At 30.5% G+C, this 115,343-nt stretch carries 94 protein-coding genes and 6 tRNA genes (2 of these 100 only partly in view); 51 read left to right on the top strand and 49 right to left on the bottom strand.

Annotation, left to right across the window (positions count from 1 at the left end; all coding sequences use genetic code 11):
• The 6 genes from JOP69_RS07820 to JOP69_RS07795 all read right to left on the bottom strand — a co-directional run.
• Positions 1 to 774, bottom strand: the 5' portion of a protein-coding gene (locus JOP69_RS07820) for a 1-acyl-sn-glycerol-3-phosphate acyltransferase (protein ID WP_203393986.1). It extends 279 nt beyond the left edge of the window; only the first 774 of its 1,053 coding nucleotides appear in the window; the start codon lies at positions 772 to 774; its stop codon lies beyond the left edge, outside the window.
• A gap of 1 nt (position 775) precedes the next feature.
• A complete protein-coding gene (locus tag JOP69_RS07815) occupies positions 776 to 1,696 on the bottom strand; it encodes a bile acid:sodium symporter family protein (RefSeq protein WP_203393987.1) in 921 nt (306 codons plus the stop codon).
• 135 nt (positions 1,697 to 1,831) lie between these two features.
• On the bottom strand, positions 1,832 to 2,473 hold the full coding sequence (locus JOP69_RS07810; protein WP_203393988.1) for a DUF4159 domain-containing protein: 642 nt from the start codon (positions 2,471 to 2,473) through the stop codon (positions 1,832 to 1,834).
• 39 nt (positions 2,474 to 2,512) lie between these two features.
• Entirely contained in the window at positions 2,513 to 3,220 is a 708-nt protein-coding gene (locus tag JOP69_RS07805; RefSeq protein WP_203393989.1) for a 16S rRNA (uracil(1498)-N(3))-methyltransferase, read from the bottom strand.
• A gap of 162 nt (positions 3,221 to 3,382) precedes the next feature.
• Positions 3,383 to 4,504, bottom strand: a complete 1,122-nt coding sequence (locus tag JOP69_RS07800) for a GTP cyclohydrolase (RefSeq protein WP_203393990.1) — start codon at positions 4,502 to 4,504, stop codon at positions 3,383 to 3,385.
• Between the two features lie 30 nt (positions 4,505 to 4,534).
• On the bottom strand, positions 4,535 to 5,671 hold the full coding sequence (locus tag JOP69_RS07795; protein ID WP_203393991.1) for a transporter: 1,137 nt from the start codon (positions 5,669 to 5,671) through the stop codon (positions 4,535 to 4,537).
• Positions 5,672 to 5,848: 177 nt separating this feature from the next.
• Here JOP69_RS07795 and JOP69_RS07790 point away from each other — a divergent pair, with 177 nt between their 5' ends.
• From JOP69_RS07790 to JOP69_RS07770, 5 genes are read left to right on the top strand one after another with little or no spacing between them, the layout of a single operon-like run.
• Positions 5,849 to 6,106, top strand: coding sequence for a DUF4834 family protein (locus tag JOP69_RS07790; protein ID WP_203393992.1), 258 nt, complete (start codon positions 5,849 to 5,851; stop codon positions 6,104 to 6,106).
• A gap of 3 nt (positions 6,107 to 6,109) precedes the next feature.
• The gene (locus JOP69_RS07785; RefSeq protein WP_203393993.1) at positions 6,110 to 8,527 is read left to right on the top strand and encodes a YfhO family protein; all 2,418 of its coding nucleotides are present in this window, start codon (positions 6,110 to 6,112) and stop codon (positions 8,525 to 8,527) included.
• Entirely contained in the window at positions 8,524 to 9,711 is a 1,188-nt protein-coding gene (locus JOP69_RS07780) for a glycosyltransferase family 4 protein (RefSeq protein ID WP_203393994.1), read from the top strand. Before JOP69_RS07785 ends, JOP69_RS07780 begins: the two co-directional genes overlap by 4 nt.
• Complete coding sequence (locus tag JOP69_RS07775; protein WP_203393995.1) at positions 9,711 to 10,976, top strand: glycosyltransferase family 4 protein; 1,266 nt, start codon at positions 9,711 to 9,713, stop codon at positions 10,974 to 10,976. The genes JOP69_RS07780 and JOP69_RS07775 overlap by 1 nt, the downstream gene beginning before the upstream one ends.
• A gap of 2 nt (positions 10,977 to 10,978) precedes the next feature.
• Positions 10,979 to 12,466, top strand: coding sequence for a lipopolysaccharide biosynthesis protein (locus JOP69_RS07770; protein ID WP_203393996.1), 1,488 nt, complete (start codon positions 10,979 to 10,981; stop codon positions 12,464 to 12,466).
• Here the strand turns inward: JOP69_RS07770 and JOP69_RS07765 are convergent.
• From JOP69_RS07765 to JOP69_RS07720, 10 genes are all read right to left on the bottom strand, one after another.
• Complete coding sequence (locus JOP69_RS07765; RefSeq protein WP_203393997.1) at positions 12,457 to 12,762, bottom strand: DUF6122 family protein; 306 nt, start codon at positions 12,760 to 12,762, stop codon at positions 12,457 to 12,459. The two genes, JOP69_RS07770 and JOP69_RS07765, sit on opposite strands and share 10 nt — an antisense overlap.
• A 129-nt stretch (positions 12,763 to 12,891) precedes the next feature.
• Positions 12,892 to 13,467 carry a Crp/Fnr family transcriptional regulator gene (locus tag JOP69_RS07760; protein WP_203393998.1) on the bottom strand — a complete coding sequence of 192 codons (576 nt, stop codon included), beginning with the start codon at positions 13,465 to 13,467 and terminating at the stop codon, positions 12,892 to 12,894.
• A gap of 44 nt (positions 13,468 to 13,511) precedes the next feature.
• The gene (locus tag JOP69_RS07755) at positions 13,512 to 14,114 is read right to left on the bottom strand and encodes a WbqC family protein (protein WP_203393999.1); all 603 of its coding nucleotides are present in this window, start codon (positions 14,112 to 14,114) and stop codon (positions 13,512 to 13,514) included.
• A gap of 145 nt (positions 14,115 to 14,259) precedes the next feature.
• Entirely contained in the window at positions 14,260 to 15,957 is a 1,698-nt protein-coding gene (lepB, locus tag JOP69_RS07750; protein WP_203394000.1) for a signal peptidase I, read from the bottom strand.
• A 127-nt stretch (positions 15,958 to 16,084) separates the two neighbouring features.
• On the bottom strand, positions 16,085 to 16,786 hold the full coding sequence (gene dapB, locus JOP69_RS07745; protein ID WP_203394001.1) for a 4-hydroxy-tetrahydrodipicolinate reductase: 702 nt from the start codon (positions 16,784 to 16,786) through the stop codon (positions 16,085 to 16,087).
• Between the two features lies 1 nt (position 16,787).
• Positions 16,788 to 17,381, bottom strand: coding sequence for a DUF5683 domain-containing protein (locus tag JOP69_RS07740; protein WP_203394002.1), 594 nt, complete (start codon positions 17,379 to 17,381; stop codon positions 16,788 to 16,790).
• Positions 17,382 to 18,266 (bottom strand): ParB/RepB/Spo0J family partition protein, encoded by an 885-nt coding sequence (locus tag JOP69_RS07735; protein WP_203394003.1) that lies wholly within the window; start codon positions 18,264 to 18,266, stop codon positions 17,382 to 17,384.
• Position 18,267: 1 nt separating this feature from the next.
• The gene (locus JOP69_RS07730; protein ID WP_203394004.1) at positions 18,268 to 19,032 is read right to left on the bottom strand and encodes a ParA family protein; all 765 of its coding nucleotides are present in this window, start codon (positions 19,030 to 19,032) and stop codon (positions 18,268 to 18,270) included.
• Positions 19,033 to 19,225: 193 nt separating this feature from the next.
• Positions 19,226 to 20,686 (bottom strand): aminoacyl-histidine dipeptidase, encoded by a 1,461-nt coding sequence (locus tag JOP69_RS07725; RefSeq protein ID WP_203394005.1) that lies wholly within the window; start codon positions 20,684 to 20,686, stop codon positions 19,226 to 19,228.
• Between the two features lie 69 nt (positions 20,687 to 20,755).
• Positions 20,756 to 21,388, bottom strand: a complete 633-nt coding sequence (locus tag JOP69_RS07720; RefSeq protein WP_203394006.1) for an NAD(P)H-dependent oxidoreductase — start codon at positions 21,386 to 21,388, stop codon at positions 20,756 to 20,758.
• A 114-nt stretch (positions 21,389 to 21,502) separates the two neighbouring features.
• Between JOP69_RS07720 and JOP69_RS07715 the strand changes: the two genes are divergently transcribed.
• Positions 21,503 to 22,771, top strand: a complete 1,269-nt coding sequence (locus JOP69_RS07715) for a DUF2851 family protein (RefSeq protein ID WP_203394007.1) — start codon at positions 21,503 to 21,505, stop codon at positions 22,769 to 22,771.
• Between the two features lie 403 nt (positions 22,772 to 23,174).
• Here JOP69_RS07715 and JOP69_RS18810 read toward each other — a convergent pair whose 3' ends face one another.
• The 6 genes from JOP69_RS18810 to uvrA form a co-directional block, all read right to left on the bottom strand.
• On the bottom strand, positions 23,175 to 23,441 hold the full coding sequence (locus JOP69_RS18810) for a hypothetical protein (RefSeq protein ID WP_349666066.1): 267 nt from the start codon (positions 23,439 to 23,441) through the stop codon (positions 23,175 to 23,177).
• 443 nt (positions 23,442 to 23,884) lie between these two features.
• Positions 23,885 to 24,316, bottom strand: coding sequence for a hypothetical protein (locus JOP69_RS07705; protein WP_203394008.1), 432 nt, complete (start codon positions 24,314 to 24,316; stop codon positions 23,885 to 23,887).
• A 64-nt stretch (positions 24,317 to 24,380) separates the two neighbouring features.
• Positions 24,381 to 26,834, bottom strand: a complete 2,454-nt coding sequence (locus JOP69_RS07700; RefSeq protein ID WP_203394009.1) for a thiamine pyrophosphate-dependent enzyme — start codon at positions 26,832 to 26,834, stop codon at positions 24,381 to 24,383.
• A 151-nt stretch (positions 26,835 to 26,985) separates the two neighbouring features.
• Positions 26,986 to 29,745: an aminopeptidase gene (locus JOP69_RS07695; RefSeq protein ID WP_252191209.1), complete on the bottom strand. Its 2,760-nt coding sequence runs from the start codon at positions 29,743 to 29,745 to the stop codon at positions 26,986 to 26,988.
• A gap of 143 nt (positions 29,746 to 29,888) precedes the next feature.
• Positions 29,889 to 30,596, bottom strand: coding sequence for a TIGR00730 family Rossman fold protein (locus JOP69_RS07690; RefSeq protein ID WP_203394011.1), 708 nt, complete (start codon positions 30,594 to 30,596; stop codon positions 29,889 to 29,891).
• A 105-nt stretch (positions 30,597 to 30,701) separates the two neighbouring features.
• Positions 30,702 to 33,524: an excinuclease ABC subunit UvrA gene (uvrA, locus tag JOP69_RS07685; protein WP_203394012.1), complete on the bottom strand. Its 2,823-nt coding sequence runs from the start codon at positions 33,522 to 33,524 to the stop codon at positions 30,702 to 30,704.
• Between the two features lie 178 nt (positions 33,525 to 33,702).
• On the opposite strand from uvrA, the gene JOP69_RS07680 reads away from it, so the two are divergent.
• The 24 genes from JOP69_RS07680 to JOP69_RS07565 all read left to right on the top strand — a co-directional run bounded on the left by JOP69_RS07680 (position 33,703) and on the right by JOP69_RS07565 (position 55,226).
• Positions 33,703 to 33,924: a PspC domain-containing protein gene (locus JOP69_RS07680; RefSeq protein ID WP_203394013.1), complete on the top strand. Its 222-nt coding sequence runs from the start codon at positions 33,703 to 33,705 to the stop codon at positions 33,922 to 33,924.
• Positions 33,925 to 33,927: 3 nt separating this feature from the next.
• Positions 33,928 to 34,932, top strand: a complete 1,005-nt coding sequence (locus JOP69_RS07675) for a TrkA family potassium uptake protein (RefSeq protein WP_203394014.1) — start codon at positions 33,928 to 33,930, stop codon at positions 34,930 to 34,932.
• A 77-nt stretch (positions 34,933 to 35,009) separates the two neighbouring features.
• A complete protein-coding gene (locus JOP69_RS07670; protein ID WP_203394015.1) occupies positions 35,010 to 35,909 on the top strand; it encodes an SDR family oxidoreductase in 900 nt (299 codons plus the stop codon).
• 87 nt (positions 35,910 to 35,996) lie between these two features.
• Entirely contained in the window at positions 35,997 to 37,607 is a 1,611-nt protein-coding gene (locus tag JOP69_RS07665; protein ID WP_203394016.1) for a sodium:alanine symporter family protein, read from the top strand.
• A gap of 11 nt (positions 37,608 to 37,618) precedes the next feature.
• Positions 37,619 to 38,524, top strand: a complete 906-nt coding sequence (locus JOP69_RS07660) for a helix-hairpin-helix domain-containing protein (protein ID WP_203394017.1) — start codon at positions 37,619 to 37,621, stop codon at positions 38,522 to 38,524.
• Positions 38,525 to 38,551: 27 nt separating this feature from the next.
• The gene (locus tag JOP69_RS07655; protein WP_203394018.1) at positions 38,552 to 39,718 is read left to right on the top strand and encodes an acyl-CoA dehydrogenase family protein; all 1,167 of its coding nucleotides are present in this window, start codon (positions 38,552 to 38,554) and stop codon (positions 39,716 to 39,718) included.
• Positions 39,719 to 40,060: 342 nt separating this feature from the next.
• The gene (gene rpsU / locus JOP69_RS07650) at positions 40,061 to 40,258 is read left to right on the top strand and encodes a 30S ribosomal protein S21 (protein ID WP_036822200.1); all 198 of its coding nucleotides are present in this window, start codon (positions 40,061 to 40,063) and stop codon (positions 40,256 to 40,258) included.
• A gap of 175 nt (positions 40,259 to 40,433) precedes the next feature.
• Positions 40,434 to 41,327, top strand: coding sequence for a tyrosine-type recombinase/integrase (locus tag JOP69_RS07645; protein WP_249987459.1), 894 nt, complete (start codon positions 40,434 to 40,436; stop codon positions 41,325 to 41,327).
• A 3-nt stretch (positions 41,328 to 41,330) separates the two neighbouring features.
• Positions 41,331 to 41,639, top strand: a complete 309-nt coding sequence (raiA, locus tag JOP69_RS07640) for a ribosome-associated translation inhibitor RaiA (RefSeq protein WP_203394019.1) — start codon at positions 41,331 to 41,333, stop codon at positions 41,637 to 41,639.
• A 105-nt stretch (positions 41,640 to 41,744) separates the two neighbouring features.
• Positions 41,745 to 41,818, top strand: a tRNA-Thr gene (locus JOP69_RS07635).
• A gap of 54 nt (positions 41,819 to 41,872) precedes the next feature.
• Positions 41,873 to 41,954 (top strand) — tRNA-Tyr (locus JOP69_RS07630).
• A gap of 16 nt (positions 41,955 to 41,970) precedes the next feature.
• Positions 41,971 to 42,043 (top strand) — tRNA-Gly (locus JOP69_RS07625).
• A 15-nt stretch (positions 42,044 to 42,058) separates the two neighbouring features.
• Positions 42,059 to 42,131, top strand: a tRNA-Thr gene (locus tag JOP69_RS07620).
• Positions 42,132 to 42,191: 60 nt separating this feature from the next.
• Positions 42,192 to 43,379 (top strand): elongation factor Tu, encoded by a 1,188-nt coding sequence (gene tuf, locus JOP69_RS07615; RefSeq protein ID WP_203394020.1) that lies wholly within the window; start codon positions 42,192 to 42,194, stop codon positions 43,377 to 43,379.
• A gap of 75 nt (positions 43,380 to 43,454) precedes the next feature.
• Positions 43,455 to 43,526: transfer RNA gene (locus JOP69_RS07610), tRNA-Trp, on the top strand.
• 20 nt (positions 43,527 to 43,546) lie between these two features.
• On the top strand, positions 43,547 to 43,741 hold the full coding sequence (secE, locus tag JOP69_RS07605; RefSeq protein WP_203394021.1) for a preprotein translocase subunit SecE: 195 nt from the start codon (positions 43,547 to 43,549) through the stop codon (positions 43,739 to 43,741).
• Positions 43,742 to 43,743: 2 nt separating this feature from the next.
• On the top strand, positions 43,744 to 44,295 hold the full coding sequence (gene nusG / locus JOP69_RS07600) for a transcription termination/antitermination protein NusG (RefSeq protein WP_203394022.1): 552 nt from the start codon (positions 43,744 to 43,746) through the stop codon (positions 44,293 to 44,295).
• A 76-nt stretch (positions 44,296 to 44,371) separates the two neighbouring features.
• Positions 44,372 to 44,809: a 50S ribosomal protein L11 gene (gene rplK, locus JOP69_RS07595; RefSeq protein ID WP_068450837.1), complete on the top strand. Its 438-nt coding sequence runs from the start codon at positions 44,372 to 44,374 to the stop codon at positions 44,807 to 44,809.
• Positions 44,810 to 44,829: 20 nt separating this feature from the next.
• Positions 44,830 to 45,519, top strand: a complete 690-nt coding sequence (rplA, locus tag JOP69_RS07590) for a 50S ribosomal protein L1 (protein ID WP_203394023.1) — start codon at positions 44,830 to 44,832, stop codon at positions 45,517 to 45,519.
• A 19-nt stretch (positions 45,520 to 45,538) separates the two neighbouring features.
• Positions 45,539 to 46,054, top strand: a complete 516-nt coding sequence (rplJ, locus tag JOP69_RS07585; protein ID WP_203394024.1) for a 50S ribosomal protein L10 — start codon at positions 45,539 to 45,541, stop codon at positions 46,052 to 46,054.
• Between the two features lie 51 nt (positions 46,055 to 46,105).
• Positions 46,106 to 46,480 carry a 50S ribosomal protein L7/L12 gene (gene rplL, locus JOP69_RS07580; protein ID WP_203394025.1) on the top strand — a complete coding sequence of 125 codons (375 nt, stop codon included), beginning with the start codon at positions 46,106 to 46,108 and terminating at the stop codon, positions 46,478 to 46,480.
• Positions 46,481 to 46,627: 147 nt separating this feature from the next.
• Entirely contained in the window at positions 46,628 to 50,437 is a 3,810-nt protein-coding gene (gene rpoB, locus JOP69_RS07575; protein ID WP_203394026.1) for a DNA-directed RNA polymerase subunit beta, read from the top strand.
• A gap of 79 nt (positions 50,438 to 50,516) precedes the next feature.
• Positions 50,517 to 54,791 carry a DNA-directed RNA polymerase subunit beta' gene (rpoC, locus tag JOP69_RS07570; RefSeq protein WP_203394027.1) on the top strand — a complete coding sequence of 1,425 codons (4,275 nt, stop codon included), beginning with the start codon at positions 50,517 to 50,519 and terminating at the stop codon, positions 54,789 to 54,791.
• 123 nt (positions 54,792 to 54,914) lie between these two features.
• Positions 54,915 to 55,226 (top strand): DUF3467 domain-containing protein, encoded by a 312-nt coding sequence (locus JOP69_RS07565; RefSeq protein ID WP_203394028.1) that lies wholly within the window; start codon positions 54,915 to 54,917, stop codon positions 55,224 to 55,226.
• 14 nt (positions 55,227 to 55,240) lie between these two features.
• Here JOP69_RS07565 and JOP69_RS07560 read toward each other — a convergent pair whose 3' ends face one another.
• Together JOP69_RS07560 and aroC are read right to left on the bottom strand one after the other, a co-directional pair.
• On the bottom strand, positions 55,241 to 56,725 hold the full coding sequence (locus JOP69_RS07560) for a hypothetical protein (protein ID WP_203394029.1): 1,485 nt from the start codon (positions 56,723 to 56,725) through the stop codon (positions 55,241 to 55,243).
• Positions 56,726 to 56,749: 24 nt separating this feature from the next.
• Positions 56,750 to 57,814 carry a chorismate synthase gene (gene aroC / locus JOP69_RS07555; protein ID WP_203394030.1) on the bottom strand — a complete coding sequence of 355 codons (1,065 nt, stop codon included), beginning with the start codon at positions 57,812 to 57,814 and terminating at the stop codon, positions 56,750 to 56,752.
• Between the two features lie 245 nt (positions 57,815 to 58,059).
• On the opposite strand from aroC, the gene JOP69_RS07550 reads away from it, so the two are divergent.
• The 4 genes from JOP69_RS07550 to JOP69_RS07540 all read left to right on the top strand — a co-directional run bounded on the left by JOP69_RS07550 (position 58,060) and on the right by JOP69_RS07540 (position 59,008).
• A tRNA-Ser gene (locus JOP69_RS07550) sits at positions 58,060 to 58,144 on the top strand.
• Between the two features lie 198 nt (positions 58,145 to 58,342).
• Positions 58,343 to 58,474 (top strand): hypothetical protein, encoded by a 132-nt coding sequence (locus tag JOP69_RS18720; RefSeq protein WP_284041418.1) that lies wholly within the window; start codon positions 58,343 to 58,345, stop codon positions 58,472 to 58,474.
• Positions 58,475 to 58,483: 9 nt separating this feature from the next.
• Positions 58,484 to 58,666: a hypothetical protein gene (locus tag JOP69_RS18805; protein ID WP_203394031.1), complete on the top strand. Its 183-nt coding sequence runs from the start codon at positions 58,484 to 58,486 to the stop codon at positions 58,664 to 58,666.
• A 105-nt stretch (positions 58,667 to 58,771) separates the two neighbouring features.
• Positions 58,772 to 59,008 (top strand): hypothetical protein, encoded by a 237-nt coding sequence (locus JOP69_RS07540; RefSeq protein WP_203394032.1) that lies wholly within the window; start codon positions 58,772 to 58,774, stop codon positions 59,006 to 59,008.
• A 135-nt stretch (positions 59,009 to 59,143) separates the two neighbouring features.
• Here JOP69_RS07540 and JOP69_RS07535 read toward each other — a convergent pair whose 3' ends face one another.
• The 14 genes from JOP69_RS07535 to JOP69_RS07470 form a co-directional block, all read right to left on the bottom strand.
• A complete protein-coding gene (locus JOP69_RS07535; RefSeq protein ID WP_203394033.1) occupies positions 59,144 to 60,391 on the bottom strand; it encodes an McrC family protein in 1,248 nt (415 codons plus the stop codon).
• 14 nt (positions 60,392 to 60,405) lie between these two features.
• On the bottom strand, positions 60,406 to 63,330 hold the full coding sequence (locus JOP69_RS07530) for an McrB family protein (RefSeq protein WP_203394034.1): 2,925 nt from the start codon (positions 63,328 to 63,330) through the stop codon (positions 60,406 to 60,408).
• Between the two features lie 36 nt (positions 63,331 to 63,366).
• Positions 63,367 to 63,741 carry a hypothetical protein gene (locus JOP69_RS07525; RefSeq protein ID WP_203394035.1) on the bottom strand — a complete coding sequence of 125 codons (375 nt, stop codon included), beginning with the start codon at positions 63,739 to 63,741 and terminating at the stop codon, positions 63,367 to 63,369.
• 6 nt (positions 63,742 to 63,747) lie between these two features.
• Positions 63,748 to 64,149, bottom strand: a complete 402-nt coding sequence (locus JOP69_RS07520; protein ID WP_203394036.1) for a hypothetical protein — start codon at positions 64,147 to 64,149, stop codon at positions 63,748 to 63,750.
• A gap of 107 nt (positions 64,150 to 64,256) precedes the next feature.
• Positions 64,257 to 65,111, bottom strand: a complete 855-nt coding sequence (locus tag JOP69_RS07515; protein WP_203394037.1) for a hypothetical protein — start codon at positions 65,109 to 65,111, stop codon at positions 64,257 to 64,259.
• A 20-nt stretch (positions 65,112 to 65,131) separates the two neighbouring features.
• The gene (locus tag JOP69_RS07510; protein WP_203394038.1) at positions 65,132 to 66,265 is read right to left on the bottom strand and encodes a PD-(D/E)XK nuclease family protein; all 1,134 of its coding nucleotides are present in this window, start codon (positions 66,263 to 66,265) and stop codon (positions 65,132 to 65,134) included.
• A 40-nt stretch (positions 66,266 to 66,305) separates the two neighbouring features.
• Positions 66,306 to 66,959, bottom strand: a complete 654-nt coding sequence (locus tag JOP69_RS07505; protein WP_203394039.1) for a hypothetical protein — start codon at positions 66,957 to 66,959, stop codon at positions 66,306 to 66,308.
• Complete coding sequence (locus JOP69_RS07500; RefSeq protein WP_203394040.1) at positions 66,949 to 69,600, bottom strand: P-loop NTPase fold protein; 2,652 nt, start codon at positions 69,598 to 69,600, stop codon at positions 66,949 to 66,951. The genes JOP69_RS07505 and JOP69_RS07500 overlap by 11 nt, the downstream gene beginning before the upstream one ends.
• 77 nt (positions 69,601 to 69,677) lie before the next feature.
• Positions 69,678 to 70,997, bottom strand: a complete 1,320-nt coding sequence (locus JOP69_RS07495) for a restriction endonuclease subunit S (protein WP_203394041.1) — start codon at positions 70,995 to 70,997, stop codon at positions 69,678 to 69,680.
• Between the two features lies 1 nt (position 70,998).
• The gene (locus JOP69_RS07490) at positions 70,999 to 72,621 is read right to left on the bottom strand and encodes a class I SAM-dependent DNA methyltransferase (RefSeq protein WP_203394042.1); all 1,623 of its coding nucleotides are present in this window, start codon (positions 72,619 to 72,621) and stop codon (positions 70,999 to 71,001) included.
• Positions 72,622 to 72,936: 315 nt separating this feature from the next.
• Positions 72,937 to 73,908, bottom strand: coding sequence for a virulence protein RhuM/Fic/DOC family protein (gene rhuM / locus JOP69_RS07485; RefSeq protein ID WP_203394043.1), 972 nt, complete (start codon positions 73,906 to 73,908; stop codon positions 72,937 to 72,939).
• Between the two features lie 53 nt (positions 73,909 to 73,961).
• Entirely contained in the window at positions 73,962 to 77,030 is a 3,069-nt protein-coding gene (locus JOP69_RS07480) for a type I restriction endonuclease subunit R (protein ID WP_203394044.1), read from the bottom strand.
• Positions 77,031 to 77,277: 247 nt separating this feature from the next.
• Entirely contained in the window at positions 77,278 to 78,135 is an 858-nt protein-coding gene (locus tag JOP69_RS07475) for an EcsC family protein (protein WP_203394045.1), read from the bottom strand.
• 98 nt (positions 78,136 to 78,233) lie between these two features.
• The gene (locus JOP69_RS07470) at positions 78,234 to 78,971 is read right to left on the bottom strand and encodes an SOS response-associated peptidase (protein WP_203394046.1); all 738 of its coding nucleotides are present in this window, start codon (positions 78,969 to 78,971) and stop codon (positions 78,234 to 78,236) included.
• 375 nt (positions 78,972 to 79,346) lie between these two features.
• Here JOP69_RS07470 and JOP69_RS07465 point away from each other — a divergent pair, with 375 nt between their 5' ends.
• The 7 genes from JOP69_RS07465 (at position 79,347) to JOP69_RS07435 (ending at position 89,826) form a co-directional block, all read left to right on the top strand.
• Positions 79,347 to 79,724: a hypothetical protein gene (locus JOP69_RS07465; protein ID WP_203394058.1), complete on the top strand. Its 378-nt coding sequence runs from the start codon at positions 79,347 to 79,349 to the stop codon at positions 79,722 to 79,724.
• Positions 79,725 to 79,840: 116 nt separating this feature from the next.
• Complete coding sequence (locus JOP69_RS07460) at positions 79,841 to 83,674, top strand: efflux RND transporter permease subunit (protein ID WP_203394047.1); 3,834 nt, start codon at positions 79,841 to 79,843, stop codon at positions 83,672 to 83,674.
• A 17-nt stretch (positions 83,675 to 83,691) separates the two neighbouring features.
• Positions 83,692 to 84,933: a TolC family protein gene (locus JOP69_RS07455; RefSeq protein WP_203394048.1), complete on the top strand. Its 1,242-nt coding sequence runs from the start codon at positions 83,692 to 83,694 to the stop codon at positions 84,931 to 84,933.
• The gene (locus tag JOP69_RS07450) at positions 84,933 to 87,431 is read left to right on the top strand and encodes a heavy metal translocating P-type ATPase (RefSeq protein ID WP_203394049.1); all 2,499 of its coding nucleotides are present in this window, start codon (positions 84,933 to 84,935) and stop codon (positions 87,429 to 87,431) included. The genes JOP69_RS07455 and JOP69_RS07450 overlap by 1 nt, the downstream gene beginning before the upstream one ends.
• A gap of 75 nt (positions 87,432 to 87,506) precedes the next feature.
• Positions 87,507 to 89,219: an efflux RND transporter periplasmic adaptor subunit gene (locus tag JOP69_RS07445; protein WP_203394050.1), complete on the top strand. Its 1,713-nt coding sequence runs from the start codon at positions 87,507 to 87,509 to the stop codon at positions 89,217 to 89,219.
• 18 nt (positions 89,220 to 89,237) lie between these two features.
• Positions 89,238 to 89,396 carry a hypothetical protein gene (locus JOP69_RS07440; RefSeq protein ID WP_203394051.1) on the top strand — a complete coding sequence of 53 codons (159 nt, stop codon included), beginning with the start codon at positions 89,238 to 89,240 and terminating at the stop codon, positions 89,394 to 89,396.
• Between the two features lie 19 nt (positions 89,397 to 89,415).
• On the top strand, positions 89,416 to 89,826 hold the full coding sequence (locus JOP69_RS07435) for a heavy-metal-associated domain-containing protein (protein ID WP_203394052.1): 411 nt from the start codon (positions 89,416 to 89,418) through the stop codon (positions 89,824 to 89,826).
• Positions 89,827 to 90,819: 993 nt separating this feature from the next.
• Here the strand turns inward: JOP69_RS07435 and JOP69_RS18670 are convergent.
• On the bottom strand, positions 90,820 to 91,281 hold the full coding sequence (locus JOP69_RS18670; protein ID WP_203394053.1) for a hypothetical protein: 462 nt from the start codon (positions 91,279 to 91,281) through the stop codon (positions 90,820 to 90,822).
• 419 nt (positions 91,282 to 91,700) lie between these two features.
• On the opposite strand from JOP69_RS18670, the gene JOP69_RS18665 reads away from it, so the two are divergent.
• Positions 91,701 to 92,285 (top strand): OmpA family protein, encoded by a 585-nt coding sequence (locus JOP69_RS18665; protein WP_252191208.1) that lies wholly within the window; start codon positions 91,701 to 91,703, stop codon positions 92,283 to 92,285.
• A 75-nt stretch (positions 92,286 to 92,360) separates the two neighbouring features.
• Here JOP69_RS18665 and JOP69_RS07420 read toward each other — a convergent pair whose 3' ends face one another.
• The gene (locus tag JOP69_RS07420; RefSeq protein ID WP_203394972.1) at positions 92,361 to 93,239 is read right to left on the bottom strand and encodes a sugar phosphate nucleotidyltransferase; all 879 of its coding nucleotides are present in this window, start codon (positions 93,237 to 93,239) and stop codon (positions 92,361 to 92,363) included.
• A gap of 68 nt (positions 93,240 to 93,307) precedes the next feature.
• On the opposite strand from JOP69_RS07420, the gene JOP69_RS07415 reads away from it, so the two are divergent.
• Positions 93,308 to 93,910, top strand: coding sequence for an alpha-ketoglutarate-dependent dioxygenase AlkB (locus tag JOP69_RS07415; RefSeq protein WP_203394971.1), 603 nt, complete (start codon positions 93,308 to 93,310; stop codon positions 93,908 to 93,910).
• A gap of 28 nt (positions 93,911 to 93,938) precedes the next feature.
• Here JOP69_RS07415 and JOP69_RS07410 read toward each other — a convergent pair whose 3' ends face one another.
• The 3 genes from JOP69_RS07410 to JOP69_RS07400 form a co-directional block, all read right to left on the bottom strand.
• Positions 93,939 to 94,646, bottom strand: coding sequence for a LytTR family DNA-binding domain-containing protein (locus tag JOP69_RS07410; RefSeq protein WP_203394970.1), 708 nt, complete (start codon positions 94,644 to 94,646; stop codon positions 93,939 to 93,941).
• Between the two features lie 3 nt (positions 94,647 to 94,649).
• Positions 94,650 to 95,693: a sensor histidine kinase gene (locus tag JOP69_RS07405; protein WP_203394969.1), complete on the bottom strand. Its 1,044-nt coding sequence runs from the start codon at positions 95,691 to 95,693 to the stop codon at positions 94,650 to 94,652.
• Between the two features lie 150 nt (positions 95,694 to 95,843).
• Positions 95,844 to 96,863: a kelch repeat-containing protein gene (locus JOP69_RS07400; RefSeq protein WP_203394968.1), complete on the bottom strand. Its 1,020-nt coding sequence runs from the start codon at positions 96,861 to 96,863 to the stop codon at positions 95,844 to 95,846.
• Positions 96,864 to 97,111: 248 nt separating this feature from the next.
• On the opposite strand from JOP69_RS07400, the gene JOP69_RS07395 reads away from it, so the two are divergent.
• From JOP69_RS07395 to JOP69_RS07365, 7 genes are all read left to right on the top strand, one after another.
• Positions 97,112 to 98,434 (top strand): DUF4270 family protein, encoded by a 1,323-nt coding sequence (locus JOP69_RS07395; RefSeq protein WP_203394967.1) that lies wholly within the window; start codon positions 97,112 to 97,114, stop codon positions 98,432 to 98,434.
• 1 nt (position 98,435) lies between these two features.
• Positions 98,436 to 99,680 (top strand): hypothetical protein, encoded by a 1,245-nt coding sequence (locus JOP69_RS07390; protein WP_203394966.1) that lies wholly within the window; start codon positions 98,436 to 98,438, stop codon positions 99,678 to 99,680.
• 96 nt (positions 99,681 to 99,776) lie between these two features.
• Positions 99,777 to 100,667 (top strand): 23S rRNA pseudouridine(2604) synthase RluF, encoded by an 891-nt coding sequence (rluF, locus tag JOP69_RS07385; protein WP_203394965.1) that lies wholly within the window; start codon positions 99,777 to 99,779, stop codon positions 100,665 to 100,667.
• Positions 100,668 to 100,986: 319 nt separating this feature from the next.
• Complete coding sequence (gene tgt / locus JOP69_RS07380; RefSeq protein ID WP_203394964.1) at positions 100,987 to 102,117, top strand: tRNA guanosine(34) transglycosylase Tgt; 1,131 nt, start codon at positions 100,987 to 100,989, stop codon at positions 102,115 to 102,117.
• A gap of 97 nt (positions 102,118 to 102,214) precedes the next feature.
• Positions 102,215 to 103,306, top strand: a complete 1,092-nt coding sequence (locus JOP69_RS07375) for an LptF/LptG family permease (protein ID WP_203394963.1) — start codon at positions 102,215 to 102,217, stop codon at positions 103,304 to 103,306.
• Complete coding sequence (locus tag JOP69_RS07370; protein ID WP_203394962.1) at positions 103,293 to 104,207, top strand: DMT family transporter; 915 nt, start codon at positions 103,293 to 103,295, stop codon at positions 104,205 to 104,207. Before JOP69_RS07375 ends, JOP69_RS07370 begins: the two co-directional genes overlap by 14 nt.
• A gap of 73 nt (positions 104,208 to 104,280) precedes the next feature.
• The gene (locus tag JOP69_RS07365; RefSeq protein ID WP_203394961.1) at positions 104,281 to 105,234 is read left to right on the top strand and encodes an acetyl-CoA carboxylase carboxyltransferase subunit alpha; all 954 of its coding nucleotides are present in this window, start codon (positions 104,281 to 104,283) and stop codon (positions 105,232 to 105,234) included.
• A 75-nt stretch (positions 105,235 to 105,309) separates the two neighbouring features.
• Here the strand turns inward: JOP69_RS07365 and JOP69_RS07360 are convergent, their stop codons facing one another.
• The 6 genes from JOP69_RS07360 to JOP69_RS07335 form a co-directional block, all read right to left on the bottom strand.
• Positions 105,310 to 106,338: a TlpA disulfide reductase family protein gene (locus JOP69_RS07360; RefSeq protein WP_203394960.1), complete on the bottom strand. Its 1,029-nt coding sequence runs from the start codon at positions 106,336 to 106,338 to the stop codon at positions 105,310 to 105,312.
• 127 nt (positions 106,339 to 106,465) lie between these two features.
• Positions 106,466 to 107,203, bottom strand: coding sequence for an NYN domain-containing protein (locus JOP69_RS07355; RefSeq protein ID WP_203394959.1), 738 nt, complete (start codon positions 107,201 to 107,203; stop codon positions 106,466 to 106,468).
• Between the two features lie 154 nt (positions 107,204 to 107,357).
• Complete coding sequence (locus JOP69_RS07350) at positions 107,358 to 108,518, bottom strand: DUF3095 family protein (protein WP_203394958.1); 1,161 nt, start codon at positions 108,516 to 108,518, stop codon at positions 107,358 to 107,360.
• A 185-nt stretch (positions 108,519 to 108,703) separates the two neighbouring features.
• The gene (locus tag JOP69_RS07345; RefSeq protein WP_203394957.1) at positions 108,704 to 110,083 is read right to left on the bottom strand and encodes a M64 family metallopeptidase; all 1,380 of its coding nucleotides are present in this window, start codon (positions 110,081 to 110,083) and stop codon (positions 108,704 to 108,706) included.
• Positions 110,080 to 110,556: a hypothetical protein gene (locus tag JOP69_RS07340; protein ID WP_203394956.1), complete on the bottom strand. Its 477-nt coding sequence runs from the start codon at positions 110,554 to 110,556 to the stop codon at positions 110,080 to 110,082. The genes JOP69_RS07345 and JOP69_RS07340 overlap by 4 nt, the downstream gene beginning before the upstream one ends.
• Positions 110,557 to 110,710: 154 nt before the next feature.
• The gene (locus tag JOP69_RS07335; protein WP_203394955.1) at positions 110,711 to 113,275 is read right to left on the bottom strand and encodes an ATP-dependent Clp protease ATP-binding subunit; all 2,565 of its coding nucleotides are present in this window, start codon (positions 113,273 to 113,275) and stop codon (positions 110,711 to 110,713) included.
• 274 nt (positions 113,276 to 113,549) lie between these two features.
• On the opposite strand from JOP69_RS07335, the gene gyrA reads away from it, so the two are divergent.
• Positions 113,550 to 115,343: the 5' portion of a DNA gyrase subunit A gene (gene gyrA / locus JOP69_RS07330; RefSeq protein ID WP_203394954.1), read on the top strand. The gene runs 723 nt beyond the window's last position; 1,794 of the gene's 2,517 nt are visible here — the first part of the coding sequence; the start codon lies at positions 113,550 to 113,552; its stop codon lies off the right edge, out of view.

The raw sequence follows: 115,343 nt of genomic DNA, 5'->3' as shown, positions 1-115,343 counted from the left end.
ACCTTCTTTTTTAGGCGGAAAGGTATTTGTTTTAATCATTTCTTGCACCTTTTTAACTTCTGTAAAATCTACTTGTGCTTCGTTTAACTTTGTTAAAGTTATGTTGTAGTTTTCATCTTTTTCTATATAAACAGAGAGTTCTTTTAATTGCTTTACAACTTCGTTTTTTAGAATGTTTATAGATTTACTAGGTATATTATTGGCGTAAATCTCGCTAGCATCAATAGGTGTTCCATAATGCAAAGCAACTTTACTAGGAAACTGGGAAGCATTTTGGTAGGTAAGTCCAACAGGTACCACTTGTATCTGTAAATCAGGATATTTTTCAATAGCTCCATACACAATTCTGGTAAAGCCTTTACTTAAAGGTCTTACCGTTCTGTCTCTACAATCACTCCCTTCCGGAAAAATCATTAAAGATTTACCTCTATTAAAAATATCGTAACATTTATTAAAAACTTCTTCGTTTTTTGCCAATTGATCGATGCCGTCGCGCATTCTGTAAATAGCAATTAGGTTTAAAGAATTAAGTATTTTTTCTATGATAGGATTTTTAAAAGCAGCTGCTTTTACTAAAAAGTAACTTGCTCTTGGGTTATTAGTGGTAACAATTAACGGGTCTATCAATCCGTTTGGATGATTTATTGCAAAAAGTACTGCACCTTTTTTAGGAACGTTTTTTAAACCAACAACTTTTATTTTTTTTGTGTAAAATACTAGTCCGAGTTTAACGTACTTACGTACTAAACGAAACCAAATCTGAGAAACTTCCATTTTATTTAATAATTTTTAAAGATGATTTTCTACCCCAATAAGTTGCTAATGCCATGCCAGAAAAAACATCCCAAACTCCCCAAAAAGCAGCTAATAAAGCCATTCCTCCTAAACCTTCAAAGAAACCGAAAATAAGTAATAAACCCAAGCCTCCATTTTGTATGCCTGTTTCCATTGCAATTGTTTTACAATCTTTTTTATTCAATTTAAAACTTTTTGCGGTATAAAACCCTAAAATGTAGGCAAATATATTGTGAAAAATTACTAAGAACAGTACATGGTGAATATGATGAATAAAAATATTTAAATTTTGATAAAAAGCAATAAAAATTAAAGCAATAAAAACCAACATAGATAGCGGTTTTAATACTTTTTCTATCTTGTTCGCCACTTCCGAATGGTAATGTTTAATAACCATTCCAAGTATTAAAGGAATTCCTAAAATTATAGAAACCAGTTTAAATAAATCATAAGGATTTAAAGAAACAGTTTTTAAAATTTTATTGGTAGGTTCGTATAAACTTCCCCAAAATTGTAAATTTAGAGGTGTCATTACTATACATATTAAAGTGGCAAAAGCTGTTAAGCTAACGGATAAAGCAGCATTTCCACCAGCCATCTTACTAAAAAAGTTAGAGACATTTCCGCCAGGACATGCGGCAATCATCATCATTCCTAAAGCAAAACTAGGATGAGGTTCTATAATTAAAATAGCTAAAAAAGTAGCAGCAGGCAATAAGATAAATTGCGATAAAACACCCACAAATACTATTTTAGGATTTTTAAAAAGTCTTTTAAAATCTTCTATAGAAATACCCAAAGCAACTCCAAACATAATAATGGCAATAGCAATGTTTAAAACCCATAAACCACTTTCATCAAAGTTTATTTTAATATCGTCTATATCTATGTTGTTTTGCATTTATTTAAAAAAGTTTCAAGGTTTCTGGTTTTCTTGCTTCAAAAAAATCTTGGTTCAAATTTTATTTTTTTCTCGTAAAGTTGCAAAGGCGTATCGTTTTTTATTGTTGCTAACAGCTAACAGCTAACAGCTAACTCAATTCTTAAAAGCAAACTCAATTATGTTCGCACCCATTTTTAAGGATTTTTCACGGATATTTTTAGGATCGTTGTGTATAATTTCGTCTTCCCAACCATCACTTAAATCTGTTTCATAGTCGTAAAAAACCACCAACCTTCCTTCGTAAAATAGACCAAAACCCTGTGCAGGCTTTTTATTATGCTCATGAATTTTAGGAACACCGTTTGGGAATTTAAAAGTCTGACTGTAGATAGGGTGATTATTTGGAATTTCTTTGAATTCCAATTTAGGAAAGACTTTTTTTAGTTCTCTTCTGATGTATTTATCTAAACCATAATTGTCTGAAACATGCAGGAATCCGCCAGAAATTAAATAATTTCTTAAATTATTAGCATCCTCATCAGAAAACAAAACATTTCCGTGTCCGGTCATAAAGAGGATAGGGAAATTAAAAATGTCTTCGGTACCAATCGTTACTGATTGTGGATTTTTAGAAATATGGGTTCCAATATTGGTGTTTGCAAAGTCTATTAAATTAGGAATTGCAGTTGGATTTGCATACCAATCTCCACCACCATTATATTTTAAAATGGCAACATCTTGCGCGTTGGTATAGAAATTAAGAAATATAAATAATAGAATTAAAATTTGCTTCATTAATTATTTTAGTGAGAATTAAAAGCAAGATAGTAAAAATTACTGATTGATAAACGAAATAGTGTTTACAGTAACTAAAGCAGCTGTTTCTGTGCGCAATCTACTTTCGCCTAAAGAAATAGGAATCATGTTTTTTGCTAAACATTTTTTTATTTCTTCTACAGAAAAATCACCTTCAGGACCAATTAAAATAGTTGTTTTTTCGGATGGTTTTATAACAGATTGTAACAAGTTTTTGTCTTGTTCTTCGCAATGTGCAATACAGACCTTGCCTTCAAAATCTTGTTTAATAAAATCATTTAATTTTACAGGTGCATTTAATTTTGGTAGCGTAAATTTTAAAGATTGCTTCATTGCAGACTGAATGATTTTTTCGAAACGTTCTAGTTTTACAATTCTACGTTCTGAATTAGAACAAATAATTGGCGTAATTTCATCAATACCAATTTCTGTGGCTTTTTCTAAAAACCATTCAATTCGATCATTTAACTTGGTAGGAGCAATGGCAATATGCAGGTAATAATTCCACGGTTTTGGTTTTTCTTCAAAATGAATCACTTCTGCCAAACATTTTTTATCACTAGCAAGAATAATTTTTACATCAAACAAAAAACCTTTTCCGTTGGTAATTTTTAGAACATCATTTGTTTTTTTGCGTAAAACACGTACAATATGTTTGCTCTCAATTTTATCAAACGTAATTTGTGTGGTTTCTGTAGAAATTTCTGAATTATAAAATAGTTGCACGTTTCGTTAAAAGATTAAAGTTAGGTGTTTTTGATGTTTTTTTTGATTTAGTTTCAAAGTAGCAAAGAAGTATAGTTGCAAAGAACCAGTGATTTTTTAATTTTGCTTACTGCTTACTGCTTACTGCTTACTGCTTACTGCTTACTGCTTACTGCTTACTGCTTACTGAATACTCTTTCTATACGTTCTACGTCTTTTATGTGTTACAGGATGAAAATTTTCCCATAATTTTTTTATTGCTTCGTTGTCTTCTAATTCAGGAGTTCTAATGCAATTTTCTATACCTAAAGGCGCAAATGTCTTGGTGTATTGATCAAAAATAATAGCATGTACTCCTTTGTTTTGATAAGCTGGATGCACACCAATTAAGTAAAAAGTAACGTCTTTAGAGTGCTTTCTTGCTTTTAATAAATGGAACAATCCAAACGGGAATAATTTACCGTTAGCTTTTTGTAAAGCTTCAGAAAAAGAAGGCATTACAATGGCAAATGCAACTAGTTTATTGTTCTCATCTACCACAAATTTTATATATTCTGGGTTGATAAAAGAAATATATTTTTTCTTAAAAAAAGCAATCTGAGAGTCAGATATTGGTACAAAAGAAGATAGTTTAGAGTACGAAGCGCTAAAAACCTCAAACATTTCATCTACATAAGGCATAATGTCTTTAGTCTTGGTAAAATCTAATGCTTTAAGTTTTAATCGTTTTTTTAAAATGTTACTTATTCTATCAAAATAAACACCATCTACATTTTTAAACTTGAATTTGTTTTCTAAATATTCTTTCTCTTTAACAAAACCTAATTGCTCTAAATGTTCTTTATAATATGGATGATTATACCAGGTAATCATGGTTCCTATATGATCAAAACCTTCCACTAAAACTCCGGTTTTATCTAAATTATTAAAACCAATTGGTCCTTCTATGTATTCTAATTTATTTTCTAGACCTATTTCTTTAACTTTTTCTAAAAGTACTTTACTAACTTCAATATCATCAATGACATCAAACCAACCAAAACGCATTTTTTTAATTTGTTGTTTTTCAACTTCAAACCAATTGATTATGGCAATAACTCTTCCCACAATTTCGCCATCTCTTAGGGCAACAAAAAATTGTGCATCTGCATTCTCAAAAACGGGGTTTTTTGTTGGGTCAAAATTGTCAACTTCATCTTTAATAATTGGCGGAACCCAATACTTATTATTTTTGTATAGTGAAAAAGGAAATGTTACAAATTGTTTCATTTCCTTTCTGGTAGTCATTTTTTTGATTGTAATCATTTTACAAAAATAGTTTTTCTAATTGTTATTCTAATCATCTTCTACTTCTTTCTCTAACTCTTTAATTTCTCTTTCTAATTTTTCTATTTCTGATTCTTCTTTTTTCTTTTTCTTACCAAACAAACCTAAAAAACCACCTTTTTTCTCTTTTGTAGAAATTCTTTTACGACTTCTTTTTCTAATGGGTTTCTTCTTATCTTTTTTCTTAAAGACACTAAAAATTCTAGAGAAAAAATTATTTTGTTTTTTGTTGTATCTGCTTATTGGCGTGTCTTTTATTTGTTGTCCGTTGTCATTTAAATCGGTATAAGAATCATAATGACTATCTATTCTATAAGAAATCCCTAAACCTGCGTAAATACCCTGAGACTTTCCTTCTTTAATAAATCTAGCAGAGGTGTTCATTTGAAAATCTTTGTTAAAAAGATAAGCGAATCCTGCGCCAATATTTAGATTATTTTGATGTTTTAAGAAAATGCCTTGATGCTCAATAAAACCAGACCAATTATCGCTAAAATTTTGGGTAGCTGTTACTATATAAGAAATTTCAGAAAAATCGGTACCTATTTTATCGTAGTAAAGATTGTAAATAACATTAAATTGATTGGTAAGATTTTGTTGAAGTAAAACGCCTAATTTTGGCGATACACTTTCTGTTTTATAAAGGTCATTTACAACATCTGTATTTATACCCAAATAAACAGCAACAGAAGGGATAAAACGTTTTTTATCAAAAGCATGTCGCCTTCTCCAACTTCTTACTTCTTTCGTTTTATCGGTATATTCTGGTTGAAATAATAAATATTTTGCACCGATTGTAAATTTACTCAATCCAGAAGTTGAATATTGTGATGTAAAAATGTTATTAAACGTTACTTCGTCCTTTTGGTAAGTGAACTGCGCATTTAATTCTAATTTTTCAAGAAAAAAACTTGTTCTAAAAAGTAAATCTGCTCCAAAAGATTCTGGTATAGAAAAAGTGGGCTCTATACTTGTTTTTTTGTAGAAAAAATTAGTTTCAAATTGATAAACACCTGTACCAACACTATAAGGGCTTTCTGAAAAACCAGGTTTGTTAGAATTTATTACATCTGTATATTGTGCTTGTGTATAGTTAGATACAAGTATTGTAAATGTAATAAAAAGTTTAAGTAAAAGGTTTTTCATAAATTTTGGATACGATTTTATAGGTAATAATATCTGCTACACAAACATAGGATAAAAATGCTATTTTTTAAAAGCAAACGATACTTTTTTGAGTTTAAGAAAGTTTTATAGTTTGTAAACGCTTCAATTGTATTCAAATTGTTATTTTTGATTGATTTTTTATAAATATATATTTGAATGGGATTATTAAAAACTATTTTTTTTATTGTTCTTTTTTATTATGGTTTTAAGTTTTTAGCAAAATTGTTCGCTCCTTTTTTAATTAAAAAAGCGGCAGAAACAATTAAAAAGAAAGCAGAACAACAATATGGAGGAGGGCAAGAACAAAAAAGTACGGTTTCTGAAGGAGAAACAGTAATTGACAAAAAACCAAGTAATCAGCAACAAAGTAGAAACTCTGTTGGAGAATATGTAGATTTTGAGGAAATAGATTAATTTATGAAGTTTACTAAAATTTTACCATATATAGTTGCGGTGGCAATTTTTGCTTTGGCATCTATTATATATTTTCATCCGCTTTTAAAAGGGCAAAAACTGAATCAGTCTGATATTACTCAGTTTACCGGAATGGTAAAAGAGATTAATGATTTTAGGGCAGATAAAAATGCAGAACCTTATTGGACAGGTGCTTCTTTTAGTGGAATGCCAGCGTATCAAGTAAGTGCCTATTATCCGAATGATTTTGTAAGAGTTTTAGACATAACTTTACGTTTTTTACCAAGACCTGCAGACTATACTTTTTTGTACTTTTTAAGTTTTTTTGTATTAATGATGGCGTTGAAAGTCAATTGGAGACTGGCAATTTTTGGTTCTCTAGCCTTTGGGTTTTCAACCTATTTAATCATTATTTTTGGAGCAGGACATAATGCAAAAGCGCATGCAATTGCTTACATGCCATTGGTTTTAGCCGGATTGTTGTGGGTTTTTCAGAAACGATATATTTTAGGGTTTTTGGTAACTGGTGTAGCGATGGCTTTAGAAATTTATACCAATCATCCTCAGATGACCTATTATCTTGGGTTTTCACTATTAATTTTAGGAATGGTAGAACTTATAAACGCCATTAAAGAAAAAATTATTCCAACATTTATAAAACAAGTTATTGTAATTCTTGCAGCTGTTTTATTAGGTGTTGGCGCAAATTCTTCGCGTTTAATGGCTATGAAAGAATATGCAGACCATAGTACAAGAGGTAAGTCTGAATTAACCATCAATCCTGATGGAACCAAAAAAGCAGTGACTAAAGGTTTAGATAAAGCCTATATAACAGAATATAGTTACGCGAAATTAGAGACTTTTAATTTGTTTATTCCGCGTTTTATGGGCGGAGGAACGATGGAGAAATTAGGAGGTGATTCAAATTTTTATCAACTTTTAGAAGCGAAAGCAGGCAAAAAAGCAGCAAAGGAATATTCTGAACAAGCATTAACGTATTGGGGAGATCAAAACATTGTAGAAGCACCAGCATATATAGGAGCAGTAATATTTTTTCTGTTTTTCTTAGGGATGTTCTTAGTAAAAGGAAGACTAAAACAATGGTTAGTAGCTGCAACGGTATTTTCAATTTTAATGAGTTGGGGAAGAAATTTTGATGTTTTAACCAACTTTTTTATTGATTATTTTCCGTTATACAATAAGTTTAGAGCAGTTTCATCGATACAAATCATCGCTGAATTATCTGTGCCTATTTTAGGTGTTTTGGCTTTAAAAGAATTCTTTTCTTCTAAAATTTCTTCGGATGAAAAACGAGATGCTCTAAAAAAAGCAGTGTATGTTTTTGGAGGATTAATTATTGTAGGTTTTTTACTAGCACATGGTTTTTCAACCTTTGAAGGATTAAGAGATGCTCAATACAAGCAGTTACCTGGTTTAACAGATGCAATTATTTCTGATAGAAAATCGATGTTATTAACAGATACTTTGCGTTCATTATTTTTAATGATACTTTCTGCAGGTGTTTTATGGATGTTGTTAAAAGAGAAATTAAAACAAGGTGTAGCTATTTTAGTACTGACACTTTTTATACTGTTCGATTTAATTTCTGTTGATAAAAAGTATGTGAATGAAACCGATTTTAAATCTGCAAGAAAAATTGATAAACCATTTATAGCTTCAACAGCAGATAAAATTATATTACAAGATAAAAGTCATTATAGAGTTGGTAATTTTACGGTAAATCCAATGAATGATGGAAGTACCTCTTATTTTCATCAATCTATTGGTGGATATCATGCAGCTAAATTAGGACGTTATCAAGAATTATTCGATTTTCAAATAGCCAAAAATAACATGCAAGTTTTAAACATGTTAAACACCAAGTATTTTATTATTGGCAATGATAAAGGAGAAAAACAATCGCAATTAAACCCAGATGCCAACGGAAATGCATGGTTTGTAGAACATGTAAAAATTGTAAACTCTGCGAATCAGGAAATACAAGCGTTAGATTCTTTAAATACAAAGACGGTTGCCGTTTATCAATCCGACCCTTCTGTAAAAGATAGAATTATATTTCCTAAAGAAATTGACTCAACAGCTTCTATAAAACTTTTAAATTACGATGTTACAACGTTAACATATCAATCTAAAACAAACAAAGAACAATTTGCTGTATTTTCTGAAATCTATTATAAAGATGGTTGGAACGCTTATGTAGACGGAAAATTAACGCCATACGTACGTGTAGATTATGTGTTAAGAGGAATGACGATTCCTGCAGGAGAACATACGATAGAGTTTAAGTTTGAGCCAAAAGTAATTCAGCAAGGGAAAATCATTTCTTTATCTTCTTATGCTTTGCTACTATTGATAACCGTTGGTTGGTTCTTTTATGAAAAGAAGAGATTAAAGAAATGAAAATAGGAATGATTTTGGATGCTCCGTTTCCACCAGATCCGAGAGTAGAAAACGAAGCCGTTTCTTTGGTAAAAGCAGGACATGATGTTTTTCTATTTTGTTTAAAATATGCCGATGAAAAATCGTCTGAAGTTATAAACGGAATTCAGGTTAAAAGATATGCTTCTAATAAACTAGAGTATAAATTATCCGCTTTAGCATATACCTTTTCTTTGTATCATTTTTTGATGGGAAAAAAAATTCATCAGTTTGTAAAAGAAACAAAAATTGATGCTTTTCATATTCATGATATCAGAATTGCACAGGCTGTTTTTAATGTGAATAATGGATTTCATTTACCTGTAGTTTTAGATTTGCATGATAATATGCCTGAAGTAATGAAGTTGTATCCACATCTTCAAAAGTTTCCGGGAAAGTATTTGATTTCACCATTAAAATGGAAAAAGAAAGAAAAGGAATTTATAGGAAAAGCAACTAAGGTAATTGCTGTTTCTCCAGAATTTTTAGAGAATTTAGCACAAAGAATTCCATCAGCAAAAGATAAGTTAGTACTAGTTCCGAATACGATTAGAGAATCATTTTACACCAATTATACGATTGATAAAACGATTGTAGAGAGATACAAAGACAATTTTGTACTCTTATATTTAGGCGATACACATTTAAGAAGAGGCTTACAAACAGCCATTGAATCGCTAATTTCTTTAAAGGAATCGATTCCAAATATTAAGTTGGTAATTGTAGGTAAGAATACTACAGATGTTGTTTTAAAACAACAAGTTGCCGATTTAAAATTAGAAGAATTTGTCGATTTTGAAGGTTGGCAAAATGTTTCTTTATTTCAGTCTTATATTTTATCGAGTGCTATTTGTATTTCGCCTTTGCATAGAAATTTACAACACGATGTTGCGTATGCAAATAAGATTTTTCAGTATATGAGTCTGGCAAAACCTCTTTTGGTAAGTGATGCTACCGCTCAAAAAAGAGTTGTTGAAAAACATAATACAGGCTTAATTCATAAAGATAGAGATGTTAAACATTTTTCTGATAAAATTTTAATGCTCTACAAGGATGAAAAATTAAGAAATGAATTAGGGCAAAATGGAAAAGAGTTTATAGAAAATGAATTTTCTTGGGAACAAACTTCTAAAAAACTACTACATTTATACGATAACCTACAATAGTGAAAGTATTAATAATTACATATTATTGGCCACCAGCAGGAGGTTCTGGAGTGCAACGTTGGTTGAAGTTTGTAAAATATTTACAAGAATTCGGAATAGAACCTGTGGTGTATACCGTTGATGATGTCAATTATCCGAAGGAAGATTTAAGCTTAATAAATGAGGTTCCAAAAAATATAGAAGTTTTAAAACAACCTATTTGGGAACCGACGGATTTACTTTTTTGGAAAAAAAAGAAACCTAAAAAAAGCGGAATTTCTAACGTTAGTAACAGCGGTATTTTATCTTTTATTAGAGGGAATTTTTTTATTCCAGATCCTAAAGTGTTTTGGGTAAAAGCATCTGTAAAATACCTTCAGAAGTATTTAGATTCTCATAAAATTGATACTATTATTTCTACGGGGCCGCCACACAGTATGCATTTAATTGCTCAGAAATTACACAGGAAAAATAATATAAAATGGCTTGCAGATTTTAGAGATCCTTGGTCAGATTTGTATTATAATAAAGATTTTAAGCAATTATCATTTGCTAAAAATAGAAATAGAAAATTAGAAGAAACTGTTTTAAAAAATGCAGATTGTGTGTTGACAGTTAGTAATTCTTTAAAAATTGAATTTGCTAAAAAAGCCAGTAGAGTAGAGGTTGTCAGCAATGGTTTTGATGATGAAGTTTTAACCAAAAGTGCAATTAATTTAGATGCTAAATTTTCCATTTCCTACATCGGGTTGTTGCCAAAACAAAGTAACCCAAAAGTGTTTTTTAAAGTTTTAAGCCAACTTACTTTAAAAAATAAAGACTTTAAGAACGATTTAAAACTGAATTTTATTGGTGATATTTCTGATGAAGTTAAAGAAGTAATATCAAAAAATAATTTACTAGATAATTCTGATTTTAAAGGATATGTTTCTCATGAGACTGCTATAGAATATCAGAAAAAAGCACAAGTATTGTTGTTGTTAATTCCGAATGTAGAAAAATCTAAAGGAATATTAACTGGAAAATTATTTGAGTATTTAACAGCAAAAAGACCCATTTTAGCGATTGGACCGGAAGATGGAGATTTATCAGAAATATTAAAAGAGACCAATGCAGGAGTTGTAATTGATTTTGAAAATGAAGAAAAAATTACCTTAGAAATAGAACGGTTATATCATCAATTTAAGCTAGGAACTTTAGAAGTGAAATCTAAAGGCATAGAAAGATATCATAGAAAAGAATTGACGAAAGAGTTAGCTTTGATTATTAAAAGTTTACATTCGTAAGTATGGGGATCATTTTAAAACAGTCATTTAAAAATACTCTTTTTATTTACCTTGGTTTTGCTTTTGGCGGAATTAATACCTTGTTTTTATATACTCGTTTTTTAGAAGATGAATATTATGGTTTGGTAACTTTTTTGTTGTCTACTTCTAACCTGCTAATGCCTTTAATTGCCTTAGGAATTCATCATACCATTGTGAAGTTTTTTTCGAGTTATTTTACAAAAGTAGAGAAAGATCGGTTTTTATCATCAGTCCTTTTTTTACCATTATTAATTGCAATTCCTATTGCTTTTTTAGGAAACCATTTTTATCAAGAAATAGGTGATTATTTATCTATAGAAAACCCAATTATAAAAGATTATACGTTTGTTATTTACCTGATTGCTGTAGCTTGTTCTTACTTTGAGATTTTTTATGCTTGGGCTAAAGTTCAGTTTCAGTCTGTTTTTGGTAATATTTTAAAAGAGTTGTATAATAGAGTAATGGTAATGATTTTACTATTTGCGGTCTACTTTGAATTGATTACAAAACCAGAATTTATATATTATTTAACGGGTGCCTATTTTCTAAGAATGTTTATAATGATGTTTTATGCATTTAGTTTATATATGCCAAAATTCACCTTTTCTAAACCAGATAATTTCAAAGAAGTAATTCGTTTTTCTGGTTATATTATTTTAGCAGGAAGTGCAGGTGCTATTATTTTAGATATAGATAAGTTTATGATACCAGGTAAAGAGTCTTTAGTTAAAGCAGCTTATTATTCAGTAGCTGTTTTTATTGGTTCTTTTATAGAAGCGCCAAGTAGGGCAATGTTAAATATTCTACAACCATTAACATCTAAGACATTAAATGAAGAAAATCATAAAGAAGTAGCTTCTTTGTATAAAAAGAGTTCTATTAATTTATTATTAATTAGCGGACTATTTTTTGTTTTGATTAATGCAAATGTAGGGCAGTTATTTAACTTGTTACCTAAAGAGTACGGAGAGGGTGCTTTGGTAGTGCTAATGATTTCTATACTGAAGCTATACAACGGATTTTTAGGTAATAATGGAGCTATCATAAATAATTCTAAGTTCTACCGAGTTACGTTACCTATTAGTGTCTTTATGGCTTTGTCTGTGTACTTTTTAAATAAATTGTTTTATTATCAATTAGATATGGGAACGGATGGTTTGGCCTTAGCAACTTTAATAGTTGTCTTTTTGGCAAACACTTTTAAATTATTTTTTGTGAAAAGTAAGTTTTCTATGACTCCTTTTACAGACAAGTCTTTAAAAATGATTTTGATTATTGCTCTATTATATTTAGCTTTTAACTTTTGGGATTTTCCAATAAGTGATGTCTATTTGTGGAAGTTTCCTGTTCATCCTATTATAAATATAGCGTTAAAAAGTATTTTAATAACTGTGATTTATATTTTCTTGGTGCTTAAACTTCATGTTTCTAATGAGTTTGATCTACTCCTTAAAAAATACTATAAATAGCAATCTATGTAATCGGTTAGCATGTGAAATAGCAGTGCAATACAAAGTATTCTCGTTTTCTTAAAGAATAAACCAATGCAATAAAAACCAATGGCAATATAAGAGTGTAAAGGATGAAAGTTAATACTGCATCGGTTCTCTTTAAAAATAGGAGTAGCTAATAAATGATCTAAATCTACTAGCATAGAAAACAAAAATATTAAGTACACCATTTTCCATTTATCTTTAAAAAAGAAATAAGCTATAAAAGCAGGTACTATAAAATGAAGAGCATAATGTATTATAAATTTTGACATAAAAAAAAGGTTTATTCTTTTTACAAAACAAACCTTTTTGAGTATAATTATTCATTGGGGGACATTGAACTTTTACACTGCTAATTTAGGTATAATTTGTATTTTAATTCTTTACCTATGTTAATAGAATTATTTTGAGTTTAATTTTTTTCTTATTCTACTTAATTGTACAGCCGAAATATTTAAATATGATGCTATATGATACTGCGGAATGATATTTTCTATATTAGGTATTTCTTTTTTAACTGCTTTATACCTTTCTGTAGCATCTAAAACCGATAAATTATATATTTTTTTTTCAAATAATAAAAAAACACTCTCTAATGCATTTGCATACATAACTGCAATGTCAATATCCGCTGAAGCAAGTTTTTTTAATTTTTTATAGTTTATAGAATATAATTCACAGTCAGTTAAACATTGATAGGTTAGTAATGAACTTTTATTAGAAACCAATGCCCCAAACGAACCTGTAGAACAATAAGGAACAAACAAACTTCTTATATATTCTTTTCCTTTTTCATCTTCGTAATAAGATCTAACAATTCCTCTTTTTAAAATATATAAATAGGCAGGTATATCCCCCGTTTTAGTTAAAATGTCTTTGTTAGAAAACTTTTTTAATTCAGTAAGTGCTAAAAATTTTTGATAAGATTCTGGAGGTAACTTGTGGATGTTATTAATAAAAACAGATAATATGTTCACAAATGAGAGATTTGAAGTTATAAGTCTTAATTTAATGCAATTAATTATAAAAAACTAATTGCATTTGGTCCTTCCATGAACACTAAGTCTAAAATAGATAAATTAGAAATAAAACCATGCTTATCGTCAAACATTTGTATGTATTTTTCGACTAATTTTTTTGGTTGATGTTTTGCATTTACCAATTCTCTAAAGTCCTTTTCTGTAGTTTCTACAGTATATTCTTCGGTTTTAGAGTATTGCAATGGTATTTGTAAGGCATCTGCAATAAACAAATGCGTGTCCATATTTACATCTTGTAAAAAAGTATATTTTTTGTTGAATATTTTAAGTAAATCGTCTTCGTAAAACTCGTAAAAAGGAGAAGTCCTATAAGCAGTTTGTAAAGATTTTAAATGATGATCTTGCCAATGCGCATCGTTATCAACCAATAAATCTTTTGTTTTTTTTCGTTGAGAACTTCCTTTATTTTTATCCTTAACAGGAATATTTAATAGCTGTTTTCCGTTTGCATTATATATATAGCATCTATTTCTATAGCTCTGTTTTTGAAAGTTATCTTCCATTTCAAAAACAACTGAATCCGATTTTACAATTTCTGAATATTGAGAAATAGGTCCAAAGTAAGTAGGTATAAATAAGGACATTTTTTATTAGTTTTCAGGTTTAGTATTCAGTCTCGTTCTCAGTATGCAATCTCAGTATGCAATCTCAGTTTACAGTAACAGTTAGTTTCTTTGTAACTTTGCGTCTTCGTGAGAAAAACTGGAAACTGCCACTGTAAAATGAATACTATTTCTTACCTTTTTTTCCTTTATAAAAACTATATCCAAAATATAAAGCTATTAAAGCTAAAACATAATATCTGTAAGAAACAGGTTCACCATCTCCACCTACGGTTGTAAACATTCTGTCCCAGCGGATAGATTTTATTTTTTCACCAAAAGTAGGTGCATTTGCATCCCAACTAAACCAAATTAAAACGGGTTTACCTAAAACATGATCAAAAGGTACATATCCCCAATAACGAGCATCTAGAGAGTTGTGTCTGTTATCTCCCATTAACCAATAATAATCTTGTTTAAAAGTATAAGAATCTGCTTTTTTACCATTAATAAAAATATTATCTCCAACAATTTGTAAATCGTTGTTTTCATAATTTTTAATAATTTGTTCATAATATGGAATCGAAGTAGCATCTAACTTTACGGTTGCTCCTGCTTTAGGAATGTAAATTGGGCCAAAATTGTCTTGACTCCAATGATTCGATTCTACATGAGGAAAAATAGCATTATCTGCTCCATGATTTACCTTTTTTACAGATACTGTAGCAGGATATTTTTTAAGTTGATTAAACTCTTCTTCGGTTAAATTGATGTTTATTTTGTTTGCTACATTCGTCATTTTTAGACGACTTGCTAAATCTTGAGAAACGCCACCTGCAACTTCTGTATATAAAGAATCTGAGCCTATTTTAGATAAGTTAGCACTCTTTTTAAAAGCTTCTTGAACTTTTGGGTTGTTCCAATATTCATTTAAAATTTTGTAAACTCCTGTTCTTTCTTTATTGATTAAAAATTTTGGAAAGTTATTAATGTCAATAGCAGATTTAGCTTCGTACGTGTAATAAAATTGAATTTTAGCTCTGTATGGTAATATGTTCTTTTTTCCGTTGATGTACACATAACCATCCTTAATTTCTAAAGAGTCTCCTGCAATACCTACGCAACGTTTTACATAGTTGGTTTTTTTATCAACCGGTTTATACGTGAATTTACCAGAAGTATCTCCCCACATCGTAGCCAAAGTATCTGCAGGCCAATTAAAACAAACAATATCATTATTTTTAATTTTTTGTAAGCCAGGTAAACGTGTATAAGGTAATTGAGGTGATTTTAAGTAGGATGCAGTTCCTACAATAGGCAAAGAATCATGGACCATTGGAGCAGCAATAACTGTAGATGGAACTCTAGCACCATAATGAAACTTGCTTACAAAAAGATAATCTCCTACTAATAAAGATTTTTCTAATGAGGATGTTGGTATAGTAAAAGGTTGCATAAAATAGGTATGTACTAAAGTTGCTGCAATAATTGCAAAAGCAATAGAACTTACCCATTCTCCCAATTCAGAGCGAGGTTTTAAACTTCTCTCTTTATTGTATTTTGTGTCAGTGGCATAATTGATGTAAAAAATATAGAGTCCTAAAGTAATAATGACTAAAAAGGAATCTAATTTTTTATAAAAACCAAAAGTTCTAATGGTTTCTATCCAAATAACAGGAAACATTAATAGGTTTACAATAGGAATGAATAATAAGAAAATCCACCATTTTGGACGTTTAATAATGCTCATTAATACAACTCCGCTATATACTGGTATTGCAGCTTCCCAAGCTTTTCTACCTGCTTTTACATATAGTTTCCAGGTGCCTAAAAAATGAATTACTTGTATTGCTAAGAAAAAGATAAACCACTCTATATAAGTCATAATTGTACTGTTTAATGTCTGTTCGAGCGCAGTCGAGAACTTGTAATATCTATTTTATACCTCTCGACTGCGCTCGAGGAGATAATTATATTTTATTAGAGTAAAAAAAAAGAATATGTTACAGTTTTTAACGGATGTTTAACACATCTTTCATAGAGAAAATTCCTTTTTTACCCAGAATCCATTCTGCTGCAACAACAGCGCCTAAAGCAAATCCTTTTCTACTATGAGCTGTATGTTTAATTTCTATAGAATCTACTTCAGAGTCGTACCAAACAGTGTGAGTACCTGGTACATCCGGAATTCTTTTAGCTACAATAGGAATATTTTCTTCGGATGTTTTTTCATCTAATTCCCAATTATTCTTAGAAGAATTTTCTATAATTCCTTCCGCCAAAGTAATAGCTGTTCCACTTGGTGCATCTAATTTTTTGGTGTGATGAATTTCTTCCATAGAAATATTATAATCTTCTAAAGAACTCATCATTTTTGCCAATTGCTTATTTAGCTCAAAGAAAATATTTACGCCTAAACTGTAATTAGAAGCATAAATAAAAGCACTGTTTTTTTCTTTACAAAGTGCAACAGCATCTTCATATTTATCTAGCCAACCTGTAGTTCCAGAAATTACAGGAACATTGTTGTTTATACAATTGGTAATATTATTATAAGCAGAAGAAGGCACGCTAAAATCGATGGCAACATCTGCCAACGTTATATCAATTACATCATCTACATCTTTTCTAATTACTATTTCATGTCCACGAGATAAAGCAATTTTTTCAATTTCTTTACCCATTCTTCCATAACCTAATAGTGCAATCTTCATTTTAAAAATTATATTTAATTGTTAGACCTACTTTTGGTGCTTCCACATAAATTGGATCAATTACAAAAGTGGGTTTAAATGATAAATTATCATCGGTGTTAAATTGAAGTAGATGTGCATTTACACTAGCTTCTACAATTTGTAAAACATACAAAATAACAGTTGTTAATAAAGACATGTCTCTATTTTCGCTTAGTTGTTCTTGAGCCGTTTCTAAAGTGGTTAATGAAATTATTTCAGTACCATCATCTAGAGTAAATTCATCTTGTAATCCGTTTTTTCTTAACTTATAAGCGGTCCTATACCTTTTGTATTCTTTGTTGTTGTCTAAATAATAATATATACTAGTACCCATAGCTGCCCAAACAATTGGAGCTTTCCAATATTTCTTATTATAAATTTGCCCCATTCCTGGAAATATAGCTGAATAAAATGCTGCTTTAGATGGGGCTAAGGCATCATAAACACCACCTTTTTCTATTTTTATATCTCCTTTAATTTTTAGACCTTTTACATTTACAGAATCTTTCTGCCCAAAAATGGACGCAGAAAGAAGCGTTAGTAATAAAACAAATATGATATTTTTTAAAAGCACTTATTTTAATAAGTTTTTTATTCGGTTAAAATCTTCTTCAGAATGAAAAGGAATTGAAATTTTACCTTTACCATTACTACTAACAGAAACGTCTATTTTATGACCAAAGTATTCGCTAATATCTTTAACACTGCTTTTAATGTAGTTAGGTACAGGTTTTTTCTTTGGTTTTGCAATGGTACCAGATTTTAAGCTTTTTACTAAGTCTTCAGTTTGTCTTACAGATAACTTATCTCTTAATATTTTCTCGTAAATAGCTAATTGATCTTCTGTGTTTTCTACATTAATCATAGCTCGACCATGCCCCATAGAAATAAAACCATCTCGCATACCCGTTTGTAAAATTGGATCTAATTTTAACAAACGTAGATAATTGGTAACCGTAGAACGTTTTTTACCAACTCTTGTACTTAAATCTTCTTGTGTTAACTGAATTTCATCAATTAAACGTTGGTAAGATAAAGCAACCTCAATAGGGTCTAAGTTTTTACGTTGTATGTTTTCTACCAATGCCATTTCTAGCATTTCTTGGTCGTTGGCAAGTCTTATATATGCGGGTACAGTTTTGTTTCCAATTAATTTTGATGCTCTAAAACGACGCTCACCAGAAACTAATTGAAATTTATTACCTTCTAGTTTTCTAACCGTAATTGGCTGAATAACGCCCAACTCTTTTATAGAACTAGCGAGTTCTCTTAATGCTTCTTCATCAAAATAAGTTCTTGGTTGAAATGGGTTTACATCAATCAAGTCTAATTCTATTTCAATAATACTTCCAACAACTTTATCTGCATTCTTATCGGATGCAGAAATTACGTTAGAAGATTCTTGCAATAAAGCAGATAATCCTCGTCCTAAAGCTTGTTTCTTGGTTGCTTTTGCCATGTTACGAATTCTTTTTTAATAATTCTTGTGCCAAATTTAAGTAATTTACGGCACCTTTACTTGTTGCATCGTATGCAATAATACTTTCTCCGTAACTTGGTGCTTCACCTAAACGTGTATTTCTTCTAATAATGGTATCAAAAACCATGCTAGAGAAATGTTTTCTAACTTCGTCAACTACTTGATTAGAAAGACGTAAACGAGAATCAAACATTGTTAAAAGTAATCCTTCTATGTCTAAATCAGAATTATGAATATTCTGTACGCTTTTAATCGTATTTAATAGTTTTCCTAATCCTTCTAGTGCAAAATATTCACACTGAATAGGAATAATAACAGAATCTGCCGCTACTAAAGAGTTTAAAGTAATTAAACCTAAAGACGGAGCACAGTCAATTAAAATATAATCGTAATCGTCTTTTATATCGACTAACGCTTTTTTTAACATATATTCTCTGTCTTCTTTGTCTACGAGTTCTATTTCAATAGCTACTAAATCTATATGTGCAGGTATAATATCTACATTAGGAGAAGCTGTTTTAACAATTGTGTCTTTTGCTAAAATTGAATGCTCTAAAACTTGATAGGTACCATATTCTACAGCCTCTACATCAATACCTAAGCCAGATGAAGCATTTGCTTGTGGATCTGCATCAATTAACAAAACTTTTTTCTCCAAAACACCTAAGGAAGCAGCTAAATTAATGCTTGTTGTTGTTTTACCAACACCTCCTTTTTGATTTGCAATAGCAATTATTTTCCCCATTATAAAAGTTTAGTTTAAAGTTAGTAAAATTACGTTTTTTTATGTTTTTAGAAAATGAAAGATGTTAACAAAAAGATAAAAATATAAAATACTGACATTTAGTTTGTTATGATGGTTTTTGTCGAATTTTTAAACAAATTTCATCAAAAAAAAACCGAAGCGTAAACTTCGGTTTCTAACAAGTAATATTGTTCTATTTCTTTGGAATGTTCTTTAGGATGGCTACTAAAAATTTCCAGAATTTTTGTGTTGATGAAATAGAGGCTCTTTCATCTGGTGAATGTGCCCCTGTTATGGTTGGTCCAAAAGAAACCATATCCATGTCTGGGTAATTCTGACCTAAAATACCACATTCTAAACCAGCATGACAAGCTGCAACATGTGCTTTTTCACCATGTAAGGTTTCATATAAGTTTGAAACGATGTCTAAAATTGCTGAATTTACATTAGGTTGCCAACCAGGATATTCTCCTGATAAATCAACATCAAAACCAGAGAGTTCAAAAGCAGATTTTAATGAATTTGCCAAATCTAATTTATTACTTTCTGATGATGAGCGCGTTAAACAACCTACTTTTATCTGTCCGTCTTTTACAATTACTCTGGCAATATTATTAGAGGTTTCTACCAAATCTTTAATATCCGGACTCATTCTATACACGCCATTAATTGCTGCGTAAATAGATTTTAAAAAGCCTTCTTGAACGCCTATTTCCATCACTTTTACAGGTAAGGCAACTTTTTGAATATCAACAGTTAAGTTTGGCTCTAATGTTAAGAACTCTTCTTTTATATTGTTAATAAGCAGGTTGGTTTCTAATACAAATGCTTCTTTAGATATTTTATCTACAGTTATTAGAGCAGTGCTTTCACGGGGAATTGCATTACGTAAACTACCTCCATTTATTTCAGAAATTCGCAATCCAAAATTAGTGAAACCGTCAAATAATAAACGGTTCATAATTTTATTGGCATTTCCTAGTCCTTTATGAATATCCATTCCAGAATGTCCACCATTTAATCCTTTTACGGTAATAGAAAAAGCTGTTGAGTATTTAGAAGTTTCTTCTTCCTTATAAGTTCTAGTGGCTGTAACGTCTATACCACCAGCGCAACCCATGCCTATTTCATCATCTTCTTCTGTGTCTAAGTTTAAAAGAATCTCTCCTTCTAAAATCCCACCTTCAAGTCCCATTGCACCAGTCATACCAGTTTCTTCATCAATAGTAAATAGCGCTTCTAGGTTTGGGTGTTCAATATCATCAGAAGAAAAAATGGCCATAATTGCAGCAACTCCTAAACCATTATCTGCTCCTAAGGTGGTTCCATGGGCAGTAACCCAATCACCATCAATTAGCATTTTGATGCCTTCTTTGTCAAAATCGAAAACGGTATCCGAGTTTTTTTGATGAACCATATCTAAATGGCCTTGTAAAACAACAGTTTTTCTGTTTTCTAAACCTTTTGTAGCTGGTTTTTTAATAATTACATTACCTACTTTATCTACAAAAGTTTCAAGGTTTAAGTGCTTACCAAAATCTACCATAAATTGAATTACACGTTCTTCTTTTTTAGAAGGACGAGGAACTGCATTTAAATCTGCAAAATGATTCCAAACAATTTTAGGTTCTAAACTTCTTACTTCTTTACTCATTTTCTTGTTTTTTATTATAAATTTTTGAAGGCTAAAAAAAGCCTTAAAACTAAATTTCAGTCAGTAAATTTACACTATTTCTATAACAGTTTCTGTTAAGTTTTTTCTAACTTTAGTTAAATCTTTCATATAACAATCATCTGCTCTAAAGCCTACAGGTAAAACCAAAACGGGTTTTAAATTTAGTGCATTCAGATTCAGAATTTCAATATATTTATCCGGAATAAAACCCTCCATAGGGCAAGCGTCTATTTTTTCTATGGCACAAACGGTCATTAAGTTACCTAATGCTATATACGCTTGGTTTTTATTCCATAGAAGTAATTCTTCTTGTGTTTTTTTCTGAACATCTTCCATCAAAAAATCTTTAAAGGGCTTTGTAATGGTTTCGGGTGTATTTCTAATTTCTTTAACTAATTTAAAATAATTTTGTATTTCTTCTGTAGTATAATTATCAATAACACAAATAACTAAAACATGAGACGCTTCTAATAGTTGATTTTGGTTAAAAGAATGTGCAACTAGTTCCTTTTGTATCTCTTTATTTTTAATTACAACTAATTTTAAAGGTTGTAAGCCGTAAGAAGTTGCTGTTAAGTTAAAAGCTTCTTTTAAAGTGTTTATTTGTGTTTCAGAAAGCTGTTTTTCTGAATCAAACTTTTTAACAGCATAACGCCATTTTAAACTATCTATAATATTCATTTATCTTAATTAGGTTACAAAAATAAGTCATTCTTTTAGATGAGTTCTATTCATGTGATTATAAATATTGATAAAGGTATAAATCATTTTTTGTATCTTGATAACAAAAAAACTATGAATGAGGATTTTCTTCATTATGTATGGAAGTATCAATTATTTTCTATTCATGATTTAAAAACAACTACTAAAGAAAGTTTAAATATTTTAAAAGCTGGAAATCATAACCATAATTCTGGACCAGATTTTTTGAACGCTCAAATTAAAATTGAAAACCAACTTTGGATTGGTAATGTAGAAATTCATTTAAAATCGTCTGATTGGTATGCGCATCATCATGAAATTGATAAAAATTATGATGCAGTTATTTTGCATGTGGTTTGGGAAGATGACGCAACTGTTTTTATGAAGAATAATATACCTTTACCTGTTTTAGTTTTAAAAGATTTTGTGTTTAAATCGGCTTTAGATAATTATCGTAATTTATTTTCAACCAATCAACGTTGGATTCCTTGTGAAACGGAAATTAGTTCTGTTGATAGTTTTACTCTTGAAAATTGGAAAGAACGATTATTTTTTGAGCGTTTAGAACGAAAATCTATCGAAATGAATCAGGTTTTGGTAGATAATCAAAATGACTATGAGGCGGTTTTATTTAAGTTATTAGCAAAGAATTTTGGGTTGAAAGTTAATGGTGATGCCTTTTTTAGTTTGGCAACATCTTTTGACTTTTCTATGCTAAGAAAAGTAAGGTTTAATGAAAATCAATTAGCTGCCTTGTTATTTGGACAAGCAGGGTTTTTAGAGGAAGTTCTTGAAGATGTGTATTCTCAACAATTAAAAACCGAGTATAATTATTTAGAACATAAATATAATTTGAAGTCAATTTCTAAAAATCAGTTTTCTTTTTTTAGAATGAGACCACCTAATTTTCCAACGATACGTATTGCGCAATTAATAGCTTTGTATCATTTACATCAGAATTTATTTTCTAAAATGATGCAAATAGAAACCTTAAAAGAATTTTATGATTTGTTTGAAATTGATGTACATCCGTTCTGGAAAATACATTATACATTTGATAAAACTTCAAAATTAACACAAAAAAAACTATCTAAATCGTTTGTAGATTTATTACTGATAAACACTATTATTCCTCTAAAATTTTTATATCAAAAAAATAGAGGAGAAGTAAATGAAGTAGCGTTTTTAGAGATTCTTCAGCAAATAAAATCAGAAAAAAATAGTATTATTTCTAAGTTTGATGAAATTGGTATAAAAGCAAAAAATGCTTATGAAACTCAGGCTTTAATAGAACTTAAAAATAATTATTGTAATAAAAAAAGGTGCTTACAGTGTGCGGTTGGAGTAAAGTTGTTGCGTTAAATTATTGAATGTAGGTAATCATTGAATTCAGTTTACTCATGTGAATCTTTATTTTTTTTAAATGAATGACCCAATTGTAATTGCAGTACAAATAGCTAATGAAACAAAACTAATTATTGTCCAGAAATTCCGACTGTTTTTAATTAAATATTTTACTCCAATGACTAAGAAAAATAATTGTGCAATAAGAAATGGGATTGTTAATAATTCTCGAAGTACTCCAATTAAGACAAAATCTATTTCATAAAAATTAATTATGTAGATTAAAATAAAGAAGGATACAATTGTGAAATTTATAATTGTCAGATTTCGATTTGTGATTAATTTATTCATTGTTTTTAGTTTTTCTAAATTATTGGAATGTAAAGTTCAGAAAAGTTTATGAGATAACAATGAGCCCAAGTTAAGTAATACGTTTTCTTATTCTACTTAATGCTTGTGGTGTAACACCCATGTATGAGGCAATATGTTTTAAAGGTATTTGTTGAAATAATTCTGGTCTGTCAGAGAATAAATCTAAAAACCTTTCTTCTGCTGTTTTACTTAAAAAAGAAAGCTCTCTTTTCGATTTTATTAAAAACATGTTTTCAGCCATTTTTCTACCAATAATATTTCCACTACTTGTTTTTTGATAAGCTTCTTGCAGGTCTTTGTTTGAAATTTTCCACAAGATTGTTTCTGTTAAGGTTTCAATTTGATATTTAGACAGCTTTGTGTTAAAAAAGAATCATAGCCCGTAACAAATTCATTGTCAAATAAAAAGCCAAAAGTTAAATCATTTTCAATTCTAGGAATATAAAGTCGGATTATTACTTTGGCAATGAAATATAAATAATTTGCAACCTTGCCAATCTTTAATAAGGAGGTGTTTTTTTTTTTTTTGAACTTTACTTTTTTTAATTTACAAGAAAAAAGATCCAATCAGAATCATTCATTGGAGAAGTATTGTCAATAACTTTCTAATTAATGGCAACGTGTTTGTACAAGATTAGTTGCGTTGTTTAAATACTTAATTTAGTAAATAATTACCGAATAGAAAATCCCAAAGAATTTTCGTAAATGTGCCAAAACCAAGCAATTAATTTTGTACGGTGTTGTAATTTGTTATATTGTTCAACTCAAAATTCGAATATTATTAACTGGGATTATTTCTATCTTATTCAAAATAGTATCTCTAATAATTAGTCTAAAATCAAATTTCTTATATCTATCCAATAAATCAAAATCATTTTTTACTCGATAATTTATTCCATTATGAAATCTTTTTAGTAACTCATCTTTTGATAGAATTTTATAATTATCTATTTTACTCAGATTAGTTATTATTGATTTCTTTTCTTGATTTTTTTTGAAATATATAAATTTTGAATGATTACAAATTAAGTAAGAATCTTTTATGCTTCCGTGCCATATTATTTTTTGATTACAAGCATTCAAATCTTTGTCATAAATAAAATAGATTCTTTCTGGATTTCTCGGAATAAAAATTAAAATCATTAATATAATCAAAAGTACTGACGCTATTAAGTATTTGTATTTTTTCATTTTCAAGATTAGTTATTTTATACTCAACTCGTAATTTTTCATTCGTAATAAATTACAACATCTATTAATACAAACTTTTATATTTACTAGGGTTTGCTTCATTCATCATTTCATAAATTTTCTCATAAATATCTTCTGCAGATGGTTTGGAAAAATAATCTCCATCTGTACCATACGCTGTTCTATGTTCTTTAGCAGTTAAAGTTGCGGGTTTGCTATCTAAAAACATGTAACCATTTTGGTTTTCTACTATTTTTTGCAGAAGGTAAGCAGAAGCTCCACCGGGTAAGTCTTCATCAACTATTAATAACTTATTCGTTTTTTCTAAGCTTTTTACACAATCATGATTTATGTCAAAAGGCAGTAAACTTTGTGCATCTATAATTTCTATATTAATATCTGCTTGTAGTAATTCTTTTGCAGCTTGCTCAACAATTCTTAATGTAGATCCGTAAGAAACAACTGTTAAATCGGTACCTTGTTTAATTGTTTCTACAACGCCAATTTGTGTTTTGTAATCACCTAAATTTATGGGTAATTCTTCTTTTAATCGGTAACCATTTAGGCATTCTATAACTAAGGCAGGTTCGTCTCCTTCTAGTAATGTATTGTAAAACCCTGCTGCTTTTGTCATGTTTCTTGGTACTAATACATGAATTCCTCTAACATTATTTATAATTCCTGCCATTGGCGAACCAGCATGCCAAATACCTTCTAGTCTATGGCCACGAGTTCTAATAATTAATGGCGCTTTTTGTTTACCAAAAGTTCTATAGTGTAAAGTTGCCAAATCATCACTCATAATTTGTAGAGCGTAAAGTAGGTAATCTAAATATTGAATTTCTGCAATTGGTCTTAAACCACGCAGTGCTAAACCAATACCTTGGCCTATAATCGTTGCTTCTCTAATACCTGTATCTGCAACTCTAGTTTCGCCATATTTCTCTTGAAGCCCCTCTAATCCTTGATTTACATCACCAATAAAACCTGCATCTTCACCAAAAATAATTACTTCAGGGTATTTTTTTAGAATGGCATCAAAATTATCTCTCATGATTATTCGTGCATCAACTAAAGTTTTATTTTTAGCGTAAACAGGTAGCTTTTTAGGCACGTTTAAAGCGTTAAAACTAGATTCGCTATGCAGGTGTGATGAGAATTTTTCTTCAGCAACTTTTAATGAGTTTTTTATGAAATTTTGAAGCAGTATTTTTTCTGCAAAACTTTCATCTTTTAAGTAACGAAGTGTTTTTCTTGCAGTAGATAAAACATCTTTTCTAGTTGGTTCTACAATAGAAATTAAATCTTTTATATGTTTATTGATAAAACTGCTATTTTTACTTTTGTTAGCAACTTTTTCTAATAATTGAGTGGCAGTATTTACTTCTGATTTTATTTCATTAATAAATGCGTTCCAGGCATTTCTTTTGGCGCTAACAACCTCTTTTTTAGCTTTTTTTTCTAGAATAATAATCTCTTCTTCAGATTCTACAAAGCGTAAAACTTCTCCTGTTTCTGTTTCTAGTTCAAAATTTAAAATCCAGTGTCGCATTTTAGTAATGCAATCATGTTCTTTTTCCCATGCAAGTCTTTCTTTTCCTTTGTATCTTTCATGAGAACCCGAGGTAGAGTGACCTTGTGGTTGTGTAAGTTCTTTTACATGTATTAAAATAGGCACATGTTCTTCTCGTGCAATTTTCGCTGCTTTGTTATATACATCAACTAATTGAACGTAGTCCCATCCGTTTACAACAAAGATTTCTAAACCATTTTTGGTGTGGTCTCTCTCAAACCCTTTTAAAACTTCAGAAATACTTTCTTTTGTTGTTTGGTGTTTTGCGTGAACAGAAATTCCATATTCATCATCCCAAACACTCATTAACATTGGTACTTGTAAAACTCCAGCTGCATTTATAGTTTCAAAAAAAACACCTTCACTGGTACTTGCGTTTCCAATGGTTCCCCATGCAACTTCATTTCCGTTTGTAGAAAAGTTAGATTTATGTTGTACACTTTTTTCTGTTCTGTATATTTTAGATGCTTGTGCTAAGCCTAGTAAACGAGGCATTTGACCTGCTGTAGGTGAAATGTCTGCGCTAGAATTATATTGTTTTGTTAAGTCTTTCCAACTACCATCATCATTTAAACTGTGTGTGGTAAAATGCCCACCCATTTGTCTACCAGCAGACATTGGTTCTGCTTTAATATCTGTGTGTGCGTATAAGCCAGCAAAAAATTGTTGTGGAGTTAATTCTCCAATAGCCATCATAAAAGTTTGATCTCTATAGTAACCAGATCTAAAATCGCCCAGTTTAAAAGCTTTAGCCATTGCTAGTTGTGGAACCTCTTTTCCGTCTCCAAAAATTCCAAATTTTGCTTTACCTGTTAAAACTTCTCTACGGCCTAATAAACTGCATTCTCTACTAATTTTAGCAATTCTATAATCATTTAAAACTTCAGTTTTAAAATCTTGAAATGAAAGTTTTTGTTTATTCTCTATAGGTGTTTCCTGCAACATTTTTATGAGATTTTTAAGGTCTTACAAAGATAGTTTTTTTAGTTGATATTGAAAAATATAAATATTTATTAAGAATTATGTAAAATTTACATGAATTATATTGTTTTTGTTGAAAATATTTCAAATAAAAACAAAACTAATTGTTGTTAATTTAATAAAATCCACGTTTAAAAAAGTTATAAATAGATTTTAAATCTGCAGATAATGAAAATCTTATTTTTTGTGGGTAGGCTGCTTGAGATACTTCCCAACCATTGTTGGAGTAGAAGGGAAAGTAAATTTCGAAAATCTCATGTACAAAGTTAAAACGAACTCCGTTTTCATAAGCAAAATATAACGGGTGGTTTTTGTTTTTTAAGAAAGCTACATCATTATAAACCTCTATCCATTTCCATAATCCAATGCTAGAATTATTAGAAACCATAAATTGATTTGCAAATCGTGTAGGAAGCACAGATTTAAATCCTCCTTCGGTTATGATATATTGCTGGCTAAAAAAACCAGAACTTTCAGATCTCCCCAAGTAATTTAATTGAAATAAATAATCATTACTTCTATCTAAGCCAAAATTAAAATAATCCCCTTCAGTTTTATTTTTAAAAAATAGACCTGCAAAAAACCTAAAATCTAATTGGGTATCTGAAGTTGTTAAAGTTCTAAATCTAAGATCTAAGGAAGCTTTAGAGAAATTTTTAGCAAATTCTGTGTTAAAATTGTATCTAAATTCTTTAATGATGTCTGGGTTAGAATAATTATAACTTAGACTAAGAATGCTATATTTATCTTGATCTGTTTTAATAGCATCTGGGGCAATCTCTTTTTCTATATGAATTAATTTTGCTCTAAGGGACTTTGAAGAAACATCTCTTAAGGTTTTTCTTTTAAAAGTAATAGCTACATACGGAGTAAAAGATTTGTAAGAGAGGTTTGCGGCATAGTCTGATGTGCTACCAGATAGCCCATAAGCGACTCTGTAAATTTTTGTTTTTTCGAAATATTGATTATAAAGTAAAGAAAAACTACCTATAACTGTGTTACTTTTTGTTGCGTAATAAGGAGATACTTTAAATTCGAAGTTTCTTTTTATTAGGGGTCTATTGTGTAATTTAACACCCAAAATTAAACCGTTATAAAAATTGTAATTCACATCTGGTTGGTAAAAAATTTGATTGTAATTTGGGCTACTTACATCTTTTAAAAAAGAAAGCTTAATTGGTTTGTTAAGTATTTTTTTGTCAATTTTTTTCCAGTTATTTAAAGTGTTTAACTCTGGATACAAATTTTCATAATTTAAAACAAAAGTATCGTAATTACCTTTTTTAAATTTAACAATTTTAGAACTGTCAACATTAGAAATCCATTTTTTTAATTTTATTTCTTTGTCTTTGATAGCATAAATAGCTAAGGGAGTTGTTAGGTTTCTTTTGTTTTTTATAGTTACAGAAATACTGTCCTTTCCAATTTTTATTTTTTCAATTTTATGATCTATTTTTTTATTTGTTTTTACAAAATCGTTAAAAAACCAATCTAAATTTTTAGTAGTTTTAGAAGAAAGTAATTGATTAAATTTATTACTTGAAATTATTTTTAATTGGTTGTTTTGGTAGAACTCTTGAATTGTATTGTTTAAAATACTATCACCTAAATAACCTTTTAAAAAGCGAAGCCCTAAACCTGCTTTGTATTTACTAACAATTTTTCTATTAAAATTAGAAAGAGAATCTGCAGAAGTATTTAATGCTTGGTCTAAAAATTTACGAGCCGTAAACTGGTATACAAAAGGATATTTATCATTAAAATCTAATTTAGAAATATTAAATCTTTTTGCAAACCAAGAATTAGAAACTTTACCTAAAAGTTTTACTTCGGGGTAATATTCTTCTACATATTCGATCATTAAATAGTTTTGTATTCCGTCTATTAGCCAGTAATCTTTTCTTTTGTTTAAGAGTAAGGTATTTTCTATATACCTTTTTGTTAGTGCCTTAAACATCGTAATATCCCATTTAAAAGTATCGGAAAATGGGCGTAAGAAACTAGGTAATTGATTTAAACCATAGATAGGGTTTTTACTTTGAGTTGCTTTATCAATAAAAATTTCTACATGAGGGTATTTTCCTAAGTATTTTTGAATAAAAAGTAGCTCTCTATTTAAGATGCTTGTTGTTAAATTGAAGTCTAATTCTTTAGAGAAAACATCTGTATGTACAGTAACTGTTTTTGTAGTGTAGGTTTTTAGTTGCTTTGTTTTGTTAATTCCAATAATAACATCTGTTTTGTTTTTTCCAACTAAATAGTAACTGTTTGTTTTTTCTTTTTTAGTTTTATATTGGTATAAATTAGATTCTACAATAAACGCATTAGGAACATCTATTTCAATTTTAAAATCAGTGCCTTTTTCGTATAAATCATCTAAATTTAAATTACTCATTAATTGCCAACCTTTGTTATAAATTGCTGGTGTTAAATACCAATTTCTAAGATGATACCCTGTTTTTGTTTTACCATATTTTGTAAAACGAGCATTGGGCATTTTTATAATATAGGTAATAGATATGGTTATTTTAGAATTAGGATATAGAGGTCTGTCAAGTTGAATTTCTAGTATGTCTGCTTGTTTGTCAAGTTCTTTATAAAAAACGTTTTCAAAATCTACATAAAGACTTTTTATGGTTGATGAACCTAATTCTTCTTCTTTAGCAAAGTATAAATCTTTTCTAAAATCTTTAATAAAACGTTTAGATAAAGGTGTTTTTCTATCTCTGTAGCTATTTGCCCAATTATGCAGGTAAACTTTTGTTAATATAGAATCTGAAGGGTTGTAAAAAATAATTTCTTGTTGAATTTTTAACTCGTCTTTTTCTGTATCTAATTTAGATTTTATGCTGATAGCGTTCTGTTGCGAAAACACAAAAGAGGTTGCTAATAAGCATATTAGTAATATGTAATAACGATTTTTCAAATAAATCTTTATTGTTTATAAGTGGTTCATTTTACAAAGCCTATCTTGTGAAAGAAGACGGGCTTTATAAAAGTTGAAATTATTTTAATTCTCTAGAAATTAGGTTTAAAGTGGTATTTATCGTAGAAGTTATTTAGATGTTCTATAGCTTCTTCAGCAGTATCTACCAATCTAAAAAGGTTCAAATCCTTTTCACTAATATTTCCTTCTTCAAGAAGTGTGTTTTTTATCCAATCGAATAAACCACCCCAAAACTTTTTATCAACCAAAATAATTGGGAAACGACCAATTTTATGTGTTTGAATTAAGGTAATGGCTTCAAAAAGTTCATCCATCGTTCCAAAACCACCAGGCATTACTACAAAACCTTGCGAGTATTTTACAAACATTACTTTTCTAACAAAAAAGTAATCGAAATCTAAACTTTTTCCTGGGTCTATCCACGGGTTGTCATGTTGCTCAAAAGGGAGTTCAATATTTAAACCAACTGAGCTTCCTTTTCCTCTATGGGCACCTTTGTTTCCTGCTTCCATAATTCCAGGTCCTCCACCAGTTATAACACCATATCCATTTTGTGTAAGTTGGTATGCAATCTCTTCTGCTAAGATATAATGTGGATTATCTGGTTTTGTTCTTGCGGAACCAAAAATGGATACAGAAGGTCCTACTTTACTTAATTTTTCATAACCTTCTACAAACTCTGCCATTATTTTAAAAATAGCCCAAGAATCATTTGTTTTTATTTCATTCCAGGTTTTTGTTTGTAATTTTTCTTTTATTTTTCTATCGTCATTTGTCATGCTCTATAATTTTTTAAATTTTATATAGTTCCTTTTTTTCAAAAAAGAAATGCTTGCTAAAATAGTTCTTTTTCAACATTACAACTATTTCCTTATAGTTAATTTTTAGTTTAATTCCTTTTTAAGGAATTTAGCAGTGTAACTCGTTTTGTGTTTTGCTACTTCTTCTGGGGTTCCAGTACATAGAATTTTTCCACCTTTTTTTCCACCTTCCATACCAACATCAATAATATAATCGGCTAATTTTACTACATCTAAATTGTGTTCTATTATTAAAACGGTGTTTCCCTTATCTGCTAGTTTGTTTAGAACATCCATTAAAACTCTAATGTCTTCAAAATGAAGTCCGGTTGTAGGTTCATCTAAAATATAAAAAGTGTTACCAGTATCTCTTTTAGATAATTCAGATGCCAATTTAATACGTTGTGCTTCTCCTCCAGAAAGAGTGGTAGATTGTTGTCCGAGGGTTATATACCCTAATCCAACATCTTTAATGGTTTTTAGTTTTCGGTGTATTTTAGGGATTAGTTCAAAGAAATTAGTGGCATCTTCAATAGTCATATCTAAAATATCAGAAATAGATTTTCCTTTGTATCTAATTTCTAGAGTTTCTCTGTTAAATCTTTTTCCATGGCAAGTTTCACATTCTACTTGTACGTCTGGCAAAAAGTTCATTTCAATAACTCTAACTCCACCTCCTTGGCAAGTTTCACAACGTCCGCCTTTTACATTAAACGAAAAACGACCAGGTTTGTAACCACGTATTGCTGCTTCTGGTGTTTTTGCAAACAGACTTCTAATTTCTCCAAAAGTTCCTGTATAGGTTGCAGGGTTAGAACGTGGAGTTCTTCCAATAGGAGATTGATCAATAGCAATTACTTTATCTACATGCTCTAGGCCTTCAATTTTCTTGTAAGGCATCGGTTTTTTTACACCTCTATATATATGAGCATTTAAAATAGGGTATAAGGTTTCGTTTATTAAGGTAGATTTTCCACTACCTGATACTCCGGTTACACAAATCATTTTTCCCAAAGGAAACTCAACCGAAACATTTTTTAAGTTGTTTCCTGTAGCTCCTTTTAGTTTGATGAATTTTCCATTTCCTTCTCTACGAACTTTAGGAACCGCAATTTCTCTTCTTCCTGTTAAATAATCTGCTGTTAAGGTATTTTGTTTTTTTAATTCCTCAAAAGTTCCTGAACTGACTATTTCGCCACCATGTCTTCCTGCTCCAGGACCAATATCGAACACAAAATCTGCGTGTTCCATCATGTCTTTATCATGTTCTACCACTAAAACAGAATTACCAATATCTCTAAGTTTTACCAAAGAATCTATCAATTTTTGATTGTCTCTTTGGTGTAATCCAATACTTGGTTCATCTAAAATATATAAAACACCAACTAATTGAGATCCAATTTGAGTTGCCAAACGTATTCTTTGTGCTTCTCCACCCGAAAGAGATTTAGAGGTTCTGTCTAGTGTTAAATAATCTAAACCAACATCTAGAAGAAACTGAATTCTGGTTCTAATTTCTTTTAAAATTTCAGCAGCAATAATTAGTTGTTTTTTTGATAAACTTTTTTCAATATTTTTAAACCATTTTGCAAGTTCAGTAGCATCCATTTGCGCTAAATCACTAATGTTTTTATCGATAATTTTAAAATGAAGTGCTTCTTTTTTTAGTCTTTTTCCACCGCAGGTAGAACAAGAAACTTCATCCATAAAACCTTTAGCCCAACGTTTTATAGTAGTGCTTTCTGCACTTATGTATTGGTTTTCTATGAAAGAAATAATTCCTTCAAAATCTATTTTATAATTTCGGGTAACTCCGGCTGCTTTAGATTCAATTTCAAAAGATTCGTTTCCACCATTTAAAATTACGTCCAAGGCTTCTTTAGGAATGTTTTTTATAGGATCTGTTAATTTGAATTGATAACGCTCTGCAATATTTTCTAATTGTTTAAAAATCCAACTGCTTTTTTGTGCTCCTAACGGAATGATTCCTCCATTTTGAATGGAAATTGTATTGTCTGGAATTACTTTTTCTAAGTTAATTTCATTGGTAATTCCTAATCCATTACATTTATCACAAGCGCCTTTTGGTGAATTAAACGAAAACGTATTAGGCTCTGGATTTGGATATGCAATACCCGATGTTGGGCACATTAATTCTCTACTAAAATAACGGGGGTTATTGTCATCTATATCAATAACCATCATAATGTTATTCCCAGAATACAAGGCCGTTTTTATGGTTTCTTCTAAGCGTTTTTCTGCAGATTTATTAATTAGAAGCCTATCTATAACAACTTCTATATCATGCGTTTTATATCGGTCTAAACGCATTCCTTTTTCTATTTCTTTAATTTCTCCATCAACCCGAACACGTAAAAAACCTTGTTTAGATATTTGCTCAAAAAGTTCGCGATAATGTCCTTTTCTAGATTTTACTAAAGGTGCTAAAACGGCAATTTTTTTATCAGCAAAATCGGTTAAAATAAGTTGTCTAATTTGTTCATCAGAATAACTGACCATTTTTTCTCCCGTATTATAAGAGTAGGCATCGGCAGCTCTAGCAAATAATAATCGCAAAAAATCGTAAATTTCTGTAATGGTACCCACGGTAGAACGCGGACTTTTGTTAGTCGTTTTTTGTTCTATGGATATTACGGGAGAAAGTCCGTCAATTTTATCAACATCAGGGCGTTCTAATCCACCTAAAAACTGACGGGCATACGCAGAAAAGGTTTCTATATAACGTCTTTGTCCTTCGGCATAAATAGTGTCAAAAGCTAAAGAAGATTTTCCACTTCCGCTTAAACCGGTAATAACAACTAGTTTTTCACGAGGAATTTTTACATCAATATTTTTTAAGTTATGCACTCTTGCTCCGTATACTTCTATATATTCTTGGTCTTTCAAATGAGATGTTTTTTGGAAAAGGCAAAGTTAAAGAAACCAATTTTAATTTAAGGAAGATTGGTAAACGCTTTTAGTCTTAAACTTTTTGTAAAGTTCTGGTTTTAATAAAAACAGTAAACTAAAAAGTGTTGTTATCAATTGATAAAATACTATCTTGCATTTAAATATTACAACCTAAATGATAGATAATATTCGACACTTTTTTGAAAGAAATGGATTTCATGTTTCATCAAGATTAGCTGATAGAATAGGTATGAGAGCATTAAATGTGCGATTGTTTTTTATTTATGTTACCTTTTTTACAGTAGGTTTGTCTTTTGGTTTTTATTTAACGATGGCGTTTTTATTTAAGTTAAAAGATATGTTGTATACCAAAAGAAGTTCAGTATTTGACTTATAGTATATGAAAATAAAGGTATTAGATTCTAAAATCAATAAAACATTATTTTTAGTTGTTACTATTATTGCAATAGGTACAATTGGGTATATGTTGCTTTCTCATTATACTTTTGTAGATGCACTGTATATGACAGTAATAACAGTTACAACTGTTGGTTTTGGAGAGTTAAGACCATTTTCTGCAGAAGAAAAGGTTTTTACTATATTTTTAATTTTAACTAGTATTACTGTTTTTGGGTATGCCGTTTCAGCCTTTTCAGAATATTTAGTGAGCGGTAGATTATTTGAACATTTTAAGCACAGAAAAGTGGAGAAAAAAATAGCCAATTTAAAAGGACATACCATTGTTTGTGGTTATGGTAGAAATGGAAAACAAGCAATTTTAAAATTAACTAATTATAATAAAGACTTTGTTGTAGTTGAAAAAAACAAGGAAAGAACTGAGATTTTAGATTCTTTAGAAATCTTAAATATTAATGGAGATGCTACTTTAGACGAAACTTTGCAAGCTGCGGGTATAGAAAAGGCATCTTATTTAATTACGGCTTTACCGTCAGATGCTAATAATCTATTTGTTGTTTTAACGGTAAGTCAGTTAAATAAAGATTGTAAAGTTATAAGTAGAGCATCAAATGAATCTTCTTACAGCAAGTTAAAGATAGCGGGTGCAAGCAATGTTATTATGCCAGATAAGTTAGGGGGAGATCATATGGCTTCTTTGGTAACTACGCCAGATGTTATTGAGTTTGTAGACAGATTAACCATTGAAGGAGAAACAACAGCAAATTTAGAAGAAGTAGCGGTTAATGATTTGCCAGGAGAATATTTGAATAAAACGCTCTTAGATTTAGATTTAAGAAAACAAACAGGTTGTACTGTTATTGGTTTTATAGGTCCTAATAAAGAGTATATTATAAATCCGGAAGCAGATTGTAAATTAATTGAGGGCTCTCATTTAATAGTTTTGGGTAGACGAAGTCAAATAATAAAATTAAGAAAACTATTTTAAGTTTTTTGTCGTTATATATTAAAACTTAAAATAAGACCATTTAAGTAAAAAATATAAAATTAAGAATCTATTTATTTATGCATAAAGTTGTTATTACTGGAAGTAATGGGTTGTTAGGTCAATCTTTATTAGAATTATTACTTCAAGAAAAAGACAAATATAAAGTTTTTGGCTTATCAAGAGGGGAGAATAGAAGTGGTAGAAATGATTTTTCTTATATTTCTATGGATGTAACAGACGAAGTCAATCTTAAAAAAACAATTTTAGAAATTCAACCAAACTTTATTATAAACACGGCAGCAATGACTCAAGTAGATTATTGTGAAAGAAATAAAGAAGCTTGTGATTTACTAAATGTTTCTGTTGTAAAATGGTTAGCAGAAGTTTCATTGTCAATAAATGCACATTTAATTCATCTTTCTACAGATTTTATTTTTGATGGAATAAAAGGAAATTATAAAGAAACAGACGCTCCAAATCCATTAAATTATTATGGACTTTCTAAATTGAAATCAGAAGAAATTTTAACCAAATCAAAAATAAATTACACTATTTTAAGAACTATTTTGGTGTATGGTAAAGTATTTGACATGAGTAGAAATAATATTGTGCTTTGGGTAAGAGAAATGTTAGATAAAGGTGAAGAAATTTTTATTGTTAATGATCAGTTTAGAACGCCAACCTGTGTAGAGGATTTGGCACTAGCGTGTAAGATTTCTATGGATAAAAAAGCGACTGGGATTTTTAATATTTCATCAAACGAATTATTAAGTGTTTTTGAAATAGCGCAACAAGTTGCAGTTGCTTTTGATTTAGATAAAAACTTGATTAAGCCTATTTCTACATCCACTTTAAATCAAACTGCACTAAGACCTAAAAAAACAGGTTTCGATTTATCTAAGGCAAATAAAGAGTTGGCGTTTTACCCAAAATCATTCAAAGAAAATTTACAGATATTTAAACAAGCATTGGTGTAAAATCACTTTTAATGCATAAAAAGTTGTTGAAAGGGCTTTTTTTTAAGATATTGCAAGCTACTATTTAAAAATTAATCAAAATAAATTATGAATAAAAAACTTCTTTCACTACTTTTATTAGCAATCCCAATGTTCTCATTTGCACAAGAGGCATCGATGGATGAAAAAATAGAAGCAAAATTTAAGCCTTTTGCAGATGCTGTTAGTTCCGTAGTTTTTTATCCAATTTCAATTGTAGGTATAGATGTTCCAATCGTAATTATTATTTTATTACTTGGAGCATTATTTTTTACATTGTATTTTAAATTTGCTAATATCACCTTATTAGGTGTCGCTTTTCATGCAACTAGAGGTAAATATGATAAGATAGATCATCACTCGGTTGATATAGCCGCAGGAGATGCAACTCCTGGTGGAGATGTTTTTGAAAGTATACAAGCAGAAGGAGTAATAGGTGAGGTTACACATTTTCAAGCCTTAACAGCGGCATTGTCTGCAACAGTAGGTTTGGGTAATATTGCAGGGGTGGCAGTTGCTATTGCAATTGGTGGTCCTGGTGCAACAATATGGATGATTGTTGCCGGTTTCTTAGGAATGTCGACAAAATTAGTAGAGGCTACTTTAGGTGTAAAATATAGAGAAGTGGGTGAGGACGGAAAAATATATGGAGGTCCAATGTATTACCTAAAAAAAGGATTAAAAGAAAAAAACTTAGGTGGATTTGGTAAAGTTTTAGCAGGGTTTTACGCAGTTTTTGTAATTGGAGGCTCATTTGGTGGAGGAAACATGTTTCAGTCTAATCAAGCAGCAGCACAATTTAAACAACTTTTTGGTTTAGATTCTGGGTTTTTCTTTGGGGTTTTAATGGCTGTTTTGGTTGGTATTGTAATTATAGGAGGAATTAAAAGAATAGGACAGGTAACTGAAAAAGTAGTTCCTTTTATGGGAATTATGTTTGTAGGTGCTTCTTTGGTAATTATCATCATGAATCTTTCCATACTGCCAGATGCAATAGCTCAAATTTGGAATGGAGCTTTTAGTCAAACTTCAGTTGTAGGTGGTTTAATAGGAGTAATGATAGTTGGGTTTCAAAGAGCAGCTTTTTCAAATGAAGCCGGTGTTGGATCTGCATCTATTGCGCATGCAGCAGTGAAAACTAAGTTTCCTGCGAGTGAGGGTATTGTGGCATCAATTGGGCCATTTGTAGATACAGTAATCATTTGTACAATGACAGCTGTGGTAATTGTGGTAACCAACTTAAAAAATAACTTATTTAATTACTCAAATTTAGATGAAGGAGGTAATGTAATTATGAATGCTACAGGCAAACATTTAGGAGGGGTAGATTTAACCTCTGTAGCTTTTGATTCTGCAATTCCTAATTTTTCTATTTTGTTAACCATTGCTGTAATTTTATTCGCTTTTTCTACAATGCTTTCTTGGTCTTATTACGGTATTCAAGGATGGAAATATTTATTTGGGAAAAGTAAAATAGTGGATATTACTTATAAAGCATTATTTTTAATCTTTGTGGTAATTGGTGCCTCTTCTAGTTTAGGTTCTGTAATAGAATTTTCTGATGCAATGATATTTGCTATGGTATTTCCTAATGTTATTGGGTTACTCTTATTGGCTCCAAAAGTAAAAGTTGAGTTAAAAAGATATCTAACAGCAATTGGTCATAGAAGTAAAAAATAAATAATAACAAAATGAATTTTTTTAAATCCCATTTCTGGTACAACAAAAGCCAAAGAAATGGGGTTTTCTTTTTAGTAATACTTATCCTTATTGTACAAATTGTTATTGTTTTTATTGATTTTTCTTCGGATGAAAGCACAACTGTAAATTCTAAAGAAGTTTTATCCTTTCATCAACAAATAGATAGTTTACAAGCTATTGAAATAGAGAAAAGAAAACCTAAAACGTATCCTTTTAACCCTAATTATATTACAGATTATAAAGGAGAACAATTGGGCATGTCTTTAGAAGAAATAGATAGACTCTTAGTGTTTAGAAAAACGAATAAGTTTGTCAACTCTAAAATAGAGTTTCAAAAAGTAACAAAAATTTCAGATTCTTTATTAAATAAGATTTCACCATACTTTAAATTTCCAGAATGGGTGCAAAAAAAGAATCAAAAAAAACAAAAGCAAAATTCCAATCTGTCATTACTAGGAACGAAGCAATCTTATTATAAAAGCAAGAAGCCAATATCAACCAAAGATATTAACAAAGCAACTGCAGCAGATTTTAAAACTATAAACGGAATTGGAGCAACTTTTTCAGAACGAATTATAAAATATAGAACCAAATTACAAGGATTCTCTTATGGTTATCAACTTTATGAAGTTTGGGGTTTAGAAAAAGAAGTAGCAGAAAAAATATTGTCAACCTTTACAATAGTTGATAAACCGGTCTTAAAAAAAGTAAATGTAAATACCGTATCTTTTAAAGAATTGTTAAAGAATCCTTATATAGATTATAGTTTATGTAAAATGATTTTCGAATATAGAGATGAAGTAGCAGAACTTCAAGATATTTCAGAATTAAAAAACATCCGTGATTTTCCCTTAGACAAATATGATAGAATAGTCTTATATTTGGTGGCTGAATAACAAAACAACAAACACATTTATTGGCTTATGAACAGTATGTATTTTACTGAAGAGCACGAAGCTTTCCGTACAAGTTTTAAAGAGTTTTTGAAAAAAGAAGTAATTCCTCATATAGATAAATGGGAAAAAGAAGGTAGCGTAGAACGTTTTATCTGGAAGAAATTCGGAGAAATGGGGTATTTTGGATTAAATACTCCAGAAGAATTCGGAGGATTAAATTTAGATTTATTTTATACCGTTATCTTTTTAGAAGAATTACAGAAAGTTAATTCAGGTGGTTTTGCGGCAGCAATGTGGGCACACGAATATTTGGCAATGACGCACCTTGCTGAAGAAGGAGATGATTTTATCAAAAATAAATATTTAGTACCAAGTGTAGAAGGAGATATGATAGGTTGTATGTGTATCACAGAACCATTTGGAGGTTCTGATGTTGCAGGCATGCGCTCTACAGCAATTAAACAAGGAGACAAGTATATTTTAAACGGCTCAAAAACGTTTATTACAAACGGATTCCTTTCAGATTATTTAATTGTTGCAGCAAAAACAGATCCTTCAGATAAATATAAAGGAATTAGTATTTTTGTGGTAGACAGAGCGTCAAAAGGACTCTCAGCAACCATGTTAGAAAAATTAGGTTGGAAAGCCTCAGATACTGCAGAAATTGCTTTTGACAATGTAGAGGTTCCGGTTACAAACTTATTAGGAGAAGAAGGAAAAGGGTTTCCTTATATAATGCAACATTTTGCCTTAGAACGCTTAGTGATGGGGGTAAATGCACATGCAAGAGCAGAATTTGCATTGGATTATGCCCTAAATTACATGAAAGAACGTGTAGCATTTGGTAAATCTTTAGATAAGTTTCAAGTATTAAGACACAAAATTGCAGAAATGGCAAGTAGAGTAGATATGTGTAAAGAATACAACTACTCAATTACAAAACGCTTAAACGACGGTCAATACGTGGTAAAAGAAGCAAGCATGTCTAAATTACTGTCAACAAAAATGGCAGACGAAGTTATAAACGATGCACTACAAATGTTAGGTGGTTATGGTTATATGGAAGAGTATCCGATGGCACGTTTACTAAGAGATAGTAGATTAGGTACAATAGGAGGTGGAACTTCAGAAATCTTAAAAGAGATCATCGCAAAAATGGTCATCGATAAGAAAGAATATAAACCAGCAACATAAAATTCACAATAGGTTTCCAAAACCTTGTAGGTATAAGTACTTCAAAATTTTTATTTTTGAACACTGAACACTGAACACTGAACACTGAACACTGAACACTGAACACTCTTTTAAGGGCGTTCCCTAAAGGTCGGGCTTTCATTACTCGCTTTTTGTTTTTATCAAAACAAAAGAGCTCAAACAGTCCATTCAATCCCTAACGCATATTGCTTGTTTAAAAAATAGTGTAATAACTAATTGTCAATTCATAATTTGTAATTACATTTGCAATCCAAAAAATAAAAATAATAGTTTAAATACTATTCTAAAATATAAAGAGACTATGAAGGGAGGTGCCAACTTATGTTAATTATACCAATTAAAGAAGGAGAGAATATAGATAGAGCTTTAAAACGTTACAAAAGAAAATTTGATCGTACAAAAACGATGAAAAACTTGCGTGCTAGAAAGAACTTCACAAAACCTTCTGTAGCAAACAGAGCTCAAAGAATTAAAGCTTCTTACGTTCAGAGATTAAGAACACAAGAAGAAGTAGGTTAATGAAACTCAATTTTAAGAAACCCTTAGGGTGCACTTAAAATTGTAAGTTGAATTAATTCTAGTTTTTATTGGGATCTCTACTTAATTCTAAGAAATAAAACCCGTATTGATTTTTCAATACGGGTTTTTTGTGTTCAATTTTTTGTAGTTTTACTAACCCTTAATAACTAATAATTTGATTGATGCTTTTTTAGAATATCTGTCTTTAGAAAAAAAATATTCTATACATACAGTTACGGCTTACAAAAACGATTTAATTTCATTTAGAGATTTTTTAGAGTCGGAGTATGGTCAAGAGAATTTATTAGAAGTTCATTATCCCCAAATTAGAAGCTGGATTGTTTCTCTAGTAGATTCCAAAATATCCAATAGAACTATCAATAGAAAAGTAAGTTCTTTAAAATCGTTTTTTAAATTTTTACAGAAGACAAAACAAATAGAGGGAAACCCGTTATCTAAACATAAAGCCTTAAAAACAGAAAAAAGAGTTCAAGTTCCTTTTACTTCAAAAGAAATTAATGCGGTAATCACCCAGATAGAAATAGAAGCAGATACCAATTTTACAGCTATTAGAAATAAATTAATTGTGGAATTATTTTATTCAACAGGGATTCGTAGAGCAGAATTAATTAATATTAAAGAAAGAGATGTTAGTTTATCAGATAAAACGATTAAAGTTTTAGGAAAAAGAAATAAAGAGCGTTTTATACCGCTGTTAAATTCTGTAATTCAAACAGTAAACAAGTATTTAGAATTAAAACAAGAATTTTCAATTGGTTTAGATGAACTTTTTATTACAGAGAAAGGAAATAAAATTTATGAAACTCTTGTTTACAGAATTATTAATACTTACTTTAGTCAAGTCTCATCGAAGGAGAAAAAAAGCCCACATATTTTAAGGCATTCTTTCGCAACACACCTATTAAATGAAGGGGCAGATTTAAATTCGGTTAAGGAGTTGCTAGGGCATTCTTCTTTAGCTTCAACACAAGTCTATACTCAAAATAGTCTTGATATAATAAAAAAAGTATATAACCAGGCTCACCCTAGGAGCCATAAAAAAGAATAATGTATGAAAGTATTCGTTCAATCAGTCAATTTTAACGCAGATCAAGAATTAGTAAAGTTCGCAGAAGATAAAGTCGAAACTTTAATTAAGTTTCACGATAAGATAGTAGATGCAGAAGTTTTTTTAAAAGTTCAAAAAACAAGTGATAAAGAAAATAAAATAACAGAAGTAAAAATAAATATACCAGGTAGTGACTTAATTGTAAAAAGAGAGACTAAAACCTTTGAAGAAGGCATTAGCTCTGCTGTTGACAATTTAAAAAGACAATTAAAAAGGTCTAAAGAAAAGCTTCGAGACTCATTAATTTCATAAAATTGAAAAAAAAAGTAAAAAAGTTTGTAAAAAGTTTTGAAAAGTGAAAAAACTTCGTACATTTGCAATCCGTTAGAAATAGCGGGTTGTTTTTTTGCAACAAAAGCCGATGTAGCTCAGCTGGCTAGAGCAGCTGATTTGTAATCAGCAGGTCGTGGGTTCGAGTCCCTCCATCGGCTCAAAAGCAACAAAAATTGCGAAAGCAATAAAGTTCATTAAAATAGTAAATTAAAGGGGAGATACTCAAGCGGCCAACGAGGACGGACTGTAACTCCGTTGACTACGTCTTCGCAGGTTCGAATCCTGCTCTCCCCACAATTTACATATTATTGCGAAAGTAGCTCAGTTGGTAGAGCGTCAGCCTTCCAAGCTGAATGTCGCCGGTTCGAACCCGGTCTTTCGCTCAAATTTATCAACAAGCCGGTGTAGCTCAGTTGGTAGAGCGCATCCTTGGTAGGGATGAGGTCGTGAGTTCAAATCTCATCGCTGGCTCATTTAATATTTATCAGTACACATTAAATATAATTAAACTAAGAATTAAAATCAATAATTATGGCAAAAGGAACTTTTGACCGTTCGAAACCACACTTAAACATTGGTACTATCGGACACGTAGATCACGGTAAAACAACTTTAACTGCGGCTATTACTAAAGTATTAGCTGATGCAGGATTCTCTGAGGCTAGATCTTTTGATCAGATTGATAATGCACCAGAAGAAAAAGAAAGAGGTATTACAATTAACACTTCTCACGTAGAGTATCAAACTGCTAATCGTCACTATGCACACGTTGACTGTCCAGGTCACGCGGATTATGTGAAGAACATGGTAACAGGTGCTGCTCAAATGGATGGTGCAATTTTGGTTGTTGCTGCAACGGATGGACCAATGCCTCAAACTAGAGAGCATATCTTATTAGGTCGTCAGGTTGGTATTCCTCGTATGGTTGTATTCATGAATAAAGTGGATATGGTTGATGATGAAGAATTAATCGAATTAGTAGATATGGAGGTAAGAGAATTACTTTCTTTTTATGAATATGATGGTGATAATGGGCCAGTAATTGCAGGATCTGCATTAGGAGCATTAAACGGTGAGCAAAAATGGGTTGATACTGTTTTAGAATTAATGGCAGCTGTTGATGATTGGATTGAAGAGCCTTTAAGAGAGATTGATAAAGATTTCTTAATGCCAGTTGAGGATGTATTCTCTATTACTGGACGTGGTACTGTAGCGACAGGTCGTATTGAGACTGGTATTGCTAACACAGGAGATGTTGTAGATATTATTGGTATGGGAGCTGAAAAGATGACTTCTACTATTACTGGTATTGAAATGTTCCGTCAAATCTTAGATAGAGGTGAGGCTGGAGATAATGCAGGTATCTTATTAAGAGGTATTGCAAAAGAAGATATAAAAAGAGGAATGGTAATCTGTAAGCCAGGTTCTGTAACTCCTCATGGTAAATTTAAGGCAGAAGTTTATGTTCTTAAAAAAGAAGAAGGTGGACGTCATACTCCATTCCATAACAACTATCGTCCTCAGTTCTATGTAAGAACTACAGATGTTACAGGTACTATTAGTTTACCTGATGGAGTTGAAATGGTTATGCCAGGAGATAACTTAACTATTACAGTAGATTTAATTCAACCAATCGCATTAAATGTTGGTTTACGTTTCGCAATCCGTGAGGGTGGTAGAACAGTTGGAGCAGGTCAGGTTACTGAATTATTAGACTAAGAATTTTAGTTTATTAATATATAAATTATAAGGGTGTTCCGTTTTTAACGGAACGCCTTTAATAATGAAAATAATACGGGCGTAGTTCAGCGGTAGAGCACTGGTCTCCAAAACCAGCTGTCGGGAGTTCGAATCTCTCCGCCCGTGCAATAAAACATAAAAGAAAAATGAAATTTATACAATATATCAAAGATTCTTTTGAAGAATTAAGCAGCCATATGACGTGGGTGTCTAAAGAAGAAGCTCAAAAAACAACAGTAACTGTTGCTGTATTTACAATTGTATTTGCTTTAGCGGTAGCTGGTATAGATTATGTTTTTCAAACAGGTTTAGATAACTTTTTTAACATATTCGCTAACTAATTATGGCGGCAGATTCAGTAATGAAATGGTATGTTGTTAGAGCCATTGGAGGACAAGAAAATAAAGTAAAAGCTTATATAGAAACTGAAATTTCTAGAGTTGGATTATCTGATTATGTAAGTCAGGTAATTGTACCTACAGAGAAAGTTGTTCAGATTAGAAATGGAAAAAAAGTAAATAGAGAAAGAGTTTACTTTCCTGGTTACATTATGGTAGAGGCTAATCTTTCCGGAGAAGTTCCTCACGTAATAAAAGGTATCACAGGTGTTATTGGTTTTTTAGGAGAAGTAAAAGGTGGTGAACCTGTTCCTATGCGTAAGGCTGAAGTTAACAGAATGTTAGGTAAAGTTGATGAGCTATCAATACAAGATGAAAATATTGCAATCCCTTTTAATATTGGTGAAACTGTAAAAGTTGTTGACGGTCCTTTTAATGGATTTGATGGAACCATAGAGAAAGTGAATGAAGAAAAGCGTAAGCTTGAAGTAATGGTGAAAATATTCGGAAGAAAAACACCATTAGAGTTAAGTTATATGCAAGTAGAAAAAATATAATTGTTACACAAATATATATTGATATCGATTTATTTTTTGGCTTCCAACTAAAAGTAAATCATTAAACATTTTTAAAATGGCAAAAGAAGTTAGTAAAGTAGTTAAGTTACAAGTAAAGGGAGGCGCAGCGAATCCATCGCCGCCGGTTGGACCTGCTTTAGGAGCTGCTGGTGTTAACATTATGGAGTTCTGTAAACAGTTTAATGCAAGAACGCAAGACAAACAAGGTAAAGTTTTACCTGTTGTTATTACTGTTTTCAAAGATAAATCATTTGATTTTCTTGTAAAGACTCCTCCTGCAGCAGTTCAGTTACTAGAAGCAGCCAAAATTAAAAAAGGTTCAGGAGAACCAAACAGGAAAAAAGTAGCATCAGTTACTTGGGATCAAATTAAAGTAATTGCAGAAGACAAAATGGTAGATTTAAATGCCTTTGAAATTTCTTCAGCAATGCGTATGATTGCAGGTACAGCACGTTCTATGGGATTAACAGTAAAAGGTAATGCACCAGCATAAACTTTATAAAAAGTAGTAAAATGGCAAAATTAACAAAAAAGCAAAAAGAAGCTTACGCAAAGGTAGATAGCTCTAAGTCTTATGATTTAGCAGCAGCTTCAGCGCTAGTCAAAGACATTACTAATGTAAAGTTTGATGCATCAGTAGATTTAGCTATACGTTTAGGAGTAGATCCTCGTAAAGCAAATCAAATGGTTCGTGGTGTTGTAACATTACCACACGGAACAGGTAAAGATGTAAAAGTTTTAGCATTAGTAACTCCAGATAAAGAAGCAGAAGCTACAGCAGCAGGTGCAGATTATGTTGGGTTAGATGAGTACCTTCAAAAAATTAAAGGAGGATGGACAGATGTAGACGTAATTATTACGATGCCAAGTGTTATGGGTAAATTAGGTCCTTTAGGAAGAATTTTAGGTCCTAGAGGTTTAATGCCAAATCCAAAGACTGGTACCGTAACAATGGATGTTGCAAAAGCTGTTACAGATGTAAAAGCCGGTAAAATCGATTTTAAAGTTGATAAAACTGGTATCGTTCATGCAGCAATTGGAAAAGTATCTTTTGATGCTAAGAAAATTGAAGAAAATGCAAACGAGTTAATTCAAACAATTATTAAGTTGAAACCAACAACTGCAAAAGGAACGTATGTAAAAAGCGTTTTTATGTCTAGTACTATGAGTCCTAGTATTGCTGTTGAGGTGAAAGCTGTTTAATACGTTAAAACTTATAATTATGACTAGAGAAGAGAAATCACAAGTAATACAAGATTTAACAGCAGTATTAGCAGGAACTAACACATTATATTTAGCAGATATTTCTGGCTTAGATGCTCAAACTACCTCTAATTTACGTAGAGCTTGTTTTAAAGCAGGAGTTCAGTTATCAGTTGTTAAGAATACATTACTTGCAAAAGCAATGGAAGCTTCAGATAAAGATTTTGGAGACTTACCAACAGTATTAAAAGGTAATACATCAATGATGATTGCTGAAGCAGCAAATGCGCCAGCAAAATTAATCAAAGATTTCAGAAAGAAAGGAAGTATACCTTTATTAAAAGGTGCATTTGCAGAAGAATCTGTATATATCGGAGATGATCAATTAGGTGCTTTAGTAGATATTAAATCTAGAGAAGAGTTAATTGGAGAAATCATTGGATTATTACAGTCTCCAGCTAAAAATGTTATTTCAGCATTACAGTCTGGTGGACAAACACTTTCAGGTATTATTAAAACATTATCTGAAAAATAATTACGCGCACAAATAAACTATAATAAACAAAATTTTTAAAACAAAATTAAAATGGCAGAATTAAAAGATTTCGCAGAGCAATTAGTTAACTTAACAGTAAAAGAAGTTAATGAATTAGCTACTATTTTAAAAGATGAATATGGTATTGAGCCAGCAGCAGCAGCAGTAGCAGTAGCAGGTCCAGCAGCAGCAGGAGAAGACGCAGCAGATGAGCAAACTGAATTTGATGTTATCTTAACAGCAGCAGGTTCTTCTAAATTAGCAGTTGTAAAATTAGTTAAAGAATTAACTGGTTTAGGATTAAAAGAAGCTAAAGGTATCGTAGATAGCGCACCAGCAGCAGTAAAAGAAGGTGTATCTAAAGATGAGGCTGAAGGTCTTAAAAAATCTTTAGAAGAAGCTGGAGCTGAGGTAGAGCTTAAGTAAGCATTTTGTCCCGAGTTCGAGTATTCGAAACGGGAAAACAAATTTAGGTTTAGGTACTAAGAACTAACGTTTTTAGACCTAAACCATTTTGTGTATATATTCGTTTTTTATTTTTATTTCAGATTTTAATCAAAAAAATATTCTCTTTTGGCAACGAAAAACACTACTGAAAGAATCAACTTCGCTACTTCTCAAATGATTAAGGAATATCCAGATTTTTTGGATATTCAGGTAAAATCTTTCCAAGATTTTTTCCAACTTCAAACTAAGGCAGAAGAAAGAGGTGAAGAAGGTTTGTACAAAACCTTCATGGATAACTTTCCAATTACAGATACAAGAAATCAATTCGTTTTAGAATTTTTAGATTACTTCGTAGACCCACCAAGATATTCTATACAAGAATGTATTGAGAGAGGTTTAACGCACAGTGTCCCTTTAAAGGCACGTCTAAAATTGTACTGTACAGATCCAGAACATGAAGATTTCGAAACTATTGTTCAAGATGTTTATCTTGGTACAATACCTTATATGACTAACTCTGGTACCTTTGTAATAAATGGTGCAGAACGTGTTGTAGTTTCTCAATTACACAGGTCTCCTGGTGTATTCTTTGGACAATCTTTCCATGCAAATGGTACAAAATTATATTCAGCTAGGGTAATTCCTTTTAAAGGTTCTTGGATAGAATTTGCTACCGACATCAATCAAGTAATGTATGCTTATATTGATAGAAAGAAAAAATTACCAGTAACAACATTATTCAGAGCCATCGGTTTTGAAAGAGATAAAGATATTTTAGAGATTTTTGACCTTGCAGAAGAGGTGAAGGTTTCAAAAGCTGGATTAAAAAAAGTATTAGGTCGCAAATTGGCTGCTAGAGTTTTAAAAACTTGGCATGAAGATTTTGTGGATGAAGATACTGGAGAAGTTGTATCAATCGAAAGAAATGAAATTATTTTTGATCGTGATACTATTTTAGAAAAAGAACACATTGATGAAATAATAGAAGCAGGTGCTAAAACCGTTTTACTACATAAAGTAGATAACGATATGGCAGATTATGCTATTATTCATAATACATTACAGAAAGATCCTACCAATTCTGAAAAAGAAGCAGTAGAGCATATTTATAGACAATTACGTAATGCAGAACCGCCAGATGAGGAGACTGCAAGAGGTATTATAGATAAGTTATTCTTTTCTGAACAAAGATATAATTTGGGTGAAGTTGGTCGTTTTAGAATGAACACTAAACTTCAGTTAAATGAACCGATTGACCAAAAGGTATTAACAAAATTAGATATTATTACTATTATAAAATATTTAATTGAGTTAATCAATTCTAAAGCGGAGGTAGATGATATTGATCACTTATCTAATAGACGTGTAAGAACTGTTGGAGAACAATTAGCTAGTCAGTTTGGTGTTGGTTTAGCACGTATGGCTAGAACAATTCGTGAACGTATGAATGTGCGTGATAACGAGGTGTTTACACCTATCGATTTGATTAATGCAAAAACATTATCATCTGTAATTAATTCATTCTTTGGTACCAACCAATTATCTCAGTTTATGGATCAAACGAATCCATTAGCAGAGATTACACATAAGCGTAGATTATCTGCACTTGGACCTGGTGGTTTATCTAGAGAAAGAGCTGGTTTTGAGGTACGTGATGTTCACTATACTCACTACGGACGTTTATGTCCGATTGAAACTCCTGAGGGACCAAATATTGGTTTAATTTCTTCACTTTCTGTATTTGCAAAAGTGAATAATTTAGGATTTATTGAGACTCCGTATAGAAAAGTGAATGAGGGTGTTGTAGAAACAGTAGAACCTACCTATTTAAGTGCTGAGGAAGAAGAGGGAATGAAATTTGCTCAATCTAACTTAGAATTAAATGAAGACGGAAGTTTTGTTGCTGAAAGAGTGATTGCTCGTGAAGGTGGTGATTTCCCTGTGGTGAATCCAATTGAGATTGATTATATGGATGTTGCACCAAATCAAATTGCATCGATTTCTGCATCTTTAATTCCTTTCTTGGAACATGATGATGCGAATAGAGCATTGATGGGATCTAACATGATGCGTCAGGCAGTTCCATTATTAAGACCGGAATCTCCAATTGTAGGTACAGGGTTAGAACGTAGAGTTGCAAAAGATTCTCGTATTTTAATCAATGCAGAAGGAGCTGGTGAGGTAACTTATGTAGATGCAAATAGAATTACAATTAAGTATGATAGAACAGAGGAAGAAAAACTTGTAAGTTTTGAATCTGATGAAGTTTCTTATAACTTAATTAAATTTAGAAAAACGAATCAAGGAACAAACATCAACCTAAAACCAATTGTAGAAAAAGGGGATAGAGTAGAAGAAGGACAAGTTCTTTGTGAAGGTTATGCAACACAAAAAGGAGAATTAGCTTTAGGAAGAAATATGAAAGTAGCCTTTATGCCTTGGAAAGGGTATAACTTTGAGGATGCGATTGTAATTTCTGAAAAAGTTGTTCGTGAAGATATATTTACATCTATTCATATTGATGAGTATTCTTTAGACGTAAGAGATACAAAATTGGGAACTGAAGAGTTAACTAATGATATTCCTAATGTTTCTGAAGAAGCTACTAAAGATTTAGATGAGAATGGTATGATCCGTATTGGAGCAGAAGTTCATCCTGGAGATATTTTAATTGGTAAAATTACTCCTAAAGGTGAATCTGATCCTACTCCGGAAGAAAAATTATTACGTGCTATATTTGGTGATAAAGCAGGTGATGTAAAAGATGCATCATTAAAAGCTTCTCCATCATTACATGGTGTAGTAATTGATAAAAAGTTATTTAGAAGAGCTGTTAAGGATAAAAACAAGAGGTTAAGAGATAAAGAAGCAGTTGGTAAATTAGAAGCTTCTTTTGTATCTAAATTCGAAGGTTTAAAAGATGTTTTAATAGATAAATTGTTTTTACTTATTAGTGGTAAAACGTCACAGGGAGTTTTTAATGATTTAGGGGAAGAAGTTTTACCAAAAGGTAAAAAGTATACGCTTAAAATGTTAAACTCTGTGGATGATTATGTGCATTTAACAGGTTCTTGGACAACAGATAAAGAATTAAATAATTTAGTAGGTGAATTAGTTCACAACTACAAAATTAAAGTAAATGATTTACAAGGTTCTTTACGTCGTCAAAAATTTACAATCTCTGTAGGGGATGAATTACCTGCAGGAATTTTAAAACTAGCTAAAATTTACATCGCTAAGAAACGTAAATTAAAAGTTGGTGATAAAATGGCAGGACGTCATGGTAATAAAGGTATTGTTGCTCGTATTGTAAGAGCAGAAGATATGCCTTTCTTAGAAGACGGAACTCCAGTAGACATCGTATTAAATCCATTAGGGGTACCATCTCGTATGAACATTGGTCAGATTTATGAAACTGTTCTTGGTTGGGCAGGTCAAAAATTAGGGACTAAATATGCAACACCAATTTTTGATGGAGCGTCTTTAGATCAGATTAATGAGATTACAGATACAGCAGGTGTACCTAGATTTGGTCATACTTATTTATATGATGGTGGAACAGGAAAGCGTTTCGATCAACCAGCAACGGTGGGTATCATTTATATGATTAAGTTAGGACACATGATTGATGATAAAATGCACGCTCGTTCTATAGGACCATATTCATTAATTACACAACAACCTTTAGGTGGTAAAGCACAATTTGGAGGTCAGCGTTTTGGAGAGATGGAAGTTTGGGCACTTGAGGCTTATGGTGCATCAAGTATCTTAAGAGAAATCTTAACTGTGAAATCGGATGATGTAATGGGAAGAGCTAAAACATACGAAAGTATTGTGAAAGGTGAAGCTATGCCAGAACCAGGTTTACCAGAGTCATTTAACGTATTAATGCATGAACTTAAAGGTTTAGGTTTAGACGTTAGATTAGAAGAATAAATTTTTTCAGTAACCAGTTTTCAGTAGCAATTTTGTTACTGAAAACTGAATACTGCCAACTGAATACTTATCAAAAGACATGGCAAGAAAACAAGAGAAATACACTGTAAAAAAGTTTAACAAAATCTCAATTGGTTTATCATCACCAGAAGCTATTTTAGAAATTTCTAAAGGTGAAGTTTTAAAACCAGAAACTATAAATTACCGTACGCACAAACCAGAAAGAGATGGTTTATTTTGTGAGCGTATTTTTGGTCCTGTAAAGGATTATGAATGTGCTTGTGGAAAGTACAAAAGAATTCGCTACAAAGGTATCGTTTGTGATAGATGTGGTGTAGAAGTTACTGAAAAGAAAGTACGTAGAGATAGAGTAGGGCATATCAATTTGGTAGTGCCTGTTGCTCATATATGGTATTTTAGATCATTACCTAACAAAATGGGATACCTTTTAGGTTTACCATCTAAGAAGTTAGATATGATTATTTACTACGAACGTTATGTAGTAATTCAGCCGGGTATTGCTAAGAATGTGGAAGGAGAACCATTACAAAAAATGGATTTCTTAACGGAAGAAGAATATTTAGATATTGCTGATGAGTTACCACAAGATAACCAATATTTAGATGATACTGACCCAAATAAGTTTATCGCTAAAATGGGTGCTGAATGTTTAATTGATTTATTAGCACGTATCGATTTAGATGGGTTGTCTTTTGAATTAAGACATAAAGCAAACACTGAGACGTCTAAACAACGTAAAACGGAAGCATTAAAGCGTTTAAATGTTGTTGAAGCATTTAGAGACTCTCAAAAAAATAGAGAGAATCATCCAGAATGGATGATTATGAAAGCTATACCAGTTATTCCACCAGAATTAAGACCTTTAGTTCCTTTAGATGGTGGTCGTTTTGCAACTTCAGATTTAAATGATTTATATAGAAGAGTTATTATTAGAAACAATCGTTTAAAAAGATTGGTTGAGATAAAAGCTCCAGAAGTTATTTTACGTAATGAGAAACGTATGTTACAAGAATCTGTAGATTCTTTATTTGATAACACACGTAAATCATCTGCAGTAAAAACTGAATCTAACAGACCTTTAAAATCTTTATCAGATTCATTAAAAGGTAAACAAGGACGTTTCCGTCAGAATTTATTAGGAAAGCGTGTTGATTATTCTGCGCGTTCTGTAATTGTTGTTGGACCAGAAATGAGATTATCTGAGTGTGGATTGCCAAAAGATATGGCAGCTGAACTTTACAAACCTTTTGTTATTAGAAAGCTAATTGAAAGAGGAATTGTAAAAACAGTAAAATCTGCAAAGAAAATAATAGATAGAAAAGAACCAGTTGTTTGGGATATTTTAGAAAATGTAATTAAAGGACATCCAGTTTTATTAAACAGAGCTCCTACATTACACAGACTTGGTATACAAGCTTTTCAACCAAAGTTAATTGAGGGGAAAGCTATTCGTTTACATCCACTTGCATGTTCTGCATTTAATGCGGATTTTGATGGGGATCAAATGGCAGTTCACTTGCCATTAGGACCAGAAGCTATTTTAGAAGCACAATTATTAATGTTGGCTTCTCATAATATCTTAAACCCTGCAAATGGTGCTCCAGTTACGGTACCTTCTCAGGATATGGTACTTGGTTTATATTATATGACTAAAGAAAGAATTTCTACTCCAGAAGTTCATATTAAAGGAGAAGGTTTAACTTTTTATTCACCAGAAGAAGTTACGATTGCTTTTAACGAAGAAATGGTAGACTTAAATGCTGGAATTAAAGTTAGAACTTATGATGTAGATGAAAATGGAGAACAAGTTAGAAAAATTATAAAAACTACTGTTGGTAGAGTTTTATTTAACGAAGTTGTTCCTCCTGCTGCAGGTTATATTAATGAAGTTTTAACTAAGAAAAACTTACGTGGAATTATTGGTGGTATTTTAAAAGCGACTAACATTCCTACTACAGGAGAATTCTTAGATAATATAAAAAATATGGGATATAAATTTGCCTTCCAAGGTGGTTTATCATTCTCATTAGGGGATATTATTATTCCTAAAGAAAAACAATCTATGATTGATGAAGCCAATAAAGAGGTAGATATCATTGTAGGAAATTATAACATGGGTATGTTAACGCAAAAAGAGCGTTACAATCAGGTAATTGATATTTGGGGTAGAACCAATAATGATTTAACTGAATTATCTATGAAACGTTTACGTGAAGATCAACAAGGTTTCAACTCAGTATACATGATGCTTGATTCTGGTGCAAGGGGTTCTAAAGAACAAATTCGTCAGTTAACAGGTATGCGTGGATTAATGGCAAAACCTAAAAAATCTACTGCAGGTGGTGGAGAAATTATTGAGAATCCGATTCTTTCTAACTTTAAGGAAGGTTTATCAATTCTAGAATACTTTATTTCTACTCACGGTGCACGTAAGGGACTTGCAGATACCGCCTTAAAAACGGCAGATGCTGGTTACTTAACACGTAGATTGGTAGATGTTTCTCAAGATGTTATTGTAAACGAAGAGGATTGTGGTACACTTAGAGGTTTAGAAGTAACTCCTTTAAAGAAAAATGATGAGATTGTAGAACCTTTATCTGAAAGAATTGAAGGTAGAGTTTCTTTAAACGATGTTTATCATCCTTTAACAGAAGAGCTTCTTTTAAAAGCGAATCAACCAATTACTTATCAATTGGCAATGGCTGTTGAGAAGTCTGGAATTGATACTGTAGAAGTTAGATCTGCATTAACTTGTGAATCTACTAGAGGTATTTGTGCAAAATGTTACGGACAGAGTTTATCTACGCTTAACAAAGTTCAAATTGGTGAAGCAGTTGGTGTAATTGCAGCACAATCTATTGGAGAACCTGGTACACAGTTAACATTGCGTACATTCCACGTTGGTGGGGTTGCAGGTAATATTTCTGAAGAAAATAAATTAATTGCTAAGTTTGACGGTAAAGTTGTAATTGACGATTTACGCACAGTTGTTGGTAAAGACAATGATGGTAAAGAGGTTGAAATTGTAATTTCTAGAACAGCAGAAATTAAGATTATAGACAAGAAAACCGGAATTACTCAAAGTACAAATATTATACCTTACGGTTCTATTATCTTTGATAAAGAGCGTAAATCTATTAAAAAGGGAGATGTAATTGTACAATGGGATCCATTTAACGGGGTTATTGTTTCTGAGTTTGAAGGAAAAGTGAAGTTTGATAATCTATTTCAAGGTATTAACTACTCTGTAGAAGTTGATGAGCAAACAGGTTTCCAAGAGATTGTAATGATTGATTCTAAGAACAAGAAAATCATTCCATCTTTAATAGTAGAAGATAAAGACGGTAATGCTTTACGTTCATATAGTTTACCTTTAGGTGCACACTTAATGGTAACTGATGGAGAGAAAGTAGAGACAGGTCATACTTTAGTTAAAATACCAAGAAAATCTGGTAAAGCTGGGGATATTACAGGAGGTTTACCACGTGTAACAGAGTTATTCGAAGCACGTAATCCTTCTAACCCATCTGTTGTTTCTGAGATTGATGGTGTTGTTTCTTTCGGTAAAATTAAACGTGGTAATAGAGAAATTATCGTAGAATCTAAAACTGGAGATATTAGCAAGTATTTAGTAAAACTTTCTAATCAGATTTTAGTTCAAGAAAATGACTTTATTAAAGCGGGTATGCCGTTATCAGACGGAGCTACAACTCCTTCAGATATTTTAAGAATTCAAGGGCCTTCTGCAGTGCAAATGTACTTAGTAAATGAAATACAAGAAGTATATCGTTTACAGGGTGTAAAAATTAACGACAAACATTTCGAAGTTGTTGTTCGTCAAATGATGCGTAAAGTTAAAATTATAGATTCTGGAGATACTTTATTCTTAGAGAATCAATTAATTCATAAGATTGACTTTATCAAAGATAATGATGAAATTTTTGGAATGAAAGTGGTTGAAGATGCTGGAGATTCTGAAAACTTAAAACCAGGTCAAATTATTTCTGCACGTCAATTAAGAGATGAAAATTCTTTGTTAAGAAGAAATGATCAAAACTTAGTAGAAGCAAGAGATGCTAAACCTGCAACAGCAGAACAAGTGTTACAAGGTATTACAAGAGCATCACTACAAACAAAATCGTTTATTTCTGCAGCTTCTTTCCAAGAGACTACAAAAGTATTAAACGAGGCTGCTGTAAGTGGTAAAATAGATACATTAGAAGGCTTAAAAGAAAATGTAATTGTTGGTAAGAGAATTCCAGCAGGTACGGGTATGAGAGCTTATGAAAAGATTCTAGTTGGTCCTAAAGACGAAATAGAAAAAAGTTTCTAAATATAACGTGTAAACGTTTAAGAGTTTAAAAGTTGAATTGTTTACTGTAAGTTAATTACACTATTCAGTTCAACTTTTTTCTTTTTATAACTTTTATACATTAATAAATACACACTATAAATTATGGAAGAAAATCAAAACAAAGACGGACAAATAAATATTGAATTAGATCAAGTAATTGCGGAAGGAACCTATTCTAACTTGGCAATTATCAACCACTCTATGTCAGAATTTATTGTAGATTTTATTAATATCATGCCAGGAGTGCCAAAAGCAAAAGTAAAATCTAGAATTATACTAACACCACAACACGCCAAACGCTTAACACAAGCTTTAGCAGATAATGTTAGAAAATTTGAGGAGCAACATGGTGAAATTAAGGATTACGAGCAACCTCCAATTCCAATGAATTTTGGACCAACGGGACAGGCATAAAAAAAAGCGAAACTTTAAAGTTTCGCTTTTTTATTTGCGTAAAGTACAAACACTTTATTACCTAAATTAACTTTTTTAAATAGAGAGAATAACAAATTTGGAAATGTTTTTTTTATTATAACCATATTTGTTTCAGATTGTATTTCTTTTAACTTCTCATTTTCTAAATCATTAATAGAAAGAATTAATACGTTTGTAGTATTTTTATCAGTACTAAAAATAGATTGGTATTTGTCTTTTTCTATGTTGATGAATTTTGCATTTTTTTCTTTATAAAAATTAGCATTCAGAGACCATAGATACTTAGGGTAAAAATCATCTGTTACATAAATATTAAGGTTTTCTCTATTATTAAGTTGATGTATTTTGGACACAATACCAGCTCTTCCTTCTCCAGCAGCTCTTGTATTGGCGAAAATTAGCCCAAAAACATTCAATAATAAAATTAGAATTAGACTAATATTTAAACATTTTTTATTTTTAATAAACCACTTCTTCTCTATTATGTATTCATAAGCTACGATTAATATAATTGGGGCGAAATTAATTAATGGAAAAAGAAAGCGTATTTCTTTATGAGATACTAAAGAATGAATAATTAAAAAAGGAATTATTGCCCAAGTAATAAGACTTGTTTTTTTATGGTATGTGAAAATGATAGTTGAAGAAATTAAAAGAATTCCTATTGGTAAAAGTGCATAAAATAGAATTAGAACAATATAAAAGTACCAAGGAGATACACCAAATTCAGCAGCCTTGTTATTTATAATATTTTCTACAAAGTAATTATAAGGTGCAATGGTTAGTTCTCCATAAAACCAGGAATCTAATAGTATTCCTAGAAAAACTGTAAATAGAATACCTAAAAGGATTATTATAATTTTATTTAATTTCTCTTTTCTAATAAAGATTAGCCAGAATATAACTCCTAAAATAGCAAAAGCTATTTGATATCTAAATAAAAAACTAGAACCAAAAATTAAACCTAAAAAAAGATAATGATAATAGTTTTTTTTATTTTTTAGAATTATTGTAATTCCAAATAAAAAAAGCAATCCAGACCAAGTTTCTGATGAAAATCTAACATTAATAAAAGGTAGAAACCAGAGAAAATAACTTAAAAAATAAAAAACTATCCAGTTGCTGGTCCTGATTAATTTTTTTGCTTCGCTTATAAAGTTGTTGATAAATAAAAGAACTACAACAGCACTTAATAGCCTTAAAGTAAGTGCTTTTGAATAAGGATCTGATATTGAGAAAAAGCTTGATATTTTAAATATTAGAAATGCTAAGAATGGTTGAATACTAGACCTAATTTGTTTAGAATACTCCCAGGGAAGATCTTGAGGTGTATTGTTACCATCTAATATCCCCGAAAATTCGATGATCTGATAGTGTTCATCAGGATTAAAATACCCAACGCTAAAATAAGCTGTTAAAGTATAAAAAATTAATGCTATGAAGAAAAACTTTTTTTGCCAAGTAAATTTAAAATCCATATAAATATTAAATTTACTTAATAATTATAATTTCCTAGATTTATTAATCAACCAAAAATCCGCTAAAACCAAAGCAGTCATTGCTTCTACAATAGGTACAGCTCTAGGTACAACACAAGGATCATGTCTTCCTTTACCTGTAATCTCTGTAATTTCATATTCTGAGTTAATAGTCTGTTGAGAACTCATAATGGTTGCAACAGGCTTAAAAGCGACTCTAAAGTAGATATCCATACCATTACTAATTCCGCCTTGTATACCTCCAGATAAATTAGATTGTGTAGAACCATCTTCGTTAAAGATGTCGTTGTGTTCTGAGCCTTTCATTTTTGCACCACAAAAACCGCTTCCAAATTCAAAACCTTTTACGGCATTTATAGATAACATCGCACTACCTAATTGCGCATGTAATTTTTGAAAAATTGGTTCTCCTAAACCTACAGGTACATTTTGGGCAACACAAGTTACGGTACCACCAATAGTATCTCCTGCTTTTCTGATTTCTTGTATTTTTGTAATCATTTTTTCTGCAGAAACTTCATCCGGACAACGCACAATATTACTTTCAGTTTTAGAAAAATCTAAATCTTGATATGGTTTGTCTATAAAAATATCTCCAACAGAAGATGTAAAAGCATTGATATTCATGCTAGTAATTAGCTGTTTAGCCAAAGCACCAGCAACTACCCAATTGGCCGTTTCACGGGCAGAACTTCTTCCACCACCTCTATAATCTCTATTTCCAAACTTCTTATCATACGTAAAGTCTGCATGAGAAGGTCTGTACACATTGGTATTGTGATTGTAATCTTTAGATTTCTGATTGGTGTTTCTAATAATAAAACCAATAGAAGTACCTGTTGTTTTTCCTTCAAAGATTCCCGAAAGAAATTCAACTGTATCTGGTTCTTTACGCTGAGTAACTATTTTAGATTGCCCAGGTTTACGTCTATCTAACTCATTTTGAATGGCTTCAAAATCGAGCTCTAATCCGGCAGGGAAACCATCTATAACACCACCAATAGCAGTTCCATGAGATTCTCCATACGTTGTTACTTTTAATAAATTTCCAAAGGAATTAAATGACATAATTATATAATTAGAATAATGAATGCAAATATAACAAACTAGGTTGCAAGAATTCTAGATTCAGTAAGTTTTGTAATGATTTCTAAAAAAAATATATTGTTTGTAATACTTGATTTATAAGGAGATAGAGATATGAATGAATGATATTCAAAAATAATTAAAAATAATTCACTTTTTCTTTTTGAAAACTAAAAAATGTTTATATATTTGCAGCCGCATTCAGGGTAAACCTGATGAGACACACTGGAGAAATGGCAGAGCGGTCGAATGCGGTAGTCTTGAAAACTATTGACTGTAACAGGTCCGGGGGTTCGAATCCCTCTTTCTCCGCAAAACCCTTGATAATCAGCTGATTATCAAGGGTTTATTTTTTAAGTTGACAGTTGAGTTGACAGTTCCTTTATTAGCTTCCCTTTATTTTATTATTTATTTTTCCTGTATTTTATCTTTATTCTACTATTTTGTAAAAAAACAATTGATATAAATTATCGTATTGTTTGACTATAACTTTATCTTAAAAAGACACATATGGAAAATCCTTTTGAAATTTTAAATGAAAGATTAGATCGAATTGAGCTTTTATTACTTAAAATAGAATCATATATGGGGTTTAATGAGTTAATTCCTGTTCATTCTAAAGTTATGGATATTACTCAATGATCATCCTATTTGAGTTTATCTAAATCATGTATTTATAAATATACTCATTCTAAAAATATACCTCATTCAAAAAAAGGTAAAAAGTTATATTTTGAAAAGGAATTAATTGATAATGGGGTGCTAGAAAATAAAATACGTACAATGGATGAATTAGAACAAGAAGCCATAAAATATTCTCTAAAAAAAAGATAAATTAATAAGTTTTAGCTAAGTTTATATGATTAAATCAATTGCTAATTTAATCATGTATCAACTATAGTTGGACATTGGTAGCTGAAATAATTAAAAAATTTATAGATGAGTAATTTAAAATACATCTCTGAAAAGTTAAAAAAGAACGAAATAGTTTATTTGCTAAATGAATTTGAAGAAATAGTAATTAAATTAGTACCAATTAAAAACAGCTACAAGTGTATTGCTAAAACTAAAATTATTAAATCTAATGAATATGAAATAGACAAAACCACAAACTTGGCTTTAGAAACAGAAATAGGAGGTAAGATAATTACAAAAAAAGAATATGACGAATATTAATATGAAGAAATAAAGATAGATAGAAGGACGAAAAGCTTTAAAAAACACCTTATTACTTTGATAATATCTACTTGTTTTTTTGAATAGTATTTAAAATCTTTTTACGGGAATTTTTTTAGTTCTCAACGTTTTGGTTTATTCCTCAAAATCCAATAACTTTAAAATATCAGTAGCAATGTTATTTCTAAGATTACCATCATTATCTAAAACAGAAACAAACCCCATTTTACATTGATGATCAATTTCTTTAGGTTCTTCACTATGGATTGAGTAATCATCCGTTAAGTACGATTTAAATTTATTTTCAGATGTTTCTCCAGGATACAATAAAACGGCTTTCTCTGCATCCCAAAAACGACAATAGGCATACATTTGACGTAAATCACTTACAGAAGCAGAACTTTTTTGAGGTCGTTTCCATTTGGTGTCTATAATGTAGGTTTGATTCCCTTTTCTTAAAACAATATCAGGTCTTAAACTATTGGCTCCCCAAAATGATTTTGATTCTTGTCCTGAAACTTTAATATCTGTTCCTTCAGACGCTTTTTGGAGTTGTTTTAAAACATATTCTTCCCAAAGTTGATTCATGTCAAACAATAAAGACAACATTTTTTCTTTTCCGCTCGCAATATCTGGAGAGTAATTTAAAATAATCAATCGTGCTAAAACTAAGGCAGGTTTATAGCTATTCGATTTTCTGTTTAATATAATTGTATTTAACTGTTTTGCGGTAATGGTTTTGGTATCTACTTCAGGAAAACTTAACAGAACTCTATTTGTTGAGTCTTGCAATCTTGTGCCTTTTGTAAATTGACTTACAATAGTTAACGCTTTGTACAATACTTGATGTAAAAAATGGTTGCTATCATACACTTGATGCGTTGTATAAAAACGTTCTTTATGAACGATATTATGTCTTATGTTTCCTGCAAATTCTAGCTTTCCTTTTAGTGCTTTTGTATTTTTAGTTTGTTTTCTATATTGTTTGATGAAACCTTTTCGAACCAAGATTTCTACTTCTTTTAAGTACAATTCAAAATAGATTTCTAATAAATTAAGATGTTGTCTTTTTACATTTGCATCTCCAGAGGAATCTGCTTTAATTTTTCCACAAGCTTTCAGCATTTTTAATAAAACACCTTTCCACTTGTAATCTTCATCATCTTTATCTGCTTTTGGATTAATCTCTATAATCAAACCATCAACCTGAATAACGCCAACATATTGATTAAATCGAATCCCTTTTGCTATAGGTTCAAAATAATTGCCATCATGGTATTCGTTTAGTTTTAAAAGCGCATCTAAATGCGTTTGTTTAAAACCTTGTGTACCAATGTATAATTTTTGGTGTTCGAAAACGGATATTTTATGCTGTTTTACCAATGCTATTCAGAAATTTATTTTTTACCTAACAACTCTAAAACGGCATCAATAACCGTATCTTCATCAATATGTTTTAGTTCGTAACTAGCGATTTTAAAATCGTTCGCATTGTCATATTTAAAATTAGCAAAATGAATCGTATCATTTTTATTAATTTTCACAAAACCATTCCCAAGTACCAACCCTATTTTTCCATAATCTCCATAAAAATACTCTTGTAATAAAGGCATAATTTTATTGTTAAAAGCATTGGCTAATTTTTCTAATGTATCTACATTTACAAAGTAAGAGTGACCAATGGTATGATCTCTATCGATTAATAATTCTATTCGTTGATTTATCTTTTCTAAAACGTCAGAAAGTTTTATTCCTTCTACTTCTTCATTTTCAATAACAGCATAATCTGGCATCATTTCTTTAAACTCAAAACGACGACGTAAAGCCGTGTCTAAAGCCTCAACACTTCTATCTGCTGTATTCATAGTTCCATAGATGTCAATATTAGAAGGTACGCTGAATACTGTTTTAGAGTAGGGGAGTTTAATGCTTATTTCGTTTTTGGCATCTTTACGTTTGTCTATTTCTATTAATGTAATGAGCTCGCCAAAAATAGCAGAAACATTTCCTCTATTTATTTCGTCTATAAAAATTGCATATCTATTATTAGGATCATTTTTTGCTCGTAAACATAATTTTTTAAAAACACCATCTTCAATTGCATATCCTAAATCTTTCGATTCTTCTCCTTCTTCTGGTGAAATTGGTTTAATCCCTTCAATAAAATCTTCGTAAGCAAAAGATTGATGAAAGGTTACAAAGTCGTAGTTTTTGATAATTGTATCAGGATTTGGACTATAATTATCTACTGAATCCTTTAAATCATATAATTCAGGAACTAATTCTTGAACTTCCTCTTCTAATATTTCCCAAAAAGAGTCTTTTGTTTTATTAAAAAGCAAAGGTTGTTGTCTGCTGGATACATTTACAAATTCACATTCATTTATTGTGTGGCTTTGTAACTGACCCCATAGTGTTGGTCTAATTGTCTTGGAATTAGATAAACTTGCTTTCTTTTGAATCCATTCATGCTCAAAAATACCAGATACTTTAGACTTTCCTAAATCTAGTAAAGCAATTGCGATTACTTGCCACCAAGAACAACTACTAATTACTGTTTCAAAATGTTGTTCTTTTGAGATTGAAGTTTGTTTTAATGTATATCTATCAAATAATTGATCTTTTAAATAATACGTTTTTCCTGTTCCTGGAGGTCCGTATAGAATTTGGTTTGTTGGCATTTTATCAAGCATAATATATTGTTCTACTTCCTCTTCTACAGTATCTGATATTGGATTTATTAAATTAGGATGCCTATCTACATACAGCAAAAAATCTTGTACTAACCAGTTTACATCTAATTGTGATAATTTTGATTTATGCAATTCTTTACTAATAAATTCAGTAATCTTTTCATCCTCTAATAAAAAAGAGCATATTTCCTGCATTGGTTTTTGCATAGCAATCACAAAATCAATTTTACTATGCTTTAATTTTATTGAAAACACTTCTTTAATAATATCAGCAAAAGATGTTCTGCTTGCAGGAAAAACAGTGTCAGGAGCTAAAACAGACATCCAACAAGACAAAATAGGAAAACTCATATTACGAGCTGAATAATCTATGTTTTCTAACGCAATACCATTATAAAGATCTCTAAAAATTTTAATATCTTCAATTCCAATGTATTTGCTAAGTTTTTCTCGTGCACCTTGTTTTATAAATTGTACGCCTTTAGAATCAGTATAGTTTTCATTCTGAGAAGCCAAACAGAGCTCTAAAATCTCTTCATCTGTTTGTTCTTCAAAAACAACTCTTTTATTTAACCAATTAGCCCATTCAAATTTGTATAATTCTACATATAACCAATTATCATTTAATAAAGCACTTTTATAATCTTGAATTAAACTCCCAATTTTTAAATTAACTTGTTCTTTTTGTGATTTTAATATTTTTAGATCAAATTTTTCTTTCAAAAATTGATAATAATTAGTTTTACCTAATATAGCTCTTGGTCTATGATTGCTTTCTCTATCACTAAATTTAAAGAATTCACTTTGTTCATTTTGATATGCAGCAGTATCAATGACTTCTATAATTTTTTTATAATTAAATTTTGAAACTTCAAAAATATCAAAATCAAAATAAGTGTTATATGTATCTAAATATTTACTTAGTTTTTCTTTATCGTTGCTGAAATAATTAGATTTTGGTTTATTTAAAAGCCAAATAATAAATTCATCTTTTAAGTTCATTACTTTTTCAATGTTATTTCTTAAACCTTTATATTTTTCATACCTCTTTTTTAACCTAGAATGCATATTTTCAAATTCTTCACTAGAAATTCTATGCGCTATAAATTCAGGGTTTACTATTTTCTCTTGTTCAATAGAATTATTAATTATTGGTATTATACTGTTTAAATCTTTTTCAATGTCCAAAAGCATGCTTGCTAAATCGGTATAACTTTCCGATCGTTGTTTTGTTACATAGGCAAACATTTTTTTATCTCGAGATCCTTCTCTTTGTAATACAATTTTTTCTTTTATTGGAGTTTCAATAGCTTCAATAAGGTTTAAAGCTGATTGATTTTGAGTATCTTGAGGTGAATTGGTTTGTGTAAACTCAATTTTGTAGGTATAATAATCGTTTTTAGATTCAAAAATTAAATTAATGCAGTCAGAGGATGAGCCTGGGTAAGAAATTGGTAATGTCCAAAAGGTAATTCCAAAATAATTGGACTTTTCTGTTCCTATAAAATAATCTAACTCTGTTCCTTTGGAAGCTTTCTGCCTCAATGAAAACGTAAAACTAGCATCAACTCCATGCTTTTGCATTAGCCAATCATAAACCTGTTTTTCGTAATCTTTATAGATAATCATAATTATATTTTATTTTTTTATCTCCAAATCAATTTCTTATTTCTCAATCAACCCATTCTCCCAAAGTGCCAAAACAACATCCATTTGAGAATTAGATCTTTTATCACCAAGGTTTAATTCAGTCCATAATTCTTTTGGAGTAAATGTTTTATTATCTGCCCATCTTAATATTTCAATAGCTTGTAAAGCATATTCTTTATTCTTAACAGATTTTGTGTAATTCCCTCTTGGAATTCCTTTTACCAAACCTTCTTCGCACAAACCTAAAAAAGTACCTTTCGGGCAACCTTTATCTTGTGAACTTTTTGTTTCGAAAATTTCTTTTGCAGCTCTAGCGTAGATTTCTGGAATAGAATCAGATTGTTTATAATTTTGCGCAGCTTTTAAGGCTGTTAGACCGTATTTATTCATTTCTGTTTAGTAGATTTCCTTAATTTCTCCACCTTTTACTTCATCAAAATTGTTCATTATATCAAAACAGTCAGATTCTATTGATTTCCATTTTTTTCCTGTAAACTTAAAATTATAGTAGAGCTCATTATCTTTCGAGTTATTACAAAGTACAACTTCAAGTCTGTCTCCTTTTTCTAGTTCAATGTTTTTGTCAAATGCATCTGTAGTGTTTAAAGTATCTATTAAAAGAGTTTCATTGACTTCAAAATGGGGTTGTAAATCACTAGGTAATGCAGGTGTTCCCATAACGTTTTCGTTTTTATCCTTATTATATCTGTGTAAAATCCAATAATGATTGAGTTCTTCAATATCTACATTATCATCTATACAAGTACAGAACTTTATTCTATTGATTACTTTACACATATTTTTAGTTACATTTAATGGTCTTAAAAGCCGTTTGATAATTTGATTTTTTCTTATGAAAAAAGTTAAACTTTAAATCCCCCTTCTTTTTTAATAATTATAGTTTTTTATTGACTTCTTATTTCTGCAAATTCAAACGAAAACTTATACTTAGAGCAATCTAAAATAATGGAATCTTCAGTTTTATGTTTTATTAAATACCGCTCTTTAAAGTTGTCTAACTTTTTAGAATAATCATTAAAAACATATCTGATGTCTTTATATTTAAGTTGCCATTCTAAAATATCTATTTCATTAGAAATATCTATTTTTTTATAATCGGAAACTGCTTTTTGAGTTCTTTCAGCGTCTTCTATAATAGTAAGTACAAATAAATTGTCAACCACAAAATTAGAAAAGTCATAATAGAATTTATATTCTAAATACTTTCTTAATGGTATACAATCATAAAGTTCCTTTACCAATTTAAACCAATCTCCATAAATTTCTAATGGAATAATTGTGTTTTTTAAAGCCTCGAATTGTGCATAAAAAGCATCAATTCTGGTGGTAAAAGAAATATACTCATCAGTTGGACTGTAACTTAATTCTTCATCGTTCCAAATGCAAAATAGTATAGGTGTTGTTTCTTCTTTATCTGGTTTAAATTCATAACAATTATAAATATCTATTAAATCTTCATTTTCTTCTTCAAACAAGAATGTTAAAGCGCTTTTATCTGCTGTAATAAATTGATAGCCTTCTAAACCATTGGTTTCAGAATCATCTTCGGAAACTCCTTTTTTTACTTTAGAAAACTCGTTAATATTTACTGCTTTTAATTCAGTAAATATTTCTTCTAACTTTTCTAAAAAAAGATCTTTGGTAATATTCATTATAGAAGTATCATTCTCTAAAACAAGAGATAGCATATCTATATTCATTTCTGAAATATATTTTACAAGCGCTTCTTTTTTTGTCATTTTAAATTAGATAATTATATTTATTCGTTAGTAGCTTTTAAATTCTTTAATTGATTAAGAGCTTTTCTAACAAGTTCTTTAAAACTCTCTAAATCAGAAGGGAAATCTATACAGCTACCATCTGTGTTATAATACTGCCAATTATCCCAATTACTTTCATATTTAAAATGAAGATCACCGAATTTTATTTCGTTTAGGACTTTTGAATCTTCATCCTTACAACATAGATATAAATTTACAGAATCTTCATCCGACCATAATTCAAGCCAATAGGTTTGATCTTTAAAATACAAAGATTTATAATAAGAATTATACGCTTTAGATTTATTTACATCTCCAATAATCAATTGATCATCATTAACAAAACCTTCTACTAAATCAGATTGAATAATGTCAAATTTAGCGATATGCCATTCTTTACTATTTACAATTTTAGAAACTGCCACAAGTTTTTTAAATTCCTCTTGCTTATCAATTAAATCCTTTTGAATTTTTAAAGCTGTTTCCATATACTTGTAATTTTGGATATTATTTTTTAATAGATTAATATATTCTGTAATATAAGAGTATGATTTTTTTATTTTACAGGTTTTTAAGGTTTCAATTAAAAGTGATACATTATAATTAAATAAACAAGTAAAAACGTCATTAGATACATCCTTTTTCGTCTTTATAATATATTGGTCGATATGCATGTAAATAACTTTTTTTACATTATATCCTTCTCGAATAACACCTTCGTAATAATCATTTAATTGATCTGGTTGATCTGGTGCGTAATTAAGTTTGTTTTCTATTATTATTGCGTTTTTACAATTTTCATATTCCCAAGTAATTAATATATCTATTGGTCGTAAATTAGCGTCTTCTGAAATTTTAACTTTTCGTTCTGTGTAAATATTAATATTATCAAATTTAGAAAGATTCTTCGCTTCATCTTTAAGCCCAATATCATTTAAAAATTGGTTTAAAAATAAAACACCATGATTATGGTAGTCATTAGGGTTTAGAAAAGATGCTATAATTTCACTATGTGCTAATTCCTTTTGAGATATTCGATTATATAATGGGTTTAAAATACTGTATGGAATTTCTCCAGTTAAGTTGATCTCTGGTAGATTATTTAATAGATTTATTATACTGGTATTTTGCATTTTTTTTTAGTTACAGCGATTATGTAATTTTTTTGAAGTATCAAAATTCTTGATTAAATAAAAACATTTCAAGCGATTCAGCATCAATTTTATTCTTTATTGCTAGATTATGTATTAGTGCATTATACTTTTCATAATCTTTAAACTTTGAAGAAGGACTAACGCTAACTATATCAAAAATTTCTTTTGGTGTTGTTAATTGTACTAAAGAAGATGCAACTCTTATGTCATATATTAAAGCGTAATTACTTTGATTAGCACCCCTTGTAGCAAAGTATAATACCTTGGTTATGTAACTTACTCCTAATCCTTTAATTTTCTTTAAATCATTAAAGGCTACTTTTAAATTATTCTGATTAACAGCATCTATTGCGCTTTTTATTAAAGCTATATTTGATGGAACTGAAACATAACTATTTGTTCTATGTGTACCATAACCAGTATCTGCAAATCCCCAAATCATTGTTAACATAAACGCTCTTATAGGATCTCCCTTTCCTGAATAATATTCACTATAGGCTTTAATTACTTCTTCACGATTAATTTTTTTGTCTTCAAAGTCAATAATAAGTTTTTTAAAATCAGGTTCTAACTTTACCCATCTGGCACTATCGTATTTAAACTTTGAATTCCTTAAAGGATCTAATTTAGATATGGTAGTAATATATTTTTCTATATTTAATTTATTTCTCATTCCAAATAACAGAGTATTGCTCCCAAGTAAGAGGTTTGTAATTGTTCTTAATAAATTTGTATAGTAATTTTTTCCCCTTTAAGAAACTCTTTTTATCAGGTTCACTTAAATTAAGATTTGACAAATCCATATCTTGAATAAAATGATTAAAATTGTCCCAGCCTTCACTTAAATATAATTTATATAATTCGCCTTTTTGGGGGTTAGCGATTAATTCATTATAAGTGCTTTTTTTAGAAAATATATTTGCTAAAAAGAAACTTGGCTCCCAAAGTTGAAATACAAAGTCGCTTTCTTTTTTTGGTTTTGTCATAAAATCAAAAAGAGCAGTTATTAAATAGTCTTTAAATCTGTTTTTAATATCATCTCGAATTAATTCATTGGCTTCATTTGATAAAACAATAATTCTCCCAATAACGATTTTTCCAATTATAGAAGAATAATAATCAAAGATCAGCTTTACGTTCAATTTTTCAGCTATTAAATCTTCTAGTTTCTTAGATAATAGGCCAATAATTTCATCCGAATTTAGTGGATTGTCGTTATATTTTTGGACTTCCGGTCCATTGTAAAATCCACTCTCTTCTCGTTCAATGTTAATCAGTAAACTTTGTAATATAACATCCAAATAACCAATGAATTTGGATTCTAGTACTGTTGCTATCTCTTTTTTAAACTCAAGTTTATTTTCCTTATATACATTAACGTATCCATCATTTAAAATTTTTACAATTCTCTGATTTACAGAAGCACCTTGATTCATTAAAGTAATGTTTATTGATTCTAATGAATCAATAAATGATTCTTTTGAATTTATAGGATTGTTAAAAATAAATTCTTTTATTTCATTTATTAATTGAGTTTTAGATTTAGAATTTAACTTTGAAACTCTCTCTGCAATACTAAAAATGTTATTTTCATCAAATGCTTCTTGAAGTTCTGAAATAGTAATTTCAGCTCCTAAAATATTATTTCTCAAATAAATATTAGTATAATAAATCTTTGAAATTGAGTTTTGATTTAACTGATAATACCTTTGTGGTTTTTCCGAAAACAGTTTACAAAGAGCTGCATTTATTATTACAATATCGTCGTTAGGATATATTCCTTCTAATATGTTCTTAATTTTAAGTTTTACTTCTTCATCATAACAATAAACATCATTAAATGCTAAATCACCTAAAAATTGAATCTTATTATTCTCAGAATCTAATACACCTTTCTTTAAAAGTTCATCAATTTTATTAAAAACTATATTTGGTAAGTCTCTATATTTATAAATTAAAAGTTTAAATAAAATGTATTCATCAGGAATTACATTTTTTTCAACTTCAGAAAGGGATGCATTAAATTTAAACTCATTAATAAAACGTTTTACATCTCTATAGGTTTTTAAAAAATCTTTGTAACCCAATTTGTTTTTTTCACATACATATAGGTTATCGTTATGTAAATTATCTATAGAAACATCTGATATGTTTAATTGTTTCTCAGTGAATAAATTTTTAAACCCATAATTAAAACCAATTTTATCAGTTTCGGAAATATTAATAGGAAAGGCAATGTCTATTTGTTTTAATAATTCTGTTTCAATTAATTTTTGATCAAATGGCAATAAATTAATCTCTACATTGAAAATTTTATCAATATAATTGTCTTTGGATTTTTCTATAGTTTTAACTACATACTCTCTATCATAACCAGCAATAAAAACAACATTATTAAAGTCTGATAAGGTTCTTATAAGTTTTAAGGAATTTAATATTTCATCCTTCTCAAGCCTATCTAAGTCATCTAATAGAATTACTATTTGTTTATCTATTTTTTTTATGGTGTTATTAATTTTGGTGTGGTATTTTTCTAGAGTACTATTCTCTGAAAGCAGCTCCATACCAACTGAAATTATCTTTTGTAAATCACCACTTGAAAGACTTAAAATAGCAGAAACGTAATTATTAATATCTTCAGAAATTTCTGAAGAATATGGTTTTAAACTTTGCTTTAATTCATCAAAAAAGTTTTCTATTATTGCTGTTGAACCCTTGTTTTTCCAGATATGATACCAGAATAATACGGATTTGTTGTTTGTCTTTTTGAATTCCTTATCAAATCTTTCTAAGAAACTACTCTTTCCATATCCCCAGACAGCATTTATTCCAATACTGAATGCAATATTTGGTTTAAAATCAGTTACAACTTCAACAAGTTTTTGAAGAATTGCTTCATTGTCAATTTCCCCATTATCAAATGCTTTATCTTCAATAAAGAAGTTTGTAACATCATCTGTTTTTCGCCTTTTAATCTTAATGTTTTTATCTAAATTTACAATTAAATTTATAATATGAGCAGCAAATAGGACAAGTATGATATCTGCATATTTAAAATCTGACTTATTAGGAGCAAAATCAATAAACTGCGTATAAATAAATCTTAATAAAATATAAATAATGGTAACATAAAAAACTAAAAAAGTAGTTCTCTTGTTATGTATAAATTTTTTTCTAATTAGTGCTATATAAAGTACAATAAAAAAAAGTGAAATTATCCAATAACCTATTTCGAAAGAATAAGTATTAGTAATAATATGTTTGCCTAATTTTATTAATAAAACACTTATTTTTTCAATAAAAATTAAAGACAATGAGACTGAAAAAATAAATACAATTAAAAATTTTAAGTTATCTTTTATAAATTTTATTCTATATTTAAAAAACTCACTCATCTTTCCCCATATTTAATACTCTCCTCAGCAACCAAACCCAAACGCTCAATTTCTTTTTCTGCACCACCAACTGTAATTTGCCCATTCATTAACATAGGCAATAACCAGTCTCGTAATTCTGAAAGTTTTTGGTTTTCTTTTAAATTATTGTCAATTTTCTGAAAAATAGGATTTACTTTTTTACATAGATTTCTAATAAGATTTTCGTTTGGAATCTCTATTTTTTTCTTTAAAAAAGTACTCTTTTGAAAAAAACCTCTTGCACTTCCATTAGTAGTACTTTCCAATTCTAATATAGTCCTTTTCAATTTTAAATTTAAAAATAGTTGACTATTTGTTTTAGAAACAAATCTCCACATATTCTGATTTTGCAATGCTGGCAATATATTAGAATTTACAATACAATTTTTACCAGTAGAAGCTCCAACCATTACCATTAGAAAATCAAATTGATTTAACTGGTATTTTTCAAACTCTAATGCAAATTCTTTTTCTAGATAATTTATATCATTTAAATTAACATATCCATCTTCAAAATTTTTAGTTCTAATGATTTTAACACCACTCTCCTTGTACCATTCGCTTTTAAATGCATAACCATTAATTATATTACAAATATCATCTAACCTTCCAACTTCCCAATCAACAGGGGTTTCACGTTTCAACTCCTCATTAAAAACCATTTTTCCACCAGAAGATTTATAAGGTTTACCATTGGCATCAGGGAAATCGAATTGTACAAACCAATAATCATACAACGTTTTTGCTATTGCTTCTAATTCTTGGTTTATTTTATTGTTGATTTCTATTTTTTGACTAATCTTGTGGAATAAATCTCCTATTTTTATTTGTTCATTATATTCAGGTAAAACAATATCTAAATATGAAAATATTTGCTCATTAAGACTTGCTCTTAAAGTCATTGTAGCATTATTATTCATCGTTTTTCTAAATAGATAGCTTCTTAGATAAAAAGCCATAAATTTAGCGTAAGTTATATTTTTTTGAGTAGGTCTAAGTCGTTTTAAAAAACCACTATAGGAAGCATTAGGGTAATCTTTTACTGCTACTGAGCTCATACCAAGTTCATCTAATGTTTCACTTGTTCGGGTTAAAAATATATCACCTACTTTAATTGAATAAGTTTCTTTTTCCTTTTCAGAAGTATCCATTAAATCTGGTAATACATCAGGTAGAAAAGTATTATTAAAGACAGTACTAAAAGAAGCAAAAGGCGAACCATGACCTGCTTGTTCTTTCTTTGAAGATATTCCAGAACTCATTTCATAAAGGTCACTAAGTTTATAAGTTTTCATATTACTCATATTTTAAACTTTTCAAACCTTTACTAATTTCCTTTTCCAATATTTTAGATTCAGCAAACAAGGTTTCTAAATTGCTTTCAAAATCGTTCATTTTAGTAGTAAACTCATCCGCAGAAATATCTATGTATTCAATTTTTACTTCAAAATACTGTCCTGCACTTAAACTGTAATTTTTGGCGGTTATATCATCATAAGAAACTACTACAGAAAAATCGTCTTTTATTTCTTTGGCGTTAAAAACATCAATAATTTGTTGTTCTTCAGCATTACTTAAAACGGTTTTTTGATTTTTTCCTTCTTTTACTTTGGTTCCTAAATTAGAAGCATCAATTAAAACGACGTCTTTGGTATTTGCTTTGTCTAAAAACAAAATACTAACGTTGGTACCTGTAGTTGCAAAAATATTAGAAGGCATAGAAACCACACCTGCCAACATTTTACTTTCCACCAATTTTTGTCTAATTTTTTTATCAATACCACTTTGTGCGGTAATAAAACCCGTTGGTACTACAATTGCTGCTTTTCCTTTGGCGGACAAACTGTGCATAATGTGTTGTATAAACAACAAATAAATTGCCATGGAGTCTTTCTTGGTTTTCGGAATGTTTGGTATTCCTGCAAAAAAGCGTTCTTTATTGGCTTTAGAATCTAAAGAGGCGGAGTAATCAGAAAAATCTAATTTAAACGGCGGGTTAGAAACAATATAATCGAAGGTTTGTAATTGTCCGTTTTCTTGTTTGTGCGTTGGGTTAGAAATGGTATTGCCTTGTATAATGTTTTGTATGGAATGTACTAAGTTGTTTAAAATTAGGTTTAAACGCAATAAACCAGAGGATTTCTGGGAAATATCTTGCGAGTAAATAGTACATTTATCTTCGCCAATTTGGTGAGCAATATTCATTAACAACGTACCAGAACCGGCACTTGGGTCGTAACAAGTAGCATTGGTTACGTTTTTGTCTGTTACCAAACAAGCTGCCATAATTTTTGCAACTGCATGTGGTGTAAAATACTCTGCATATTTACCACCACTATTGCTATTGTAATCTTTTATTAAATACTCGAAAATAGTGGCAAAAAAATCGAACTTTTGTTCAAAAATATGCTCGAAACTAAAACCAACCAATTTGTTAACCAATGCTTTGCAAAACGCATCTTTATTATCGGTTACATATTTGCTAATATCATCAAACAAAACCACTTTTTCTCCACCTTGTGTGAGTACCGAGAAAATATCGTTATTTGCTCTGGCAACTTCTAAAAAGGTTTCATCAAAAATTTCCGAGAATTTATCTTTGTTTTGTTGTTCAAACAAACGAGATAGTAAGTTTTTAGGCGCAAATACTGCCGTGTCTTGGCTAATTTGCATCGTTAACATTTCTAAATCGTCTGCGGATAAACTTTTTAAAGCAGCATCAAAATCTTCGGCTTCTGCTAAAGTAGGTTCTAGTTGTTTTAGTTCGTAAACGTATTTGTCGTTTAAGAATTTGTATAAAAATACTTGGGTAATTATTTTAAATTCGTTTCCGTCATTTCCTAAACCATAGTTTGCACAAACGCTTTTTAGATCGTCTATTAATGCTTTGGTTTTGGTTTCAAAATTTTGTGTTGTCATACTATTTTAGCTGATATTTTATTTTTAAAGTTCTCGACTGCGCTCGAACGGACATTTGTAATTATTTAATTGATTTTATTTCTATAATTGCTAATGTAAATTTATGATTGTATTTTAAAATTAGAAACATCTCGATACAATTTTGCGAAAAGCAAAATCACTCGATGTGACAGTGTAAAAACTATAAAAGAGAATCCTTTCTGTCAGTTCGAGTGAAATTTCTTTTTCAGAAATTTTGTATCGAGAACCTTTTAATTATCTTATTTTTTGTACTACATTTTCTTTCATAATTCGTAATTGATAATTCGTAATTTTTTAATTATTTCTATTCAATACACTTATCACTAATCGTTTTACGGTTTCCATTTCTTCTGGTTTACTAGAAGCAATAAAAAGGGTTAAACTGGCTAAGGTGTCATTACTAATTATGGGTTGATTTTGGTTATTAAATAGTATGTTGTTTTGTTGTAGGAATTTTAAAAAGCAAGCTGCTGCAATCCGTTTGTTTCCATCTACAAAAGAATGATTTTTTACCACCAAATATAAAAGCATTGCAGCTTTTTCTTCAATACTTGGGTAAAAATCGGTGGTACCAAAACCTTTTTCAATCTGTGCAACTGAACTTTGAAAACTTTGGTCTTTTTCTTTACCAAAAACATCAGAATCAAATTCAGTAAGCATTTGATTGATTAATTTTTGATAGTCTGTAATACTTGGATACTCTGCTTCTTTTGTTGTGAGTCCTTTTGCATCTAGTTCTTCGTGGTCATAATCATCTAACAAACTTAATCCTTTTGCAAAAACAGGTAGCCAATGGTTGTCTGCTGTTTTTTCTTCTATAACTCTGCTTAAAATGGTGATACCATCTTTTAAAATTTGTACTTCTTGTTCTTTTTGTGCTAAACGTTTTTCGTTTATTGTATATCCTTTAACTAAATGCTCTTTTAAGGTTTGGGTTGCCCATTTCCTGAATTTTGTAGCTTGTAAGGATTTTACTCGGTAGCCAACAGATATGATAACATCTAAATTATAATATTTTACATCTTTAGATTGTTGTTTACCTTCTATAGCACCATGTTTAGTGGTATGTGCAAAATTTGCACATACCACTTTTTCGTCCAACTCTTGTTCTTTAAATATATTACGAATATGTCTTCCTATAACAGTTCTATCCCTTTCGAATAAAATAGCTAATTGCTCTTGGTTAAGCCAAACAGTTTCCTTTTCAAATTGAATATTTACTTCAATTTGATTGTTGCTAGATTCGTATATAATTATTTCGTTCATTTTATTTATTTTGAACTACCGCGTATTTTTCGGAAGTTGCTTTTTATATTCTATTAAGCAACATTTCCATTATATTCGTTGATGTATTCTTTTACTAAAATATTATTTATGCGTTTTACATCGGTTGCATTGATGTTGATGTTTTGTTTGTTTTTAAATTGATTAATCACCAAACGCATCATCATTTTTTCTACATAACGCTCGTTTTCTAATATTTTTGCATTTTGTAAAATCTCATTATCTACTTCTGTTTTTAATCCTTTTAAGGCTTCAAATAATTTACGTTCGTTATCTGTTAACGGGTTTTTCTCTAGCAATCTTTTATGGATTCGTGTATACTTTTCATCATAATCATACTTAGCTCTCAATAGCTGATTTTCTCTTTCTAGTTTTTTTGCTTTGGTGTAAATTTCATTTAAGGCTTTTATATTGGCTTCCATTTCTTCTTTAGAAACCTCACTTAAATTTTTCTTTTTAAACAAACGTTCTAATTCTTCTCTTAAAGAAACAAACACAGGGTCTTTCTGGTCGAAATTACCACCTAACATTTCTCTTGTTTTTTGTAAAGTGTCTTTTAGTTCATCTGCCAACACCATTTCTTCTTCTTTTATTTTTGTAAAAGCAAAAATGACATCTTCTAAAGCAGTATTTAAAATATTGTTAGTTTCTAAATTGGTTTCTAAAGCTATTTTTGTGTTGATAAGTGCTAGTCTATCGTTGGTCATTCTAGATAAAATAACAAGTTTCCTAAAGTCTAACTGTTCTAATAATTCAAAATTACCAGATAAACGAATTAGGTTATACAATTCTTTAGAGTTGTTTAAAACTTTAGCAATTTGTCTTATTTCTGTGCGATCGTTTATTTCTGAAATTTGCTGACTAAATACTTCTGCATTTATAGTGTCAAATTTAAAAAGGATATCTTTTATCTCTTCAATCTCTTTTTTTATTTCTTCCGCAGATTTAAATAAATTGGAATAATGTTCCATTTCATCACCTAACTCAGATTGCAACTCGTTAAAATAATCTTGATTTGTTTTATCGAATTCTTTCTGAATATCAGCAAAATCGACTACAAAACCATATTTGTGATTTTTGTAGGTTCTGTTAACTCTAGTAAGTGTTTGTAATAAATTGTGCGATTTTATTTTACGACCAATGTATAATTTCTTTAAGCGTTTTGCATCAAAACCAGTGAGTAGCATATTATACACAAATAGTAAATCGATATTGCCTGCTTTGTAATCTGCAACCCAATCATTTCTATCTTGTTTTGTACCAACGTCGTGCAAAATTACTTGTGCTTTTTTTACTTTGCTTTTTTCTAATTTTTGATTTCCATAATGTTCAGGATCTTCGGCTGCTTGTGAAAAATAAGAAGCTTCATTTACAGCATATTTATCTTGAAATATTTCAAACATCATTTTTGCTTGGTCAGAAGAATCGCAAACGACCATTCCGCCAATAGAAGTATCATCCATAGCAATTCTTGCTTGCTCCATATCCTGTACAATATAGTTTAGCATTGGTTCTACAAATTTATGATGTGCAAAGATTTTCTTTTTATCAGCATCACCTTCTAAAACTTTAATTTTCTCTAAAGTTTCTTGTAACGTCAGTTTGAATTTGGTTTCTATTTCTTCACGAATTAAACGTAAAGTATAGCCATCTTTAATAGATAAATTGTAATAGTATTTATGAATATAATCGCCAAACAAGGTTTTAGAATTGTATTCTTTTCCTAAAAGTGGCGTTCCTGTCAATCCTATTTTTATAGAATGCTTGTCGGCTAATTCTAAATTGGCTAAGAAACTCCCTTTTGGATTGTAACTTCGGTGTACTTCATCTAAAAAGAAAACACGTTGCACGCTTAAATTATAATCGTTGTTTTTAATAACATCAGGATCGTCTTTAAACTTCTGAATATTTACAACCGTAATTTCTGCATTACCAGAACTGTTGTGTATTACATTGGTAGATTTAATATCTCTTGTAAATTCTTCTCTAGAATTTACTTTGTGAACTATTAATCCACGAGCATTAAATTCTTTTGCTGCCTGGTTTAATAAATCGATTCTATCTACAATAAAATAGAATTTTGGGATCACATTTTTCTTTTGATAATAATCTGTAAGATGTTTTACGTTAAAGTATGCTAAGGCAGTTTTTCCAGAACCTTGCGTGTGCCAGATAATTCCCTTTTTTATTCCGTTTTCTAATTTATTTTCAATTGCTTTTGTTGCAAAAATCTGCGGATAACGCATTACGTGTTTCTCTAAACCATTTTCTTCTTCTACATAGGCAAAGGCATATTGTAAAATGAATTTTAATCGTTCTTTTTGAAATAGGGAAGTGGCAATAGAGTTTGTAGCAGTAGTAGGTTTTTTATTTAAAGCAAATTCATCAGCATTTTTAATACTGATTAAATTATTGTCTTTTAAAACAATATTTTCTGTTTCATCAGAAATAGGAGACAATAATTTTTCTAAATCAAAGGTTTCTTCTTCTCTAAAATAATTGAAAATGGGTTTTCTGTAATTTGTTGTGCTGTAAAAAGCACCTTCTAACATTTGAGTATCATTATCGCTATACTGCATGTTATTAGAAAAAACCATTAACTGTGTTAAGTTGATGAACTTTCTGAACTTCTTATTTTTAAAACGTCTTTGCATGCGATCATGCTCGTCTTTAATACCATTTCTATTGTTTGGTTTTTTAACTTCGATAAAAACAAGTGGCATTCCGTTTATTAAAATAATAATGTCTGGTCTAAAATTGTCCTCATCTTTTTCATAAGGTAATTCTGTAACTACATGAAAAGTGTTGTTATCAAAATTTTCGAAATCAATCAATTTAATTCCAGATTGATCTATCAGTTTCTTATAAAAAGCTCTCCCTAAATCTTCGTTTTCTAATGATAGAGAAACTTCTGTAAAAACTTTTTCAGCTTCTTTTTGAGAAAGATTTTTATTGATGTTTTTTAGCTGATCATAGAATATGTCAGTAAATATGTTTGTTTCTAAATCCCAACTATTATCCTTCAAGGAAAGATACGTGTATCCTAACTTGATCAGATGTAAAATTGAGGGGATTTTTACTCTTGAATCTTCGTTAAATTTCATAGCATATGAATGGAGGACTAAAGTACTAAAACGAACTGATATAGAATTACGGATTTCCATAAAACTATAAAACTAGATTTGTTGTAGTACGTAAGGTATATCATCTTTTTAAATTTGATCACAGTAAGACAGCGATGGTAATTGCCCGAGGCTTGCCTCGAAATGCAAAATAGTTGTTTCGAAAACAGATCTTGTACCCTTGGGGCGAGTTTGTTGCTTAAACTGAAGGTTGGAAATTTGTTTTTTTTTATTTTTCTTCGATCAAAATACTATTGTAAGTTTCTTGAACCAATAATGCTCCATATTTTCGTTCTAATTGTCTTACTTTAAAATGAGCAGATGCCATTTCTTGAAAATGATTTACAAATACAAAATTAAGAGATGCTCCACCAATGGCGCCAAGGACGGGAATGGCTTGCGCCAAAAATTTCTCGCTAATTAAAAGACTTAATTGTGTGGCTATTTTAGAAATAAAATTAGTAATTACATTTGTTCCCACGGAACTTACACTCTTTAAAAGGGTTTCAATACCTACTTTTACTCCAGATGCAGATATATTTTTTAAGGCAGAATTTAATGCAATACGCGTAGTATAATAACTAGATTCCATACCATCATCTTTATTAGAATCACCGCCTAAAGCAAAAACTTCTAAGCAAGCCATTTGTCCTTCTAGGGTATAAATATCTTCTCCTTCACTGCGAGCAATATCTAAAATTGTTCGCATAATAAACTTGGTGGTTATGGTTAATTCTGATGTAAAAATCAAAGTACCTATACCTGTTGTTGATCCTAAAAAACCGCTTAATGCACCAGAACTGGTTACAATTGCTTTGTACGTGTGTTTAGATGGTTTTTTAAATTTTTTATTTTTTTGAATGGTGATTAAATTAGCTTTTATAACAGTTAATAACACGGATTTGGTTATTTTTTGAATTCGAACCAATGTTTTATCCGGAATGTAATTCATACCATCTTCTATGGTGTTACCAATCTTATTTACATTTCGAATAGCCCAACCTAAATTATTCATAGTCTGTTTGGCTTTTTTTAATGCTTCAAAATCTTCCGTTGATAGTTTCTGAAACGATACCTCTTTACTCATTTGCTCTCTTATTTATTTGTTGGTTTCTTTGTGCAATTAATCAAAAGAATTTTTATTTTTTTGCGTTTAAAATGCTATTTAAACGGCTTCTTTGTAATTTAAAATAACCCTTTTTGATAAGGAACTTCATTTAAAATAGAAAGGAGGTTGCTCTCTTTTTTTGTGCTAAATAAATCTGTGGAAACAGGATAGTTAATCAATTCTTGTGTTGTAAAAGTATTCAATAATTCTTTAATTGAATTTTCTTCAGAAGTATGCAACCATTCTTCATAATTTCTGGGATCTAAAATTAAAGGCATTCTGTAGTTCCCCAACTTATTTGGTGTATTGTGTATTTCTTTAAACATAGCGTTTGCTTGGGTAGTTATTATAGAAGCTGAGCAATTTTGATGTAAAGAATTATCTGCTAAAACCGAATAAACACCTGCAAATGCAATTAAATTATGGTTTTTCTCTTTAAAGTAGTACGGAATTTTGTTTTTAATACCAACTTCAGAATGAGGTTCAAACAAACCATCGGCTACTATTAAACAGCGTTGCCATTTTATAAACTGACTGTACAATTTACTTTCAAATAGGCGTTCTTTTGTCGCGTTTAAGGTGTTGGTTTTTAATAAGAAATATTTTCTTTTTTCTACATGATAGTCGGTAGGTAAAACTCCCCAAGCCGCATGTTCTATCAATGTAGGGTCTTCTTGTTTTACGATGGCTAAACTCTTTGCTTCCCAACCGTTAAAATGATAATAAGGCTCATAAGACAATGGATCCTTAACAAGCAACTTCGATTTTTTTTCTAGCTCTTTTAAAGACTTGGTTAAGGAAATATGAAAACACATAAGTAGCTTTTTGTGAAAGTTATAAAATATCTGCGAACTCTAATAACTTTCTTTTAATTGATTTTTCTAAGGTGTTTCAAAAAATAGCACTTTCCATTTGATTAAAGTGTAATTAGATTAGAGTATAATAAAAACATCATAAGTTTGAATTCGCTTTATTTAATTCAATTCGTTTCGACGGAAATTGTTAGTGAATATTTGTGATACAAAAATGCTTAAAAAGAGTTAATAGAGAAAGTCTTTTTAATGTACACTGCTGCAGAAATTGGAGGTTGATTAAGTTAAACTTTTCTTAAGGAATATTTTGTTATTTAATTTTGTATACCTTTGTTTTCTAGTATGAAACAGATATCCCATAAAATAATGTCCTTTATAATGGCCCTTGTAGTGTTATTCTCTACAATGTCATTTACTGTAAGCATGCATTATTGTGGCGATAATTTAGTGGAAACGGCCATGTTTCAGAAAGCGAAAGGTTGCGGAATGGAAATGGAGAAACCTTCTAGTGAGGATTGTAAAGTAATCAAAAAGAATTGTTGTAGTGATAAACAATTTATGGTAGATGGTCAAAATGAATTACAGCTACAAGTAGATATTATTTCTTTTGAGCAACAAGTATTTTTAGCTTCATATATTTACTCTTATATCAACCTTTTTGAAGGTTTAGAAAACAATGTTTCTTCTTACGGAGAATACGAACCACTGCTCGCTAACAGGCAAATCTTTAAGTTAGACGAGACCTATTTAATCTGATTTTTTAAACAATAGACTGTATTATCCTGTGATTTATTTCATTAGGATAAATTGCTGTATTCGGTGTTTTCTTATTTAAGATAACGCCACTTTCTAACTGTTTAATAATTAAACCAATGCTAAATAAAAGCATCAAATTCTTAATAGAGAATAAAATCGTAGCCGTTTTATTACTTGTCCTTTTTGTAGGATGGGGAACTGTAAACGCACCTTTTAATTGGAATACTGGTTTTTTACCAAGTGATCCTGTGGCTGTAGATGCCATACCAGATATTGGTGAAAATCAACAAATTGTATTCACAAAGTGGGATGGTCGTTCGCCACAAGATATCGAAGACCAAATTACATATCCTTTAACAACCTCTTTATTGGGTATTCCTGGAGTAAAAACCATTCGTAGTTCTTCTATGTTTGGCTTCTCTAGTATTTATATCATTTTTGAAGAAGACATCGAGTTTTATTGGAGTAGAAGTCGAATTTTAGAAAAATTAAATTCACTACCAAGCGGTTTATTGCCAGAAGGTGTTAACCCTGCTTTAGGTCCAGATGCCACAGGTTTAGGTCAAGTATATTGGTACACCTTAGAAGGTAGAGATAAAGACGGAAACGTTACTGGTGGTTGGGATTTACAAGAATTACGAAGCATACAAGATTACTATGTTAAGTATGCTTTATCGTCTGCAAGTGGCGTTTCAGAAGTAGCTTCTATTGGTGGTTATGTTCAGGAATATCAAGTAGATGTGAATCCAGAATTAATGCGTCAGTATAATATTGGTTTAAATCAAGTTGTAAAAGCGGTTAAAAGTAGCAATCAAGATATTGGTGCACAAACCTTAGAAATAAATCAAGCTGAATATTTAGTACGTGGTTTAGGATATATAAAATCGGTAGAAGATATTGAAAACGCAGTGGTAACTTCTAAAGATTTTACTGCTATTAAAATTAAAGACATTGGAAAAGTTTCTCTAGGTCCTGCAGCACGACGTGGTTTATTAGATAAAGAAGGCGCAGAAGTTGTTGGTGGTGTTGTAGTTGCTAGATATGGAGCAAATCCTATGGAAGTAATTACCAATGTAAAAGAAAAAATAGACGAACTAAAAGGAGGCTTGCCAACGAAGGTATTAGCAGACGGACGAACATCTCAACTAACAGTGGTTCCTTTTTATGACAGATCAGATCTTATTGTAGAAACTTTAGACACACTTACCGAAGCATTAACTTTAGAGATTTTAATTACCATTTTAGTAATTATTGTAATGGTTTTTAATTTAAGAGCTTCTCTTTTAATTTCAGGATTGTTACCTGTAGCTATTTTAATGGTGTTTGTGACGATGAAACTATTTAATGTGGATGCAAATATTGTAGCACTTTCTGGTATTGCAATTGCTATTGGAACCATGGTAGATGTAGGCGTAATACTTGCCGAAAATATGATTCGCCATCTTGATGAAAATGAAGTAAAGAGTGAAAAGTTAAGAGTGAAGAGTGAAAATGTCATTCCGACAGAGCAAGGTACGAGCGACGAGGAATCTATGATTTCTAATGTTCAAAACAATAAACTTTCAATAAACGAAATTATTTACAACGCTACCGCGGAAGTTTCCGGAGCTATATTAACAGCGGTTTTAACAACAATTATCAGTTTTATACCTGTATTTACGATGGTTGGTGCAGAAGGGAAGTTATTTAGACCTTTGGCCTTTACAAAAACGATGGCATTATCTGCTTCTTTAGTGATAGCTTTGTTTATAATTCCGCCTTTAGCAGCTTTTTTATTCCGTAAAACAACGCTAAAAAATTCATTTAAATATATTGTAAGTGGTGCTTTAATCCTTGCCGGAATTGTAATTGTAATAAGTGGGTTTTGGTTAGGTCTTATAGTCGTTGCTTTCGGAATTTTGGGCTTATTAGGCATTTTAGGAAAACTAGATAGTAAAAAAGTAAACCTTGTAAATATCATTATTTCTTCGGCGGCAATTGTGTTTCTATTGGCAGAATATTGGAGACCTTTAGGTTTTAATCGTAGTATTTTTATCAACTTAATTTTTGTGGCTATTATTTGCTTCGGAATTTTAGGACTGTTCTCTATTTTTAGAAAATATTACGGACAAATTTTACAATGGGCTTTAGCGAATAAGATGTTGTTTTTAATGGTTCCAATTACAGTTCTTGTTTCTGGAATTTGGATTATGAGCAATACAGGAAAAGAATTTATGCCTTCTTTAAATGAAGGATCTTTTCTACTGATGCCAACTTCCCTTCCGCATGCAGGAGTTGAAGAAAATAAACGTGTGTTACAGCAATTAGATATGGCAGTTGCTACCATTCCAGAAATTGAAACTGTGGTAGGAAAAGCTGGTAGAACGGAGTCTGCTTTAGATCCTGCTCCTTTGTCGATGTACGAAAACATGATTCAGTATAAACCGGAATACATGCGTAATTCCGAAGGAAAAAGACAGCGTTATAAAGTGAATGCCGATGGTTATTTTATATTGAAAGACGGTAGTTTGTGCGTAAGTAATTCTATGCCAATGGAAAAGACCTCACAGGTTTCAAAAACCTGTGAGGTCTCTAGCGGACAACTTATCGAAGACAATGATGGTGAATTTTACCGTAACTGGCGACCAAAAATTAAGAATCCAGATGATATTTGGAAAGAAATCATAAAAGTTACCAAGTTACCCGGAGTTACTTCTGCACCTAAATTACAACCTATAGAAACCCGATTAGTGATGCTACAAACTGGTATGAGAGCACCTATGGGGATTAAAGTAAAAGGGCAAGATTTAAAACAAATTGAAGCTTTTGGACTAGAATTAGAAAGTCTTTTAAAGCAAGCAGAAGGCGTTAAAGTAGAAGCTGTTTTTGCTGACAGAATTGTTGGTAAACCTTATTTATTGATTGATATTGATAGAGAAAAAATAGCACGTTATGGAATTTCTATTAAAGATGTTCAAAGTGTGTTAAAAGTCGCTATTGGAGGTATGTCCTTAACGCAAACTGTGGAAGGTAGAGAACGTTACGGAGTTCGTGTACGTTACCCAAGAGAATTACGTGGCAATCCAGAAGACATTAAAGACATTTATATTCCTGTGGAAAAAGGGAGTCCTGTGCCTTTAAGTGAATTGGCAACGATTCGTTATGAACAAGGTCCGCAGGTAATAAAAAGTGAAGACACTTTTTTAGTCGGTTATGTTTTGTTTGATAAAATTGACGGTTTTGCAGAAGTGGCGGTGGTAGAAAATGCACAAGCCTTATTTCAACAGAAAATAGATTCAGGAGAATTAATTGTTCCTAAAGGAATCAGTTATAAGTTCACAGGAACGTATGAAAATCAATTACGTGCAGAAAAGACATTAGCTATAGTAGTTCCTTTGGCGTTGGCTATCATCTTTTTAATCCTGTTTTTTCAGTTTAAATCTATAACAACTTCATTAATGGTATTTACAGGAATTGCAGTTGCATTTGCTGGTGGTTTTATAATGATTTGGTTATACGGACAAGATTGGTTTTTCAATTTTAGTTTCTTTGGCGAGAATATGCGGGATCTTTTTAATATGAAAACTATCAATTTAAGTGTGGCTGTTTGGGTTGGTTTTATTGCCTTATTCGGTATTGCAACAGATGATGGAGTGGTTATGGCAACGTACTTAACACAAACTTTTGATCGTGAAAAACCTGCGGATAAAATGAGTATTAGAGCTTCTGCGTTAGAAGCTGCTAAAAAACGTATTCGTCCGTGTTTAATGACGACAGTTACTACCATTTTAGCCTTGTTACCTGTTTTAACATCCACAGGAAAAGGAAGCGATATTATGATTCCGATGGCAATTCCAATTTTTGGAGGAATGGTGATTGATATCACTTCTTACTTTATTGTTCCGGTTTTATATAGCTGGAGAGAAGAGATGAAATTGAAGAGAATAGAGAGAAAAGAGCTTAGAAAATAGACTTTAAAAAACAAATCATGAAAAATAATAATTATATCGTACAGAAAGTAGTCTTGCTTCTTGGTTCTTTATTCTTGAGTCTTTTTACTAGCGCACAAGAACTAGAAACCTACATTAATAAGGCTTTAGAAAATAGTCCTGAAATTCAGAAATTCGAATTGCAATATAACATTGCTTCAGAAAAAGTGAATGAAGTAAACACGTTGCCTAACACAGAATTTGCTGTTGGTTATTTTGTAAGTGAACCAGAAACCCGAACAGGAGCGCAACGTTTTAAGGTGTCTGCAAAACAAATGTTGCCTTGGTTTAATACTATTTCGGCAAGAGAAAATTATGTAAATGCCTTGGCAGATGCAAAATATGAAGACATTGTTATTGCTAAACGAAAATTAATGGCTTCAGTTTCTCAATCGTATTACAATTTGTATGCTAATACCGCAAAACAAACTGTTTTAGTTGAAAACATAAAACTACTGGACACCTATGAAAAATTAGCATTAACTTCTGTTGAGGTTGGCGAAGCATCAGCGGTAGATGTATTGCGTTTGCAAATGAGACAGAATGAAATGCAGCAATTATTAGAAGTATTAGGACAGCGATTTCTTGCTGAGCAAACAAAATTTAATAAGCTCTTAAACCGTGAGAAAGCTATTGCTGTAAAGGTTGTAAATGAACTGAACATACCTTCGGAAGATTTTGAAATCACTACTAATAATTTAGCATTACATCCAGAATTATTAAAATATGATAAACTGTATCAATCGGTTGAAAAATCGGAGTTATTGAATCAGAAAGAAAGCAGTCCGCTGATTGGTTTTGGTCTAGATTATGTTAATATTGAAAAAAGACCAGACATGAGTTTTAGCGATAATGGAAAAGATATAGTTATGCCAATGGTGTCGGTTTCTATTCCAATATTCAATAAAAAATACAAATCACAAACTAAGCAAAACGAGTTGCAACAACAAGAGATTAAGTCTCAAAAACAAGAACGCTTCAATAGCTTAGAAACGCTTTTAGACAAGTCTGTAAACGACCGGATTTCTGCAAGAATTAGTTATAAAACACAGGTTAAAAATTTACAACAGGCTAAAAATGCAAAAGAAATTCTTGTTAAAAGCTACGAAACAGGAACGATTGATTTTAAAGATGTTTTGGATATTCAAGAACTACAATTAAAGTTTCAAATGAATCAAATAGAAGCGATTAAAACATATTATTTACAAACAACAATTATTAATTATTTAACACAGCAATAATGAAACATACATATCACATACACGGAATGACTTGTAACGGTTGTCGTGGACACGTAGAAGAAACACTTTCTAAAGTTAAAGGTGTTTCTAAAGCTACAGTTAATTTAGAAAAAGCAGAAGCTACTATAGAAATGGAATCTCATATTTCATTAGAAACCTTCCAAGAAGCTTTAAAAAATGATGGTGGCCGATATAGCATTCACAAACCGGGAGAACATCATCATATAAAAGAAGTGAAAAAAGAACTTCCGAAAGGAAAAGGCACAGGTACATTTTATTGTCCGATGCATTGTGAAGACGATAAAACGTATGACAAAGCGGGAGATTGCCCTGTCTGTGGAATGGATTTAGTAGAAGAACAAAACGTATCTATTAACACCGCAGAACAATGGACTTGCCCAATGCATCCTGAAGTTATAAAAGATGAAGCTGGAGACTGCCCTATTTGCGGAATGGATTTAGTGCCTATGAAGCCCGATCTTTCATCAGAAGAAAAAACATATAAAAAGATTGTAAAAAAGTTTTGGATTGCAGTCGCTTTTACCTTGCCAATATTTTTAATTGCCATGAGCGAAATGATTCCAAACAATCCATTATCTACAATTTTGGAACAAAAACAGTGGAATTGGATTCAGTTTGCACTGTCTATTCCTGTGGTTTTTTATGCTACTTGGATGTTCTTTGAGCGTGCCTATAGAAGTATAAAAACATGGAATTTAAATATGTTTACACTTATAGGGATTGGCGCAGGTGTATCTTGGCTATTTTCGGTATTTGGAATGTTCTTTCCAGATGTTTTTCCTGCTCAATTTAAAACGGAATCAGGTGCTGTACATGTTTATTTTGAAGCAGCAACTGTTATTTTAACATTGGTTCTTTTAGGTCAATTGTTAGAAGCGCGTGCACATGGAAAAACGAATTCAGCCGTAAAAGAACTCTTAAAATTAGCACCTAATAAAGCGTTAAAAATAGTAGACGGAGAAGATGTAGAAGTTACTATTGATAAAATTGAATTACATGATGTTTTAAAAGTAAAACCTGGTGATAAAATTCCTGTGGATGGTGTTATAACTGAAGGAAATTCAACGATTGATGAATCGATGATTTCGGGAGAACCGCTTCCGGTAGACAGATCTAAAGGCGATAAAGTAAGTGGAGGTACTATTAATGGGAATCAAGTTTTTTTAATGAAAGCAGAGAAAATTGGTAGCGATACATTACTCTCTCAAATTATTAAAATGGTAAATGATGCAAGTAGAAGTCGCGCTCCAATTCAGAATTTAGCAGACAAAGTTTCTGGTTATTTTGTGCCTGTGGTGGTGTTGATTTCTTTAATAACATTTGCCGTTTGGGCAATTTATGGGCCAGAACCTGTGTATGTATATGCATTTGTAAATGCCATTGCCGTATTAATTATTGCATGTCCTTGTGCATTAGGTTTAGCAACACCAATGTCTATAATGGTTGGTGTTGGTAAAGGAGCACAAAACGGTGTCTTGGTTAAAAATGCAGAAGCTTTAGAACGAATGGCTAAAGTAGATACTTTAATTATTGATAAAACTGGAACTATTACCGAAGGAAAACCAACCGTAGAAAAAGCTGCTGCGTTTAATGCTATTTTAAGTGATAAAGAAGTGTTGCAATACATTGTGTCTTTAAATAAAAATAGTGAACATCCTTTAGCCGAAGCTACTGTAAAATATGGTGAAGAGCAAAACACGGAAGTTTTAAAATCGGAAGAATTTAGTGCTGTTACAGGAAAAGGTGTGGAAGCAACAATAAACGGTAAAAAAATCGCTTTAGGAAATCCTAAAATGATGAATTATGTAAATGCTGAAATCACCCCTAAAATGGAAGAAGAAGCTAAAACGTATCAGAAACAAGGGAAAACAGTTTCCTTTTTATCAGTAGATAAAAAAGTTGTTGGTTATGTTGTTATTGGTGATAAAATTAAAGCAACGAGTGCAAAAGCAATAAAAGCACTTCAAGATAGAGGAGTTTCGGTAATAATGTTGACAGGTGATAATTATGATACCGCACAAGCTGTGGCTACCGAATTATATCTTGCCGATTTTAAAGCAAGTATGTTACCAGAAAATAAATTGCAAGAAGTAACCAAATTACAAGAGCAAGGAAAAGTAGTCGCAATGGCTGGAGACGGAATTAATGACGCACCTGCACTCGCAAAAAGTGATGTTGGTATTGCCATGGGAACGGGTACGGATGTAGCAATTGAAAGTGCTATGATTACTTTGGTAAAAGGAGATTTACATGGTATTGTAAAAGCGCAACATTTAAGTGAAGCTGTTATGAAAAACATTAAACAAAACTTATTTTTCGCGCTGTTCTATAACACATTAGGCATACCAGTTGCAGCAGGAGTTTTGTTTCCTTTTTTCGGAATTTTGTTATCTCCTATGATTGCTGCTTTGGCTATGAGCTTTAGTTCGGTTACAGTAATTGCAAATGCCTTACGTTTAAGAAATATTAAAATATAAATAATAAGATAATTAACCTGCAAGGTATTGCTGACAAAGGAAGCTTCCTTGTAGGTTTTAAAAACAAAGAAACTTATGAAAAAATATAGTGTTTATATAGGTTTAATAGCTGTTGGACTACTTTTAGGCTGGATGCTTTTTGGAGGGAATTCAAATACAGAAGAAATGCACAAGCACGATGCTGTAGCAGAAACAAATCAAATGTGGACGTGTTCCATGCATCCACAAATTATGCAACCAGAAGCAGGTGATTGTCCTATTTGTGGAATGGATTTAATTCCTGCTGCAAGCAGTGCAGAAGGATTGTCTGCGGATCAATTTAAGCTTTCAGAAAATGCGATGGCATTAGCCAACATACAAACCACAATCGTAGGAGAAAATAGTTCTGATGCTGATACAGGTTTTGTTTTATCAGGAAAAATTACAGAGAATGAAGATGAAACAGCAACGATGCCTGCGCATTTTGATGGTAGGGTTGAAAAACTGTTTGTAAATTCTTTAGGACAACAGGTAAATAAAGGGCAAGCAGTTGCTCAAATATATTCTCCAGAATTGATTGCTGCTCAACAAGAGTTAATAACGGCCTATAAATTAAAAGCATCTCAACCACAACTATATAATGCTGTTAAAAATAAGTTTAAAAATTGGATGATTCATGGTGCGCAATTAGATGAGGTAGAGCAAACAGGAAAAGTGAAAAATAGTTTTACCATTTACTCGCATGTATCTGGTGTTGTTACAGAAATTGCGATAAATGAGGGATCTCATATCATGGATGGAAAACCAATTTTTAAGGTTTCTAATCTAAATACAGTTTGGGCTAATTTTGATGTGTATGAAAATAAAATTAGCCAGTTTAAAAAAGGTCAGGATGTTGTGGTAACCACAAATGCATATCCGAATAAAACGTTTAAAGGAAAGGTCAATTTTATAGATCCTATTTTAGATACGCAAACAAGAACTGTAAATTTAAGAGTGGTTTTAAATAATAAAAAAGAGCTGTTTAAACCAGGTATGTTTGTAGAAGGAAAGATGAAAAGTATGGTTTCTGTGGATGAAAAACAAGCAATTACAATACCTGCTTCGGCTGTTTTATGGACAGGGAAACGATCTGTTGTGTATCTAAAAACGAATCCTAATGAACCAGTTTTTGAAATGAAAGAGATTACATTAGGCAATCAAATAGGTGCTAATTATCAGGTTTTAGAAGGTCTAAATAATGGCGATGAAATTGTAACCAACGGAACCTTTACGGTAGATGCTGCGGCGCAATTGCAAGGCAAAAAATCGATGATGAATAAAACAGTTAAATCAGAACCAATATCACTTATTGGAACCATGAAGATGAAATTTCCTCTAATTTTTAAAAACGAATTTAAAACGACACTACCGCTTTACTTTTCTATTAAAGATGCTCTTATTGCAAGTGATTACAATAAGGTTTCTAAATTAGCAAATACAATGCTTCAAAAAGCACTAAAAATTAATTTAAAAGGTTTAAGCCAAATGGAGTTAGTTCATTTTAATAAAACGGTATCCATGTTAAAAGCTATTTCTGAAAATAATACTATTGAAAAACAACGTGCTCATTTTGTAATACTCAATGAAAATATAGTTGCTATAGCAATGAATATGGATAATTTAGAATCGACATTATATGTTCAAAAGTGTCCGATGGCTAACAATAATAAAGGTGCCATGTGGATGAGTACTGAAAAGGATATTAGAAATCCTTATTACGGAGAGACCATGATGACTTGTGGTAGTATAATTGAAGAAATTAATTAATATTAAAACGAATGCTATATGACTAGAATAAAGACATTAAATTTAATAAGTATTCTGCTTGCCTTAACGGCGATAGCAATGCTAAGTATTGGTCTTATAATGAAAATTCCCGCTCCGGCTTTAACAGGTGTTGGATTTTTATTAATCGTATGGGCTTTACAAGTAATTAAAAAATAAATAATTAAATTTTGAAATAATGAAAAAAGTAATTTTGAGTCTAGCTGTAATAGCTACAATGGGTTTTTCAAGTTGTAAAAATGACGCCAAACAGAAAACTGAAACGATAGAAGTAACTAACAAAATGGCAAATTCAAACGTTTCTTTTGGTGTTAGAGGAAATTGTGGCATGTGTAAAAAGACCATAGAGACAGCAGCGAATGCGGTTGATGGTGTTGCAACTGCCATTTGGAATTTAGACAAAAAGGAAATTGAAGTGTCTTTTGATGATGCTAAAACCGATGCTATGGAAATTCATAATGCAATTGCTGCTTCTGGTTATGATACTGAGAAAGTCTCGGGAAGCGAAGAATCTTACAATGGTTTACCAAGCTGTTGCCAATATGACCACACAATGGCAATGAATCAGTCTGGTGAAATGAAAGAATAGGACTACTCAGGTAAATATGAATCATAAATTTTTTTTTGAGATTTTATCTAGAAGCTAGTCATATTTTTTTATATTTACAGCCAAAATTATACGCCCCCCTTGTGTAATTAAAACTACAGGATTAAGCTTAAACGTTTAATCCTGTTTATTTTTATACAAACAGGATTCCGATAACTTTAAAATATCCGTAACAATATTATTTTTAATATTGCTGTCATCATGTGATGCATAATTAAATACTATTTTTCATTGAAACTTATTTTTTAATGAATATTTTTTTTATTATTTGTGTAATTACTTATTGTACAGGTGTTTAATTTGGTTTAGTAGTTTTTTCAGGTTACAATAAAACGGATTTTGCTGCATTGTAAATATTTTTTTTGCGAACTTGATTTAGTTTGTATGTAGCAATTTCAATACCCTAAGCATTGTCAAATTTAAAATCCCTAAAATGAATAGTATTTTTTTTATAGATCCACCGCCCAAAATTCTACCTATTTTCTTCTGATTTCTATAAAATATTCTTATGTCTCATGCATGGGTTTGTAGTTAAAAATGTTTGCTAGTTTTTTTAGTTGAAGTAACATTTACTGGTTTGGAGTTATCGATGTTGTAATTTCTTTCTGTTAATTATACTATTAGCGGATGTATCGTTTATAAAATCATAGAATGTTTACTGCATTCTACTTTTATATTTTTAATTACAGTATAATCTGGCGTCACTTCTTTAAAATCAAAACCAGTACTTAAAACCGTATTTTAAGCGGCTTCAATTCTACTTTTTTCAAGACGTTTTCAAGCAGTGATAGGATTCTAAATTCTAACGCAATTAGAAATGTTGAGGATATGGTAAGATACTCTCTTTTTTAAATTCGAATACTATTTATAAAAAGTATTCGCATAGAGCTATAAAAAATGTGCAAAATAAATATTCAATTAAAATAAATATTTGGCCTAATGGACAAAATGGTTGGTCTTTATTTTGTAATTTCATTAGATTCTTTTAGCTCTTAAAAACTCATTTATAAATTTTATTTTTCTCTCTTTAGTTAATCCATTATGATTTCTAAGTTTGTTTTTTAAATCAGAAAAATGACCATCAATCATATTGGTTGTATTTGGAATATTTAATTCATAATTATCGTACCAAGTAAATAGCCATGTCATATTGGTATTAAGGCTCCTATATGCACTTCTAAGCCGTTTATGAGTGAAGTAGCTTTTACCTGTTTCAATATTAATAGTACGTTCATTTAAAAAGCTTTCCCACTTAATAAACCACATTTTTAATCCTCCTTCAAATGATTCTTTATCAGTGTTTTTTAGCATAGCGACATGAAGCTTCAGCTCAATAGAGGCGGGCGTTTTTGGGTTTTTAGTTATATACCTTCTTATTGTTGCAACTTGATGAAATTGACAAAGCTGAACAGGTATGTCTTTAAATGCTCCAACCAACCCTTTTCTGCCGTCACAAACGATAGCTACAACCTAAAAACCTTTAGATTTCAGTTCTTTAATACCCTTTATGTACAATGTATTAGTTTCTGATTTGACGTAATACCAAAGAAGATTTTCTTTACTGTATGCGTCTTTAAACAACATTAACCCAAAACTTCTGCCCCAGTAGGTTGTATCCATTAAAACAATAACCTTCTTTGGTGCTATTTCTACTTGCTTTACTTGATAAAGATCTAGTTTACGTTGGATTGTTCTTTTTGAGCATCCATATTTGACTGCTAGTTGTATATACGTTTGTTTTCCTCTGGCATATTCATCCCAAAGAAAATCTGCTGAAATTTGTTTTCCTCCATTAAAAATCTTGTTACAATTTAAACATTTGTAACGTTGTTTATTTAAGCGAGTACCGTATTTATGTGTGTTTAAACTATCACAAAATTTACATTTTTTTTATTCAAAACCTTTGGTTTGCCTCAAAGCTAATAAACAAAAGGGATAAGGAAGATTTTACCAACCATTTTGTCTATTATACCGAAGATTCAGAACAATTTATAACTGATAATGAAGCTAGTTTAGAATTAACTTTAGGCCTTAATTTAAAAGAAAGTGAATTTGTAAGAATCCGAGGACTTTTAATGATTGCAATCAACCCAATTTATTTTGATTTAGATAAATCATTTATTCGTCGGGATGCAGCAATAGAACTAGAAAAAGTTGCTAGAATTATGAGAAAATATCCAGAATTGAAGATTAAATTAGGTTCTCATACCGATAGTAGAGCTCCAGACGATTATAATATGGCATTATCTGAAAGAAGAGCTCAATCATCATTAGCTTGGTTAATAGCGAGAGGTGTTAATGCTTCTAATATAACTGGTAAGGGATATGGAGAAACGCAATTGGTAAACAAATGTTCTAATGATGTTAAATGTTCTGAAGCAGAGCATCAGTTAAACAGAAGAACGGAATTTGTAATATTAAATCCAGAAGCTATTAAATAGTATTATAAAATAGATTTAAAAAAGAAGGGTTCAACAAATTATTGTTGAACCCTTCTTTTTTAAGGTCTTTTAGGTTTAAATAGAACTCCAATCTAAGGTTGTATAATGTTTTTTTAAATAGGCTTTTACAGTAGCAATATCATCTTTAGAAGATAAGTCTGGTACGTGCTCTGAAAGTGGAATTCCTACAACTTTATTATTGGTTTTTGTAATGTAATTTAAAAGTGAAGTTTGCATTTCTTTTTCATTTCTAATAGGATGTACAGGACAATTTTTTAAAAAGGGATAAAACTCTTTTCCATCAAACTTAAAAATGTTCATACTTACTCTTAACTTTTTATCTCTATCATAAAAATTAGGCACTTCTGTTTCTGAAGGTTTTTCAAGAATGCGAATGAGTTCGTTGTTCTCATTTAATTTTGTCAATGCAAATTTAGAAATTCGCTCTAGCGGAAATTCTAATGTGTCTCTATTGTAACTGATAAATGCATTTTTATGTTCAGTTATTCTAAGTAAATTTAATGCTTCGGTAGAATATAAATTATCACTATTACAAACTGTATAAAATTGCTTATTCAATTCAGGGAATTGCTCTACTGCCTGCAAAAGAGCGTCTGCAGTTCCAAAAGGTTTTACTCTGTCTTTTGGAATATATTGTATGGGAAAAGAAATGTTTAATCCATTAAAATCGTTATTTTTCTCTTTACTTCCGTAGAACTCTTTAAACAAAACACCTTTTTCGTTGATAACAATATAGATGTTTTTATAACCCGCTTTTTTTGCATTATATAACAGATAATCTAATACAGGTCTTCCTGTATTATCTAAACTAATTAAACTTTTACTTCTGTTGTTTGCTTGTGTAGTTTCATCAGAATTTATGGTTTTAGAAGTTGCTGGTTTTTTCATTCTAGAAGAAGCTCCGCCAGCTAATATTATCAAGTTATTGTGCATATAAATTATCGTTTTTTTTTAGACTTTTTAAAAGTAATCAATTCAAGTTAAAATTGTATTTTTATTTAATGGATTTATTTTCTTCAGAAAAAATAGTTAATGTTTTACCTTTTGATGGCATTACAAATTATCATGGATTGATTCTAGATAAAAAACAATGTATGTTCTATTATCAAAAATTAATGAAAACTATCAACTTTAAAAATGATGAAGCAATTATTTTTGGTAAAAAGATACTTACGAAAAGAAAAGTAGCTTGGTATGGAGAATCGGAGTATTCTTATACCTATTCTAAAGTAACAAAAACTGCAAATATTTTTACTAAAGAATTGTTAGCCCTTAAAGAAATAGTAGAGCAGGAGAGTGGGGAAACCTATAATTCTTGTTTGTTAAATTTATACCATTCTGGAGATGAAGGAATGGCGTATCATTCCGACGGAGAAAAAATGCTAAAGAAAGATGGTGCCATAGCTTCTTTGTCTTTAGGCGCAGAACGTAAATTTTCTTTTAAACATAAAGAGAACAAGCAAAGAATAGATGTTATTTTAGAAAACGGAAGTTTATTGGTGATGAAAAAAGGGACACAAACCAATTGGTTGCACAGATTACCGCCTACAAAAAAAGTAAACTCGCCTAGAATAAATTTGACTTTTAGAAGTATAGAAATGTAATTTTCTATATGAATTTTAAAAGGTTCTGTTAATTTTCAATTTTTTTGATAAATTCGTCTCTATAGTTTAAACCAATCGGAATCCAGTTATCATCAATTATAATTCTATTTCTTTGCACAGAATAAATATGTTTTAAAGAAACAATAAAGGATTTATGTACACGGATAAAATTTACCTTCCCTAATTTTTCTTCAAAATTCTTAAGACTACTAAGTGTTAGAATAGGTTTTTCTCTATTGGTATGAATTTTAATATAATCTTTTAAAGACTCAATATATTTTATATCTGCTAAGTTTATTTTTAAATTTTCATATTCAGATTTCACAAAAATAAATTCTTGATTAGCTTCTTTATTTACACTAAGTGTTTCTTCTTCATTTTTAGATTGCAGTAAATTTTGTGCCCTTGTAGCTGCTTTTAAAAACCGATGAAAAGGGATTGGTTTTACTAGGTAATCTATGGCATTTAAATTAAAACCTTCTACGGCATAATGAGAGTATGCGGTTGTGAAGATAAACAGCGGTTTGTTGTCTAACGATTTTATAAAATCGATTCCAGAAAAATCTGGCATTTCGATGTCTGTAAATATTAAATCTATTTTTTGAGATTGTAAGATGGTTGATGCTTCAAAACCATTAGAGCAAGAGCCAACCAATTCTAAAAACGGAACTTTAGAAATAAAGTCTTCTAATAATTCTAGAGCCAATGGTTCATCATCAATAATTATACACTTCATTTTTTATTTTTTTAAGTTGATTTTTAAGTTTACTTCAAATGATTTTTTTGTATTTGTAATCTCTAGAGTATGTGTATTTGGATATAATAAATTCAATCTATTTTGTATGTTTTCTAAACCAATACCAGAATCTTTATTTAAGGTGTTTTGTAGTGATGCTAAATTGTAAACTTCTAAATTCAATTGATCATTATTGGTATAAATTTTAATAGTAATATCCGTTTTTCCTTTATAATCTGTTCCGTATTTAAATGCATTTTCAATAAAGGAAATAAGTAATAAAGGTTCTATTTTATAGTTTAAATTACCATGAATATTAATTTTTACACCGCTAGAATCTTTTAAACGTAATAACTGTAAAGAGATATAGTTTTTTACGTATTCTATTTCTTTCTCTAAAGAAATAAACTCTTCATTGGCTTCGTAAATCATGTATCGCATAAGTTCCGAAAGGGTAACAATAGCTACTGTGGTATCATCAGATTTTTTGTTTGCTAAAGAGTAAATACTATTTAAAGTATTGAATAAAAAATGAGGATTTAATTGTGCTTTTAAAAAGGATAATTCTGAATTTACTTTTTGTGAAGCTACAAGAGTTCTTTCTTTTTCAGATTTATACCATTCTGCAACTAGTTTTGTACAAGTACTTAACGCAAAGAACATTAATAATAAAATTGAAGGTCTTAAATTGAAATTATGATCTCTAGGTCTGCGAAAGTTAGTATTAAAACCTTCTTGAGCAAAAGGTGGTTTTAAAGAGAATCTTAAGAAATATTGCATCATAAAAATTATAGAAAATATAATTCCTAAGGAAATAATAAGGTATAAAATAATCTTTTTATTCAGTAAAAAATAGGGAATAAGAACTAAATAATTTAAATAAAAAACAGCGATAAAGGTAAAGTTTAAAATATAAAACTCATTCGGAATGATACTAAACCGAGCATAAGATTGAATAGCGGTTATCACCAAAAAGAAAATCCATATAAGACAATGGACAATAATAGTGGTGTTTGTTTTTTTTAATAAAGGACTCAATGTTTTCATTGTTTAACAAATGCAAAATTAGACTAGATGTTTCTTAAAAGTCTCCCAACAAATTGTTGTTTTTATCACAAAAAAGATTGAAAACTAGGTTCCTATTTTAGTAGTAATCTAATTCTCAATCTTAAAATGTATTCTTAAAATAAAGAGGTATTAATCATCTTCATTTTCTAATTCGTTGGGTTTAAATTCCCAAACATCATCAAAATAATAACTACTACTACTTCTACCCATTAAAACAAAGGCTTTAGTATCAAAAGTAAAAGCAGAAGCATCTTGTCTTGCAGAACCTTCAAATACAGGTAATTCATCCCAAGTATCTGTAGATGGAGTGTATTCCCAAGCATTTGTAGTTATAGAACCAGAGATTCCTGTTGTTACATATCCTTTTCCTTCTAAAGAAAATGCAACACCATTACTTAAGCGAGTGTCAAAATCATCGTCATCATCATCATCGTCATCTAAATCTGTTAAACGTGTCCAAGTAGTACCATTAAAAGAATAAAAATCTTCTTCGTAAGCTCCGTTATGAAGACCTAAACCAATATAAGCAACTTCATCAATTTTAAAAACAGAAGCATTCTTACGTTTTTGTCCACCAAAACCAACAGACTGTTCCCAAGAATCTGAAGCAACATCGTATTTCCAGAAATCTTTTTGCTCGCTTCCATCGTAACCAGTACCAATATAACCGTCATTACCAATAGAAAAACCAATAGCAGCATATCTTGCTGTTCCTGCAAAATCTGCTTTTTGAGTCCAAGAATCTGTAGTTGGGTCATATTCCCAAAAATCTTTTAGTTCTTCTACATCAAGTTCACCATTAAATCCGGTACCTAAATATCCTTTTCCATTAATGGCAAAACCTACAGCTCCACTTCTGGCAACACCAGGAAAATCAGCTTTTTTTACCCAATAATCACTATCAGAATTATACTCCCAAGTATCGGTTAAATAATCATCACCATCATAACCTGTTACTAAATATCCTTTATTACCAATGGTAAAACTGACAGCGTTTGCTCTAGAATCTCCATCAAAAGTAGAACTTTCTACCCAGTTTCCGTATTCATCATCATCGTCATCACTACTACATCCTATAAAAAATAGAGACATTAGCAATGCTGCTAAAAACAGCACACTACTTTTTTGTATTAAATTTGTTTTTCTCATTAGATTTAATTTATTCATTTGCTTAATTATTGGGCAAACTTAAAAGCTAATAAATGACTAACAGTACAAAATAGACAAACAAGGGTATTTTATAGATAAACATGTAAACCAAATGTTAATTTTCTTAAAAGGTGTTAATTATTGTGTTTAACGGTGTTTTATAGTGGTAAGTCTATAAAAAAAGACTGTTTATATATTTTATGATTTGTTATGTTAACCACCCTAATATTTTTGCTTGAAAAAGTAAAATGAAGTATTTAATTTTTGGTGTTATAGGTATTGTTTTTTTAGCATCTTGTGCTACAGATGATACTACTTATGAAGTAGGAAGCGATTTTATTGAAAACAACATTCAAGTTAGAGTAATAGATACCTTTTCTATAAAAGCAGGGACTTTTAAATTAGACTCTTTAATTACTTCTGGTACCAATAGAATTTTAGTTGGTAATGTTGTTGATGAAAAATTAGGGAGTATATCTGCAAAATCTTATTTACAATTAATTACCTCTAGTTTTTCTATAAGTACAGATGCCGTGTATGACTCTATAGGTATGGTTTTAAATTATGATAACTACTATTATGGTGATACAACTAAAGTACAAACATACACATTACATAGAATAAAAGAAACGGTAGCGCCCGCAGATGATGCTACTAGTTTTTACAATACTTCTTCCTTAGCTTTTGACCCTGCAATTTTAGGGCAACTGTCATTTACGCCAAGACCAAATAAATCTACAGATTCTTTATTTGTTAAAATGGATGATGTTTTAGGAGAAGATATTTTTAATAAAATAGTAGATAATGATATTAATAACACAGACGATTTTTTACAGTATTTTAAAGGATTGGTAATAGCGCCAGATACTTCTGTAAATAGCCATGTTTTAGGTTTTAATGTACAAACTACAGCAAGTACTGTAGGAAACTCTAGTATGAGGTTGTATTACTCTATAAAAGATGATGATAGTGAAGATAATGATTATTATATAGATTTTGTAATTTCATCTGCCACACAACAGTTTAACGAAATAAAAACAAATTTATCTAATACCATTGTAGGTGAATTTGAAGATGGAGAAGAAATTAAATTAAGTACAAGTACAGATAATTTATTATTTGCTCAGGGAGGATCTGGAATTACAGCTAGAATAGAAATGCCTTCTATTAAAAGACTTGCTGAACTGTATGAAAATGCATCTACTTTAAGTGCCGAACTAACGTTTAATCCATTAAAAAGAACTTATAATGATGACAATCCTTTACCAGAATCTTTGTTGGTTTATGTTGTAGATCATAAAAATAGAATTATACAGCAACTTACAGATATAGACGGCAATACAGCTTCTGCTATTTTGGTAGAAGATACATATGAATTTAATGAAGACACGCATTACAGGGTTAATTTAAGTGGTTTTGTAGAACAAATTTTAAATTCAGAGACCGATTTAAATTATGCTTTAATGATTCAATATCCAAACTATTCAAAAGAAGTAAACAATTTGGTGATAGAAAATAATGCAAGTACAAATAAAGAGATAAAATTATCAGTAAAATATTTAAACTATTAAGATGAAAAATAAGATATTATTAATAGTATTGGTCGCTTCTGTACATTCTTTATTTGCTCAAAGTAATTCAAATACACCTTATTCTTTATTTGGTTTAGGAGTAGAAAATAAAACAGCCACAGGAGGTTTAACAGGGTTAGGTAACACAGGTATTGCACAAGCTAATCCGTTTGAAATAAATTTATTTAATCCAGCTAGTTTAAGTGGTATTTTACCAAAGTCTTTTTTATATGAGTTTGGTTTAAACGGAACATATTCTACCTTAAAAACCAAAAGTATAAGTGAAAGTACTAGCAATGGTAACATTTCTCACATTGCAATTGCATTTCCAATAAAACAAGGTTGGGGTATGAGTGTTGGTTTACTTCCGTATACAAAAACAGGTTATAATATTGATATAGAAAATGCCATTGAAGGTTCTGCAGACACCTATATTACAAGAGTAACAGGAGAAGGAGGTTTAAATAAATTTTATATATCTACGGGGTTTAAAGTGATTAAAAATTTATCTTTAGGGGTAGATGTCGCTTTTCTTTTTGGCTCTATAAATCAAGAAAGTTTAGCCTATGCAGGTTCTTTGGTTTCTATTAGCGACCAAAATTATTATGGAGGCGTAAAGTTAAAAACAGGATTGCAATATAAATTACCAGCAATTAAAGGTGTAGAAACTACTATTGGCGGTACCTTAGAATTGCCTTCATCTTTAGGAGGAACGCAAACAAGAACTTCTTATAAAACGTCATCTAGTGGAACCTCAATTGCTATTGAAAATGAAGTTGAAAATGACCTAGATAATTTCGAACTTCCGTTTTCTTACGGAGTAGGAATTACATCTGTGATCAATAAAAAAATTACGACGAGTTTAGATTACCGAAAATTACTTTGGAGTGATACTTCTCAACCACAAAATAACGAAAGTTATGCAGATCAATCTATCTATGCAGTAGGGGTAGAATATGTGTCTTCATCAAAAAAATATAATTATTGGTCTAATATAAAATATAGAGCTGGTTTTAATTATAATACAGGTTTTCTAAAGATTTCTAACCAACAAATAGATAGTTATTTTGTGTCTTTTGGTTTAGGTTTACCAATGAAAAAGTATAGCAACGATAATTTTAATATTTCTTATTCTTATGGTAGAGAAGGTACTTTAGATAACAATTTAATTCAAGAGAAATTTCATAAAATAACTTTAAACCTAAACTTTGTTGGTAAATGGTTTAATAAAAAGAAAATAGATTAGTGTTGTAATTTTAGTACAATAGAAATTTAATTTTCAACAAGGCGATTAAACTCCTTGTGAATGAAATGTTGTATTTTAGCGCAAAAATATTTTCTTTTGGATACTACAAATCAAAAATCTACAAACCTTAATAAATATATCAGTTCATCTGGTATGTGCTCTCGTAGAGAAGCAGAAAAATTTATAAATGAAGGTAGAGTTACCATCAATGGTAAACCAACGCAATTAGGAAACAGAGTTGCTAAAAAAGACGTTGTTAAATTAGATGGACGATTAGTAGAACCTAAAAACGTTACGCTATATATTGCCTTAAATAAGCCGGTGGGTATTGTTTCTACCACCGATGATAGAGAACCAAATAACATTGTAAAACACGTTAATTACCCAGAAAGATTATTCCCTATTGGGCGTTTAGACAAACCGTCTGAAGGTTTAATTTTTTTAACAAATGATGGAGATATCGTAAATAAAATTTTACGAGCTGGTAACAATCACGAGAAAGAATATTTTGTTTCTGTAGACAAATCTATCTCCGACGATTTTATTGATAAAATGGGGAATGGGATTCCTATTTTAGGCACTGTAACCAAAAAATGTTTTGTAGAAAAAGTAAGTGATAAAATCTTTAAAATTGTTTTAACGCAAGGCTTAAATCGTCAAATTAGAAGAATGTGCGAATACTTAGATTACGAAGTAACCAAGTTAAAACGTACTAGAATAATGAATGTAGAACTTGGTTATCTACAAGCAGGAGATTGGCGAGAATTAACAGAAGAAGAAATGAAAGAAATTAATAAAATGATTTCTACATCCTCTAAAACCCAAGAAGCATCTGCGGTTAAAGACAAACCTAAAAAGCAAGTTTCTAAGAAAAAAACAGCTCCAACTAAAAACGATTTTAATAAAAAAAGTGCTTCTTTTAGAAAATCATCACCAAAAAGTAAAAGAAATAATTCAAGTTTTTCATCAAAAAAGAAACGCTGGTAAAATTATTTGGGCGTTACCTTGCAGGTCAGGCTTTACGCTATATCTTTTATTATAATTTCATGCAAAAGCATAAAAATCATAATAAAAGGATGCCGCTTCAATCCTTAACGCACATTTTAGCCAACCAAAATAAAGCCATAATTTTTTGCCTTTTTTATAACAGTTCATTTTATTTATCAATTCTTAAATAATAGTATCTTTGCAGGCAATGAAATGGAATTTATTTAAAAAAATAAATAAATGAGAGGACCAGATAATTATATCGGTTCTAAAGTTTTGTAATTAATTATAGTTACAAAAATCATCAAAAATTAAACGATTGAAATTCGACTTAAAAATTACCGACCCAAAAAGTAAGGCAAGAGCAGGAGTAATAACTACTGATCATGGAGTTATAGAAACTCCAATTTTTATGCCTGTGGGAACTGTTGGAACCGTAAAAGGAGTACATCAAACAGAATTAAAAAACGACATAAATCCTGATATTATTTTAGGAAACACCTATCACTTATACCTACGTCCTGGTTTAGATATTCTAGAAAAAGCAGGTGGTTTACACAAGTTTATGAATTGGGATAGAAATATTCTAACAGATTCTGGTGGATACCAAGTATATTCTCTTTCTGGAAGAAGAAAAATTAAAGAAGAAGGCGTAAAGTTTAAAAGTCATATAGATGGTTCTACGCATCATTTTACACCAGAAAATGTAATGGAAACGCAACGAACTATTGGTGCAGACATTATTATGGCGTTTGATGAATGTACACCGTATCCTTGCGATTATAATTACGCAAAAAGATCTATGCACATGACGCATAGATGGTTGACAAGATGTATCAATCATTTAGATAAATTACCTTATAAATACGGTTTCGAGCAAACTTTTATGCCAATTGTGCAAGGAAGTACGTATAAAGATTTACGTATACAATCTGCAGAATATATAGCAAATTCAGGTCAGCAAGCAAATGCAATTGGCGGACTTTCAGTAGGAGAGCCTGCAGAAGAAATGTATGCAATGACAGAGGTTGTTACAGAAATTTTACCAGAAGACAAGCCAAGATATTTAATGGGAGTTGGTACGCCAATTAACATTTTAGAAAACATTGCTTTAGGTATAGATATGTTCGATTGTGTGATGCCAACAAGAAACGCTAGAAACGGAATGTTGTTTACAGCACATGGTTCTATCAACATTAAAAACAAAAAGTGGGCAGAAGATTTTTCTCCAATAGACGATATGGGAATTACTGGAGTAGACACCATGTATTCTAAAGCTTATTTACGTCATTTATTTGCAGCAAAAGAAATGTTAGGAAAACAAATAGCCTCTATTCATAATTTAGGTTTTTATGTTTGGTTAACACGAGAAGCAAGAAAACATATCTTAGCAGGAGATTTTAGAGAATGGAAAGACATGATGGTAAAACAAATGGATAAACGTTTGTAGCAGTAAGCAGTTTTCAGAGGCAGTAAACAGTAAAAAAAAGTAAAATTATACAGTTTACATTTACACGATTAAACATTTACACAATTACACAAAATAGGTGAAAATAATAGATTGGTACATATTAAAACGATTTTTGGTAACTTTTTTGTTTACCCTATTAATCTTGATTCCTATTGCTATTGCTATAGATATTTCTGAAAAAATAGATAATTTTTTAGAGCATAAAGATTTAGGATTTTATCAAATTGTAGATGAGTATTATAAAAACTTTATCATCTATTACGCCAATACTTTTATGCCTTTGGCACTATTTATAGCTGTTATTTTATTTACATCTAAGCTATCTAACAATACAGAAATTATTGCCATTACAAATGCAAAAGTTTCATTTACACGATTATTATATCCTTATTTTGTAGGAGCAACTTTAATTACAGTTGTTTCTTTAGGTATGAATCATTTTGTAGTGCCAAACAGTAGTAAAGAAAGAAAGAAGTTTGAAAGAGAATATGTTCATAGTAGTAGACGAAATCACGAGTTAAAATACGTTAAAGAATTTAGTTTACAACTTACAGATAGTACCTATATTTTTATACGAAGCTTTGATACGGAATCTAATGCTGGTTACGATTTTACATCAGAAGTTTATGATGGAATAAAAATGAAATCAAAACTAGTTTCAGATAGAATAAGCTATAGCAAAAAAGATTCTACTTTTATTTTATCTAACTGGAGAATGCGTAAAATTTTTAAGGATAGAGATAGTATTTTTTCAGGAACTAAAATTGATACCGTTTTTAATTTTACACCTAAAGATTTAATATACAAATCTGCATTGGCACAAGAAATGCCTTCTAATGAGTTGCTTAAGTTTATTAATGTTTCTAAAAAACGAGGTGTTAAAAATTTAAATGCCTATTTGGTAGAATTTTATAAAAGAACAAGCTTGCCAATAGCTTCTTATATCTTAACAATTATTGCCGTTGCTTTAGCTTTTAGAAAAAGAAGAGGAGGTACTGGGGTTAATTTAGCATTGGGTATTGGTATTATGTTTCTATATGTTTTTATAATGAAAATAGCAGAGGTTTTAGGTGCAGTTGCGGGTGTAAACTCTCTTCTATATGTTTGGCTTCCAAATATAGTTTTTGGTTGTTTAGCCATTTACCTCTACTTTTATGCAAGAAAATAGATTAAAGAACTATTTACTGCTGCACCTCATCGTTTTTATTTGGGGGTTTACTGCTATTTTAGGTGCTTTAATTAGCCTACAGGCCATTCCGTTAGTTTGGTATAGAATGTCTTTAGCGGTACTTTTTATTGTGCTGTATTTTATAATCAAAAAGAAATCGTTTAAAGTAGATAATAAAGGAATTGTAAAGTTTTTTGTTACAGGTGTTATTATTGCGCTACATTGGATTTTTTTCTTTAAAGCTATTAAGGTTTCTAATGTTTCTGTGGCCTTGGTAACTATGAGCACGGGAGCTTTCTTTGTAGCTTTAATAGAGCCTGTTTTCTTTAAAAGAAGAATTAATCCTTTAGAAATGGTATTGGGCTTAATTGTTATTTTAGGACTTTACATTATCTTTAATTTTGAAAGTCAATATCAATTAGGAATTATTTATGCCTTAATATCGTCTTTTTTAAGCGCATTGTTTTCTGTTTTTAATGGTCTCTTTATTAAAAAATATGAAGCAGATACAATATCATTATATCAATTAACTTTTGGTGTGCTTTTTATATCTGTTTATCTTTTAATTACAAACAGGTTTTCGGTATCCTTTTTTGTGATTCCAACATCAGATTGGATATATCTCTTTATTTTAAGTAGTATTTGTACAGCGTATGCCTTTATAGCCTCGGTTAAGGTAATGAAATATATATCGCCCTATACCGTAATGCTAACCATTAATTTAGAGCCTGTTTATGCAATTATTTTGGCGTTATTTATTTTTGGTGATAAAGAAAAAATGAATCCAGAATTTTATTTTGGAGCATTTATAGTTTTGTTTGTGGTTTTATTAAACGGAATTATAAAGAATAAAACGGTGATAAGAAATAAGCTTAAAGCTAAGGCTGTTAGAAAAAAGTAACTTCTTTTAAAAAAAACAATTAATTTTATAGTATGTTTGTCTATCCAAACAACTAAAATCAAATAATTACAATATGGAATATTTAGATTTTGAAATGCCTATTAAAGAGCTTTTAGATCAACTAGATAAATGCCAAATAATTGGTAAAGAAAGTGATGTAGATGTAAGTGCTACTTGTAAGAAAATCGAAAAAAAATTAGATAAAGCTAAGAAAGATATTTATAAAAACTTAACGCCTTGGCAAAGAGTTCAATTATCTAGACATCCTAATAGACCTTATACTTTAGATTATATTAAAGCCCTTTGTGGAGATACTTTTATGGAGCTCCATGGAGACAGAAATGTAAAAGATGATAAAGCCATGATAGGTGGTTTAGGTAAAATTGGCGATCAATCGTTTATGTTTATTGGTCAACAAAAAGGATACAATACAAAAACGCGTCAATACAGAAATTTTGGAATGGCGAATCCTGAAGGCTATAGAAAAGCGTTGCGTTTAATGAAAATGGCAGAAAAATTTGGTATTCCTGTGGTTACTTTGTTAGACACACCTGGAGCTTATCCTGGTTTAGAAGCAGAAGAACGAGGACAGGGAGAAGCAATTGCTAGAAATATTCTTGAAATGACACGTTTAAAAACACCAATTATTACAGTAGTTATTGGTGAAGGAGCTTCTGGTGGAGCTGTAGGTATTGGAGTAGGAGATAGAGTGTATATGATGGAAAATACATGGTATACTGTTATTTCTCCAGAATCTTGTTCATCTATTTTATGGAGAAGTTGGGAGTATAAAGAACAAGCTGCTGCTGCCTTAAAGTTAACAGGTACAGATATGAAGAGGTTAAAGTTAATTGACGGAATTATACAAGAACCAGTTGGTGGTGCACATACCGATAGAGCAGGAGCTTTTAAGGCTGTAGAAGAACAAATTCTTGCTGCTTTTGGTGAATTGAAAGACTTAACCAAGGTAGATTTAGTTTCTCAAAGAATGGATAAATATGCTACAATGGGGGTTTACAAAGAGTAATCCCTAATTATAAAGTCATAAAAAAAAGCGAAATCTACATGTAGATTTCGCTTTTTTTTTATGCTTACTATTTTATTAAATACCTAAAGATTCTAATAAAGTTTTAAGTCTAGGATCTGAAGGTCTTGGTGCATTTGCATCAACAATATTACCTTGTGGATCTATTAAAATAAATCTTGGTATACCAGATATTTGATATTCTTGTTGAAAACTAAAGTCTTGTCCTGCCCAAAGTTGTACACCTCCTAATTTGTTTTCTTTTACAAAATCTCTCCATTTTTTCTCTGCAGCTTCCCAAGTACCACCACTTCTTCTAGATTCGTCAGTAGAAATACTTACAAATTCTATGTTTTTATTATGGAATTCTTTTTCAATACTTTTTAAAGAAGGAATTTCTCTAATACAAGGTCCACACCAAGTAGCCCAAACATCTATATATACATATTTTCCTTTAAAAGAATCTAAAGATTTTTTACCTCCTTTAACATCTACATAGTTTTCAAATTTAGGAGAAGCTTTTCCTTTGGCCATACCTTTATTAGATATGTACGTTTTTTCAAAATATTCAAACATTTGTGTATTTTGTTTAGAAGCCATATCTACTAAAGAACTATCTAAATCATCATAAGAAGATAAAATACCATCAAAATCTTTTTTTAATGAACTCATTTTAGCATCAAAAGCTTCTTGGTCTAAAGCAAAAATATCCGCAGGGTTTCCAATTTCCTGGCTTTTTTCTATCTGAGCAGCTATAAAATTACTGTTAGAAGATCCTGCACCAGTATATTTTAAACTTGTCATAAATTTTTCTGCATCACCTTTAATAGTAAGGTCAAATCCATTTTTTAAATATAATGGAGCTCTTTTTTCTCTACTTGTTTCAAATGTATAAACATCTACTCTAGGTACTTTTAAAGAGTCTTTAAAAGAACCATCTTTATTTATAGAAATTGTTTTAACAACACCTGTTCTCCCAGAAATGGTTATGATAGAATCTGTGTTGTTTTCTAGTTTACCCGATAAAGAAATGTATTCTTTAGAATGTTCTTTAGTACAAGAGGCAATTACTAGCATTGTAAAAAGTGCAAGAGTTAATTTTTTCATTTTATTTATTCTTAAATTTAAGGTCAAATATATAACATATACATAAATAAAAATAGTTAAAATTAATAGCATATACAGAAGGCAAATTGCTGCTTTGTAAATTAATTATTTGGGTAAAACTATGGTATTATTTATTCTTTACAAAAATCAATTTATACCTACTTTTTGAGTTTTCTCTTTGATCTAATTCAAATTTACCAATTGATTTAATTAGTGGAGTTAATTTATCAAAACCATAATTTCTTGAATCAAAATTAGGTTGTTTTTTCTGAAGTAAACTACCTACATCTCCAAGAAATGCCCAACCTTCTTCATCAGATAAATCATTTATAGTTGTAGAAATTAACTTGATCACTTTTGAAGTTATTTTATCAACATTATCTTTTTCATTGTCTTTAGTACTAATACTTTCTTTCTTTTCCGTTTGCTTTCTAATAATTTCTATATAAATAAATTTATCACAAGCTACAATAAAAGGGGTTGGTGTTTTTTTCTCTCCAATACCAATAACTTGCTGTCCTGCTTCCCTTAATCTAGTAGCAAGTTTGGTGAAATCACTATCGCTAGAAACTAAGCAAAACCCATTTACTTTTTCTGAATATAAAATGTCCATGGCATCAATAATCATGGCAGAATCTGTAGCATTTTTACCTGTGGTATACGCGTATTGTTGAATGGGAGTAATGGCGTTTTGGAGTAATAAATTTTTCCATTTAGACAAATGTGGACTCGTCCAATCTCCATAAATTCTTTTAATGGTGGGGTTACCATACTTCGCAATTTCCTCCATCATTTCTTTAACGTGAGCAGAAGGTATATTGTCTCCGTCTATAAGTACTGCTATATTCATATTATTTTGTGACATTGTTTTTCGATTTAAAATTGATTAGAACGGTAAGGTCTTTAGTCAACCTTTTATTCTATAATTATAAGTAAAAAGTAAAGTTAGTTTTTTGATTTGATAAAATCAACATGTAAAAACATTTGTTTTAGTTTTTGATAAAATTCAAAGTATAAAACTAATTTAATGCTTTCATTTTTACTTTAAACATTTTTGCTGCAGAGGTATAACCACCTTCTGTACCGTCTACAAAGTGAGCATGTTTTGTTTTTCTATCTAATACATAACAAGACATTACAGAAGCGTGCGTTACATGTAGGCCATAAATAACTTTTTTTTCTTTTTCTAGTTGATTTAAATAGGCTGTAAAAAGATCTATTTTAGGTTGCTCTGCTGTAAATATTGTATTAATCATGCCGTCTAGCATAAAAGTGTGCGATAATTGACTTACTTGGTTTAAATATTGTTTTCCATTTTCAGACATACTAAAATACCATTTTCCAACAAGTGTTTTAAGCCAATTTTTAAATAGATATGTCAGGTTTTTATTGGCGAGCGTAACTTTCATTTCTTCCCATATTTTAGAAATACTAAAATTTAATTTTAAACTTTTAGTTTTTATGGGTTGTCTGCTATTAAAAGTTCCAAAAATAGTATCCATTTTAGTAAGAATGTCTCTATAAATAATTCTTTGATCTTTTTCGTTTACAGCATCTAATAATAAACATACAACTTTCTTTTTTGTCTGTGCAGGATTAATTTCTTTCCATCTACATTCCATCCCTTCTAAGTTTAAAAGGTCTTTTTTAAAGTTAATATCTTCTATTTCTGTAAAAGTACTTTTAATAATTGCTTCGGCTTTTTTTAGTCCATTTCCTAAAATAATAGGAATTGCTAATTGATCTGTAAGTTGATGTTTTACTATTTTTAAAACTGTTTTTTGAGTGTTTAAATCCTGAACAGGAATATGTCCGACTCTAAGAGTTAAATTTATATTTCTTTTAATATGAAGACTGTAATTTTCTAATACTACTGTAATTTTCTTAAGAAGCAAGTTCGGAATAATAAAAGTAGCACCATCGCCACCAAAAAAATACGGAATTTCAATATGCTGTTTTTCTTTTCTAATGGTGTTTAAAACAGAAATTATTGCACCTGTTGCTGTTAAGTTTATCTGATGATGTTTGCCTTCGTCAACAGCTTTGGTAGAGTTTTTAACATCAACAACTACTACATGCCAAGTGTTAGGAATCTCAGAAAAATCTGATTCATCAGCTAATAAATCGACAAGCGTTTTGTTAGATTTCTTTAATAGTGTGTAGTATTTTATATTCTCCATTATTTTAAATACTGATTGATGATATAGATATTCAGTTGCTAAGTTAGTTTTTTTTAAAATATATAAGAAGTTAAAAAGGATGTGGCTTTATTAATAAGAAGAAAAGGTCGAATCAAAAAAAAACCTCAAAATGTATATTTTGAGATTTTTTGAAACTAATTTGAGGTTTTAAAAAAGGATTGTTTTTATTCTTTAATTATTTTCTTAGAGATTTTTAATCCGTTTTCAAATGTAAAATTGATAAAATAGACTCCCGAAGGTAGTGCGCCTATTCTAATATTTTGATTTCCGCTTATGTTATTAATTTTTTTCTGAATCAATTGCTTTCCAGAAATAGCACTAATAAACACATTATAGTTTTCATTATTGTTTGTTATATCAAAATATAAAATATCCTGAGTAGGGTTTGGGAATAGTTTTATGTCAAAACTATTTGTGGAAATATCATCGATACTTAAGGTACTAGAATTTATGTTCCAAAGAGTTGTGGCAAAATGTATGGTTTCGTGATTGTCAACTTTAAGTAATGCAGACTTATCTTCAATAGTTGCTAGTAGTTGATTGTTTCCACTCACTAAATCTTCTTTTGAAATAGAGACCGTATAGTCTTCACTATTTACAACCGTTCCGTTTAAAGTCCATGATATAGCTAAGGTGTTTGGTAATGGATTAATCGTGTTTATTGTAAAATCTATAGGTGTAGATAAATCTATAGGACCCGTATTTTGTGGAGAATAAGTATCTATTGGCGAGGTCATAGAATGTATCTGTTCTATTGTAGCCTCTGTACAAACTGAACATAAAGGTTGGTTTAAGCGACGCATTTTACAGTTTTGGTGTGGTCTATACCAACTTGCAGCCGTTCCGGTTTCTCCATACGGGTATATACCAACTCCGTTTTTGTTTATCCAGTTTGTCCATTTAATTTTTGTAGGGTCTGTTTCCTGTGTTGTATTAATGCCTTCTAACAAATAATCATCAGTTGCATAATACTCGTCAAGAAGTTTAACAAAAGAGTGTCCTAATTCATGTATAGCAATTTGATTCGAATTTACATCAAGAGATGCTACCGCAATTTCACCACCACTACCACCATAATACGGACTGTTCACTAGTACTAAAACAATGTCGTAACTAGGAAAGTTGTTTGCTAAAACGTTAAAAACGGTAGCATTATTAGATACAAGTAATCTGTGATTTCCAAAAGCATCAAAAGTAGAACCAAAATAATTATCTACACTTTTTATAGGGTGTGCTGGTTCTGAAACATTGGTACCTGTACCAGGGTGGTTTGCTCCACTTTCATTAGAAGGTACTTTTATAGCATGAACATTAAAATAGTTTTTATATTCTTTATAAGGTGTTTCTGCAAACAAAGCATTCGAAAAATTGGTAGCATCTGTTACAAATTGGCCTAATTCATTACTTTGGTAGCCATCAGATAAAATAACTACATTAATTCGACTATCATTAGGACCTGATTGAAAAATTGTTTCTATATCAAAAGTTTGTGCGTTAACAAATGTCGATAAAAACAGAAGAGTTAAGAGTACTATTTTTTTCATAATTGTGTTTTTAAAAGGCTGTTATTTGTGTTATTTGTCAATTTAAGTGTTATAAATTTTGTTTGAGGATTTAAATCCATTCTAACAGATATGGTTGTGCTATTTAATTCAATTGTTTTTCGACCTAGTTCACCTGAAGGATCTGCAAATTCAACATTTTTTAGTAATGGATTCTTTATATAAATACTGTCAATAATTTTTGAATTAATATCTTGTTGAAGGCATATTAAATCTCCTGGGTTACGGCTTGTTGCTGTTTTCCGTCTCTTTTTAAGGTGTCCATCAGTAATTATTTTATTAATTAAAGTAAAATCTGTGTTTGTATCAGAGTCTTTAGAAATTTTATAATTTAAGAAAATAATTTTAGAAGCAACTTTAGTAGTTGTTTCTTCTGTAGAGCTATTAGTTGTGCTCTTTTTTAAAGAGGTACAACTTACTATTAATAAAAATAAAAGAAGAGGGGGGAGTTTCATTTAGTTTTAAAATTTAATCTGTTATTGTATACTTTTATAAAAAGTCTTTAATTAGAATTTGGCAAAGTTAAGGTATTTGAATTAATAGGCAATCGTGCAGGATTTGTAGTTTTATAAAAAAAATCCCAAACTTTCGTTTGGGACTTTTTTAATTTTAAGATTCAGTTTCTGTTCTTGTTTCGGGCTTCTTTTCGCCTTTTTCAATGGTAATGGTGAGTTTGTTTTCTTTTTCATCCAAATCCATATGTATGGTATCACCTTCGTAGAGTTTAGAATTTACAATTTCTTCTGCTAACGCATCTTCAATGTATTTCTGTATGGCTCTTTTAAGTGGTCTTGCACCATACTTTTTGTCAAAACCTTTGTCTGCTATGTAATCTTTTGCTTTTTCGCTTAAGTTTAAAGTATAGCCTAAATCAGAAATTCTATGTAATAGTTTGTCTAATTCTATATCTATAATTTTATGAATATCATTTCTTTCTAAAGCGTTAAATACAATTACATCATCTATTCTGTTTAAAAACTCCGGAGCAAAAGATTTCTTTAAAGCACCTTCTAGTACAGATTTAGCATGTTCATCTGCTTGTGCAGTTTTAGAAGAGGTACCGAAACCTACACCGCCACCAAAGTCTTTTAATTGACGTGCACCAATATTAGAAGTCATAATAATTATGGTGTTTCTAAAATCTATTTTACGTCCTAAACTATCTGTAATATGTCCATCATCTAATATTTGTAATAACATATTAAACACATCTGGATGCGCTTTTTCTATTTCATCTAACAAGACTACAGAATACGGTTTTCTTCTAACTTTTTCAGTTAACTGTCCACCTTCTTCATAACCAACATAACCTGGAGGAGCTCCAATTAAACGAGAAATAGCAAATTTTTCCATGTATTCACTCATGTCAATTCTAATTAAAGAATCGTCAGAATCGAATAACTCACGAGCTAAAACTTTAGCCAATTGCGTTTTTCCAACACCCGTTTGTCCTAAGAAAATAAAAGATCCAATTGGTTTGTTCGGGTCTTTTAATCCAACTCTATTACGCTGAATGGCTTTTACTACTTTAGTAACCGCTTCATTTTGTCCAATTACTTTTCCTTTTATTAAGTCTGGTAATTCATGTAATCTACTTGTTTCTGCTTCTGCAACTCTGTTAACAGGGATTCCTGTCATCATAGAAACTACTTCAGCAACATTATCTTCGGTTACAATTTCTCTATTTAATTTAGAATCTTCTTCCCATTGGTTTTGAGCAGAATTTAAAGCAGCTTCCATGTTTTTTTCATCATCTCGCAACTTAGCAGCCTCTTCGTATTTCTGTCCGTTTACTGCTTTGGTTTTCTGTTCTCTAATAATTTCTAATTGCGATTCTAATTCTAAAACTTGTTGCGGAACCACAATATTAGTAATATGAATTCTAGAACCCGCTTCATCTAAAGCATCAATAGCTTTGTCTGGTAGGTATCTATCGGTCATGTATCTGTTTGTTAATTTTACACAAGCTTCTATAGCAGCATCTGTATAATTTACATGATGATGTTCTTCGTATTTATTTTTTATGTTTTGTAAAATCTGTATGGTTTCTTCAACAGAAGTCGGATCTACAATTACCTTTTGAAAACGACGCTCTAACGCGCCATCTTTTTCGATATTTGTTCTAAATTCATCCAATGTAGTTGCACCAATACATTGTATTTCTCCTCTTGCTAAAGCAGGTTTTAACATGTTAGAAGCATCTAAAGAACCTGTTGCTCCACCAGCACCAACAATGGTGTGAATTTCATCTATAAAAAGAATGATATCATCATTTTTTTCAAGCTCATTCATTAAGGCTTTCATACGTTCTTCAAACTGACCACGGTATTTTGTACCCGCAACTAAGCTTGCTAAATCTAAAGAAACAATACGTTTGTCAAATAAAATTCTTGAAACTTTTCTTTCAATAATTCGCAAAGCTAAACCTTCTGCAATGGCAGATTTACCAACACCAGGTTCTCCAATTAACATTGGATTGTTTTTCTTTCTTCGACTTAAAATTTGAGAGACTCTTTCTATTTCTTTTTGTCTACCAACAACAGGGTCTAATTTTCCTTTTTCTGCTAAATCGGTTAAATCTCTACCAAAATTATCTAATACCGGAGTCTTCGATTTTTTTACAGTTTTTCCCTTTTGAGGTTGGTCAAATGGGTTAGATTTATCGGAAGCATACTCGTCATCTGAAGGAGTTTCTGCAATTGGGCTAATAGGAAGGTCTGCCTCAGTATCATCTACATGTAATTGTTTGTAAAGCGTTTTAGCTTCATCATAATTTACATGAAATTTATGAATTAATTTGGTGGCAGGGTCATTCTCATTTCTTAAGATACATAATAATAAATGAGCAGTATCGATTGCTTCACTTTGATATAATTTTGCCTCTAAAAAAGTTGTTTTTAAAGCCTTTTCAGCTTGTCTTGTTAGTCGTAAGTTTGGCTTATCTGTACTTTCTAAAAAAGTAGGGTTTGCAGGGTTTAATTGCTCTAGTTTTTTACGCAATAAAATTAAATCAACATCAAATGCTGTTAATATATCTATTGCTTTTCCTTCGCCTTTTCTTAATAAACCGAGTAAAAGATGTTCCGTTCCAATAAATTCTTGCCCTAAACGTAGCGCTTCTTCTTTACTGAAAGTAATTACATCTCTGACCTTTGGTGAAAAATTTTCGTCCATATTTCTTTCTGTCTATAATTGATGTGTTGTAAATTTAGTCCTTTTTTTTTATAGATAATTACAAAAAAGGTGCCAATGGTAAAATACTGACAGTTTGACTATGATACCAAGGTAGAAAACTCTTGTAAATCAAGCAAATAAATTAATGTTAAAAATTATGAAAAAATGTTGATAACTCTACTCAATTACAAGTATTAAAACCTTTGTAAAAACAAGGAAAAATAGTAACTTGCCTTGTTTTAAAAAAATGACGTAAAATTAATCAAATATAAATATGGCAGACGGAGAAAAGTTAATTCCGATTAACATTGAAGAGCAGATGAAAGCTGCGTACATCGATTACTCGATGTCAGTAATTGTTTCAAGAGCATTACCAGATGTAAGAGATGGTTTAAAGCCAGTTCATAGAAGGGTTTTGTTTGGTATGCATGAGTTAGGAATTAAAGCTACAGGTTCGTATAAAAAGTCCGCAAGAATTGTTGGGGAAGTTTTAGGTAAGTATCACCCACACGGAGATACTTCTGTGTACGATTCTATGGTGCGTATGGCGCAGAACTGGAGTGTACGTTATATGATGGTTGACGGTCAAGGGAACTTTGGTTCTGTAGATGGAGATTCGCCAGCAGCAATGCGTTATACTGAGGTTAGAATGCAAAAAATATCAGAAGACATGTTGGCTGATATTGAAAAAGAAACAGTAGATCATCGTTTAAATTTTGATGATACTTTGCAAGAACCAACTGTTTTACCAACTCGTATTCCCAATTTATTGGTAAACGGAGCATCTGGTATTGCGGTAGGTATGGCTACAAATATGGCGCCTCATAATATAACGGAAGTTATAAACGGTACCATGGCATATATTGATAATAGAGATATTGAGATAGATGAATTAATGCAGCATATTACGGCACCAGATTTTCCTACAGGAGGAATTATTTATGGTTATGATGGTGTTAGAGAGGCTTTTCATACTGGTCGTGGACGTATTGTAATGCGTGCTAAAGCTGTTATTGAAGAGGTTAAAGGACGTGAGTGTATTATTGTTACAGAGATCCCTTACCAAGTGAATAAAGCAGACATGATTAAAAAAACTGCTGATTTGGTAAATGATAAAAAAATATCTGGAATTGCCAATATTCGTGATGAGTCTGATAGAAACGGAATGCGTATTGTGTATATTTTAAAACGTGATGCTATTCCTAATATCGTATTAAATAAATTATTTAAATACACACAATTACAAACTTCTTTTAGTGTAAATAATATTGCATTGGTAAAAGGAAGACCAGAGCAATTAAACTTAAAACAATTAATTCATTATTTTGTTGAACATAGACATGAAGTTATTGTTCGTAGAACAGAATTTTTACTAAGAAAAGCAGAGGCAAGAGCACATATCTTAGAAGGATTAATTATTGCATCTGATAATATAGATGAAGTAATTAAAATTATTAGAGCTTCTAATAATGCAGATGAAGCTAGAGAGAGTTTAATTGAGCGTTTTGAGTTGTCAGAAATTCAAGCAAAAGCAATTGTAGAAATGCGTTTGCGTCAATTAACAGGACTAGAACAAGATAAATTACGTGCTGAGTTTGATGAAATTATGTTAACGATAACTGATTTAAAAGATATTTTAGCAAACGAACCAAGACGTTACGATATTATAAAAGAAGAATTATCCCTAATTAGAGATAAATATGGTGATGAACGTAGATCTGTAATAGAATATGCGGGTGGAGATATGCGTATTGAAGATATGATTCCGGATACAAAGGTGGTGGTTACCATTTCTAATGCAGGATATTTAAAGCGTACAAACTTAGAAGAGTATAAAGTTCAGAATAGAGGAGGTAGAGGTCAAAAAGGAGCAACTACCAGAAATGAAGATTTCTTAGAGCATTTATTTGTAGGTACAAATCACCAATATATGATGTTCTTTACGCAGAAAGGAAAAGTATTCTGGATGCGCGTATATGAAATTCCAGAAGGAGGTAAGAATACCAAAGGTAGAGCAATGCAAAACCTTATTAATATAGAGCAAGATGATAGTGTAAAAGCTTTCTTG

Source organism: Polaribacter sp. Q13 (genome assembly GCF_016858305.2).
In the GTDB taxonomy this organism is placed as follows: Bacteria; Bacteroidota; Bacteroidia; order Flavobacteriales; family Flavobacteriaceae; genus Polaribacter.
Note: the sequence above shows the minus strand (reverse complement) of the source record. Positions and strands in the feature narration are given on the sequence as shown.

Bases quoted from the DNA above. Each gene is read 5' to 3' on its own strand.
- JOP69_RS07515 (WP_203394037.1), bottom strand. From the start codon at position 65,111: ATGACAAAAAAAGAAGCGCTTGTAAAATATATTTCAGAAATGAATATA.
- JOP69_RS07795 (WP_203393991.1), bottom strand. From the start codon at position 5,671: ATGAAAAACCTTTTACTTAAACTTTTTATTACATTTACAATACTTGTA.
- JOP69_RS07705 (WP_203394008.1), bottom strand. From the start codon at position 24,316: ATGAAAAAATACAAATACTTAATAGCGTCAGTACTTTTGATTATATTA.
- JOP69_RS07670 (WP_203394015.1), top strand. From the start codon at position 35,010: ATGCATAAAGTTGTTATTACTGGAAGTAATGGGTTGTTAGGTCAATCT.
- JOP69_RS07505 (WP_203394039.1), bottom strand. From the start codon at position 66,959: ATGAGAAATAAATTAAATATAGAAAAATATATTACTACCATATCTAAA.
- JOP69_RS07540 (WP_203394032.1), top strand. From the start codon at position 58,772: ATGAGTAATTTAAAATACATCTCTGAAAAGTTAAAAAAGAACGAAATA.
- JOP69_RS07700 (WP_203394009.1), bottom strand. From the start codon at position 26,834: ATGTTGCAGGAAACACCTATAGAGAATAAACAAAAACTTTCATTTCAA.
- JOP69_RS07365 (WP_203394961.1), top strand. From the start codon at position 104,281: ATGGAATATTTAGATTTTGAAATGCCTATTAAAGAGCTTTTAGATCAA.
- JOP69_RS07455 (WP_203394048.1), top strand. From the start codon at position 83,692: ATGAAAAATAATAATTATATCGTACAGAAAGTAGTCTTGCTTCTTGGT.
- JOP69_RS07770 (WP_203393996.1), top strand. From the start codon at position 10,979: ATGGGGATCATTTTAAAACAGTCATTTAAAAATACTCTTTTTATTTAC.
- aroC (WP_203394030.1), bottom strand. From the start codon at position 57,814: ATGTCATTTAATTCCTTTGGAAATTTATTAAAAGTAACAACGTATGGA.
- JOP69_RS07410 (WP_203394970.1), bottom strand. From the start codon at position 94,646: ATGAAGTGTATAATTATTGATGATGAACCATTGGCTCTAGAATTATTA.
- JOP69_RS18720 (WP_284041418.1), top strand. From the start codon at position 58,343: ATGGAAAATCCTTTTGAAATTTTAAATGAAAGATTAGATCGAATTGAG.
- JOP69_RS07810 (WP_203393988.1), bottom strand. From the start codon at position 2,473: ATGAAGCAAATTTTAATTCTATTATTTATATTTCTTAATTTCTATACC.
- raiA (WP_203394019.1), top strand. From the start codon at position 41,331: ATGAAAGTATTCGTTCAATCAGTCAATTTTAACGCAGATCAAGAATTA.
- rplJ (WP_203394024.1), top strand. From the start codon at position 45,539: ATGACTAGAGAAGAGAAATCACAAGTAATACAAGATTTAACAGCAGTA.
- rplL (WP_203394025.1), top strand. From the start codon at position 46,106: ATGGCAGAATTAAAAGATTTCGCAGAGCAATTAGTTAACTTAACAGTA.
- JOP69_RS07490 (WP_203394042.1), bottom strand. From the start codon at position 72,621: ATGACAACACAAAATTTTGAAACCAAAACCAAAGCATTAATAGACGAT.
- JOP69_RS07765 (WP_203393997.1), bottom strand. From the start codon at position 12,762: ATGTCAAAATTTATAATACATTATGCTCTTCATTTTATAGTACCTGCT.
- rplA (WP_203394023.1), top strand. From the start codon at position 44,830: ATGGCAAAATTAACAAAAAAGCAAAAAGAAGCTTACGCAAAGGTAGAT.
- JOP69_RS07755 (WP_203393999.1), bottom strand. From the start codon at position 14,114: ATGTCCTTATTTATACCTACTTACTTTGGACCTATTTCTCAATATTCA.
- secE (WP_203394021.1), top strand. From the start codon at position 43,547: ATGAAATTTATACAATATATCAAAGATTCTTTTGAAGAATTAAGCAGC.
- JOP69_RS07470 (WP_203394046.1), bottom strand. From the start codon at position 78,971: ATGTGTTTTCATATTTCCTTAACCAAGTCTTTAAAAGAGCTAGAAAAA.
- JOP69_RS07780 (WP_203393994.1), top strand. From the start codon at position 8,524: ATGAAAATAGGAATGATTTTGGATGCTCCGTTTCCACCAGATCCGAGA.
- JOP69_RS07460 (WP_203394047.1), top strand. From the start codon at position 79,841: ATGCTAAATAAAAGCATCAAATTCTTAATAGAGAATAAAATCGTAGCC.
- JOP69_RS07340 (WP_203394956.1), bottom strand. From the start codon at position 110,556: ATGAAACTCCCCCCTCTTCTTTTATTTTTATTAATAGTAAGTTGTACC.
- JOP69_RS07360 (WP_203394960.1), bottom strand. From the start codon at position 106,338: ATGAAAAAATTAACTCTTGCACTTTTTACAATGCTAGTAATTGCCTCT.
- JOP69_RS07655 (WP_203394018.1), top strand. From the start codon at position 38,552: ATGAACAGTATGTATTTTACTGAAGAGCACGAAGCTTTCCGTACAAGT.
- JOP69_RS07675 (WP_203394014.1), top strand. From the start codon at position 33,928: ATGAAAATAAAGGTATTAGATTCTAAAATCAATAAAACATTATTTTTA.
- JOP69_RS07785 (WP_203393993.1), top strand. From the start codon at position 6,110: ATGAAGTTTACTAAAATTTTACCATATATAGTTGCGGTGGCAATTTTT.
- dapB (WP_203394001.1), bottom strand. From the start codon at position 16,786: ATGAAGATTGCACTATTAGGTTATGGAAGAATGGGTAAAGAAATTGAA.
- JOP69_RS07815 (WP_203393987.1), bottom strand. From the start codon at position 1,696: ATGCAAAACAACATAGATATAGACGATATTAAAATAAACTTTGATGAA.
- JOP69_RS07800 (WP_203393990.1), bottom strand. From the start codon at position 4,504: ATGATTACAATCAAAAAAATGACTACCAGAAAGGAAATGAAACAATTT.
- JOP69_RS07475 (WP_203394045.1), bottom strand. From the start codon at position 78,135: ATGAGTAAAGAGGTATCGTTTCAGAAACTATCAACGGAAGATTTTGAA.
- JOP69_RS07530 (WP_203394034.1), bottom strand. From the start codon at position 63,330: ATGATTATCTATAAAGATTACGAAAAACAGGTTTATGATTGGCTAATG.
- JOP69_RS07690 (WP_203394011.1), bottom strand. From the start codon at position 30,596: ATGACAAATGACGATAGAAAAATAAAAGAAAAATTACAAACAAAAACC.
- JOP69_RS07405 (WP_203394969.1), bottom strand. From the start codon at position 95,693: ATGAAAACATTGAGTCCTTTATTAAAAAAAACAAACACCACTATTATT.
- JOP69_RS07565 (WP_203394028.1), top strand. From the start codon at position 54,915: ATGGAAGAAAATCAAAACAAAGACGGACAAATAAATATTGAATTAGAT.
- JOP69_RS07370 (WP_203394962.1), top strand. From the start codon at position 103,293: ATGCAAGAAAATAGATTAAAGAACTATTTACTGCTGCACCTCATCGTT.
- JOP69_RS07355 (WP_203394959.1), bottom strand. From the start codon at position 107,203: ATGTCACAAAATAATATGAATATAGCAGTACTTATAGACGGAGACAAT.
- tuf (WP_203394020.1), top strand. From the start codon at position 42,192: ATGGCAAAAGGAACTTTTGACCGTTCGAAACCACACTTAAACATTGGT.
- rpoC (WP_203394027.1), top strand. From the start codon at position 50,517: ATGGCAAGAAAACAAGAGAAATACACTGTAAAAAAGTTTAACAAAATC.
- JOP69_RS07715 (WP_203394007.1), top strand. From the start codon at position 21,503: ATGAATGAGGATTTTCTTCATTATGTATGGAAGTATCAATTATTTTCT.
- JOP69_RS07335 (WP_203394955.1), bottom strand. From the start codon at position 113,275: ATGGACGAAAATTTTTCACCAAAGGTCAGAGATGTAATTACTTTCAGT.
- JOP69_RS07660 (WP_203394017.1), top strand. From the start codon at position 37,619: ATGAATTTTTTTAAATCCCATTTCTGGTACAACAAAAGCCAAAGAAAT.
- JOP69_RS07390 (WP_203394966.1), top strand. From the start codon at position 98,436: ATGAAAAATAAGATATTATTAATAGTATTGGTCGCTTCTGTACATTCT.
- JOP69_RS07435 (WP_203394052.1), top strand. From the start codon at position 89,416: ATGAAAAAAGTAATTTTGAGTCTAGCTGTAATAGCTACAATGGGTTTT.
- JOP69_RS07680 (WP_203394013.1), top strand. From the start codon at position 33,703: ATGATAGATAATATTCGACACTTTTTTGAAAGAAATGGATTTCATGTT.
- JOP69_RS07440 (WP_203394051.1), top strand. From the start codon at position 89,238: ATGACTAGAATAAAGACATTAAATTTAATAAGTATTCTGCTTGCCTTA.
- JOP69_RS07400 (WP_203394968.1), bottom strand. From the start codon at position 96,863: ATGAGAAAAACAAATTTAATACAAAAAAGTAGTGTGCTGTTTTTAGCA.
- JOP69_RS07520 (WP_203394036.1), bottom strand. From the start codon at position 64,149: ATGTGTAAAGTAATCAATAGAATAAAGTTCTGTACTTGTATAGATGAT.
- nusG (WP_203394022.1), top strand. From the start codon at position 43,744: ATGGCGGCAGATTCAGTAATGAAATGGTATGTTGTTAGAGCCATTGGA.
- JOP69_RS07345 (WP_203394957.1), bottom strand. From the start codon at position 110,083: ATGAAAAAAATAGTACTCTTAACTCTTCTGTTTTTATCGACATTTGTT.
- JOP69_RS07395 (WP_203394967.1), top strand. From the start codon at position 97,112: ATGAAGTATTTAATTTTTGGTGTTATAGGTATTGTTTTTTTAGCATCT.
- JOP69_RS07445 (WP_203394050.1), top strand. From the start codon at position 87,507: ATGAAAAAATATAGTGTTTATATAGGTTTAATAGCTGTTGGACTACTT.
- JOP69_RS07790 (WP_203393992.1), top strand. From the start codon at position 5,849: ATGGGATTATTAAAAACTATTTTTTTTATTGTTCTTTTTTATTATGGT.
- JOP69_RS07510 (WP_203394038.1), bottom strand. From the start codon at position 66,265: ATGCAAAATACCAGTATAATAAATCTATTAAATAATCTACCAGAGATC.
- JOP69_RS07450 (WP_203394049.1), top strand. From the start codon at position 84,933: ATGAAACATACATATCACATACACGGAATGACTTGTAACGGTTGTCGT.
- lepB (WP_203394000.1), bottom strand. From the start codon at position 15,957: ATGACTTATATAGAGTGGTTTATCTTTTTCTTAGCAATACAAGTAATT.
- JOP69_RS07725 (WP_203394005.1), bottom strand. From the start codon at position 20,686: ATGAGTAAAGAAGTAAGAAGTTTAGAACCTAAAATTGTTTGGAATCAT.
- rhuM (WP_203394043.1), bottom strand. From the start codon at position 73,908: ATGAACGAAATAATTATATACGAATCTAGCAACAATCAAATTGAAGTA.
- rplK (WP_068450837.1), top strand. From the start codon at position 44,372: ATGGCAAAAGAAGTTAGTAAAGTAGTTAAGTTACAAGTAAAGGGAGGC.
- JOP69_RS07525 (WP_203394035.1), bottom strand. From the start codon at position 63,741: ATGAATAAATACGGTCTAACAGCCTTAAAAGCTGCGCAAAATTATAAA.
- JOP69_RS07480 (WP_203394044.1), bottom strand. From the start codon at position 77,030: ATGAAATTTAACGAAGATTCAAGAGTAAAAATCCCCTCAATTTTACAT.
- JOP69_RS07735 (WP_203394003.1), bottom strand. From the start codon at position 18,266: ATGGCAAAAGCAACCAAGAAACAAGCTTTAGGACGAGGATTATCTGCT.
- JOP69_RS07465 (WP_203394058.1), top strand. From the start codon at position 79,347: ATGGCCCTTGTAGTGTTATTCTCTACAATGTCATTTACTGTAAGCATG.
- JOP69_RS07720 (WP_203394006.1), bottom strand. From the start codon at position 21,388: ATGAATATTATAGATAGTTTAAAATGGCGTTATGCTGTTAAAAAGTTT.
- JOP69_RS07350 (WP_203394958.1), bottom strand. From the start codon at position 108,518: ATGGAGAATATAAAATACTACACACTATTAAAGAAATCTAACAAAACG.
- JOP69_RS07415 (WP_203394971.1), top strand. From the start codon at position 93,308: ATGGATTTATTTTCTTCAGAAAAAATAGTTAATGTTTTACCTTTTGAT.
- JOP69_RS07420 (WP_203394972.1), bottom strand. From the start codon at position 93,239: ATGCACAATAACTTGATAATATTAGCTGGCGGAGCTTCTTCTAGAATG.
- JOP69_RS07495 (WP_203394041.1), bottom strand. From the start codon at position 70,997: ATGAAAACTTATAAACTTAGTGACCTTTATGAAATGAGTTCTGGAATA.
- JOP69_RS07560 (WP_203394029.1), bottom strand. From the start codon at position 56,725: ATGGATTTTAAATTTACTTGGCAAAAAAAGTTTTTCTTCATAGCATTA.
- JOP69_RS07665 (WP_203394016.1), top strand. From the start codon at position 35,997: ATGAATAAAAAACTTCTTTCACTACTTTTATTAGCAATCCCAATGTTC.
- JOP69_RS07730 (WP_203394004.1), bottom strand. From the start codon at position 19,032: ATGGGGAAAATAATTGCTATTGCAAATCAAAAAGGAGGTGTTGGTAAA.
- rpsU (WP_036822200.1), top strand. From the start codon at position 40,061: ATGTTAATTATACCAATTAAAGAAGGAGAGAATATAGATAGAGCTTTA.